103 protein-coding genes (1 of these 103 cut by a window edge) are annotated in these 114048 nt (G+C 66.8%); 61 read left to right on the top strand and 42 right to left on the bottom strand.

What is annotated here, in order from left to right; genetic code table 11:
* The first annotated feature begins 41 nt into the window (after positions 1–41).
* Positions 42–1394, top strand: coding sequence for an MFS transporter (locus AC5RW2_RS01560; protein WP_494014439.1), 1353 nt, complete (start codon positions 42–44; stop codon positions 1392–1394).
* Positions 1395–1481: 87 nt separating this feature from the next.
* On the opposite strand, the gene AC5RW2_RS01555 is transcribed toward AC5RW2_RS01560, so the two are convergent.
* From AC5RW2_RS01555 to purN, 4 genes are all read right to left on the bottom strand, one after another.
* A complete protein-coding gene (locus AC5RW2_RS01555) occupies positions 1482–2075 on the bottom strand; it encodes a DUF6318 family protein (RefSeq protein WP_494014440.1) in 594 nt (197 codons plus the stop codon).
* Positions 2076–2224: 149 nt separating this feature from the next.
* Positions 2225–2719, bottom strand: a complete 495-nt coding sequence (locus AC5RW2_RS01550) for a hypothetical protein (RefSeq protein ID WP_494014441.1) — start codon at positions 2717–2719, stop codon at positions 2225–2227.
* Between the two features lie 412 nt (positions 2720–3131).
* Complete coding sequence (locus tag AC5RW2_RS01545) at positions 3132–3797, bottom strand: DUF6318 family protein (protein ID WP_494073544.1); 666 nt, start codon at positions 3795–3797, stop codon at positions 3132–3134.
* A 211-nt stretch (positions 3798–4008) separates the two neighbouring features.
* Positions 4009–4566: a phosphoribosylglycinamide formyltransferase gene (gene purN / locus AC5RW2_RS01540; protein ID WP_494014443.1), complete on the bottom strand. Its 558-nt coding sequence runs from the start codon at positions 4564–4566 to the stop codon at positions 4009–4011.
* Positions 4567–4607: 41 nt separating this feature from the next.
* Between purN and AC5RW2_RS01535 the strand changes: the two genes are divergently transcribed.
* Complete coding sequence (locus tag AC5RW2_RS01535) at positions 4608–5018, top strand: hypothetical protein (RefSeq protein WP_494001537.1); 411 nt, start codon at positions 4608–4610, stop codon at positions 5016–5018.
* A gap of 1 nt (position 5019) precedes the next feature.
* On the opposite strand, the gene AC5RW2_RS01530 is transcribed toward AC5RW2_RS01535, so the two are convergent.
* Positions 5020–6321, bottom strand: a complete 1302-nt coding sequence (locus AC5RW2_RS01530; protein ID WP_494001538.1) for a cell division protein PerM — start codon at positions 6319–6321, stop codon at positions 5020–5022.
* 216 nt (positions 6322–6537) lie between these two features.
* On the opposite strand from AC5RW2_RS01530, the gene AC5RW2_RS01525 reads away from it, so the two are divergent.
* On the top strand, positions 6538–7119 hold the full coding sequence (locus AC5RW2_RS01525) for a dihydrofolate reductase family protein (protein WP_494073543.1): 582 nt from the start codon (positions 6538–6540) through the stop codon (positions 7117–7119).
* Between the two features lie 354 nt (positions 7120–7473).
* Here the strand turns inward: AC5RW2_RS01525 and AC5RW2_RS01520 are convergent, their stop codons facing one another.
* Together AC5RW2_RS01520 and AC5RW2_RS01515 are read right to left on the bottom strand one after the other, a co-directional pair.
* A complete protein-coding gene (locus tag AC5RW2_RS01520) occupies positions 7474–7602 on the bottom strand; it encodes a hypothetical protein (protein WP_493978854.1) in 129 nt (42 codons plus the stop codon).
* 109 nt (positions 7603–7711) lie between these two features.
* Entirely contained in the window at positions 7712–8458 is a 747-nt protein-coding gene (locus tag AC5RW2_RS01515) for a sulfite exporter TauE/SafE family protein (RefSeq protein ID WP_494001874.1), read from the bottom strand.
* A gap of 101 nt (positions 8459–8559) precedes the next feature.
* On the opposite strand from AC5RW2_RS01515, the gene AC5RW2_RS01510 reads away from it, so the two are divergent.
* The 4 genes from AC5RW2_RS01510 to AC5RW2_RS01495 all read left to right on the top strand — a co-directional run bounded on the left by AC5RW2_RS01510 (position 8560) and on the right by AC5RW2_RS01495 (position 14386).
* Positions 8560–9729 carry a glycosyltransferase family 4 protein gene (locus tag AC5RW2_RS01510; protein ID WP_494073542.1) on the top strand — a complete coding sequence of 390 codons (1170 nt, stop codon included), beginning with the start codon at positions 8560–8562 and terminating at the stop codon, positions 9727–9729.
* Between the two features lie 58 nt (positions 9730–9787).
* Positions 9788–10204 (top strand): hypothetical protein, encoded by a 417-nt coding sequence (locus AC5RW2_RS01505; RefSeq protein ID WP_494073541.1) that lies wholly within the window; start codon positions 9788–9790, stop codon positions 10202–10204.
* Positions 10205–10385: 181 nt separating this feature from the next.
* Positions 10386–10814: a hypothetical protein gene (locus tag AC5RW2_RS01500; RefSeq protein ID WP_494014448.1), complete on the top strand. Its 429-nt coding sequence runs from the start codon at positions 10386–10388 to the stop codon at positions 10812–10814.
* Positions 10815–10924: 110 nt separating this feature from the next.
* A complete protein-coding gene (locus AC5RW2_RS01495) occupies positions 10925–14386 on the top strand; it encodes a DEAD/DEAH box helicase (RefSeq protein ID WP_494073540.1) in 3462 nt (1153 codons plus the stop codon).
* A gap of 53 nt (positions 14387–14439) precedes the next feature.
* Here the strand turns inward: AC5RW2_RS01495 and AC5RW2_RS01490 are convergent, their stop codons facing one another.
* The 3 genes from AC5RW2_RS01490 to AC5RW2_RS01480 form a co-directional block, all read right to left on the bottom strand.
* Entirely contained in the window at positions 14440–14580 is a 141-nt protein-coding gene (locus tag AC5RW2_RS01490) for a hypothetical protein (RefSeq protein ID WP_494001544.1), read from the bottom strand.
* Between the two features lie 215 nt (positions 14581–14795).
* On the bottom strand, positions 14796–16580 hold the full coding sequence (locus AC5RW2_RS01485) for an ABC transporter transmembrane domain-containing protein (protein WP_494073539.1): 1785 nt from the start codon (positions 16578–16580) through the stop codon (positions 14796–14798).
* 2 nt (positions 16581–16582) lie between these two features.
* The gene (locus tag AC5RW2_RS01480) at positions 16583–17785 is read right to left on the bottom strand and encodes a P-loop NTPase family protein (protein WP_494073538.1); all 1203 of its coding nucleotides are present in this window, start codon (positions 17783–17785) and stop codon (positions 16583–16585) included.
* A 266-nt stretch (positions 17786–18051) separates the two neighbouring features.
* Between AC5RW2_RS01480 and AC5RW2_RS01475 the strand changes: the two genes are divergently transcribed.
* The gene (locus tag AC5RW2_RS01475) at positions 18052–18609 is read left to right on the top strand and encodes a histidine phosphatase family protein (RefSeq protein ID WP_494073537.1); all 558 of its coding nucleotides are present in this window, start codon (positions 18052–18054) and stop codon (positions 18607–18609) included.
* 93 nt (positions 18610–18702) lie between these two features.
* Here the strand turns inward: AC5RW2_RS01475 and AC5RW2_RS01470 are convergent, their stop codons facing one another.
* Complete coding sequence (locus AC5RW2_RS01470; protein ID WP_494073536.1) at positions 18703–19989, bottom strand: hypothetical protein; 1287 nt, start codon at positions 19987–19989, stop codon at positions 18703–18705.
* Positions 19990–20125: 136 nt separating this feature from the next.
* Between AC5RW2_RS01470 and AC5RW2_RS01465 the strand changes: the two genes are divergently transcribed.
* The 3 genes from AC5RW2_RS01465 to AC5RW2_RS01455 all read left to right on the top strand — a co-directional run bounded on the left by AC5RW2_RS01465 (position 20126) and on the right by AC5RW2_RS01455 (position 22194).
* Positions 20126–20887: a DUF1353 domain-containing protein gene (locus tag AC5RW2_RS01465; RefSeq protein ID WP_494073535.1), complete on the top strand. Its 762-nt coding sequence runs from the start codon at positions 20126–20128 to the stop codon at positions 20885–20887.
* A gap of 136 nt (positions 20888–21023) precedes the next feature.
* Positions 21024–21545, top strand: coding sequence for a MarR family winged helix-turn-helix transcriptional regulator (locus AC5RW2_RS01460; protein WP_494073534.1), 522 nt, complete (start codon positions 21024–21026; stop codon positions 21543–21545).
* The gene (locus AC5RW2_RS01455) at positions 21526–22194 is read left to right on the top strand and encodes a hypothetical protein (protein WP_494073533.1); all 669 of its coding nucleotides are present in this window, start codon (positions 21526–21528) and stop codon (positions 22192–22194) included. The genes AC5RW2_RS01460 and AC5RW2_RS01455 overlap by 20 nt, the downstream gene beginning before the upstream one ends.
* A gap of 93 nt (positions 22195–22287) precedes the next feature.
* Here the strand turns inward: AC5RW2_RS01455 and AC5RW2_RS01450 are convergent, their stop codons facing one another.
* The 4 genes from AC5RW2_RS01450 to AC5RW2_RS01435 form a co-directional block, all read right to left on the bottom strand.
* Positions 22288–23193 (bottom strand): macrolide 2'-phosphotransferase, encoded by a 906-nt coding sequence (locus tag AC5RW2_RS01450; protein ID WP_494073532.1) that lies wholly within the window; start codon positions 23191–23193, stop codon positions 22288–22290.
* A 198-nt stretch (positions 23194–23391) separates the two neighbouring features.
* On the bottom strand, positions 23392–24933 hold the full coding sequence (locus tag AC5RW2_RS01445; RefSeq protein WP_494073531.1) for an APC family permease: 1542 nt from the start codon (positions 24931–24933) through the stop codon (positions 23392–23394).
* Between the two features lie 2 nt (positions 24934–24935).
* Positions 24936–25859 (bottom strand): universal stress protein, encoded by a 924-nt coding sequence (locus AC5RW2_RS01440; protein WP_494073530.1) that lies wholly within the window; start codon positions 25857–25859, stop codon positions 24936–24938.
* A 2-nt stretch (positions 25860–25861) separates the two neighbouring features.
* Positions 25862–27259 carry a flavin monoamine oxidase family protein gene (locus AC5RW2_RS01435; RefSeq protein WP_494073529.1) on the bottom strand — a complete coding sequence of 466 codons (1398 nt, stop codon included), beginning with the start codon at positions 27257–27259 and terminating at the stop codon, positions 25862–25864.
* Positions 27260–27415: 156 nt separating this feature from the next.
* Here AC5RW2_RS01435 and AC5RW2_RS01430 point away from each other — a divergent pair, with 156 nt between their 5' ends.
* The 10 genes from AC5RW2_RS01430 (at position 27416) to AC5RW2_RS01385 (ending at position 36356) form a co-directional block, all read left to right on the top strand.
* Positions 27416–28165: a TetR/AcrR family transcriptional regulator C-terminal domain-containing protein gene (locus AC5RW2_RS01430; RefSeq protein WP_494073528.1), complete on the top strand. Its 750-nt coding sequence runs from the start codon at positions 27416–27418 to the stop codon at positions 28163–28165.
* A gap of 514 nt (positions 28166–28679) precedes the next feature.
* Positions 28680–28907 (top strand): Flp family type IVb pilin, encoded by a 228-nt coding sequence (locus AC5RW2_RS01425; RefSeq protein WP_494073527.1) that lies wholly within the window; start codon positions 28680–28682, stop codon positions 28905–28907.
* Between the two features lie 90 nt (positions 28908–28997).
* Positions 28998–29402: a TadE/TadG family type IV pilus assembly protein gene (locus AC5RW2_RS01420; RefSeq protein WP_494073526.1), complete on the top strand. Its 405-nt coding sequence runs from the start codon at positions 28998–29000 to the stop codon at positions 29400–29402.
* A complete protein-coding gene (locus AC5RW2_RS01415; RefSeq protein WP_494073525.1) occupies positions 29390–30415 on the top strand; it encodes a pilus assembly protein TadG-related protein in 1026 nt (341 codons plus the stop codon). The genes AC5RW2_RS01420 and AC5RW2_RS01415 overlap by 13 nt, the downstream gene beginning before the upstream one ends.
* Positions 30416–30426: 11 nt before the next feature.
* A complete protein-coding gene (gene cpaB / locus AC5RW2_RS01410; RefSeq protein ID WP_494073524.1) occupies positions 30427–31146 on the top strand; it encodes a Flp pilus assembly protein CpaB in 720 nt (239 codons plus the stop codon).
* The gene (locus AC5RW2_RS01405; RefSeq protein ID WP_494073523.1) at positions 31143–32336 is read left to right on the top strand and encodes a CpaE/TadZ family protein; all 1194 of its coding nucleotides are present in this window, start codon (positions 31143–31145) and stop codon (positions 32334–32336) included. The genes cpaB and AC5RW2_RS01405 overlap by 4 nt, the downstream gene beginning before the upstream one ends.
* A 2-nt stretch (positions 32337–32338) precedes the next feature.
* Positions 32339–33901 carry a TadA family conjugal transfer-associated ATPase gene (locus AC5RW2_RS01400; RefSeq protein ID WP_494073522.1) on the top strand — a complete coding sequence of 521 codons (1563 nt, stop codon included), beginning with the start codon at positions 32339–32341 and terminating at the stop codon, positions 33899–33901.
* On the top strand, positions 33898–34833 hold the full coding sequence (locus tag AC5RW2_RS01395) for a type II secretion system F family protein (protein ID WP_494073521.1): 936 nt from the start codon (positions 33898–33900) through the stop codon (positions 34831–34833). The genes AC5RW2_RS01400 and AC5RW2_RS01395 overlap by 4 nt, the downstream gene beginning before the upstream one ends.
* Positions 34834–34864: 31 nt before the next feature.
* Complete coding sequence (locus AC5RW2_RS01390; RefSeq protein ID WP_494073520.1) at positions 34865–35746, top strand: type II secretion system F family protein; 882 nt, start codon at positions 34865–34867, stop codon at positions 35744–35746.
* Positions 35747–35924: 178 nt separating this feature from the next.
* Positions 35925–36356: an Hpt domain-containing protein gene (locus AC5RW2_RS01385; RefSeq protein ID WP_494073519.1), complete on the top strand. Its 432-nt coding sequence runs from the start codon at positions 35925–35927 to the stop codon at positions 36354–36356.
* On the opposite strand, the gene AC5RW2_RS01380 is transcribed toward AC5RW2_RS01385, so the two are convergent.
* On the bottom strand, positions 36307–37077 hold the full coding sequence (locus AC5RW2_RS01380) for a response regulator transcription factor (protein ID WP_494014468.1): 771 nt from the start codon (positions 37075–37077) through the stop codon (positions 36307–36309). The two genes, AC5RW2_RS01385 and AC5RW2_RS01380, sit on opposite strands and share 50 nt — an antisense overlap.
* Positions 37078–37286: 209 nt before the next feature.
* Here AC5RW2_RS01380 and AC5RW2_RS01375 point away from each other — a divergent pair, with 209 nt between their 5' ends.
* A complete protein-coding gene (locus tag AC5RW2_RS01375) occupies positions 37287–37922 on the top strand; it encodes a prepilin peptidase (protein ID WP_494014469.1) in 636 nt (211 codons plus the stop codon).
* 8 nt (positions 37923–37930) lie between these two features.
* On the opposite strand, the gene galK is transcribed toward AC5RW2_RS01375, so the two are convergent.
* The 4 genes from galK to AC5RW2_RS01355 form a co-directional block, all read right to left on the bottom strand.
* The gene (galK, locus tag AC5RW2_RS01370; RefSeq protein ID WP_494073518.1) at positions 37931–39136 is read right to left on the bottom strand and encodes a galactokinase; all 1206 of its coding nucleotides are present in this window, start codon (positions 39134–39136) and stop codon (positions 37931–37933) included.
* Complete coding sequence (gene galT / locus AC5RW2_RS01365) at positions 39133–40314, bottom strand: galactose-1-phosphate uridylyltransferase (protein WP_494014574.1); 1182 nt, start codon at positions 40312–40314, stop codon at positions 39133–39135. Before galT ends, galK begins: the two co-directional genes overlap by 4 nt.
* A gap of 76 nt (positions 40315–40390) precedes the next feature.
* The gene (locus tag AC5RW2_RS01360; protein ID WP_494001568.1) at positions 40391–40768 is read right to left on the bottom strand and encodes a TraR/DksA family transcriptional regulator; all 378 of its coding nucleotides are present in this window, start codon (positions 40766–40768) and stop codon (positions 40391–40393) included.
* 200 nt (positions 40769–40968) lie between these two features.
* A complete protein-coding gene (locus tag AC5RW2_RS01355) occupies positions 40969–42480 on the bottom strand; it encodes a SulP family inorganic anion transporter (protein WP_494073517.1) in 1512 nt (503 codons plus the stop codon).
* Positions 42481–42655: 175 nt separating this feature from the next.
* Between AC5RW2_RS01355 and AC5RW2_RS01350 the strand changes: the two genes are divergently transcribed.
* Both AC5RW2_RS01350 and AC5RW2_RS01345 read left to right on the top strand, forming a co-directional pair.
* Entirely contained in the window at positions 42656–44227 is a 1572-nt protein-coding gene (locus AC5RW2_RS01350) for an FAD-dependent monooxygenase (RefSeq protein WP_494073516.1), read from the top strand.
* A 54-nt stretch (positions 44228–44281) separates the two neighbouring features.
* Positions 44282–44620 carry a GYD domain-containing protein gene (locus AC5RW2_RS01345; RefSeq protein ID WP_494001572.1) on the top strand — a complete coding sequence of 113 codons (339 nt, stop codon included), beginning with the start codon at positions 44282–44284 and terminating at the stop codon, positions 44618–44620.
* On the opposite strand, the gene AC5RW2_RS01340 is transcribed toward AC5RW2_RS01345, so the two are convergent.
* Positions 44604–45608 carry a universal stress protein gene (locus AC5RW2_RS01340; protein WP_494073515.1) on the bottom strand — a complete coding sequence of 335 codons (1005 nt, stop codon included), beginning with the start codon at positions 45606–45608 and terminating at the stop codon, positions 44604–44606. The genes AC5RW2_RS01345 and AC5RW2_RS01340 overlap by 17 nt on opposite strands.
* Positions 45609–45722: 114 nt before the next feature.
* Here AC5RW2_RS01340 and AC5RW2_RS01335 point away from each other — a divergent pair, with 114 nt between their 5' ends.
* The 3 genes from AC5RW2_RS01335 (at position 45723) to AC5RW2_RS01325 (ending at position 49023) form a co-directional block, all read left to right on the top strand.
* Positions 45723–46388 (top strand): TetR/AcrR family transcriptional regulator, encoded by a 666-nt coding sequence (locus tag AC5RW2_RS01335; protein WP_494001574.1) that lies wholly within the window; start codon positions 45723–45725, stop codon positions 46386–46388.
* Positions 46389–46465: 77 nt separating this feature from the next.
* Entirely contained in the window at positions 46466–47380 is a 915-nt protein-coding gene (locus tag AC5RW2_RS01330; protein WP_494073514.1) for an ABC transporter ATP-binding protein, read from the top strand.
* Positions 47377–49023: an ABC transporter permease gene (locus AC5RW2_RS01325; RefSeq protein ID WP_494073513.1), complete on the top strand. Its 1647-nt coding sequence runs from the start codon at positions 47377–47379 to the stop codon at positions 49021–49023. Before AC5RW2_RS01330 ends, AC5RW2_RS01325 begins: the two co-directional genes overlap by 4 nt.
* Positions 49024–49114: 91 nt before the next feature.
* Here AC5RW2_RS01325 and nhaA read toward each other — a convergent pair whose 3' ends face one another.
* Positions 49115–50458, bottom strand: coding sequence for a Na+/H+ antiporter NhaA (gene nhaA / locus AC5RW2_RS01320; RefSeq protein WP_494073512.1), 1344 nt, complete (start codon positions 50456–50458; stop codon positions 49115–49117).
* A gap of 122 nt (positions 50459–50580) precedes the next feature.
* Positions 50581–50988 carry a sortase gene (locus AC5RW2_RS01315; RefSeq protein WP_494069558.1) on the bottom strand — a complete coding sequence of 136 codons (408 nt, stop codon included), beginning with the start codon at positions 50986–50988 and terminating at the stop codon, positions 50581–50583.
* 358 nt (positions 50989–51346) lie between these two features.
* On the opposite strand from AC5RW2_RS01315, the gene AC5RW2_RS01310 reads away from it, so the two are divergent.
* Positions 51347–52951 (top strand): stealth conserved region 3 domain-containing protein, encoded by a 1605-nt coding sequence (locus AC5RW2_RS01310; protein ID WP_494073511.1) that lies wholly within the window; start codon positions 51347–51349, stop codon positions 52949–52951.
* Positions 52952–53010: 59 nt separating this feature from the next.
* Here the strand turns inward: AC5RW2_RS01310 and AC5RW2_RS01305 are convergent, their stop codons facing one another.
* Both AC5RW2_RS01305 and AC5RW2_RS01300 read right to left on the bottom strand, forming a co-directional pair.
* On the bottom strand, positions 53011–53925 hold the full coding sequence (locus AC5RW2_RS01305) for a phosphodiesterase (protein WP_494073682.1): 915 nt from the start codon (positions 53923–53925) through the stop codon (positions 53011–53013).
* A 113-nt stretch (positions 53926–54038) separates the two neighbouring features.
* Positions 54039–54698: a pentapeptide repeat-containing protein gene (locus tag AC5RW2_RS01300; RefSeq protein ID WP_494073510.1), complete on the bottom strand. Its 660-nt coding sequence runs from the start codon at positions 54696–54698 to the stop codon at positions 54039–54041.
* A 136-nt stretch (positions 54699–54834) separates the two neighbouring features.
* Between AC5RW2_RS01300 and AC5RW2_RS01295 the strand changes: the two genes are divergently transcribed.
* From AC5RW2_RS01295 to AC5RW2_RS01285, 3 genes are all read left to right on the top strand, one after another.
* Positions 54835–55842: an NAD-dependent epimerase/dehydratase family protein gene (locus tag AC5RW2_RS01295; RefSeq protein WP_494073509.1), complete on the top strand. Its 1008-nt coding sequence runs from the start codon at positions 54835–54837 to the stop codon at positions 55840–55842.
* 10 nt (positions 55843–55852) lie between these two features.
* Positions 55853–56659 (top strand): alpha/beta fold hydrolase, encoded by an 807-nt coding sequence (locus AC5RW2_RS01290; RefSeq protein ID WP_494073508.1) that lies wholly within the window; start codon positions 55853–55855, stop codon positions 56657–56659.
* Positions 56660–57086: 427 nt separating this feature from the next.
* Positions 57087–57812 (top strand): FadR/GntR family transcriptional regulator, encoded by a 726-nt coding sequence (locus AC5RW2_RS01285; protein ID WP_494073507.1) that lies wholly within the window; start codon positions 57087–57089, stop codon positions 57810–57812.
* 102 nt (positions 57813–57914) lie between these two features.
* Here AC5RW2_RS01285 and AC5RW2_RS01280 read toward each other — a convergent pair whose 3' ends face one another.
* From AC5RW2_RS01280 to AC5RW2_RS01265, 4 genes are all read right to left on the bottom strand, one after another.
* Positions 57915–58970, bottom strand: a complete 1056-nt coding sequence (locus AC5RW2_RS01280) for an L-idonate 5-dehydrogenase (protein ID WP_494073506.1) — start codon at positions 58968–58970, stop codon at positions 57915–57917.
* Between the two features lie 132 nt (positions 58971–59102).
* Positions 59103–59876, bottom strand: a complete 774-nt coding sequence (locus AC5RW2_RS01275) for an SDR family oxidoreductase (RefSeq protein ID WP_494023556.1) — start codon at positions 59874–59876, stop codon at positions 59103–59105.
* A gap of 60 nt (positions 59877–59936) precedes the next feature.
* A complete protein-coding gene (locus tag AC5RW2_RS01270; protein WP_494073505.1) occupies positions 59937–61343 on the bottom strand; it encodes a GntP family permease in 1407 nt (468 codons plus the stop codon).
* Positions 61344–61431: 88 nt separating this feature from the next.
* Positions 61432–61962: a gluconokinase gene (locus AC5RW2_RS01265; RefSeq protein ID WP_494023554.1), complete on the bottom strand. Its 531-nt coding sequence runs from the start codon at positions 61960–61962 to the stop codon at positions 61432–61434.
* A gap of 259 nt (positions 61963–62221) precedes the next feature.
* Here AC5RW2_RS01265 and AC5RW2_RS01260 point away from each other — a divergent pair, with 259 nt between their 5' ends.
* The 11 genes from AC5RW2_RS01260 (at position 62222) to AC5RW2_RS01210 (ending at position 74285) form a co-directional block, all read left to right on the top strand.
* Positions 62222–62500 carry a DUF3040 domain-containing protein gene (locus AC5RW2_RS01260; RefSeq protein WP_494001589.1) on the top strand — a complete coding sequence of 93 codons (279 nt, stop codon included), beginning with the start codon at positions 62222–62224 and terminating at the stop codon, positions 62498–62500.
* 255 nt (positions 62501–62755) lie between these two features.
* Positions 62756–64426: a thiamine pyrophosphate-dependent enzyme gene (locus AC5RW2_RS01255; protein WP_494073681.1), complete on the top strand. Its 1671-nt coding sequence runs from the start codon at positions 62756–62758 to the stop codon at positions 64424–64426.
* A 191-nt stretch (positions 64427–64617) separates the two neighbouring features.
* Complete coding sequence (locus AC5RW2_RS01250; RefSeq protein WP_494073504.1) at positions 64618–65187, top strand: hypothetical protein; 570 nt, start codon at positions 64618–64620, stop codon at positions 65185–65187.
* 74 nt (positions 65188–65261) lie between these two features.
* On the top strand, positions 65262–65813 hold the full coding sequence (locus tag AC5RW2_RS01245) for an RNA polymerase sigma factor (protein WP_494073503.1): 552 nt from the start codon (positions 65262–65264) through the stop codon (positions 65811–65813).
* On the top strand, positions 65810–66595 hold the full coding sequence (locus AC5RW2_RS01240; protein WP_494073502.1) for a hypothetical protein: 786 nt from the start codon (positions 65810–65812) through the stop codon (positions 66593–66595). Before AC5RW2_RS01245 ends, AC5RW2_RS01240 begins: the two co-directional genes overlap by 4 nt.
* 221 nt (positions 66596–66816) lie before the next feature.
* The gene (locus AC5RW2_RS01235; RefSeq protein WP_494073501.1) at positions 66817–68574 is read left to right on the top strand and encodes an alkaline phosphatase D family protein; all 1758 of its coding nucleotides are present in this window, start codon (positions 66817–66819) and stop codon (positions 68572–68574) included.
* Positions 68575–68683: 109 nt separating this feature from the next.
* Entirely contained in the window at positions 68684–70498 is a 1815-nt protein-coding gene (gene glsA / locus AC5RW2_RS01230; protein ID WP_494014492.1) for a glutaminase A, read from the top strand.
* A 161-nt stretch (positions 70499–70659) separates the two neighbouring features.
* The gene (locus AC5RW2_RS01225) at positions 70660–71304 is read left to right on the top strand and encodes an ABC transporter permease (protein ID WP_494014493.1); all 645 of its coding nucleotides are present in this window, start codon (positions 70660–70662) and stop codon (positions 71302–71304) included.
* Positions 71301–72518, top strand: coding sequence for an ABC transporter ATP-binding protein (locus AC5RW2_RS01220; RefSeq protein ID WP_494001596.1), 1218 nt, complete (start codon positions 71301–71303; stop codon positions 72516–72518). The genes AC5RW2_RS01225 and AC5RW2_RS01220 overlap by 4 nt, the downstream gene beginning before the upstream one ends.
* A gap of 1 nt (position 72519) precedes the next feature.
* Positions 72520–73317: an ABC transporter permease gene (locus AC5RW2_RS01215; RefSeq protein WP_494073500.1), complete on the top strand. Its 798-nt coding sequence runs from the start codon at positions 72520–72522 to the stop codon at positions 73315–73317.
* 29 nt (positions 73318–73346) lie between these two features.
* Complete coding sequence (locus AC5RW2_RS01210) at positions 73347–74285, top strand: glycine betaine ABC transporter substrate-binding protein (RefSeq protein ID WP_494073499.1); 939 nt, start codon at positions 73347–73349, stop codon at positions 74283–74285.
* Between the two features lie 122 nt (positions 74286–74407).
* Here AC5RW2_RS01210 and asnB read toward each other — a convergent pair whose 3' ends face one another.
* A complete protein-coding gene (asnB, locus tag AC5RW2_RS01205; protein ID WP_494073498.1) occupies positions 74408–75928 on the bottom strand; it encodes an asparagine synthase (glutamine-hydrolyzing) in 1521 nt (506 codons plus the stop codon).
* Between the two features lie 213 nt (positions 75929–76141).
* On the opposite strand from asnB, the gene abc-f reads away from it, so the two are divergent.
* On the top strand, positions 76142–77779 hold the full coding sequence (abc-f, locus tag AC5RW2_RS01200) for a ribosomal protection-like ABC-F family protein (protein ID WP_494073497.1): 1638 nt from the start codon (positions 76142–76144) through the stop codon (positions 77777–77779).
* 29 nt (positions 77780–77808) lie between these two features.
* On the opposite strand, the gene AC5RW2_RS01195 is transcribed toward abc-f, so the two are convergent.
* From AC5RW2_RS01195 to AC5RW2_RS01180, 4 genes are all read right to left on the bottom strand, one after another.
* Positions 77809–79248: an amidase gene (locus AC5RW2_RS01195; protein WP_494073496.1), complete on the bottom strand. Its 1440-nt coding sequence runs from the start codon at positions 79246–79248 to the stop codon at positions 77809–77811.
* Positions 79245–80540, bottom strand: coding sequence for a M20 family metallo-hydrolase (locus AC5RW2_RS01190; RefSeq protein ID WP_494073495.1), 1296 nt, complete (start codon positions 80538–80540; stop codon positions 79245–79247). The genes AC5RW2_RS01195 and AC5RW2_RS01190 overlap by 4 nt, the downstream gene beginning before the upstream one ends.
* Before the next feature lie 100 nt (positions 80541–80640).
* Complete coding sequence (locus AC5RW2_RS01185) at positions 80641–81903, bottom strand: MFS transporter (protein WP_494073494.1); 1263 nt, start codon at positions 81901–81903, stop codon at positions 80641–80643.
* A 364-nt stretch (positions 81904–82267) separates the two neighbouring features.
* Complete coding sequence (locus AC5RW2_RS01180; RefSeq protein WP_494073493.1) at positions 82268–83185, bottom strand: LysR family transcriptional regulator; 918 nt, start codon at positions 83183–83185, stop codon at positions 82268–82270.
* 175 nt (positions 83186–83360) lie between these two features.
* On the opposite strand from AC5RW2_RS01180, the gene AC5RW2_RS01175 reads away from it, so the two are divergent.
* The 5 genes from AC5RW2_RS01175 (at position 83361) to AC5RW2_RS01155 (ending at position 88013) form a co-directional block, all read left to right on the top strand.
* Complete coding sequence (locus AC5RW2_RS01175) at positions 83361–83663, top strand: ArsR/SmtB family transcription factor (protein WP_494001879.1); 303 nt, start codon at positions 83361–83363, stop codon at positions 83661–83663.
* Positions 83660–84145 carry an SRPBCC family protein gene (locus AC5RW2_RS01170; RefSeq protein ID WP_494001601.1) on the top strand — a complete coding sequence of 162 codons (486 nt, stop codon included), beginning with the start codon at positions 83660–83662 and terminating at the stop codon, positions 84143–84145. Before AC5RW2_RS01175 ends, AC5RW2_RS01170 begins: the two co-directional genes overlap by 4 nt.
* A 162-nt stretch (positions 84146–84307) precedes the next feature.
* Positions 84308–84796 (top strand): pyridoxamine 5'-phosphate oxidase family protein, encoded by a 489-nt coding sequence (locus AC5RW2_RS01165; RefSeq protein WP_494001602.1) that lies wholly within the window; start codon positions 84308–84310, stop codon positions 84794–84796.
* Between the two features lie 50 nt (positions 84797–84846).
* Positions 84847–85386 (top strand): hypothetical protein, encoded by a 540-nt coding sequence (locus AC5RW2_RS01160; protein ID WP_494001603.1) that lies wholly within the window; start codon positions 84847–84849, stop codon positions 85384–85386.
* Between the two features lie 260 nt (positions 85387–85646).
* Positions 85647–88013: a putative bifunctional diguanylate cyclase/phosphodiesterase gene (locus AC5RW2_RS01155; protein ID WP_494073492.1), complete on the top strand. Its 2367-nt coding sequence runs from the start codon at positions 85647–85649 to the stop codon at positions 88011–88013.
* A 60-nt stretch (positions 88014–88073) separates the two neighbouring features.
* On the opposite strand, the gene idi is transcribed toward AC5RW2_RS01155, so the two are convergent.
* Entirely contained in the window at positions 88074–88604 is a 531-nt protein-coding gene (gene idi, locus AC5RW2_RS01150; protein WP_494073491.1) for an isopentenyl-diphosphate Delta-isomerase, read from the bottom strand.
* Positions 88605–88879: 275 nt separating this feature from the next.
* Here idi and AC5RW2_RS01145 point away from each other — a divergent pair, with 275 nt between their 5' ends.
* Positions 88880–90067 carry a CaiB/BaiF CoA transferase family protein gene (locus AC5RW2_RS01145; protein WP_494073490.1) on the top strand — a complete coding sequence of 396 codons (1188 nt, stop codon included), beginning with the start codon at positions 88880–88882 and terminating at the stop codon, positions 90065–90067.
* A gap of 3 nt (positions 90068–90070) precedes the next feature.
* On the opposite strand, the gene AC5RW2_RS01140 is transcribed toward AC5RW2_RS01145, so the two are convergent.
* Entirely contained in the window at positions 90071–91681 is a 1611-nt protein-coding gene (locus AC5RW2_RS01140) for a PucR family transcriptional regulator ligand-binding domain-containing protein (protein ID WP_494073489.1), read from the bottom strand.
* A gap of 168 nt (positions 91682–91849) precedes the next feature.
* Between AC5RW2_RS01140 and AC5RW2_RS01135 the strand changes: the two genes are divergently transcribed.
* The 3 genes from AC5RW2_RS01135 to AC5RW2_RS01125 all read left to right on the top strand — a co-directional run bounded on the left by AC5RW2_RS01135 (position 91850) and on the right by AC5RW2_RS01125 (position 94644).
* On the top strand, positions 91850–93010 hold the full coding sequence (locus AC5RW2_RS01135) for an acyl-CoA dehydrogenase family protein (protein ID WP_494073488.1): 1161 nt from the start codon (positions 91850–91852) through the stop codon (positions 93008–93010).
* Between the two features lie 303 nt (positions 93011–93313).
* A complete protein-coding gene (locus AC5RW2_RS01130) occupies positions 93314–93736 on the top strand; it encodes an ArsR/SmtB family transcription factor (protein ID WP_494073487.1) in 423 nt (140 codons plus the stop codon).
* Positions 93733–94644, top strand: a complete 912-nt coding sequence (locus AC5RW2_RS01125; RefSeq protein ID WP_494073486.1) for a cation diffusion facilitator family transporter — start codon at positions 93733–93735, stop codon at positions 94642–94644. Before AC5RW2_RS01130 ends, AC5RW2_RS01125 begins: the two co-directional genes overlap by 4 nt.
* 1 nt (position 94645) lies before the next feature.
* On the opposite strand, the gene AC5RW2_RS01120 is transcribed toward AC5RW2_RS01125, so the two are convergent.
* The 3 genes from AC5RW2_RS01120 to AC5RW2_RS01110 all read right to left on the bottom strand — a co-directional run bounded on the left by AC5RW2_RS01120 (position 94646) and on the right by AC5RW2_RS01110 (position 96052).
* The gene (locus AC5RW2_RS01120; RefSeq protein WP_494073485.1) at positions 94646–95044 is read right to left on the bottom strand and encodes a hypothetical protein; all 399 of its coding nucleotides are present in this window, start codon (positions 95042–95044) and stop codon (positions 94646–94648) included.
* Positions 95045–95055: 11 nt separating this feature from the next.
* Positions 95056–95532, bottom strand: a complete 477-nt coding sequence (locus AC5RW2_RS01115) for a J domain-containing protein (RefSeq protein WP_494073484.1) — start codon at positions 95530–95532, stop codon at positions 95056–95058.
* Between the two features lie 97 nt (positions 95533–95629).
* The gene (locus tag AC5RW2_RS01110; RefSeq protein WP_493987766.1) at positions 95630–96052 is read right to left on the bottom strand and encodes an Hsp20/alpha crystallin family protein; all 423 of its coding nucleotides are present in this window, start codon (positions 96050–96052) and stop codon (positions 95630–95632) included.
* Between the two features lie 108 nt (positions 96053–96160).
* On the opposite strand from AC5RW2_RS01110, the gene AC5RW2_RS01105 reads away from it, so the two are divergent.
* The 3 genes from AC5RW2_RS01105 (at position 96161) to AC5RW2_RS01095 (ending at position 97693) form a co-directional block, all read left to right on the top strand.
* The gene (locus AC5RW2_RS01105; RefSeq protein ID WP_494001625.1) at positions 96161–96514 is read left to right on the top strand and encodes a MerR family transcriptional regulator; all 354 of its coding nucleotides are present in this window, start codon (positions 96161–96163) and stop codon (positions 96512–96514) included.
* A gap of 82 nt (positions 96515–96596) precedes the next feature.
* Entirely contained in the window at positions 96597–97220 is a 624-nt protein-coding gene (locus AC5RW2_RS01100) for a class I SAM-dependent methyltransferase (protein WP_494073483.1), read from the top strand.
* Positions 97221–97279: 59 nt separating this feature from the next.
* Complete coding sequence (locus AC5RW2_RS01095; RefSeq protein WP_494073482.1) at positions 97280–97693, top strand: hypothetical protein; 414 nt, start codon at positions 97280–97282, stop codon at positions 97691–97693.
* A gap of 160 nt (positions 97694–97853) precedes the next feature.
* Here AC5RW2_RS01095 and AC5RW2_RS01090 read toward each other — a convergent pair whose 3' ends face one another.
* Positions 97854–98078, bottom strand: a complete 225-nt coding sequence (locus tag AC5RW2_RS01090) for a hypothetical protein (RefSeq protein WP_493978740.1) — start codon at positions 98076–98078, stop codon at positions 97854–97856.
* 151 nt (positions 98079–98229) lie between these two features.
* On the opposite strand from AC5RW2_RS01090, the gene AC5RW2_RS01085 reads away from it, so the two are divergent.
* From AC5RW2_RS01085 to drmB, 6 genes are all read left to right on the top strand, one after another.
* Positions 98230–98427 carry a YegP family protein gene (locus AC5RW2_RS01085; RefSeq protein WP_494073481.1) on the top strand — a complete coding sequence of 66 codons (198 nt, stop codon included), beginning with the start codon at positions 98230–98232 and terminating at the stop codon, positions 98425–98427.
* 156 nt (positions 98428–98583) lie between these two features.
* Positions 98584–99684 carry a DNA cytosine methyltransferase gene (locus tag AC5RW2_RS01080; protein WP_494073480.1) on the top strand — a complete coding sequence of 367 codons (1101 nt, stop codon included), beginning with the start codon at positions 98584–98586 and terminating at the stop codon, positions 99682–99684.
* A 110-nt stretch (positions 99685–99794) separates the two neighbouring features.
* Positions 99795–104480 (top strand): DEAD/DEAH box helicase, encoded by a 4686-nt coding sequence (locus AC5RW2_RS01075; RefSeq protein ID WP_494073479.1) that lies wholly within the window; start codon positions 99795–99797, stop codon positions 104478–104480.
* Positions 104470–106275: a UvrD-helicase domain-containing protein gene (locus tag AC5RW2_RS01070; protein WP_494073478.1), complete on the top strand. Its 1806-nt coding sequence runs from the start codon at positions 104470–104472 to the stop codon at positions 106273–106275. Before AC5RW2_RS01075 ends, AC5RW2_RS01070 begins: the two co-directional genes overlap by 11 nt.
* Before the next feature lie 10 nt (positions 106276–106285).
* On the top strand, positions 106286–109486 hold the full coding sequence (locus AC5RW2_RS01065; protein WP_494073477.1) for a helicase-related protein: 3201 nt from the start codon (positions 106286–106288) through the stop codon (positions 109484–109486).
* Positions 109479–111569 carry a DrmB family protein gene (drmB, locus tag AC5RW2_RS01060; protein ID WP_494073476.1) on the top strand — a complete coding sequence of 697 codons (2091 nt, stop codon included), beginning with the start codon at positions 109479–109481 and terminating at the stop codon, positions 111567–111569. The genes AC5RW2_RS01065 and drmB overlap by 8 nt, the downstream gene beginning before the upstream one ends.
* 45 nt (positions 111570–111614) lie before the next feature.
* Here drmB and AC5RW2_RS01055 read toward each other — a convergent pair whose 3' ends face one another.
* Both AC5RW2_RS01055 and AC5RW2_RS01050 read right to left on the bottom strand, forming a co-directional pair.
* Complete coding sequence (locus AC5RW2_RS01055; protein WP_494073475.1) at positions 111615–112022, bottom strand: protein NO VEIN domain-containing protein; 408 nt, start codon at positions 112020–112022, stop codon at positions 111615–111617.
* Between the two features lie 412 nt (positions 112023–112434).
* Positions 112435–114048, bottom strand: the 3' portion of a protein-coding gene (locus tag AC5RW2_RS01050; protein ID WP_494073474.1) for a 3'-5' exonuclease. The gene runs 672 nt beyond the window's last position; 1614 of the gene's 2286 nt are visible here — the last part of the coding sequence; the start codon falls outside the window, past its right edge; it ends in the stop codon at positions 112435–112437.

Below are 114048 nucleotides of genomic sequence, written 5' to 3'. Positions count from 1 at the left end.
CGCGACTAAAGTATCCATAGCTACTCCCTGGAAGGCCACGAATGACGCAGACCGCTCACCTGCCCACCGGCGACCAAATCGTGCAGGAACTCCCCTGGCGCTGGCGGGTGCAGGGCAAGATCTTCCTGCTTGGCGGCCTCGGCTTCATGTTCGACGCGTGGGACGTCACGCTCAACGGCGTCCTGATCCCGCTGCTGTCTGACCACTGGGACCTCGTTCCGGCGCAGGCCGCGTGGATCGGCACCGCGAACCTCATCGGCATGGCCCTGGGCGCCTTCATCTGGGGATCGATTGCCGACATCATCGGCCGTAAGACGGCGTTCACTGCCACGTTGCTGGTCTTCTCGCTCTTCACGGTCCTCGGAGCCTTCGCCCCAGACCTCGTCTGGTTCTGCGTTTTCCGGTTCATTGCGGGCTTTGGACTTGGCGGTTGTGTCCCCGTGGACTATGCGCTGGTCGGCGAATTCACGCCGCGGCGGCTTCGCGGGCGGGTCCTTACTGCCATGGACGGCTGGTGGCCGGTCGGGGCCGCGCTCTGCGGCGTCGTCTCGGCCCTCATCATGGCCACCGTGGCCGATTGGCGATTCACTATGCTGATCATGGTGCTGCCGGCGCTGCTTGTCTTCTGGGTCCGCCGGTCGGTGCCCGAATCCCCGCTCTATCTGGTCAGCCGGGGCCGCACGGCGGAGGCCGAGCAGGTTATCAACAGCATGATCGAGCGAACCGGCGCAACAGTTCGCGACTGGCGGCTGCCTGAACCGAGCGAGGCGCCGCGCCTGTCGGCCGTCAACGTCCTGGAGCAGTTCCGCGCGGTCTGGAAATTCAACTGGAAAATTACGACGGCGGCGTGGGCTTTGTTCTTCAGCATTCTGCTGGTCTACTACCTTGCCCTGACTTGGATGCCGATCATCCTCATCGACGCCGGGTTCGCCGCAGCGCGGGCCTTCCTGACCACGGCGGGCATGGCCGCCGTGGGCTTGGTGGGCGTCATCATCGCCGCCTACTTCGTCGAGAAGACCGGGCGCAAGTGGATCCTAGCCATCACCGGGCCGTTGTCCGCACTGACGCTGGTCGTCGTCGCGCTTCTGATCGATGTCCCCGCGGCGGTGGTGGCTCTGCTGCTGGCCTACGGCATGATCGTGCAGATTGCCATCCCCGTGCTGTACACCTACGTCTCCGAGCTCTACCCTACGGAGCTGCGCGGGTCGGGCTTCGGCTGGGCATCGACGTTCTCCCGCGTCGGCGCGGGCTTCGGCCCACTCATCTTCGCCTCGGTCATGTGGCCCTACCTCGGGCTGGCCTGGTCCTTCGCCATCGCCGGAGTCCTGGTGCTGCTCGCCGTGTTGTGGATGGCGCGCTTCTCTCCCGAGACCAAGGGCGCCGAACTTCTCTAGTGCAAAGCCCCGCCCCGCCCCGCAGACGGCAGTGCGCCCTTCCGCCATCAGGCGGAAGGGCGCACGTGGCTAGGAGCCGACCGGGGTTTACTCCGGGATCTCGGCGTCCGGCGTCTCTTCGACAGACACCATCGACCACGCGCCGTCGGCGTAGTTGGCAGTCACTGTCAGAGTGGTTCCGTCCGAATCCCATTCCTTGGTCTCGACGGTCTGGCCGTCCTTGTCCAGGGTGGTACGGGCATCTTCCATGAACGGAACGACTGCGCTCAGGTTGCCTTCGTCGTCCTTGGCCTTAGCCAACGCCACGACGTTCAGCGCCTTCGGCTGGCCGCCGGCAATCCAGCCGCCGTCCGCGTAAACAGCCTCGAGGGCGTCAGCTTCTGCCATGCAGCCTGTGCAATCCGCGGCAACTTCACGCATCAGATCTGCATCACCGGTCTGGACCGCGTAATTCTTGGCGTCAAAGTAGTAGTACGTGAAGGAGGCCAGGCCTTCGGCCGAATCCTCGGCCATCCGGTCGTTCTTCTCCGGAGTCCGCACATTCTGCGCCGGCGCTTCGGTGGTAGCTGCTACCGGTTTGTTGCTGTCGGCTGGCTTGTCGGTACCGGCCTCGCTGCCACAGCCGACAAGCGCAATCGCCGCCACGGCCATCACGGCGCCGGACATCATCAACTTCTTCATGCTCTCCCCTGGAATAACGGTATGCGAGGGCCGACTGCCGCTCGTCTCGGTGGCGTCAGCACCGTCACATACCCTATCCGCGGGTCGGCCGCATATTCTGAAAAAACTGCTTCAAGTGCTGCATGTCACAACACGTAATTGGCTCCTGGCTAACAGCCCGCACCCTCGGGATTCTCCAGGCAATTATCTGCGTAGTTATTGACCACTGAACGCCAGACGCTGATTGCAACAGGTGCTGAACGGAAATCAGCAGTGTTGGGAATTGGGATCTCTTGGCCGCCATTCACAGAGTAATAACCCCTGAAAGTAGTAGTCAGGAGGATCTGAAAGTCCCCCGTCTGTTGGTAGATGTGGCTCGTCGCCGTCTGCTCGCCCCAACGCTCGAGCGGCACCGGTCCGCCTGGAGTTGTGACCGGGCCAAACCCGCTCCCGTCCCCGTAAGTCCATGCATAGCCCACGGGCTCAACCCTGATAACAACTTCTTGTCCGAGCATATTGAGTTCAAAGATCTGCTCCTGGGCCACAGCGTAGATATTTGTGTTAGCTCCTCTCAGTGTGTGCTCATTCGGTTGGAGTAAGACCTCCCCAGCTATCACCGGCCGTTGCTCAAACTGATGCTGGATTTGCCCCGCGATTTCTTCCATGATGTCCGCAGGCTCATCCGCATACACACAAACATTGCCACCGAATGCGACCCAGTCACTTGTGTCGGTTCCTCGAAGGCCTCGGTACCATTGCACAAGTTGGGGCTGGTCACCTTCTGTGCAGCGCGCGGTACGAGCCACGCATCCAGGTGAGATGTGGGCTTTGTCTTCTAAACACAGAGGCCGAAACTGGTAAGCAAATGGGTCAGTAGATGACGCGTAATTCTCGCTTGACCACACACCCATGCCTGGGTGGAAATACCACGACGACGCTTGAGCACCACCACTACCCAGCCCAACTCCATCTTTGCGATCCGCCCATACAGTGTCCCCTAAAACCATCAGGCCTATCAATGCGGCAAACAGCGCACCTATTGTCCTGGCTGCGTCTCCTCGAAAATCAGGCATCTCACTAGCTGGCCATCAGTTCAACGACTTCAGCAGTCCACGCGCCACTTGAATAGGTCGCTTCCATCATCAACAGCGAGTCATGTGATTCAGTGGAATTGTTCAAAGTTCCGTCAGGACGATAGAAATCCAACTCTTCCTGTGAAAAGTGCAGAACTATTTGATACCTCTCATCCACTGTCTCCTGAAAGGTAGTCTGAGACGTCAGCAGTTCCACTTTTCCACCGTCAATCCAATGTCCGTCTGACATCCAATCGTCAACGGTTGTCACTACTTGTTGACATATGGTGCACCGCTCACCACTAATGGTATCCAACGGTATGACGTCTCCTGATTCGTATGCGTACGAAACAACGTCGAGCCAGTGCTTACCGAAGGCGGTAAGTCCCTTTTTCGACTTCTCCGAGGCGGCTTTCGGGAGTTTTGGCACTGGCACATTTTCCGCGGGGCCTTCCTCGGTTGCAGGTTTGTAGGCCGGCGCGGCTGACGGGGTTGGAACTGGCGGCGGAGTCTCACTGGCTGCCGTCGATGTGGCGGGTTGGGACGGAGCGGAGGGCTCGGCCCCGGCAGAGCCGGTACAGCCTGATAGGGCGAGGGCAGCCGCTGCGAGGAGCGGGGCAAGGACTCGGGCAGCCTGCGTTCCTGCTGAGAGTGGTAGCTGCTGGCTCACTCAGACCCCCCGGTGCTGGTCGGCTAGACGCTAGGTGCGTGCCAGTCTAGCCAGACGCCTCCGCGGATGCGGAGGTTTTCCACAGGTTTGGGTCTGCGGCAGGTCGAAACGTCAGCCGTCCCTTGACAACGCTCTCCCTATTCTCGGTGTTGGGAAGGAAGAGCGAGCCGGAGCACCCCGACGAGACATCGACGTCGTTGTTCGGTCGAGGCTAGGCAAAGTTGGCGAGGGTTTGCACCAGAAGTTGGCGTTCCTCAACCTTGATCCGTTCGTGGAGGGATTCTTCAGTGTCGTCGTCGAGCACCGGCACCGCGGCCTGGGCGAGAATGGGTCCCGTATCGACCCCGGAATCGACCAGATGCACTGTCACGCCGGTGATCTTGACCCCGTGGGCAAGGGCATCGCGCACGCCGTGGGCGCCGGGGAACGAGGGCAACAGCGCCGGATGGGTATTGAGCAGCCGGCCCTCGAAGCGGGCAACAAATACGGCGTCGAGGATGCGCATGAACCCTGCCAGCAGCACCACGTCCGGTTGGAAGGCGGCGGTGGCTTCTTCCAACGCCCGGTTCCATTCCGGCCGGGCGGCGAAGTCTCCGGGAGCCACGCTGAACGTCTCAATGCCCGCAGCGGCGGCACGTTCCAGGCCGCGGCAGCCGGGCACGTCGCTGCCCACGGCCACGATCTCGGCGTTCAGGCGGCCGTCGCCGATAGCGTCGATGACGGCCTGAAGATTGGTGCCGGAGCCGGAAACGAGGACCACAATGCGCATGGAAGCAACTTTATGCGTCCCTCTCGCCTAGGCTTAAACCCATGTTGCAGAACACGCGCCCGGCGCCGACCGAGGAACAGACCAAGTCGGCGGGGCTTTTCATCCGTGTGCTGCTGCTGCTACTGGCTTCCACGTTCCTGGCGACGGCGCTCCCGCTCCCCTGGAAGGCCGTGGCTCCCGCGCTTGCCGTGGCCAGCATCGTGGTGGCCGTGATCGGACTCGTCAAAGCGGTGCGCGCCGGCCTGCCGGGATCGCTCCGGCTCACCTATGTACTGGGTGTCGGTGCTGGCGGCTTCTTCCTGCTGACCACGCTGGCGCAAGTGCTTTTCTGGCCGCTGACGGCCGAGTTCGAGGCCTGCAACCAGATGGCCGTTACGCAGTCAGCCCGCGAAGAATGCCTGGCCGCCTACGAAGACGAGTTGCTGAACCTGAACGATCTGCTGAGGCCGTAGGTTACTTCCGGCTGCGGGACTTGGCCGGCTCGCGCTCCAGCCAAGGGGCCACCGCATAGCCCAGCATCGTGCCGACGGCGACTTCGCCCGCCACCCAGAGGGCGGTCGAGATCGGATCGGGTCCGATCTCCGTCAACCGTCCGATCCCCAGCGAACCGTTGGACAGCCACACCAAGCCGGCGGTCGCGGCCCCGGCGACAGCACCGACGAACAGGCCCAGGACCACGGTGGAGCCGGATGCGGTGAACCAGCGGGCTTGGATCTTGATGGAGAGCCACTCGTCGAAATGGTTCTCGCCCTCGCGCAGGAACCACCATCCGGCCAGCACCCCCGCAAGCACGGGCAAGGCCAGGGCCGCGAGGCCATAGGACAGCTCCCCCGTCGGCAGCGCCCCCAGCACCGGGAACGCGGGCATCGGGCCCACCGTGGTGGCCAGCGGACCGATTGAACTGCCCGAGCCGATAGCAAAGCCGGCCCCCGAGGACCATGCCAGCGTCCACACCACGAGGTTCGGGACCAGCCCAAGCTGCGCCACCGTGAGCACTGCGCCGCCGATAATGCCCGCGCCGAGCTGTTCGTAAATCTCAACGATTTCGGCCCAGTGCAGGCCGAGATCCACGGCGAGCAGCAAAGCCGAGAGTGACACCGCGGCCGTCACCGCCAGCAGCCCCGCGCGGACCGCCGCCCAAACGTAAGATCCCGCCCAGCGTGAGTGCTGGCTGGTGCGGGCGACCCAGGCTGCGGCATCCACGCCGATCAAGCGCCCCCACGATCCAGCCTCCCGGTACGCGCCGACGATCAGCCCAGCACCGGCGGGCAGCAGCGGGATGAGCGCGCCGGCCACAGTGGAAATATCCACTTCGTCGGTGCGCACCATGTAGGCGGTTGCGGCTCCCGCCGCCGCGTACGTTCCCAGCGCGCCGCCCAGCGCCTGCCACAGTTGGTCGGTGTACGAGGCCCTCGCCAGGCGCCGTCCGGCGCGCCAGGAGAGGAAGAACGGAACGAGCATGAGTCCCAGCGGCACAAGAGATAACGTGCCGCGCAGGGTTTCCGCCGAACTGGAGCCGGTCTGGATGGCCAGTTCCAGCGGGACGCCGTGGATCAGCAGCCATGCCTGGCCTCCGAGCCGCGCCAGCGAATCGAAGCTGCGGTCGTCGAAGCCGTCCGCGAACCACACACCTACCAGCGGCAGCAGCACCAGGATGGCCGAGAGCAGGGCGCACTGAAAGAACTCGAAGACACCCTGCAGCCACAGGGGCATCGGCAGTCCGGCCTGGCCTTCCGGTCGCGACGTGAGTTTCATTGCTTCTATCGTGCCAGCCCGGCTGCCCCTGTCCGTTCAGCGACTCGGTGCCGTGGCAATTGGCACACGGCGCGCTCGAGCGGACCCTGCCGACGCAGCGGGTGCCGGGCTGGGCTTTGGCAGCGGGTTCGAGTCGCTGCAGTTTCCCGCGCTTGTTGCTGGAGCACCAGCTCACGAGACGCTAGTGTGGGGCACCCCGAAGCAGAGGAGAGCCCCGTGGGCAAGGTGGTCATGTACAGCTCGGTGTCGGTGGATGGCTTCGTCGCGGACGAGGATGACCAGCCCGGACCGCTGTTCGACTGGTTGTCCAACGGCGACGTCCCGTTGGACGAGAGTGGCGAGTTAAAGGTGTCGCAGACGTCCTACGACTACACCCGGCCGTACTGGGACCAGATCGGGGTGACGCTGGTCGGCCGCCACGTCTTCGACCTGACGGACGGCTGGGACGGGAAGCCTCCGAGCGGGGTCGACCACGTGGTCGTCGTGACGCACCGGCCGGAGCCCGAGGGCTGGGACCCCGAGGCGCCGTTTCACTTCGTCGACGGTGTCGAGGCAGCCATGGTCAAGGCGCAAGAGCTTGCAGGAAACCGCGTCGTCGAGGTCGCCGCCGGTGACGTCGGTGGCCAGATGCTTGCCGCGGGCCTGGTCGACGAGGTTCGCATGGACGTCGTACCCGTCGTGTTCGGGTCCGGCAAGCGCTACTTCGGGTCGGTCCACGCACAGCACCTGCTGGAGGATCCCGACGTAGTGATTCAGGGCAACCGGGTGCTTCACGTGCGCTATCAAGTGCGCCGCTGATGGGCCTCAACGCCTCTCACCCCGCAGCCACGCTCCCACCGGCGCGCCGCTCTCCCCCACCGCAACTCGGAACGGCCCGCTTTGTCCGGGAAACTCATACTGCTTCGAGAGTCGGGCTCAACAATGGAATGGGCGGCCGGATGACATTGACATCAATCCGGCCGCCCCGCAGGCGGATATTTGCTCAACGAAAATTCAACGCAGGAAACCAAATTCCGCGGACTCTTTCCGTGGCTCCGCCAGTCTGCAAGAACCGTGTTTCAACGATTCTTTCGGCATCGGCATTCCGTACGCCTCTAGACCGCAGCACCGCAATGGCTGTCGATTTGAGGGACGGTGTAGGTTACCGGTGTGTTAGCGCTTGCGCCGCTTGGGAACGGTTTCGTTCTCCAGGACCGCCTTTTCGCGCTTTTCGGCACGCTTTTCTTTGATGCTTCTGCCTTGTTTCTTGGCACTCTCGCGTGACGGCGTTTTACCTGACATTCGTGCTCCTCTTTCTCAAGCGGGATGTCTTGCTAAAGACCATACCCGCTTTGGGAAATAAAGCCAGCCCCCTATTCCTGCTCCCCGGAATACCGGAAAAGGCCCGGATTCAGGCCATCAAGTCCGCCAGCCCCTTGGCCAATGCACCCGCAGCTCCCAGAAAGGCAAGCACGACTACTGCGGTCCTGGCGTGCTCGTCCCGCAGCCGCCGTCCGAGCCGTTCGCCGGCAACGATGCCCATGATGATCGAAAGCACAATCACCGCCCACATCCACCAGTCCAACTGCGGCACGCTGCCCGGGTCCACCGCCAGCTTCGCGCCCACGGTGATGATGCACAGCTGCAGGAAGAATGGCTGCAGCGTCGCAGCGAACCGGCGCGGCGGCCAGTGGGACAGAATGGCGTACGCGCTGACGGTGGGGCCACCCACGCCGGCGAGCGCGTTGGTCAGCCCGGAGCCGAAACCCGCGAGCACCTTGGGCAGCTGCCCGGAAACGGTGACTTCGGCACGGCCCAACACCACCGCCACGGCCAGCCCCGCCATCACCACCCCGCCCACCACGGCGGAGAGCACAGCAGGCGTGACCTGCACCGCTAACCAGGAACCCAAAACCGTGCCGGCGGCGGCCGGGACGGACAACCACAGCAGCAGGTTCCAGTCAATCTCCTGCCAGACCCGGGGCACGATCAGCCCGCAGGAGACGACGGCGCAGATGTTGATCATCATGATGCCCTCGTGCGGCCCGAGCAGGATCGCCAGGATCGGCGCGACCAGCAGCGCGAACCCGATGCCCGCGATGCGCTGGGCCACCGAACCGAAGAAGATTGCGCCGGTGATCAGCGCCAGGAGTCCCATGGTCACCCGACCACCCTCCCAGAGTGGAGTTAGGCAGCCGTTCACCGACACGATCACACGTGCTTGCCTGCCGGCCGCCGGCCGCGGGCAGGCTGGGCGGTGTGAGGATAGCTATCGTTGCCGAATCATTCCTTCCGCACATGAACGGGGTCACCCAGTCGCTGTTGCAGGTCATCGCCCACCTGCGCCGCCGCGGCGACGACGTTCTGGTGATCGCACCGGCGTCGTCCTGGCTGGAGGACACCGCCCCGGCCACGGTGGAGGGCTACTCTGTCCACCGCCTGCCGTCCATTCCGCTGCACGGTTATCCCAACGTGCGGGTGGCGGCCGGAACCGTGGCTCGCCTCCGCCGGGTGCTGGCGGACTTCGGTCCGGACGTGGTCCACGTGGCGTCGCCCTTCATCCTGGGCTGGCGTGCGGTACAGGCCGCCCAGCAGCTCGGCCTGCCCACGGTCTCGGTCTACCAGACCGAGGTGCCCGCCTACGCGGCCCGCTACGGCGCGCCCTGGCTGCAGGAGCTGCTGTGGCAGCGGGTGGAGAACATTCACAAGGCCTCCACCCTGACCCTGGCGCCGTCGTCGTTCGCCATGGAGCAGTTGCGCGGCCGCGGCATCCGCGTCCACCTGTGGCGCCGCGGCGTGGACACCAGCCGTTTCCATCCGGATAAGCACGACGCCGGCTGGCGGGCGTCCGTGGCGCCGCGCGGCGAACGGATCATCGGCTATGTGGGCCGCCTGGCGGCGGAAAAGCAGGTGGAGGACCTGGCCGTGCTGGCCGATCTCCCCGGCACGCGGCTGGTGGTGGTCGGCTCGGGTCCGCTGAAGGAGGAGCTGCAGGAGAGGTTGCCCGGCGCCCACTTCGCCGGTTTCCAGGGCGGCGAAGACCTGGCCCGGCATGTGGCTTCCTTCGACCTCTTTGTCCACCCCGGCGAATCCGAAACGTTCTGCCAAACCATCCAGGAGGCCATGGCCAGCGGCGTGCCCGTCGTCGCGGTGGGCCGCGGCGGCCCGGTGGACCTGGTCGATCCCTCGCGGACCGGCTGGATCTATCAGCCCGGGAGGCTGGACCAGCTGCGCGGGTACGTCCAGGATTTGGTGGGCGACGACACCAAGCGCCGCGCGCTGGGCAGGGCCGCCTTCGACTCGGTGCAGGGCCGCACCTGGCCGGTGCTCTGCGAGCAGCTGGTGGACTATTACCGGCTGGCCATCCGGGTCAAGCGCCGCGCCCTTAACCTCGAAGCCCGCGGCGTGCTCGGCTTTCTCACCGGGTGAAAGCTTCAGCCCGGCCCGGACCGGTGGACCCCCTCCCTGCCTCGACTAGGATGTGGCCATGCCAACAGAAACCGGTTCCGTCCCGCCCGACAGTGGCTCCTCCCTGCGACAGGAGCAGCGCGTGCCGACCGGACAGGAGCAGCGCGCTTCGGCCGGGCAGTCCGTGCCGGAGCGGCTGGCCGAGCAGTTCAAGTCCCTGGGTGTCGCCCGGACCTACGGAGAGCCGCTGCAGGTGGGCGGCGACACCGTGGTGCCCGTGGCCATGGTCCAGTACGGATTCGGCGGTGGCGGCTCCGGGGGAGCTGCCGGCGGAGGCGGCGGCGGGATGGCCGTTCCGCTCGGCGCCTACATCGGCAACGGCACCGGACCCGCCACGTTCCGGCCAAACACGGTTGCGTTGTTCACCGTGCTGATCCCCCTGGTCTGGATCACCGGGCGGGCCCTGGCCCGCGTGGTCCGGGCCGCCAAGAAGTAGGCAGCGCCGGCCAGGGACAACGGCGCGGAAGCCGGTGCAGGCCGCGAGAACCGTGCCCGGCAAGCTTCCCTCCAAGAGCCCGCTCCCGCCTTGGCGGACCCTGCGTCGGGACCCTAGCGGACACTGCGGCGGGACCGTAGGCTCGAACATGACAGCCACCTACCGGAGAAGGACAGTCCCGATGAAACTGAGCCATATTCCCCTGCGCCTTTCCACCGGCGCGTTCATCCTCAACTCCGGTCTGGGCAAGCGGAACCTGGACCGAGACAGTGCCGCGGCGATGCAGGAAATGGGCAGCCGCGCGATCCCCCAGTTAAAAGAAATGGAACCCGAGAAGTTCGGCAAGCTGCTCGCGTACGGCGAGACCGCCCTCGGCGCCGCCCTGCTGCTGCCGTTCGTGCCCAGCCGGCTGGCCGGCCTGGGGCTGGCCGCATTCTCCGGTTCGCTGCTGGCCATGTACTTCAACACCCCCCACATGACCACCGAAGGCGGCGTCCGCCCCAGCTCCGAGGGCACCCCCGTGGCCAAGGACGTCTGGCTGCTCGGCATCGCGCTGGCGCTGATCCTGGACACCAAGGACAAGAAGCCGAAGGTCCTCACCACCCTGTAACTTCCGCGGCGCAGGACGACGGCGGAGCGTCCCCTCCGGCGTCGTCCTCCCCGTCCCCAGCGCCAGCGGCAGGTGCCGGACGCCGGTTTCAGCGTGAGATGATGGAAGCCATGGCCGCTCTCACTTTTCCGCTGGTTGACGTCAGCGAAATCATCCGGCTGGTGGGCGGCGCCGCCTTTGCGCGCGGCAAGATCTACGCCTCCGACGGCTCCGTTGCAGAACCCGTATGGGACCCCTCCGTCCGGCTGCTGACCGCCAAGGTCATTGGCACCGCCGCCCTGCCGTACCGCTGCCGGATTTACCTGGAAACCGGCAAGAGCGGGCAGTGGCGCCCGGCATCGTCCTCCTGCAGTTGCCCGGTGGGCGACGACTGCAAGCACGTGGCCGCGGTGCTCTTGGCCAGCAACAGCCAGCACCTCATCTCCAGCCAGGGCTTCGCGCGCGAGCCGGAACCGGCACCGGCCGGCTGGCAGGACTCGTTGGAGGGGCTGATCGGCGGAACGCCGGACCCCGCCCGGCAGGATACCGGCAAGCCGTCAAAGGCCAAGGCGAAAAGTACGTCTCCGCTCGGACTGCAGTTCGACCTCCTGGAACCCGGACGGCGGCAGGACCGCCAGTACCGGCCCTCGGGCCTCTCCCTGCCGCAGGCCTCCGCGCCGGGCCCGAACTGGACGCGCAAGGCCGGGAACCGGCTGCGCGTCGGGGTCCGTCCCGTGCTGCAGAACGAGACCGGGCGATGGATCCGCAGCAAGCTGCGCTGGAACACCATCAGCTACAAGACCTACGGCCTGCCGCTGGACCCCGAACAGCACCGCTGGTTCAGCCAGTTTGCACCGCTGCACCGGGCCACCGGCCTCACCTACTTCGGCGAAGACAACGACTGGCTCTTCCTCGACGAGTTCAGCAGCCCGCTCTTGTGGGAACTCTTCGCCGAGGCCAAGCGGCTGGGCATCGCCCTGATCGGCGCCAAGGCCGACACCGTCGTCGAGGTCCGGGAACAGGCCGTGATCGGCCTGGACGCCCACCGCGACGGCCCGGCCGACGCTTACGCTGACGCCGCCACTCCGGAAGCCGCCGCGGAAGCCCCCGCGGCCGAAGCCGCGGCGGAAGCCCCCACCCCGGAGACCGGCGGGGAGACCGGCCCCGCGACCGGCGACCTGGTCCTCACGCCGTCGCTGCGGATCGACGGGCGGGAACTGCCCACCGGGACGGCGGGCATCGTCGGCACGCACGGCGTCTACCACTACGCCGTCGACGGACAGACCGTCATCACGCTGGCCCCGACCGGGCATCCGGTGACCGACCAGGAAGCGAACCTGCTGCTCTCCGGCACCCCCCTGAAGGTGCCGGCCGCCGACGTCGAGCAATTCATGGAGCGCTACTACCCCGTGCTCAGCCAGCGCATCGACGTCGTCAGCAGCGACGGTTCGGTGAGCTTCCCGGAGATCGTCCCCCCGGAGCTCGTGCTGACCGCCTCCTACCGAAAAGGCAACGTGCTGCAGCTCGGCTGGCACCTCGAGTACCGCCACGGGGACAAGCCGCTGCGCCTGCCGGTCGACGAGCAGCCCGACGGCAGCCACTACCGCGATCTGTCGGCCGAGCAGGACCTGCTGGAGGCGGCCGAGGCGGTGCCGGGCGTGGGCACGACGGCGGCGCGCACCCTCCGGGACATGGCCACCGTGGATTTCACCCGCTACGCGCTGCCGGCGCTCGAACAGCTCGACGGCGTGCGCGTGGATATTGTCGGCGACAAGCCCGACTACCAGGAACTCACCGAGGCACCCGAGCTGACCATCAGCACGGTGGAGACCGACGAGAGCGACTGGTTCGACCTGGGCGTCATGGTCCGCGTGGCCGGCCGCACCGTCCCGTTCGGGAACATCTTCAAGGCCCTGGCCCGCGGCCAGACGCGGCTGTTGCTGGTGGACAAGTCCTACCTGTCGCTGGAGCAGCCGGTCTTCGACCGGCTCCGCCAGCTCGTGGACGAAGCCCGCCACATGCAGGACCGGGAATCGGGCGAACAGCTGCAGATCAGCCGCTACCAGGCGTCCCTCTGGGAGGACCTGGAGGAAGTGGCCACCGAAACGGTGCAGGCGCGTACCTGGCGCGAATCGGTGCAGGGGCTGCTGGAACTGGAAACAGTCGAGCAGACCCCGCTGCCGGCCGGCCTGCACGCCGACCTCCGCCCCTACCAGGCCGAAGGCTTCAACTGGCTCGCCTTCCTCTGGCGGCACCGGTTGGGCGGCGTGCTGGCGGACGACATGGGACTGGGCAAGACGCTGCAGACCCTGGCCCTGCTGCTGCATGCCAAACAGCAGGGCGACCCGGCCACCGCCCGGCCGTTCCTGGTCGTGGCACCCACCTCGGTGGTGTCCAACTGGGTCAACGAGAGCCGGCGCTTCGCCCCCGACCTCCGGGTCGAGAGCATCACCGACACCCAGGGCCGCGGCCGGCCGCTGTCCGAGATCGCGGCGGACACCGACGTCATCGTCACGTCCTACACGCTGTTCCGGCTGGATTTCGACACCTACAAGGAGATGGACTGGGCCGGGCTGATCCTGGATGAAGCCCAGTTCGTCAAGAACCGCGCCACCAAGGTCCATCAGTGCGCCCGCGATCTGCACGCGCCCTTCAAGATGGCGATCACCGGCACGCCCATGGAGAACAACCTCATGGAGCTCTGGTCCATCTTCTCCATCGTCGCGCCCGGCCTCTTCCCGTCCGCGGTCCGGTTTGTGGACCAGTACCAGCGGCCGATCGAACGCAGCCAGGACAAGGAGCTGCTGCAGAAACTGCGCCACCGGATCAAACCGCTGATGATGCGCCGCAGCAAGGAGGCCGTGGCCGACGACCTGCCCGAGAAGCAGGAGCAGATCCTGGAGGTGGAGCTGACGCCCAAGCACCGGCGGATCTACGACACGCACCTGCAGCGCGAGCGGCAGAAGGTGCTGCGGCTGGTCGAGGACATGGACAAGAACCGGTTCACGATCTTCCAGTCGCTGACCCTGTTGCGGCTCCTGAGCCTGGATCCCTCGCTGGTGGATCCGAAATACTCGTCGGTCCCCTCCAGCAAGCTGGGCGTCCTGTTCGAGCAACTCGAAGACGTCCTCGGTGAGGGGCATCGGGCGCTGATCTTCAGCCAGTTCACCAGCTACCTGAAGAAGACCGCCCAGCAGTTGGACGCGGCCGGCATCGAGTACTGCTATCTGGACGGCTCCACCCGCCGCCGCGCCGACGTCATCGACACGTTCAAGAACGGCAACGCGCCGGTGTTCCTGATCAGCCTCAAGGCCGGCGGCTTCGGCCTGAACCTCACCGAGGCCGACTACTGTTTCCTGCTGGACCCCTGGTGGAACCCGGCCACCGAGGCACAGGCAGTGGACCGCACGCACCGGATCGGCCAGACCAAGAACGTCATGGTCTACCGGATGGTGGCCCGCGGGACGATCGAAGAGAAGGTCATGGCCCTGAAGGAACGCAAGGCCAAACTGATCGCCTCGGTGCTCGAAGATGATGCGATGTTCTCCTCCAAACTCACTGCCACCGACATCCGCGGGCTGTTCGGCGAGTAGCCGGCACCCGGCAGCACCTCAGCACACCTGCTGCTTCTTGAGTGCCTCAGCGCCTACTGCGTCTTGATTTGCAGCAGCCGCCAGCCTTCGGGCACCTGCGCTTCGATCGCGGCCTTGGCTTCGGCATACGTGTCACCCTCGGCCGACAACTCCTTGGTTTCCACCGGCTGAATGATTCCCACAACTTTGACCACGGACTAAAGATATCCTCGCCCGCCCGGGCACCGCGGGATGCGGCGTGGTGCTTCCGCTCACGCCCGCCGCCGGGTGCGGCGCCAGCCGCGCCCTTCCCACCACGCGCCGGGCCAGCCGGGTACGCGCCGCCGGCTCACGCCGGCCCGGCCCTTCCCATGGAGGCGGGGCCACCGAGCGCCGGGTGTTCCCGCAAGGCGTTTCCTCCCCCGGGCAGTCACTTGCCTCCGGCATGCCGGCGCCAGACCAGGTCCAGGCCCGCGTGGGCGCAGTCGATGTTCCAGTCCGTGTACTCCACGCCGAGCGCGTCCGGATGGTCGGAGGCGAACACCACCACTCCCGGGTAGTCCCGGATGAACTCCGCCAGCATGTCGATCCCCTGCCGGTCCAGATCGGCGTCGAGCCGGTTCAGGACCAGCAGCGGCGGATCGCCCAGCGAGGCCCTCGCCAGCATCAGCCGGGCCAGCTCGGAGGTGGTCAACGGTTCGCCGCCGCGCTTGAGCTGGGTCTCCTCGCGCCGCTCCAGTTGCCCGATCCGGCCGGCGAGGCCGACGCGTTCCAGGGCCGCCGATCCGTCCTCCGGCGGGAGGTCGGGCCGGCGATACCGCACGCTGCGGGCGATCGAGCCGCGCTCCACGTACATGCCCGCGGCGGCGTAGCCCACCAACTTCCGGCGAATGCGGCTGCCGCTTTCCAGCAGGTGCCGGCCGCCCACCATGGCCACCGCGTGCGGGTCGCTGCGGATCCCGACCAGTGTCTCCAGGGCCCTGCTCCCGGCCGCCGGATCGGCGGTGCGAATGCGGATCCGCGCGCCAGGGCCGGCGGACAAGGGCGGCACCGGGCAGTTCCGGCAGGCGGCCAGGCCGTCCACCAGCACGGCCCCGCCGGCGGGGGAACCCGCCGGGACGGTTGCCTCCGCCGCTGCGCCGGACGCTGCCGTCCCGGCCGCGGCCCCCTCACTGGTTCTGGACCGGGCTGCCGGGCGCCGCCTTCGGGCATCCCGCGCCGCAGCGGCCACCGCGAGGGCCGGACCGAGAATGCGCCGCGCGGCCCGGAAGTTCTGCCGGTATTCCACCACCCGACCCAGGTCCGTGACGGGCGCGGAGATCATCCCCACGATGGTCAGCCCGGCGGCGATGCTGGCCGTGGGCACCGCCTGCCAGGTTCCGACCGCGGCCACGGCGGCGCCGGCGAGCGAGGCGGCTGCGGCCGCCGCCCCGCGGATGTAACCGGCGGCGGCGGCGCGGTGCACGGCGGCGTCCACCACCTTCCGCCCGGCCTTGTCGATCTGCCTGACCTCCCGGTCCTCGCCGCCGGCGGCACGGATGGTGCCGGCGGCAATCACCGTGTCGGCGAGCCGGGCGGCAAGCCGCCCCCGGTGTCGGCGCAAGGCGCCGGCGCGCCGGAACGCCGGCCGGGACAGCAGTGCGAGGCCGGCGGTCAGCAGTACCAGGGGAACGACGACGGCGAACGCCAGCACCGGGGACAGGAACCACAGCGCCACGGTGGTTCCCGCGATCAGCGGGATGCCGACCGCCAGCGGCGCGATGCCCAGCGCGATCCAGTTCCGGACGCTGGAGAGGTCGTTGGTACTGCGCGCGATGGTCACCCCCGGCGACGGTCCGCGGTCGGTGGCCAGGGCGGAGGCCACCAGTCCCTTGCGGATCTCGTGGATGTAGTCCTGCCCGAGCTGCTCGGCCAGGACGCGCTCGAGGGCCCGTAGGCCGCCCAGCCCCAGCGCCGCTGCAGCCAGGCCGAGGGCGGGCGGCAAGATGCCGGCAGCATCCGGCGCGTTGCCGCTGAGCAGCCGGGTCATCAGCAGCGCGCTCGCCCCGGCGGCCGCGGCCATCAGCAGGCCGGTCCCCAGCAGGGCCGCCATCAGCCAGCGGCGCCGGCCGCGCAGCAGTTGGGGCAGCCGCCCGCCGGCAGGCGGCGGATCTTCCCGCGGTGAGTCCGCCCGATTCCGTGCGGCCGGCGCGGCCTTGGCCCCCCGGGCCGCCACTGTTACCTCCGCTCCGGCAGCAGCTGCAGGGCCGTCGCCGGGTCGCACAGGTCGTAGGTGTTGATCACCGGGGCATCAATGACGCCGGCTGCTTCCCGGGCGGCCAGCGGCGAGGCGGTCAGCAGGCCGGAGACGGCGGGCACGCTGACGCCGGCGTCGCGCAGGACGGCCACGCCGGCGGTGGCGCCCAGGGCGTCGGCCGCGGAGAACACCACGTGGTCCACGGCGGCATGGAAGACCGGGTCGGCCAGCAGCCGGGCCGTTTCGCCCTGATAGACGCCGTCGGCAATTTCCACCACCACCACGTCGGTCTCGGAAGTGGTCAGCGCGTCGATCAGGCTGGTGAGCAGGCCGCGCACGCGCTCGTAGTCCAGCAGGTAGGTGGTCGGGAAGCCGAAGTCGGTGAAGTCGAGCACTTTCGCGGCTCCGGCATCGGCGAACAGCAGCGGGTCGTTGCCGGCGCCGGTGCCGGTGGCCTTTCCCGCGGACACGTGCAGGCCGGCCGCGGTCAGGCCCTTGACCAGGCAGCCAAGCGTGGTGGACTTGCCGGAGTTCATGGACGTGCCGAGCACGGCAATGACCGGCGGCCGTCCCGGCAGTGCGGTGCCGGCGCCGATCGAGTGCGGCGCCAGGTCGGCCAGGTTGACCGCGCGCCCGTCCCGTGCCAGCAGGCCGATGGGCTGGATGCGGGTGGCCCTGTCGATGCCGGCGTGCTGTTCCAGCACCCGCGCCGCCAGTCCGCCGCCGGCCACCAGCGAGCATTCGGACAGGTCGGCGGGTACCACCGCCAGGAACTGGTCCGGCGCGTACCGGTTGCCGTAGGCCACCAGGATCTCGTCGCCGACGAACATTGCCTGCCGCCGTGAGGCCGGGCTCTCCAAGCGGGTGTGCTTGCCGATCTCGACCACCCGGGCCAGCACCACGTCGCCGGCGGCCGGGGCGGCCTGGAGCAATTGGTAGCCGGTGGCGTCGAGGCAGAGGCGCTCGGCCAGGAACCGGGTGGTGTACGCCTTCTTGGCCCGGCGCAGCCGCTGCGGGTCCACCGGAGCGGCCGCCGGGCCGAAAAGCTCCTCGGCCGCACCGACGGCCGATGCGGCAACGGAGAAAACCTCCGCCGCCGCGCCGGCCGCCGGTGCTGCAGGGGTTCCTAGTGCTTCGAGTCCTGTTGTTCCAGCGGTGCCTGCGGGGAAATCTGTGATGGTCATGGCCTGCTCCTTGGTTGTTGGGTCCGTCAGGAATGAGTCAACACATCCGCAATGAAACGAACATGACAGCCGCATGAGGGCTTTCTCATGAACCGTTTACCCTGCCGTCACCCGCGCTCCCCGCGCCGTTCAGTCCACCGCGCCTGAAAGTCCCCCAGCTTCCGGAAGCCGCATCCGAGCCGGCGCTCACCGCCGCCGGGCTATGGTTGATCAGGGGACAAGTCACTGTGGGAGCCGTCCCATCCACCGGGCAAAAAAGGGGAAAAGTGCTGGCACTGGTACGTCACGGGCAGACCGACTGGAACGCTGAGGGCCGGCTGCAGGGGCATACGGATGTGCCGCTCAACAGCGTGGGCAGACGGCAGGCGCTGGACGCCGGCGGCTGGCTCGCCGAGAGCGATTGGAACGTCCTCGTGTCCTCGCCGTTGGGCCGCGCGATGGAGACCGCCCGCCTTATCGGCAGCCGGGTGGGACTGGAGTTGGCGGAAACGGCGCCGGACCTCTCGGAGCGCGACTACCGCGGAATCGAAGGCACCGTGCTGCGCGGCCTGGAACGGCCGGAGATCGACGCGCTCATGCGGCAGGCCGAGCCCGAACGCGAGGTGGCCGCGCGCGGCGTCGCCGGCCTGCAGGAAGTGCTCCGCACCTACCCGGGCCGCAACATCATCGTGGTGGCCCACGGCACGATCCTGCGGCTCACGCTGAATCTCCTCCACGGCACGCCGCGGGGCTACATCGCCAACGGTGAGACCGTGCGATTGGATCCCGACCTGGTGCTCGGCTACCGGGCGGACCCGGACCAACTGGCCGCCGCGCGCTTCTGACCGGACCGGTGCTCGGGTTCCGGCCGCCAAACGGTGACGGGGCCGAACGGGTGATGGGGGCGGGCCACCAGCTGCCGTGGAGCGGCCAGGTTCCTAGCTCCCGTCCAGGTGCCGGTGCAGGACGGCCGCCGCATGCGCGGACAGTTCCTCCCGCGGTGCGCACCAGTCCACCCAGCGGTGCAGGAAGGCGGTCACCTCGCCCGGGTCAACCGGCTCCAGTCCCCCTTCGGCCAGCACGGTTTCGCTGATCAGATCCAGCTTGACCGGGCTCACCCGGGTGAGGCGTCCGCCGTCGTAGTCCCAGCCGTAGCCGAGAACCAGGTTCAGCATGGCGCGTTCGGCGGGCGAATCGCGCCCGGTCTCCCGCACATAGCGGGCGGCCGTCTCCTCGATTTCCTCCTGGCGGAGCGCCTCAAGTTCTTCTTCCCGGACAGGCCCTGGTTCGCCGCCGCCGGACGGCAGCGCGCCGGCGGCGGGCGCGTCGGCGGCCTCGGCCCCGGTGCCCGCCACAGTTGTCCCCGCCACTGCCCCTGCCCCCGCCTCGGCGTCGTCGAGCTCGGCATAGTCCTCGTCGGAGAGCCAGTCTTCGCTCTCGTCCTCGGTGTCGTCCGCGAGCTCGATGATCGTCCGCAGCCACGCCTGGGCCACCCAGCGGCGCGCACCGAAGTCCTCGTCCACCATGTGCTCCGGCAGCTCCGTCGAGGCATCCAGTCCTTCCCAGGCGTCCAGCGCGGCGCCGGTCAGGTCTGCGTCCGCGTCGAGCACCAGCCCGGCTTCCTGGGCGTCCGCGTTCAGGTCTTTGAGCGCGGCGGCCGGATCGTCCACGAGCCCGGTTTCCATCACCGTGCCGCCGAAGATGTTGCCGTCCAGCAGTGCCAGCAGCCCCACCTTCTCAATGCCGGTGGTGAATTCGAAGAGCATATTGGCTTCGTCGCCGAAGACGTCCGCATAACGGTGCAGGGCCGTCACGGCCACCGGATGCTTGGCCCATTCCGGCTCGGTGAACCCGTCGGCCACCAGCCGGTCGGCCAGGGTTTCGGCGTCGCGGCGCATGTCCGGACGATCGATCAGGAAGGCCAGCGCGCGCAGCATCGGCACGGTCCCGGGGCCGGTTCGGTCCTCGGCCAAATCCAGCCAGGCGTAAAACAACTCATGACGGCGCTGTTGGCCGGATGCGTCGGCCGTGTCCCACAGGTCCAGCAGGTAACCGGCCAGGGAATGGGCGTCGATGGGGCTGGGCGAGTCCAGTGTGTCGGCGAACGGCCGTTCCAACTCGCGGTAGAGCTCCAGCAGCGGATCGCCGGCCGGCCCGCCCTGCCGGCCACCGAACCGGCTGTTCTTCAGCTTTTTCGGCTTGCGCTTGCGGCTCACAGGGCTCATGGCACGAGTGTGCCACGACCGCCGCCGCGAAGGTACCACCGGGCGGGCCCGCGGCCGCGGCGCGTATCGGCTCACAGGCCGCGCATTCCGCAGAGGACCCGTGCGGAACGTCCGCCCCGGATGTAAGACTGGCCGCATGCCGTTTTACCAGGACCCCTCCGCCACCGAACCGCTGACGGCCATTCCCCTGGTCCAGCGCACCAAGAGATGCTTCCAGCTCGCGGCGCCGATTTTCTACCGGGCGGAAACAACCTCCCCCGTGGTCCGGGTCGAGGCGCACGATCTCTCCGCCGGGCTCGAGCACAATTCCACCGACCTGGCGTCGGTGCCCACCTGGATGTGGGGACTCATCGCCAGCTACGGACGGCAGACCGCTCCGGCCCTGCTGCACGACCAGCGCACGACGATGTGTTCCAGCATGCCGGGCGAGCAGGGGCTGCAACTGCGCCGCATCTACGACGAGGAATTCCGCCGCGCACTGCTGGACACCGGGGTGGCGGCCTTGCGTGCCCGGCTGATGTGGGCGGTCGTGACGGTCCAGGCTTACCTTCAGTATGCCGGTGCCCGCGGCCGGCTGCTGACGGCGTCCGTCGGGGCAGGTGCCGTCGGGCTGCTGGCTGGCGCCGTGCTCGCGGCAACCGGCGCCGGCCTGGTGCCCCTGGCCGCGGCTGTCCTCCTGACCGGCGCCCTCTGTTTGGCTTGGAGCCGCGACTGGGCGGTGGTCGCCGTCCTGGCTCCGGCGTTCGCGTTGTTCTCGCCCGTGCTGGCCGCAGCCGCCGCCGGGGCCCTGCTGCTCTGGGTCTGCGAAACGGCGTGGTGGGCAGCGGGCAAACCCTTCGCAAAGCGGCCCGATCCGCCACCCGTCGTCGGACCCTTGGCGCGGACAACTCAACCGTGAGCCCCGGCGGTATTCCGGGCTCCCGGGCGCGCTCCTTGGGCCGGCTTCCCCGCCCGGAACCGGTGCCGGCCAGCCCCCCGAAAGCGCCGGTTTGGTTTGATTGGCAAAACCAAACGGAAACGGCTAAACTTGAGGCATGCCCGCCAACTCCCGCAAACAGCCCGATCCGGGCGTCATGATCCGTGACGCCGTGGCTCAAGTGGTGCGCTGGGCATCCCATGCGGAGACGCGAAAACAGCTGTTCGACCCGCGCGAGGTTGGCCTGACGCCCACCGACGTGGCCTTGCTCGAGTACATCGACGACAACGGCCCCGTCCGGGTCTCGGAACTGGCCTCGCAGCAGGGCGTGGACAAATCCACCATGACCCCGCAGGTCCGCCGCCTGGAGGACAAAGGGCTGGTGGACAAACAGTCCGATCCGGACGACGGCCGGGCCACCCTGGTGACGGCGTCCACGGCCGGACGGCGGATGCACCGGAACATCGGCAAGGCCGGCGCGGCCGTCGTCGATGAAATCCTGGCGGATTGGTCCGACGAAGACCGCGAAGCTTTTGCCCAATTCTTTACCCGCTTCGCCGAGCAACTGCTGCGCGGTGAAGCGTCCACCCGAAACGACTCAGAAAGGAACACGACCGGCGATGTCATCGAAGGCTCTTGAGCAAGGTGGCAAACACGATCTGCATACGCTTTCTACACGGTTGACCGCAACCCGGCAGCTGCTGACCCAGAAAGTACGTACCGCCGGTTTGCTGTTCCCGCTGCTGACCCTGGCCGGTACGGCCGTGTTCTGGTCCATCGTCTGGCTGCTGGACACCGCCCCCGTCCACGCCCTCTCCCCCGTGAACGCGTTGCTGCGGATCTACGGCACCGGGATCGCCGTGATCGCCACGATGGTCATCGTCGGCGCCTCCGTCTGGCTGATCGTCAAGCGGTTGGGCTACGCCGACAGGTTCACCGAGGTTCTGTTCGAGCATGCCGACGACATCGGGCCGGTTCCGGCCGCGTCCGGCAGCCTGGCACGGAGCGCCACGGCGCCGGCGGCCGGCAGCGCCTTCGCTGCGCTGCCGTCCGCGGCTCCCCGACTGCAGCTTGAGGCCGCACGCACCGACGCCGATGCGCGGCCGGTCTACGCACTCGCTGCCCCCACGGCGCAAGCCGAAGCCATGCCCGGCGCCCCGGCACCGGGCGGGGAAAAGCCTGCCGTCGCCGAAAACCGGGCGGCAGACCCAGCGACGGGATCGGCCTGCACCGCCCCGCCGCTGGCCAAGGGCAACCCGCTCAAGAAGGGCAAAGGCCGCCGGAAGTAGCGGCCCCACCATCCAATGGCCGGCGTCAGGGGCGCCGGCCATTATTCTTGCCAAACGCCGCCCGCTGCCCGGGCGGAGCTTCGCGGTTGCCGGTCAGCCCCGGGACGGATCCAGCTGGGCGGCGGCCGCCGCCTGGAGGTCCGGGTCGCCGGTGGCCATGGCGTACAACCCGTAGTTGATCGGACCGGCCGAAACCAGTTCAGCACAGTGCTCGGCCAGCCGCTGCGGCACCCGGCCGCCCGCTTCCCGGAAGGTCCGCACGGTCAATTCGAAGGCCTCGGGGGTGGACATCATGTAGTGCAGGCTGAAGTCCAGGGCCGGATCCCCCACCCTGGCGCTCGTCCAGTCCAGCACCGACCGGATCTCGGCGTTCTCGTCCAGCAGCAGGTGGGCCGGGTACAGCTCACCGTGGCTGAAAGCGGTGAAGTCCGGCCAATAGCTGTCGTCGCCCAGCCAGGCGTCCCACCGTCGCAGCAGGTCCGCCGCCACCCGGAACTCCGATCTCACCTTGTCCAGGTTGGTTCGCATCTCTTGACGGACCTCGGCAGCCGTCAAAGCCGGGATGCCGGCCTGCCGCGCCTCGTCCGCGCTGATGCGCTGCAGCTGGGCGATCAGCCGTCCCAACGACGCGCAGTAGGCGGGAGACTCACGGTCGAAGTGCCAGACGGGCTCCCCGTCCTCGAGCGTCAGGCCCGGCTCGCCCGGCAGTTCGGGGTAGGCGATCAGGCCACGGTTCCGGATCCGCCAGTCCGGCACCGCGGCGGAAATCCTGTTCTTGACCAGGTTCAGGATGCTGGCCTCGTCGGCCATCTTCGATGCGACGTCAGGCCGCCGCGGGATCCTGAGCACCCACCTCTTGCCGTCATGGGCGGTGGCATAGGCCACCAGGTAGTCCAGCCCTGCTTCGTTGAACCGGATGGAGCGTGGATCGATGGCCAGCCCGTTTTGTGCGGCGAGGTCGGCGACGGAGTCCGGCGTGTAGTCGTGCGCTGCGCTCATGGGTACCTCCGGTCGGCTGTGTGCCACTGTAGCCACAAGCCCGCGCGGAGGCCATGCCAGCCCGCCACGGCGCCTGCCCGGCCCTTAATGCCCCCGCCGTACCGCCGCCATCACTGCGGCAAGCACGACGGCGGTGCCCCGCCCCGCGTGGGGAGGCACCGCCGTCGACGGTTCCCGGAGGACGGCCGTCCTCTTCGGTCAGCCGCGGTCCGCCACGTCGTCCGCTGCCACTCCCTGGCGCAGGGTGGCGCCGCGGAAGAACTCCGGGTTGCGCCGGTACATGAGCACCATCAGCACCGCCCCGAGCAGGATCACGCCGCAGCCGAGCACAAATACCAGGCCCAGGCCGCCGATCGAAGAACCGGAACCGTAGGCAGGATCCATCGAGTCCACGGCCGTCTGCACGAACATCACCAGCAGGATGACCCCTCCCAGCAGCGGCGCCAGGAACTTGAGCCCGAAGCCGCGTAGCGAGGCGAAGCCATCGGCCCGGAAGTACCAGACGCACGCCAGGGCGGTGACGCCGTAGTAGAAGCAGATCATCATGCCCAGCGCGGTGATGGTGTCCCACAGCGCGTTCTCGGACATGATCCGGGTGACGGTGTAAAAGCCGCCGGCCGCCACCGCGGCCGCGACGGTGGCGTAGCTGGGCGACTTGTACCTCGGGCTGATCGTGGCGTAACCGGCCGGCAGCGCCCGGTAGTGGCCCATGGCGAGCATGGTCCGGGCGGGCGAGACGAAGGTGGACTGCAGCGACGCGGCCGAACTGCTCAGCACGGCCAGGGACATCAGGATGGCGAACGGTCCCATCACCGGACCGGCGAGCGTGGCGAAGATGCTCTCCTGGTTCTCCGGGTTGCCGGCGCCCAGGCCTTCGGTGCCCACGCCGGCGTAGGCCAGCACGGCCAGTGCCACGGTCATGTAGATCACGACGATGACCATGATGGTTGCCGCGGCGGCACGGCCCGGCGTCTTCTCCGGGTCCTTCGTCTCCTCGTTCATGGTGAGGGTGACGTCCCAGCCCCAGAAGATGAAGATGGACAGCGAGATGCCGGCGGCGAAGGCCGAGAAGGATTCGACGCCGAACGGGTTGAACCAGTCGGCCGAGATCTCCAGCGCGTCGAACGCGGTGCCTCCCGCCACGTGGCCGAAGGCGGCCACGGCGAACCAGACGAGCACCACCACCTGGAACGCCACCAGCACGTACTGGAAGGTCTTGGTGGTTTCCATGCCCCGGTACGAGATCCAGCAGGCCAGTCCGATGAAGATCCAGGTGGTGGCGATGTTCAGTGGCAGGTTGTTGGTCAGGTCGGCGAGCGCTGCGTTGCCGGTGAGCTGGGCGAGCATCAAGTAGAAGAAGTCGACCGCCACCGCCGCCAGGTTGGAGAGCACGATCACCGTCGCCGCGATCAGCCCCCAGCCGCCCATCCAGCCCACCCAGGGACCGAAGGCACGGGTGGCCCAGGTGAAGGACGTGCCGGAATCCGGCATGGCATTGTTCAGCTCCCGGTAGCCGAGGGCCACCAGCAGCATCGGAATGAAGCCCACCAGGAAAATCGCCGGCAGGTGCACGCCGACCTCGGCGATGGTGGGGCCGAGCGCCCCGGTCAGCGTGTACGCCGGGGCAATGCAGGAGACGCCGATGACGACGGCGCCGAGCAGGCCGACCGAACCGGATTTCAGGCCCTTCCGGCTCAGTCCGCCTCCGGTGCGCCCGGGCTTGGTGATGGTAGTGGTCATGGTCATGCCTCCTTGCGGCCGGCGCCGTCGGAATCTTCAGGCCCCGTGGGCTCGCCGGGATCTTCGGTAAGTTGTGGGGCGCCCAGGTAGCCGCGCGGGACCACCACCATGGGCACCGGCAGCGCGCGCAGCACCTTGCTGGCCGTCGCCCCGAGGAACATGCGGTTGTGCGGCGCCAGCCGGCTGGAGCCGATCAGCATCACTTCGCCGTCGTCCCACTCCAGCGCGTCGATGGCGTCTTCGATCGAGCGGCCCTCGGCGACGCCGGCGGTCACCCGGCCGGGCAGCACCACTTCTGCCTCTGCCAGCCGTTCCTTCACGTGGGTTTCGGCGCGGGATACCGCGTCCGCGTCGGAGGAATCCAGCGGCACCAGCGAGAGCAGTCGCAGGTCCAGGCCCCGCTGGTGGCCGGCGTTCAAGGCGACCTGCATGACCTCGTCCGCCCCGGGCCGGTTGCCGATGCCCACCGTGATCCGCGAGACGGAGTCGGTGCGCCGGTAGCCGCGCGGCGCCAATGCCACGGGGACCGTGGACGCGTGGAGCAGTCCGCTGGCGACGGTGCCGACGCTGAAGCGGCGGAAAACACTGTTGCGCCCGGCACCGATCACGATCAGCGCCGCGCCGAATTCCTCGGCGGCGGCAATCAGGCCCTCGGCGTTGGAGTCGGCCGGGCGAACATGGGCGCGGGCCGGAACGTCGTCGGGCACCAGGTCCAGTCCCTCGGCCAGCCACTGCCGGATCTGGTCGGAGAGGATCCCGCCGAAGCCCGATTCGGGCCGCGGATAGGCGCCCGAGTAGGGCGAGGATTCGGGCAGCACCATGACCAGGTCGAGGCTGCCGCCCTGCCGGCGGGCCAGCGCCGTCGCGAGGTTGACCGCCTCGCGTCCGCTGTCCGTGGCGGTGTAGGCAACAACATAACGCCGCATGCCTAGCCCTCCCGGCCGGCAGCAGGGACGAGCTCACCGGCGTCGGCCGTGTGTCCCGCGAGGATGCGGGCGGCGGTCGCGCGGCCCATCCGCACTGCGCCGTCCACGTGCTGGTAGCCGGCGGCGGCCAGATCGGAACAGGACCAATGGATCGGTCCGACCGGGGTCGACTGGTCCTTGCCGTAGCGGGACAGACCGCCCAGATCGTAACTGGAGGCGTAGGCGCCGCGGGTCCATTCCTCTGACCCCCAGTCCGACTCGTAGTACACCACCGGGGCCAGCGCGGCCGGGCCCAGGTAGTCGGCGATTGCGGAGAGGATCGCGGCCTTGCGCTCCCCCGCGCTGAGTTCGAACATCGCGTCTGCCTTCTCATCGCTCACGAAGCCGACCAGGGTGCCGCGCGAGTCGCCGTGGTTGGTGTTGTCGTACACCTCCTGGACCACCGAGTTGGCGCCGAAGCACGTTCCCGAGAGGCCGTCGGCCCGCCAGAACGGCGTTTCGTAGACTGCGTGGACCTTGATCACCAGGCCCAGGGACTGGTGCTGGTGCATCTGGTGCTGCCGGCGCGGCAGCGGCGGGTCGTAGGAGACACGCGAATACAGGTTCGGCGGCACGGCCATCACGGCGTAGCGGGCCTCCACGGTGACGCCGTCCGCGGTGGCGGTCACGCCGTCGTCGTTCCAGCGCAGCGCGCGCACGGGTGCGTTGAGCACGACGTCGTCGCCCAGTTCGGCGGCCAGGCGCACGGAGACCTCCTGCATGCCGCCCACCACGCGCTTGTCCAGGATGAATTCGTCGTCGACCAGGTTGCTGAACGAGCCGGCGGACGCGGCCATCAGCACCGCCTGCAGCACCGAGAACGAGTGCGCCGGCTTGGTCAGCATGCCGCCGGCCACGAACAGGCCGATGTTGTTGCAGGCTTCCTCGTCCGCGGACTGCTGGCGCAGCCACTGGTCGAAGGAGATGGTGTCCAACTCGCGGGCCTTGGGGTGGGCCCACGGTTCGTCGGCGCCGACCTCGCCGGCCAGGGCGTCCAGCAGCCCGATCAGCCGGTTCATCTCGGACTCCGTGGAGGCGCTGACCGGGAACATGGCGCCGGTGTAGCGCTTGGCTTCGCCCGTGGGGTCCAGGTAGATGCTCTCGCCGTCGCGGTAGCGGCTGTAAGTCTCGAGCCCCAGCTCGTCGAGCAGCTCCAGCAGGGCCGTCTGGTCCGGTGAGACCCACTGTCCGCCGATTTCGAGCATGGCTCCGTCCACCACGTCGGTCCAGGTGCGGCCGCCCACGCGGTCACGCGCCTCCAACACGGCCACGGACATGCCCGCCCGCTTCAGGTCCCGGGCCGCGGTCAGCCCGGAGGGCCCGGCGCCGATGACTACTACGTCCCGCTTCAACTTGCTCACTGTGTTCACTCCCATTCGTGCCGTGGCGGTCCGGCCGCTTGGTGCCTGGCCCCGCCCGCTAAATGAACGACATTCATTTAGCGTCAACACTGTAACCCGTGCCACAGCGTTTTGGAAACCGGTGCCTCCACGGACGTTCGGAAAGCGTTGCGTAGGATGGCCCTACAGGCCGCACCGCCGCGGCCCGCACGAGGGAAGAGGGAGCCCGTGGTAACAGCACGCCCAGCCGGCGAGGACGCCTCCGTCCGGAACGGGAACCGCCCCGCCGGACGCCCCGTGCAGAAACTGCTGTCCAAGGAACTGATGACGACGGCGGCGCTCGGCCTGATCGAATCGCGCGGCTACGAGGGGCTCACCATGTCGGCCCTGGCGCGCACCCTCGGGGTGGCCCCCTCCGCGCTCTACAACCACGTGGCGTCGAAGCACGACGTGCTGCTGCTCCTTCAGGACCACGTGATGGCCGGCGTGGACGTGAGCGTGTTTTCCGACTTGGAGTGGGCGGACGCGGTGCGCCGCTGGGCGTGGTCCTACCGCGACGCCTTCACCCACCACGCCCCGCTGATTCCCGTCATCGCGGTGCTGCCCGTCACCGGCGCACCGCACACGCTGGCCATGTACGAGGCCGTCACCGCCGGCTTCCTGAAGGCCGGCTGGCCGGAGCCGCAGGTCGTGCCGGCGATCGTGGCCCTGGAGTCCTTCATCTTCGGGTCGGCCTTCGACGTGACCGCGCCGGCGGACATCTTCGAATCGGGCGAGCTCGCCGCGGCCAACCCGGCCTTCACCTCCGCCGTGCGGTCGCAGGATGCCGGCCCCGCGGGCTCGGCTGCGGATGCGGCCTTCCGGCTGGGCCTCGAGGCGCTGATCGCCGGCCTGGAGATGCAGCTCAAGGCGGCCCGCTCCGCCTGACCCGGCGCGGCGCTGCACCCCCTGCGCGCCCGCTCTACGTGCCCCGGCACGCCAGCCTCATTCCCGGCGCGCCTGCTCCGCCTGCCCCCCCCCCTGCCCCCCTCGGCCCACGATCGAGAAGTCAGATAACGCCCCTTCCGTGCCCGAAAAGGGCGTCATCCGAATAGTCGATGGTGTGTGGGGATAGTTGGCCTGCGGGAGCCGGCAGGGGGCGGGAGCCGGCAGCGGGGCACGGCGGCGGGCAGCGCGGTCCTTTCGACGAGCGGAAGCGAGTCTTCCGAGCGGGCGGAAGCAACGTCTTATGTGCCCCCCCCCTTTCCGCAGGAAAAACCATTAAGCCGCAGGGAAAGTGCACCGTTTACCCATGCAGGGAAGCATTCCCCGGCAGCTGCCGCAGGATAGGCAAAAGCCGGCCGTTTCGGGGCTTTCGGCTTGCTAATTTTCTTGAAGAGCTGGCGAGGTGCCAGCCGGCCGCTGGCCAGAGTGCCAGCGATTCAATCGCACAGGAGTTCTCATGCTTTCCATCATCGCCACCCTTCAGACCCTCGGTTTCACCGTGAAGAACCGCCTCCAGCGCGAGGAGACCGGCGCCACCGCCGTCGAATACGCCCTCATGGTGGGCCTCATCGCCATCGTCATGATCACCGGCCTGACCATCTTCGGCCCGCAGCTCAGCACGTTCTTCAGCGGCCTGGGCGGCCAGCTGGGCATCGTAAAGGGCACCGCTCCGGCCGGCGGCTAATCTCGGTTCGACCAAATCCACCTCCTGGGTGGCTGGGACGGCGGCACCGTTCGCTCCCGTCCCAGCCACCGAACCGTGAAAGAGCAACACATGAAGCGCCTGACATCGGAACGCGGAGCGGCAGCCGTCGAGTTCGCCCTGGTCTTGCCCGTTCTGTTGTTGCTGCTGCTGGGGATCGTCGAGTTCGGACGCGTCTACAACGCCCAGATGCAGCTCACCGCAGCTGCACGGGACGGCGCGCGCGTCATGACCATCAACGGTACGGCGTCCAGCGCGGCGGACTCCCGGGCGGCAGTGATCGCCTCGGCCCCGGCGCTAAACCCGCGGATTGCACCGGAGCAGGTCACCGTCGCCGTTTCCCCCAGTGCCACCGGTGTCTGTGCTCCGGGATCGGTCGCCACCGTCACCGTGGCCTACCCCATGGCTTTTCTATCCGGCCTCTTCGGGGCCAGCATCACATTGACCGGCAAAGGAGTCATGCAGTGCAGCGTCTGAGCGACGAACGCGGCGCCACCGCCGTCACCACCGCCCTTTTCATGGTGGTCCTGCTCGGCATGGCCGCGGTCGTCCTTGACATCGGGGCCCTGTACTTCGAGCGCGCCCAACTGAAGAACGGCGCCGACGCCGGCGCGCTGGCCGTCGCCCAGAACTGCGCGGCAGGCCACTGCGATGCGGACTTCACGGCCCTCGCCACGTCGCTCGCCAACCAGAACGCGAACGACGGCCTGGCCAACGCCAACGTCCAACTGGACCCCGCCACCGCCACCGCCACGGTCACCACCACCACGCGGTCTTCCGACGGCCACTTCCTGGCCCAACACTTCGCGCCGATCCTCGGCCTGGACGACTCCGCCTCCATCACCACCGAATCCCGTGCCCGCTGGGGAGCTCCCGTCGCCGGCACATCCGTCCTCCCCATCGCGATCTCCTACTGCCAGTTCCTGGGCATGCTCGACGGCGGCCTGCAGCGGGTGGAATTCAACCCGAACGGGCTGACAAACGCTGGATGTTCCAGCTCGACGGTGCCGGGCAGCACCGGTTCGGCCTACACGATTCCTGGAGGCTTCGGCTGGCTGAAGCAAGATCCGGCCCGCCCGTGCCAGGCCAAAATCAACCTCGGCGCGACCGGCCTTCCGGGCTTCCCCATTGATCCTGAAGTCGCCAGCGATACCGGCAACGACGTGCCGTCCGCCTGCAAGCAGACCAACATGCTGAATCAGATTGCCGGCACCACCGTCCTGTTGCCGCTGTACGACAAGGTCGGTGGCCAGGGGACGAGTGGCTGGTACCACATCATCGGGTTCGCGGCCTTCAAGGTCGCCGGCTGGAATTTCAGCAGCACGTCCCATAACAACCTCAGCCCGGCCTCGGTGCAGTGCACCGGCAGCTGCCGGGGACTCATCGGCGAGTTCGAAACGTTCGTGACGCTCGACGCCGGCGAACAAGACTTCATCTTCGGCGGCGCCAACAACACCTTCGGTGCCTCCCTCGTCACGCTTGTCCATTAGGAGCACCGTCGGTGAAAAAGAGAATTGTCGGGGCCATAGCGGCCCTGCTGATGGCCGTCGTCGGAACCATGATGGTCCTCGCCTACATCGGCAGCGCCGACCAGCGTGCCTTGGCCGGCACCGAGACGGTGGAGGTCCTGGTGGTCGCAAAGAATGTGCCGGCCGGCACGTCCGCCGAAGAGCTCGGCGCGTACGTTGCGGCTGAGCTCGTTCCGGCCAAGGTCGCGGCGGCCGGAGTGGTAACGGACGTGCAGAAGCTGGCCGGACAGGTCGCCACCGTCGACCTGCTCGCCGGCGAACAGCTGCTGGCCGCCCGCTTTGCCCCGCCCGCGGACCTGCAGGAACCGGGAACCGTGGCCGTCCCGAAGGGCATGCAAGAACTCTCCATCTCCCTGGACCCTGCCCGCGTTGTGGGCGGGCAGTTGCAGGCCGGCGACACCGTCGGCGTCTTCATCTCGCTGGAAGACGGCCCCGGAAATACCGCACACGTCACACACTTGGAGCTGCATAAGGTCCTGGTTACCCGGGTCCAGGGCGTGGCGGTTGCCGCCGAGTCCGGCGACGCCACCGTCCCCGCCAACAACGTGCTGGTCACCCTGGCGGTCATGGCACCGGACGCCGAAAAGATCGTGTATGCCCAGGAGTACGCCCGCACCTGGCTCTCGAAGGAACCGGCCGACGCCAGCGAAAAGGGAACGCGCCTGGTGGACAGCGACGAGGTCTACAAATGAGCCGCTACGTACTGGTGGGCACCGACGCCGACTTCGAACAACGTTTCGCCGCCGCCGCGGTAGGTTCCCTGGCCGGCCATACCCAGCTGTGGGACGGCGCGGGCCTCCCCACCGAACCCAACGATGTCTTCGCCGTGCTGTCCAACCCGCAGCTCCTGGATGCCGTGGTGCTTGGCCCCGGTCTGGCCACCGGTCAGGCGTTGGCCCTGGCGGCCGAATTCGAGTCGCAGCGGCCCGAGGTTTCGGTGCTGCTGGTCGCGGCGCCGAGCCCCGACGTCGTGCTGGCCGCCATGCGTGCCGGCATCCGCGACGTCGTGGCTCCCCACGCCGATGTCCGCGATATGGCCGCACTGCTGCACCGCGCGGTACGCAGCGCCAGCCACCGGCGGCACAGCGTTCCCTCGTCCGATGGCCAGTCCGCCCACGGCCGCGTCGTCGCCGTCGTCTCCCCCAAGGGCGGCGCCGGGAAGACCACGGTGGCGACCAACCTCGCCGTCGGGCTGGCTGCCGCCCCGGAGCAGCAGACCGTCATCGTCGACCTGGACCTGCAGTTCGGCGACGTGGCCAGCGCGCTCTGCCTGGAGCCGGAATATTCCCTGGTCGACGCCGTGCAGCCGCACGCACAGAAGGACAGCATTGTGCTCAAGTCTTTCCTGGCCCGGCACCCCAGCGGGCTGTATGCGTTGTGCGCGCCGCCGTCGCCGGCCGATGCCGACCAGGTCACCGGCGAGCAGGTATCGCTGCTGCTGGACCAGTTGGCCGCGCAGTACGCGCACGTCATCATCGATACGTCCCCGGGGCTGTCGGAGCACACGCTGGCCGCACTGGATCGCGCCACGGACTATATCTTCGTGGGCGGCATGGACGTTCCCAGCATCCGCGGACTCCGAAAGGAGCTAGAAATCCTGCGCGAGCTGGGCATGGAACCGCTCACCCGCCACATCGTGTTGAACGGGGCGGATCCGCGCGACGGTCTCACCCGCCGCGACGCGGAGACCACCCTCGGGTGCAAAGTCGACGACGTCATCCCGGACACCCGCGCGGTCCGGATTTCCACCAACCAAGGCGTGCCGGTGCTCGAAAGCGCCCCGCGCGATCCTGCGGCCCGCGCCTTGCACAAGGTGGTGGACCACTTTGCCCCCGCCCCGGCCGGCCTGCTCAAGCGCCGCGGTCGTCACCGAAGAGGATAGCCATGAACCTTGCCCAACGGCTTCAGGCAGTGCACGGCACCGCCCCGACAGCTCCCCCCGCCCGTGGCCATGCCGCCGCGCCTGCTGCAACCGCCACCACCGCGCCGGCACCGGCTGCTTCCGCATCCGCTGCTCCGGCGACGACGACGACGGCGACTGCGACTGCGACTGCGGCGACGCCGGTGACTGCCTCGTCCACCGTGGCCGCGGCGCAGCCTGCCGCTGCCGGCCGCACGGCTCCCCCCGCCGCCCCTCCCCCGGCGCAGGATGCCCTGTCCAAGATGAAGGAACGTGCGAGCGCGGTCCTCTTCGAACGCATGGGATCACGCCTGCTGGATGCTTCCCTGGACGAGGACAAGCTGCATCTCGTGGTGCAGCAGGAGCTTGCCAAGGTGGTGGAGGAAGAAGAGAATTCGCTCAGCCACCTGGAGCGCCAGCGCCTGATCCGTGAGGTCAGCGACGACGTGCTCGGCTACGGTCCGCTGCAGCCGCTGCTGGAGGATCCGGACGTCTCCGAAATCATGGTGAACGGACCCGACATGATCTACGTGGAGCACAAGGGCAAGCTCTCGCGCAGTTCGGCCCGCTTCCTGTCCGAGGACCAGCTGCGCCGGGTCATTGAACGCATCGTGTCCAGGGTCGGCCGCCGGATCGACGAATCGTCGCCGCTCGTTGACGCACGTTTGGCCGACGGCTCGCGTGTGAATGCGGTCATCCCGCCGCTGGCGGTCAACGGGTCTTCCCTGACCATCCGGAAGTTCGCCGCCGACCCTTTCCAGGTCCAGGACCTTATTGGTTTCGGCACGCTCTCCCCGGAGATGGCCGCGTTGTTGGACGCCTGCGTCCGGTCACGGCTGAACATCATCGTCTCCGGCGGCACCGGCACCGGAAAGACCACGCTGCTCAACGTGCTCTCCTCCTTCATTCCGGCCGGCGAACGCATCGTCACCATCGAAGACGCCGTGGAACTGCAGCTGCAGCAGGACCACGTGGTCCGGCTGGAAAGCCGCCCGAGCAACATCGAGGGCAAGGGCGCGATCACCATCCGCGACCTCGTCCGCAACTCGCTGCGCATGCGCCCGGACCGGATCGTGGTGGGCGAGGTCCGCGGCGGAGAAACACTGGACATGCTCCAGGCCATGAACACCGGGCACGACGGATCGCTGTCCACGGTGCATTCGAACTCCCCCCGGGACGCCATCGCGCGCCTGGAGACCCTGGTGCTGATGGCCGGGATGGACCTGCCCCTGCGCGCGATCCGGGAACAGATCGCCTCCGCGGTGGACGTCATCGTTCAGTTGACCCGCCTGCGCGACGGTACCCGCCGGGTCACGCATGTGACCGAGGTACAGGGCATGGAAGGCGACATCGTGACGCTGCAGGACGCCTTTGTCTTCGACTACAGTGCCGGTGTGGATGGCAGCGGCAGGTTCCTGGGCAAACCCATGCCTACCGGGGTTCGTCCCCGGTTTACCGACCGGTTCCGGGAACTGGGCATCGACCTGCCGGCCGACATCTTCGAGCCGGCCGCCGGCCCGTTGCGCCCCCAGGCGGCGACGCGATGACCCCGGCGGTCCTGGTTGTAGGGATGCTGTTTTGCTACGGCTCGCTGGCCCTGCTGGTGTCGGCCGCCTTCGGCACGCGGTCCCTGAGGCTTTCGCCGGCCCGCCGTGGCGCCCCGGAACAGGGCTCCCGGCTCAGTGACGTGGCCGCCCGTTCCACCGCTGCCATCGAACGGCTCCTGGCCCGCCGCCGGGAAGCCCCGGCGATGGCTGGCGCCCTCGAAGCCGCCGGGCTGAGGCTCACCCCCGCCGAACTGGTGGTCCTGGTTTTGTCCGGCGCCGCGGTCGGCGCGGCCCTCGGAATTATGCTCGCGGGACCCGCCGCCGGCTTGCTCCTGGCCGTTGCGGCCCCGGCCGTCGCCAAAGGGGTCCTGGTCTTCCGCGCCGGCCGGCGCCGGACGGCCTTCGCTGACCAGCTCGACGACACGCTCCAGCTGCTGGCCAGCGGACTGCGTGCCGGCCACAGCCTGCTGCGCGCCGTGGACGCGGTCTCCGCCGAATCGGCGGCACCGACGTCCGAAGAGCTGCGGCGGGTGGTCAACGAAACGCGGCTGGGCCGAGACCTCGGCGAATCGCTGCACGATACCGCCGACAGGATGGGCAGCGAAGACTTTCACTGGGTCGCCCAGGCCATAGACATCCACCGGGAAGTGGGTGGCAACCTGGCCGAAGTCCTGGACCAGGTGGGCCAGACGATCAGGGAACGCTCCCAGATCCGGGGCCAGGTCAAGGCGCTCAGCGCCGAAGGACGGATCTCCGCCCTGGTCCTGATGGTCCTGCCCTTTGGACTCAGCGCGTTCCTGTTCGTGTCCAGCCCCGGCTATCTGGACAGTTTCACCCAGAGCCCGCTCGGTTTCTCCCTGCTGTTCGTGGCCGGAGCCCTGCTCGTCGCGGGCGGGCTGTGGATGCGCAAAGTCGTCAGCTTCAAGTTCTAAAGTTCAGCACCGTAAGTAAAGGAGTCCGCCGATGCCGCTGACTGTCATGGTGGCTGCCGCAGCCCTGGTGCTGTCGCTCCCGCTGTTTGCCTGGTCCCTGCTGGGCGGCAAGCATCCCCAGCACGAGGCCATCCGGGCCAATTTGTCCCGTGGCCTGGCCGGGCCGCGCGCGGTCAAACGCGCCCGCAGGCGCCGGTTCGAGGCGCTGGCCACCCGGTTCACGCCGGCAACCTTTGCCCAGCGCTTGGAACGCCAGCTGGCGCTGGCCGGACGTCCCGAGGCCTGGCCGCTGAAGCGGCTCATGGCTGCCAAGATCGTCCTTGCCGTGGCAGGCATTGTGGTCGGGCTCCTGTACGTGGCCGCCGCATCCGCGGGGCCCAGCGTCCTGCTGGCGATCGTCATCGCCGTCGTCGCCTACTGCCTCCCTGACCTTCTGCTGCACAGCGCGGGCCAGAAACGCCAAGCAACGATCGGCGAGGAACTGCCGGACACGTTGGACCAAATGACCATCGCCGTGGAGGCCGGCCTGGGCTTTGACGCGGCGGTCGCCCGGGTAGGAGCGAACGGTTCCGGTCCGCTCGCCGCCGAACTGATCCGCGTCCTGCAGGACATGCAGGTGGGCCGCTCGCGCCGCGAGGCCTACGACTCGCTGGCCGGCAGGACCACCTCGAAGGACCTGCAGCAGTTCGTTCGCGCCGTCATCCAGGCGGACGCCTACGGCGTTTCCGTCTCCGGCGTGCTCCGCACGCAGGCGGCCGAAATGCGCGTCAAGCGGCGCCAGCGCGCCGAGGAAAAGGCCATGCAGATCCCAGTCAAGGTAGTCTTCCCGCTGATGTTCTGCATTCTTCCGGTGCTTTTTATCGCGCTGCTCGGCCCTGCGGCACTGAACATCATCGCCACCCTGGGCGGCTGACGAGGACCGGCAGGCACGTCGGCAACCTCAGCAATCCCGCAACATTAGCCAAAGAAACCGGAAAACCGGCAGACCCGCCCGACATCGGAAAGTAGTCTCGAACCATGCCCATCCCATCCACCCACTGTGCACCGACCGGGCCGGCCCCGGCCGGGACCCGCCGCGTGCGGCGCCTGCCATGATGGCCGCTGACCAGCACCACGTCCTGCCGCTGGTTGACCGCGCGGTAGTGGAGGACCTCGGCGACGGTTTGGCCGACCACGGCATCGCCCGCGGCTTGGTCCAGGACTTTTCCGAGGCATGGCCGGATCGGTTTAGCTGCCTGGAGACCGCGTTGGACAGCCAGGACCGGACCGATTCCTTGGACGCAGCCCTCAGCCTGAAGACCGCCTCGATGATGGTGGGTGCCAGCCGACTGGCCTGGCTGGCCGGCGAGGTGGAGGCTCATATTCGTGCGGCGGATTTCGCAGAGGCAGCCGCCCTGCTTGGTCTCATCCAGCAGTGCGGTGCGGCCACGGTGAGCGAAATGCAGGGCATGAGGGCCGAGCCGGGAGCACCCGCTATACCGAGCGCTCCGGAGCCAGCCGATAACCGATTCCCCGCACCGTAACGAGCCAGCGCGGGCGGTGCGGATCTTCCTTCAGTTTGCGCCGCAGATTGCCCACATGGACTTCGATCGCCCGCTCATCGGCTTCGCTGATGTAGGCGTCCTCGGGGTAATAGTCCCCGCGCACTACCTTGACCAGCTCCGCCTTCGAGCGGACCGCCCCCGAACTGCGCAGCATCTCCTGGAGCACGTTGAACTCGCTCCTGGTCAGCCGCAATTCCTCACCCTCGCGCGACGCCGTACGCCGATCGGAATCGAGGACGAGCCCATTGTGCTCGAGGATTCTGCTGTCGGCGGGCGGGGCCGACGGCAGCGGCGGTGCGTTGGCCGGGGTGGCTTCCAGCGGATGAGGAGTGCGGGGCCGGCGCATCATCGCATGGATCCTGGCCCGCAGCTCGCGGGGACGGAACGGTTTGGTCATATAATCGTCTGCCCCAAGCTGCAACGCCGTGAGCGTGTCGAGTTCTTCGTTCCTGCTGGTGAGCATCACGATGTAGCAGTTGCTGAACTGACGGATCCTCCGGAGCACTTCGAAGCCGTCGATGTCCGGCAGCGAGATGTCCAAGGTGACGACGGTGGTGATCCGTTGCCGCACGGCATGGATCCCTTCCCGCCCGCTCGCGGCCGCCTGTACGTCGAATCCTGATTGCAGGAGGACGGCGCTCACGAGATTGCGGATGTCCACGTCGTCTTCGATCACTACGGCCGCACCCGGGTCACTCATTCTGCATCTCCTCCCTGCACGGTCCGCGTCGGGCTGCCCGAAGGCCATCCGGGCCTCTGCAGAAGCCCGGAACTCTGATACTCCTAGAGGTTAATCGATTCTTCCTACTATGAGCCTATGTCGGGCAGTGATGTGATGAAAGGGTGACCAACGATCTACGGAGTTGAGGGACCCGAAGGAACAAGGGCTATGGCCTGTGAGCGGGTCCGGTGACTTTGCTGTTACCGGTCCTGCTTGCCGCGCTCGGAGCCCTAGCCGGCTGGTGCGTCTTTGCACTCGCCCACCGGGAGGACCGCACGGTACTTCCTGCCGCGTGGCGCTGGCCGATGGCGGCCGCAACGGGCATCCTCTGCGGCCTCCTGGCTCCGGCCCGGGAAGCCGCAGAGCTTCCCGCCTTCGGCCTTCTCGCCGTCCTGGGCGTGCTGCTGGCCGCGATTGACCTGCGGCATAAGTTGCTGCCGAATCGCGTGGTCCTTCCGTTCCTGGGGACGGCAGTGGCGCTGCTGCTCCTGCCTGCCTTGACGGGCTCCGCGTGGCAGCCGGTCATGGCCGGGCTGCTCGGCTCGCTGGCGATGTTTGCCTTCTACCTGCTGGCGGCTTTAATCAAGCCCGGCGGCATCGGCATGGGAGACGTGAAGCTTGCTGCCGTCGTGGGCCTGTATGCCGGCTACGACGGCGTAGCGGCCTGGGTGGCCGTGCTGCTGGGGGCGTTCCTGCTAAACGCGGCGGCCATTGTCCTGCTCATGCTGGCCCGCGTGCTTAAGCGGGATTCGGACATCCCATTTGGCCCGTCCATGATCACCGCCACGCTCGTGGTCGCGCTGGCCGGCCCGCTGCCCGGATAGCCCCGGGCTTACAACAGCCGGCGGGCAGCGTCCGCGGAAGTGACGGTGAACATTTCCGGTTGCCGGAAGCCGCGCGAAGCGAACGCCCGCAAGACCGCATCCCGCACCGCATCCACCTCGTTTGCCGGGACCAGGGCGACGGCGGAACCGCCGAATCCCCCGCCGGTCATGCGGGCGCCCAGGGCGCCGTTCGCCTGAGCGGTCTCTACAGCCAGGTCCAGCTCCGGACAGGAAATTTCGAAGTCATCGCGCATGGAAGCGTGGCTGGCGTCCAGCAACCGGCCGACGGCCGCGGGCCCCTCGGAGCGCAGCAATTCCACGGTCTCCACCACGCGCGCGTTCTCGGTAACGATATGCCGGGCGCGGCGGAAGGTCTCATCGTCGAGCAGCCGTTGAGCTTCCGGCAGCCGGTCGAGCGGTACGTCGCGCAGCAGCGGCACGCCCAGGGCTTCCGCGGCCCGGTTGCAGGAGTCGCGGCGGCTGGCATAGTCGCCGGTGGCATGGGCGTGCGAAACCTTGGTGTCCATGACCAGGCAGGCCAGGCCCGCAGCCTCGAGGTCCAGCGGCACCAGTTCCACGGCTTCGCTGCGGCAGTCCAGAAACACCGCGGACCCGGCCGCCCCGAACAGGGAAGCGTACTGGTCCATGATGCCGGTGGGCGCGCCGACCACCTCGTTCTCCGCGCGCCGTCCGGCGGCAGCCAGCCCGGCCCGATCCAATCCCGCGAGCTCCGGCCCCGCCCTATCCGGCCCCGCATCCGCCCGCCGCCCTCCCACCAGTTCGGCCAGGCCGAGGGCTACCGCGCATTCCAGCGCGGCGGACGAGGACAAGCCGGCGCCGACCGGAACGTCCGAATCCACCAGCAGGTCGAAGCCGGGCAGGCGTACCCCCGCCTGCCCCAGCGCCCAGGCCACGCCCAGCGGGTACGCCGACCAACCGGAAACGGCGCCGGGGCCAAGATCGTCCAGCCCGATCTCCACCGCCTCGGCGCCCGGCAGCGCCGAGGCCACCCGAACGGTGCGGTCGCCGCGCACGGCGAGCGCCGCCGTCGTGATCTTGTCGATGGCGAACGGCAGCACGAAGCCGCCGTTGTAATCGGTGTGTTCGCCGATCAGATTGGCCCGTCCCGGTCCCGCCCAGACCCCGTCCGGGCGGCGCCCGAACCGTGCGGCGAAGGCGTCGGCGGTGCGTGCGGCCAAAGCTTCGGCGGTCACGGGGCCTCCCCGCCGGCGCCCCCGCCGGCGGCCCGAGTCCCTTCGTCCGCCGCGCGTGTCCCGCCCGGGCCGCCGCTGCCGGCACCCGGTATGCGGCCAGGATCCGCCTCCCGCAGCGCGGCGGCCACCTGCTCCGGCAAGGTGTCGTTGATGAAGGCGCCCATCGCTGCCTCGGAGCCCGCCAGGTACTTCAGCTTGTCGGCGGCCCGTCGCGGCGAGGTCAGCTGCAGGTGCAGGTAGCCCGCTTCCCGCAGCGCCCGGGCGACCGGCGCCTGGTGCCAGGCGGCGATGTACGGGGTCGGGCTGTCGTAGAGCGCGTCGAACCGGCCCAGCAGCTGCGGGTACAGCACCGCCAGTTCGTCCCGCTCCGCGCCCGTGAGCCCGGCGAGATCCGCGATCTGCCGGTGCGGCACCAGGTGCACCTCCAGCGGCCAGCGCGCGGCGAACGGCACGTAGGCGCTGAAGTGTTCGCCTTCGAGAACCATCCGGGAGCCGTCGGAGCGCTCATGGCCGAGCACCGCCCCGGTCAGCGTCTGCCGCCCGCCGGTGGCCTCGAAGTGTTTCCGGGCCGCCGCCGCCATGACCGCCCCGCGCGGGGGCAGGTAGGAGTAGGCGTAGATCTGACCGTGCGGATGGTGCAGCGTCACGCCGATCTGGGCGCCGCGGTTTTCGAAGCAGAAGACCTGGGCAATCCCGTCCGTCGCGCTGAGCGCCGCGGTCCGGTGCGCCCACGCGTCGATCACGGTGCGCACGCGGCGGGTGTCCAGCCCGGCGAACGAACCGGTGTGCGCCGAGGTGAAGGAGACCACCTCGCAGCGCCCGCCGGCGGTGTAGGCGCGGCCCCACTCCGGGTCCTCGGGCGTTGCCAGCAGGTCCGGCCCGAGCGACGGAAACCGGTTCTCGAACACGGCCACGTCATAGTCGGCCGCCGGGATTTCGGAGGCGTAGTCCGGCGTGCTCGGGCACAGCGGGCACGCGTCCGCCGGCGGCAGGTAGGTGCGGGTCTGCCGGTGCGCGGCCAGCGCCACCCACTCCCCCGTCAGCACGTCGTAGCGCAGCTCCCCCACCGGCGGCCGTTCCGGCAGGTCCCGAGTGTCCCGCGAATCCCGCGGAACCGGCCGCGCGCCGTCGTCGAAAAAAAGCAACTCCCGGCCGTCCGCCAAACGGGTCGCGGTCACCGCGGTGACGGGGGCGCCTTCCGGAACAACGACGGCGGTGCCGGCCCCGGGCTGGGCATGATCCACGGTGCTTCGCTCAGGCACGGCGCCGCTTCGCCGCACAGGTCACGCAAAATTGTGCTTCCGGCCGGATCTCCAGACGTTCGCGCGGGATGGGGTTGCCGCACGAGGCGCACGTCCCGTAGGTGCCGGCCGCGAGCCGGGCCCGGGCGGCGGCGATGTCCGCGAGCGCCTTTTCCGTGCTGGCCAGCAGCGCCACTTCGCGCGCGCGTTCCAGCGTGGCCGTGGAGCCCTCGGGGTCGTGTTCGTCGTCGGCCGGGACGTCCCGGGTCGCCGCGGTGACCTCGGCAATGTCGACCGTGAGGCGCTCCACCTGGGCGCGGTCCGACGCCTCGCGGGCGTCCAGCAGCGCGGCGAAGTGCTCCACGTCGTCGTGGGTCAAGCTCTCGCTCATCTGTGCCTCCCGTCGGCCGGACGGTCCGGCAGGTCCGGACCAGCGTGCCCCTAGAATACGCCGTTGCCGCGGTACATGGGGTGGACGCCTGTCACGGGACGCTCCCCGCCGCGGCCGCGGTCAGGTCAGGCGGTGGCGGCCGGGCCGGGTCAGCCGGTCAGCCGGGCCGTGCCGGGTCAGCCGCTCAGCCGTTCAGCCGGTCAGCCGTTGAGCTTGCCGGCCATCCGCTCCCGCATGGCCACACTGGCCGAGTTCAGCCCGATGATCCGCACGTCCTTGCCGTGGGCGCGGTACTTCTCGGTGATCGCGTCCAGTGCCGCCACGGTCGAGGCGTCCCACAGGTGCGAGGCGTGCATGTCGATGATGACCTTGTCCGGGTCCAGTGCGTACTGGAACTGGGTGTAGAGGTCGTTCGAGGACGCGAAGAAGAGCTCGCCGTCGACCACGTAGGTGGCTGTCTCCTCGCCGTTCAGTTCCAGCACCGTCCGCTCGACGGTCACCAGGTGCGATACCCGGTTGGCGAACAGCACCATGGCGGTCAGCACGCCGAGCCCGACGCCGATGGCCAGGTTGTTCGTGGCGACGGTGGCGATGACGGTGACGAGCATGACCGCGGTCTCGCTCTTCGGCATCATCTTCAGGGTCGAGGGTTTGATGCTGTGCCAGTCGAACGTCGCCCAGGACACGAAGACCATCACGGCCACCAGGGCCGCCATCGGGATCAGCGCCACGATGTCGCCGAGAACCACCACGAGGATGAGCAGGAACAGGCCGGCGAGGAAGGTGGAGAGGCGGGTGCGGGCTCCGGAGGCCTTCACGTTGATCATGGTCTGGCCGATCATCGCGCAGCCGCCCATGCCCCCGAAGAAGCCGGTGATGATGTTCGCGGCGCCCTGGCCCCAGGACTCGCGGGTCTTGTTGGAGCGGGTGTCCGTGACGTCGTCGACCAGCTTGGCCGTCATCAGCGATTCGAGCAGCCCCACGAACGCCATCGCCAAGGCATACGGGAAGATAACCTTCAGGGTTTCCAGGGTCAGCGGTACTGCCGGGAAGAACAACGCGGGCAGGCTGTCCGGCAGCTCGCCCTTGTCGCCCACGGTCGGCACCGCAACCGAGGCGAACACCGTGATCAGCGTCAGCACCACGATGGCGACCAAGGGCGCGGGAACCGCGTTGGTCAGCTTCGGAAGACCGAAAACAATCGCCAGCGCCAGCGCGGTCAGCGGGTACACCAGCCACGGAACGCCCAGCAGTTCAGGCACCTGCGCCATGAAGATCAGGATGGCCAGCGCGTTGACGAACCCCACCATCACCTGCCGCGGAATGAACCGCATCAGCTTGGCGACGCCAAGCACCGCCAGCAGCACCTGGAACACGCCGGCCAGGATGACCGCCGCCACCAGGTAGTCGAGGCCGTGGCTTTCCACCAGCGGGGCAATCACCAGCGCCACCGCGCCGGTGGCAGCTGAGATCATCGCCGGGCGGCCGCCCAGGAACGCGATCGAGACAGCCATGGTGAAGGAGGCGAACAGCCCGACGCGCGGGTCCACCCCGGCGATGATGGAAAACGCGATGGCCTCGGGGATCAGGGCCAGCGCGACCACCAACCCGCCGAGCACTTCCGTCTTCAGCAGCCGCGGCGACTTGAGGGTGCGCAGCACGGACTGGCGCTCCTCGGGAGTCAGCTCAGGACGGGCGGTCGCGATGGACACTACGGGGCTCCGATCATCGTGCGGGGATACCGGCCAATTCTACCGGCGCCCCCCGGTCCGGCCCGGCCGTTGCTTCCGCGATGCCCGCCGATCACCGCTGCCCGCGCCGATCCCTGCCGATGCCCCCTGCCGCTGTTCCCGGGCCAGCGGTAACCTCGGAGGAGGAGGTACCGCCATGGCAGCCGAACTCCAAACCGATGTGCTGATTGTCGGGGCAGGTCCCACCGGGCTGATGCTCGCCAACTGGCTGGCGAAGCTGGGCGTCGACCACATCATCGCGGACGGCAAGTCGGGCCCCACGAGGGAATCCCGGGCCCTCGGGGTGCAGGCGCGCAGCATGGAAATCTACGACCAGCTGGGCGTCGCCGACACCGTCATGGCCGAAGGCGTCCTCGCCGAAGCGGTGGTCATCGGGTTCGGCACGAAGCCGCGCGGCAGGGTCCCGCTGGGCCGGATGGGCCGCGGGATCACGCCCTTCCCGGGCATCATGTTCTACGAACAAAGCAAGAACGAGGAGCTGCTGCTCAAGAACCTGCACGCGCTCGGCGGCGAGGTGCTGTGGGAGTGCCGCGTTTCCGCCCTAGACGTCGCGGGCGGCAGCCACCCGGACCACCCCGTCACGGCGCAGCTGACCGGCCCGGCTGGCAAGGCGACGGTCCGCGCCCGCTACTGCGTGGGAACGGACGGCGCCTCGTCGACCGTGCGGACCAGCCGCGGCATCGGGTTTGAAGGCTCCACCAGTCCGCACACCTTCTTTGTCAACGACGCCACCGAGGTCCGGGGCCTCTTCGGCGACGTGGTCAATATCCGCGCGGGCGTGGACGAGTTCCTGCTGGCCTTTCCCATGAGCGGCCCGGACCACCTCCGGCTGATCGGCGTGGTCCGTGATCCCGAAGGCGGCTTCCAGGGGCGGGACGACGACGGCGGGGCGGACGTCTCCGAGGAGTCCCTCCGGGAGCGCCTGGTTCAGAAGTTCGGCGTCCGCTACGGCGCCTCGAACTGGTTCTCCACCTACCGCGTGCATCACCGGATCGCCGCCCGGTTCCGCGACGGCCCGGTCTTCCTCGCCGGGGATGCGGCCCACGTCCATTCCCCCGTCGGTGCGCAGGGCATGAACACCGGCCTGCAGGACGCCCACAACCTGGCCTTTAAGTTCGCCGATGTCCTCGCCGGCCGGGCCGCGGACTCCTACCTGGACCGATACGAGGCCGAACGGCGGCCGGTGGCGGTGCGGCTGCTGCAAAGCACGGACCGGGTGTTCGCCTTCATCACGTCGACGGCGCCGTGGGCGCTCGCCGCCCGGAGGTCGGTGCTGCCGTTCCTCATTCCCGTGGCGGCGCGGGTGGTGCCGCGGTCCTCCGGTGCCTCCCGAGTGTTCGGTTATCTATCGCAGACCCGGATCCATTACTGGATGGCCCCGGGCGCCAAGGAAGCGGCCCGCGGTCGGCGGGGCCGCGTCGTGGGACGGCGGCTGCCGTACACCGGCAGCAACTTCGACGTCCTGCGCAGCCTTCAGTGGCAGGTGCACTCGTACGGCGACCCGGGCGCCGTCGTCGTCAATCATGTGGAGGCATCGCTGGGGCTGCCGATGCACGTGCTGCCGCGCAACGGGAACAAGAAGCTCGATCCGGACCAGCTGTATCTGGTGCGCCCCGACGGGTTCGTGGCGGCGCAGTCCCTGCCCAGCCATGCCGTGGCCACGTTTACCCAGGCGCTGCGGCGGGGACGCCGTTCCGCCAAGGTGTAAGCCAACGCCTGCTCCGCGCCCATCCGGGGCCGGACACGTTCGGAAGGAAAGCCGATGGTGCTGTATCTCTCGAAGTTCAGCTACACCCCGGAGACCTGGGCCAGGATGATCAACAACCCGGAGGACCGGGGGAAGGCGGCCAAGGCCTACATCGAATCCGTTGGCGGGAAATTGCACGGCTTCTGGTACGCCTTCGGCGCGCACGACGGCTACAGCGTGTGGGAGGCCCCGAATAACGTCTCCATGGCCGCCGTCGCCCTGGCCATCAGCGGAGGCGGTGCGCTGAGCTCCTTCGAAACAACCGTGCTGATGACCATCGACGAGACCATCGACGCCCTGCGCATGGCCGGCGAAGTCCGTTACCGGGCTCCCGGCGTCACGGGGTCCGGCTGACGACCACACCCTTGGGCACCACCATCATGGGGCAGAGGCCGTGGTGCAGCACCGCTTGGCTGACCGAGCCCAGCAACAGGCCCGGAAATCCGCCGTGGCCGCGCGTCCCCAACACCATCAGCTGGGCCGTGCGGGTGGCGTGGACCAGGACTTCGGCAGGTTTGGACAGATAGAAGTTCCAGCTCGCATCCAGGTCCGGGTAGCTGCCGCGGACCTCCCGCAGCGGGCCGTCCAGCTCCGCGGCGACCTCCTCGCGGAACCGGTGGGCACCCTCGGCGTGGTCCAGCCAGACCGAATCGCGGTAGAAAGGCGCCCGGGACGAAAGCATCCGCAGCGGGACCGAGCGGCGGCTGGCTATCTCGGCCGCCGCCCACAGGGCGGGATTCGCACTCCCCGACTGGTCGATGCCGACCACCACCTGCCCCGCGTAGCTGAACTTTTCGGAGGCATCCGGCGGATGCAGCCCCCGGTCCGACCCCTCCCGCGGCGACGGCAGCAGCCAGGGCACCGGTCCGCCGGGCAGTTCGGCCGCGGCATCCGGGGAGAGTTCGGCGGCCGTCGCGCCCGGTTTCCAGCGCTGCGGCACCACCACCGTGGGGCAGGCGGCGTGGGCCGCCAGGCCCGAGGAGACACTGCCCAGCAGCCGTCCCGCAAAGCCGCCGCGGCCGCGCTTGCCCACCACCGCCAGTCCGGCGGAAGCAGATTCGTCCACCAGCACTTCGCTCGGGTCCCCGGCCACCACGTGCCCTTCGGCCTGGAGCCCCAACGCTCCGGCGCGGTCAAGCGCCGCCTGGAGCACCCCTTCGCCGCCGCGCCGGGCGGTGGCCAGATACTGGTGGTCCACCTGCGGATCGTCCACGCCCGCGGTTGAAACGACGGTGACCAGCCGCACCGGCCATCCGCGGGACTGGGCCTCGAACAACCCCCAGTCCAGCGCCCGGGCGCTGGTTTCCGAGCCGTCAAATCCCACCAGGACGACCTCTTCCATGCCTTCCACCCTAGGCGACGGCCGCGCGGCTGAGTAGGGGCAGCGGGCTCCGACGGCGGGCGGCGCCTCACGAAACCTTTGCCGTCGGCTGAACACAGGTTTAGACTGCTGAACATGCGTTCAGCAGCGCCGCCGCAGGCTGCCGCACCTAGTGATCTCACCGCTCGTGCCCGGGTCCGGGACACCGCCGTCGTGTTGTTCGGCAGTCGGGGCTTCCGGGTGGGTGTCCGCGCCATTGCGGACGCGGCGGGGGTCAGCCCGGCGCTGATCCTGCACCATTTCGGTTCCAAAGACGGTCTGCGGACGGCCTGCGATGAGTACGTGTTGGCCAAAATCGGCGCGTACAAGCAGCAGGCAGTCCACTCCGGCTCGCCGACGGAACTGCTGGCGGCCATGGCGGAGCTGGAGGAAACGGCGCCGCTGGTCGGCTACGCCTTGCGGAGCCTGCAGTCCGGCGGCGAGCTGGCCGAGTCCTTCATCGAGCACTTCGCCGCCGACGCCGAGGCCTGGCTGGCCGAAGGCGTCGCCGCCGGCACCATCCACCCGTCCGTCGACGAGAAGGCGCGCGCCCGCTATCTGACCATCCAGGGATTCGGTGCCATGCTGCTGGACCTGACGCTTCACCCGCCGGAGGATCCCACCGATTTTTCCGCCATCATGCGCGGCTACCTGGACCGGCACGGCCTGGCCAACGTGGAACTCTACACGCAGGGCCTGATGACCACCCGCGACCTGCTCGACGCCTACCTGATGTATGTGACGGACCCGCCCGGTTCCTGACCCGCCGCGTCTCTGTCCCGTCCGCGCCCCGCGCACCCTTGTTCCTTCCATATTCCGCCCCGAAGCAGGTGGTTTCCATGTCTGAAGTAATTGACCTGAACCAAGTGGACAAGGCCTTCGGCTCCGTCCGCGCCCTGGACCAGCTCAACCTGGTGCTGGAACCCGGTGAGGTCCACGGCTTCCTCGGCCCCAACGGTGCCGGCAAGTCCACCACCATCCGCATCATTCTCGGCCTGTTGAAGGCCGACGCCGGAACCGTGCGGCTCTTCGGCGAGGACCCGTGGTCGCGCGCGGTGCCCCTGCACCGCCGGCTGGCCTACGTTCCCGGTGACGTCAGCCTCTGGCCCAAGCTCACCGGCGGGGAGGCGATCGACCTGTTTGCCAGCCTCCGCGGCGGGATCGACCGCAGGCTCAAGGCCGAACTGTTGGAACGCTTCCAGCTGGATCCCACCAAGAAGACACGCTCCTATTCGAAGGGCAACCGGCAGAAGGTCGCGCTCGTCGCCGCCTTGGCCAGCGACGTCGAGCTTCTGGTGTTGGACGAGCCGACGTCCGGACTGGACCCGCTGATGGAACTGGAATTCCAGCAGTGCATCCGCGAGTCGAGGCACGCCGGCAAGACGGTGCTGCTCTCCAGCCACATCCTGGCCGAGGTGGAAGCCTTGTGCGACAAGGTCACCATCATCCGGGCCGGCCGCGCTGTCCAAACCGGTTCGCTCGCGGAACTGAGGCACCTGCGGCGCACCGCCGTCGTCGTGGTGGCCGACGGCGATGCCACCGCGGTGGGCAGCCTCACCGGCGTGCACGACCTCCGGCGCGACGACGGGCGCGTGCACTTCACCGTTGACGAAGCCGCGCTGCCGGCCGCGTTGTCGGCCCTGCTCCCGCTGGGTGTCCGCAGCCTGACCAGCACGCCTCCGACGCTGGAGGAACTGTTCGTTCACCAGTACGGCCCCGATGGGCGGGCCGCGGCCGAAAGCGGCAGGTCATGAGCACCGCTACCGCGGCGCCGGGGATCTCCCGTGCGCGCAGCCCACGGAATCAGGCGCTGGCCGGGACCGGCCGGCTTCTCCGCCTGGCGCTGCGGGTCGACCGGGTGCGGATCCCGGTCTGGGCGCTGGCCATCGGCGGGTTCATCAGCTACTTCGCGCTGGTGCTGCCCCAGGTGTACGGCGACCAGGCGGCATGGCAGAGCCGGGCGGCGATCATGCAGGACCCGTCCGGCGCCCTGCTGGCAGGCCCGGGGTACGGCCTGGAGAACTACGGCCTGGGCCCGATGCTGGCCAACGAAGTGCTGGGGATGCTGGCGGTGGCCACCGCGTTGATGTCCATCTTCTCGGTAATCCGGCACACCCGGGCCAATGAAGAAGCCGGACGTGCCGAGCTCATCCTGGCCGCGCCGGTGGGACGGCGCGCACCGCTGACTGCCGCGTTGGCGGTCATGCTGCTCACCAACCTGGCGGTGGCAGCGGCCCTGTTCGCGGCACTGGTGGCCAACGGTCTCGCGGCACTCGATTCGCTGGCGATGGCGGCCGGAGCGGCGCTGGTCGGGGTCGTCTTCGGCGCGGTGGCGGCGCTGACCGCGCAGCTGAGCGAACATGCGCGGACAGCCAGCGGCATGGCCGGGGCGCTGCTGGGTCTGGCGTACATCCTCCGCGGCATCGGCGATGCCCAGGCGCTGGGCGGCACCGCGTTGTCGTGGCTCTCCCCCATCGGTTGGGTCCAGCAGGCGCGGGCCTATGTCGAGCTGCGCTGGTGGCCCTTGCTGCTGTGCCTGGCGCTCGCGGCGCTGCTGGTGCCGGCGGCGTATCTGCTGCAGGGCCGGCGCGACCTGGCCGCTGGGCTGGTGCCCGCACGCCGGGGCCGCGCCAATGCCACGCCGCTGCTGGTGCGGCTGCCGGGGCTGTTCCTTCGGTTGGAGCGCGGCAGCATCGTCAGCTGGTCGCTCGGCCTGTTCGTCTTCGCCGTGCTGACCGGGTCCCTGGCCCAGGCGGTGGTGGACAGCTACGAGTCACAGCCGCAACTGGCCGCGGTGCTGGGCCTGGACGACAGCTCCGACTTCCTCCGGACCGCGCTGGCCGCGTTCCTGAAGTATTTCGCCATGGCCGTGGCCGTGTTCGCCGTGGTCTCCATGGGCAGGCTCGGCAAGGAAGAAGCCGACGGCCGAACCGGGGCCGTGCTCGCCGCCTCGGTGGGGCGGGCGCACTGGATCCTGAGCGCGCTGCTCGTCACCTCGCTGGCCTCGGCGCTGATGCTCGTTGTCTCAGGGTTGGGCCTGGCCCTGGGCGCGCTCTCGGTGGTCGGCGACAGCTCGGTGATCGCGGAATTCGCTCCCGCCGGGCTGGCCTTCCTGCCCTTGATCCTCTGTTTCGCCGGTGCCGGCGCCCTCGCCTACGGGCTGCACAGCGGTACCTGGTGGGTCTGGATCCTGCTGATTGCTGCACTGCTGGCGGGCATGTACGGGCCGGTGCTCAACCTGCCGGAGGCGGTGCTGGACGCCGAGCCGTTCGGACTGGTCCCGCGGGTTCCGGCCGCGGACGTGGACGTGCTGCCGCTGGCCTGGATGTCGGCGGTCGCCCTGCTGCTCACCGTCGGCGGGACGCTGGCCTTCCGGCGGCGTGACTTGGAGGCCTGACAGCGCTCGGAGCATCGGCCCCGGGCCGGTGCTGCCTTGCCGGCGCGGCAGCGGACAGAATCCGCGCCGGCGGGGCCGAAGCCCGGCTCGGTTACGCCCTGCCGTCCTGGTAGACGTCCGGAATGCCGTCGTTGTCGGCGTCGACATGTTCTTCGGCCTCGATGCGCCGGTAGTGCCGGTTGCGGGCGCGCAGCACCACCGATGCCAGCAGCGCGGCCAGCAAGGACGCCGCGAGGATGGCCACCTTGGCGTGGTCATTGGCCGGCGTGCCAAGCCCGAAGCTCAGCTCGGCCACCAGCAGGGAGACGGTGAAGCCGATGCCGGCCAGCATGGCGATGCCCAACAGGTCGACCCACTTCATCGACGTGTCCAGCTCCGCCCGGGTCAGCTTGGTCATCAGCCACGTGGTGCCGAGGATGCCGATCGGCTTGCCGAGCACCAGGCCCGCGATGACGCCGACCGCCACCGGATCGCCGAGGGCGGAGGTAAATCCATCAACCCCGCCCACGGCGACACCCGCGGAGAAGAACGCGAAGACCGGAACCGCGAAGCCGGCGGAAACGGGCCGGAGCCGGTGTTCGAAGATTTCGGCGAGCCCCGGACCCGCTTCCGGCCCGCCGCTGGCCTTGCTGCGCAGTACCGGGACGGTGAAACCGAGCACCACGCCGGCGATGGTGGCGTGGATGCCGGAGGCATGGACCAGGGCCCAGGCCACGATGCCGACGGGCAGCAGGACCGCCCACAATGCCGCGTGATGCTTCCCGAAGAAGCTGCGGAACTTCTGGGCTAGGAAGGCGTAGAGCGCGATGGGGACCAGGGCCAGCAGCAGGGCCGGGACGTGAATTTCACTGGTGTAGACGAACGCAATGATGGCGATGGCGATGAGGTCGTCCACCACGGCCAGCGTCAGCAGGAAAATCCGCAGCGCGCTGGGCAAATGCGAGCCGATGACGGCCAGGACCGCGACCGCGAAGGCAATGTCCGTCGCCGTCGGGATGGCCCAGCCGCGGATGGTTTCCGGACTGCCCCAGTTGATGGCTGCGTAGATGATGGCGGGAACCACCACTCCGCCAACGGCGGCGGCGACCGGCACCATGGCCTTCCGCGGGCTGCTGAGGTCCCCCGCGACGAACTCGCGTTTGAGCTCCAGCCCCACCAGGAAGAAGAACACCGCCAACAGCCCGTCGGCGGCCCACGCCCCCAAGCTCAGCTCCAGGTGCCAGGGCTCGTAGCCGACGGTGAAGTCGCGCAGGGCGAAGTAGCTGTCTGCCGCGGGCGAGTTGGCCCAGATCAGGGCGACGACGGCGGCGGCCACCAGCAGGGCTCCGCCGACGGTTTCCTTGCGCAGGATTTCGCCGATTCGCAGCGCTTCGGCATAACTTCCGCGTCCCAAAACCTTAGGCTTGGCGGATGATTCGGGGGTCTTGGCGGCCATGGCGGGTCCTCAAAGGGTCGACAACAGAACTGCCGACCAGACTTCCCGGCGCACCGGGTTCCACCCTACCCGGGCACACGGCGAGCGCCAAAGCCGGGCGGCGAGCACCACGGCCGGCCCGGCTAGCCCCCGGCCAGGACCATCGCCAACAATCCGACGACGGCGGAGAGCACGCCGACGGCGGTGAGGATCTTGCCCAGCAGCAAGACGATCCGGCCCGGCCGCTCCGGCTCCGAGACCTGCCAGCGGTCCGGCCGCCGCGCGTCGTAGAAGACCAGCACGTCCGACCCGGCGGCTACATCGGAGCCCGTCCCGGTCGGGAAGACGCCCTCCAGGAATCCATGCCGGGTGTCGAACCAGCGCACACCGCGGCGCCGGCCGTCGTCAAACGCGACGCCGTCGGCGCGGTGCCACCGTGTTCCGGCCAGGCGGAGCACAGCGGCCACGAAGAGCAACAGCAGTCCCGGGACCAGGGCAGCCCACGTCAGCACTTCGGACACCAGTCCGATCGACGCGGCAAGATCCGGCATGCTCAGATCGTATGACACCTTGGGTATGCGGCGGAGAAAATGCTGCTGAACGTTGCACGGCCGTCAACCCCGACGTCCCGGGCGCGGACCGTCGTCGTCGTTCCGGGGATCATCACGCCGACTGCCGGGTTTCGGGGCGGCACCGGGGTAATTTTGCGCCGGCCGGGCACGTCCAGACGCAGCGGGAGGGCCAAACTGCATGTACCGTCAAAGGAGTGGCCTGCCGCGGTCGATCCGCTGCAGGCTTTATCCTGTGGCGGCAGCGTCTGTAACGCCCGTCCGCCCACGCCTACCATGGTGACTGCAGCCCCTTTTCGGGTTGGCGCCACTATGTTTCCGGAGGTTTTTTGTGACCAGCATGCCTGCAGTGCAGGACGCGTTCTACGCCGAGCCCGAACCCGACCGCGCACCCGAGTCGACGGTCGAGATCGCCTCGCCCGCCGCCGTCGTACGCCTCACGGAGCGCCCCGACGTGGTCATGGTCAAGGGCGGTTACGCACTGGTCAACACCACCCTGACGCCGCACCAGGCGATGGTGGAGGACCTGCTGTTTGTCCGCAGGGCGCTGGACGAGGCGCAGATTCCCTACCTGCTGGTGCGCGGCAACGATGCCCGCCCGGTGGTGGCGGTGAACTGGGAGAAGCGCGACGAGCTGCGCGCGGCGCTGGTGGCCGCCTGCGCCGACGAGCCGTTCTACTCGCTGACCGTGGACGCGAACAAGAAAACCGCACGGCTGGTGGCCGACGGCGAGCTCGCCGAGGGCGACCGGTCGCGCGCGTTCCGGCTGTACCGTCCGCGGATCGAGCCGACCGGCGGGCTGCGGTACGGCCAGGGCACGGGTGTGCAGGTGGAGCTGTGGCGCTGGGAGAACGACCTGATCCACCTGCCGATTGAAAACTCGCTGACGCGCCGCACGCTGCCGGCCGCGGAGGCGGTGCGCGGCGAAGTCGAACGCTACGGGCACCGCTGGCCCACCATCGAGAACATGTTCGCCGACCACGCCACGGACATCGACTTCGACATCGACATCGTCTTCTCCTGGGTGGACGGGAACAATCCGGAGTACCGCCGCTACCGGAACAGTTTCATGGAGCACGCCGTGGTGGGCGAGGGCGACGACGCCGAGGCGCGCTTCCGCCAGATCGACGAACTGCGGTACGCGCTGCGTTCTGTCTATATGTTCGCGCCCTGGATCCGGCGCATCTTCATCTGCACGGACTCGCCGCTGCCTGCGTGGCTGGACGCGGAGCACCCGGACATCCGCGTGGTGCGCAGCGAGCAGCATTTCCGCGATCCGTCGGTGCTGCCGGTGTTCAACTCGCAGGCGATCGAGGCGCAGCTGCAGCACATCGACGGCCTGGGCGAGCACTTCCTGTACTCGAATGACGACATGTTCTTCGGCCGGCCGGTGGGGCCGGACATGTTCTTCTCCCCCGGCGGCATCACCAAGTTCGTGGAGGCGGACACCCGGATCGGACTCGGCGACAACCACCTGGACCGGTCCGGTTTCGAGAATGCCGCCCGGGTGAACCGCAGGCTGCTGCACGACCGTTTCGGCAGGATCACCACCCGGCACCTGGAGCACTGCGCCGCGCCGCTGCGCAAATCCGTGCTGCTGGAGATGGAGGAAGAGTTCGCCGAGGAGTTCAAGACGACGGCCGCGAGCCGCTTCCGGGCCAAGGACAACATCTCGGTGACCAACTCGCTCTACCACTACTACGCGCTGCTGACCGGCCGCGCGGTGACCAATCCCGGCGCCAAGGTCAAGTACGTGGACACCACCATGTATGCGGGCCTGAAGCAGTTGGAAAAGCTGCTGCAGAAGCGAAACAGGGACTTCTTCTGCCTCAACGACGGCAGCTTCCCGGAGGTCCCGGCCGAGGAACGCCAGCGCATGGTCACGGACTTCCTGGCCCGCTACTTCCCGCTCCGCGCGCCGTGGGAGAAACCGCCGGCGGCGTAGTCTCACCGGGTAGCACTTTCCCCGGCAGCGGCGCCTCCCGGCTAGCGGAGTTTTCCCGGCTAGTGGTGTGCCGGCATCCGGCCCGGCCGCACGGCGTCGGGAATGACGACGGCGGCGGCCTCGAGCAGCTGCCGGGTCTGCTCCGCGGTGACCTGGCGGCCCACCGGCAGGCCGCCGCGCGCCGGAACCACCGAATGGACCACGGTCTCCTCGTAGACATGGATCATGTTGTAAGCCTGCGCGGCATCGCGGCCGCGGGTGCTGCCCGCGTCGGCGGCCAGATCCTGGGTGTAACAGGTGGCGGAGGCGACGGACACCGGGATCCCGGCCACGGTGCCCGTGGTGGAATAGTGCAGGTGTCCGGCGATGATCGACTTCACGTCACTGCCGCGCAGCACCTCGGCCAGTTCGGCTTGGCCGCGCAGTTCCACCAGCACGGACAGGTCCTGCACGCTCGGCAGCGGCGGGTGGTGCATGGCCAGGATGGTCCCGTGCGGTGCGGGTTTGGCCAACTCGTGGGCCAGCCACTGCAGCTGCTCGTCCTCCAGCCGGCCGTAGTGCGCCCCCGGCACGGTTGAATCCAGGGTCACCACGCGCAGTCCGTTGACGTCGTATACCCGGTCCAGCGGCTCGGAGCCGCCGGGTTCGTCCAGGAGCATGGTCTTCAGCCCGGCACGGTCGTCGTGGTTGCCCATCGCCCAGATCACCTGGGCTCCCAGCCGCACGGCTGCCGGTTCCACGATCCGGCGGAGCCTGCCATAGGCCTCCGGTTCGCCCTTGTCGGCCAGATCGCCGGTAAACACCAGAGCTTCGGGGCGGGATCCGGAGTCTTCCAGATCCTCGAAGATCTGCTCCAGCCTGGCTTCGCTGTCCACCGCCCCGTAGAGCCGGCCGTCGCCGCCCACCAGATGGGTGTCGCTGATGTGAAGTAAGAAATGGTTCGGCCGTGGATGCTCGGCCTGACGGAAGTCCATCATCTACCTTCTGTTGTTCGCCGGACGCCTGCTGTCCAGTCCACTACAGACCATCCAAACAGAAAAAAGCTGAACTGGGGATTAATTCGGGCCGGCAGTTACGTATATTGCGGCTAAGTTTTCTCCACGATCCCGAAATGGGCGGCGAACAGCGGGGCGAGCTCGCCGATCTGGGTGGAGGTCATGACCGCCCCGCGCAGGCCTTCCAGCCCGGCCAGTTCCCGGATGTCCAGGCCACGCAGGTCAACGTGCGCCAGCTTCGCCCCGGTCAGGTCGAGCCTGCGGACCCGGCTGTCTTCAAAGGCCACCCGGCGCCCGGTCGCGCCGCCCAGATCGAGTTCGTCCAGGATGCAGCCGGCAAACGCGACGTCCTGAATTTCCGCTCCGCGCAGGTTCACATACCCAAGCTTGCAGTTGCGGAACTCCACCGATTCCCACTCGGATTCGTAGACTTCGGCCGACCCGAGGCGGGAGCCGTCGATCACCACCCGGCGGAAGCGTGAGCGCGGCGCACTGAAGTCCGGCGCATTCAACCGCTCGAATGTTACGTCCACGAAACCGGCAGAACGCAGGTCCGCCCCGTCTGCGGAAACATCCAGGAATGCGCATTCCGTGAAGGAGGCACCGGCCAGCCGCCGGCCGTCCAGTTCCACACCGGCAAACAACTTGCCGGCCACGCGGGCCTCGGGAATCAACTCCGCTACCTGCCCGGGTAACAGTTCCCCCACGTCCGGGGCGTCGAGGCGCGGCGTGAAGTCGTCGGGTTTAGCCATCTACGGAGCATAGCCACAGTCCCGGACATGGGCCGCCCCGGCCCAAAGGCGGTTGGGCACCAATTTGGGGCGGTTCTCCCTGCTGTGCGCGAACAACCCGTGCGCATCCGCCCCGGGACGGTGTTCCATGGGCAGCATGCATCTACTCGTCCTGGGCGGCACGGCCTGGTTGGGACAGGCAATCGCTGCCGCGGCGCTGCGCCGCGGCCACCGGGTCACCTGCCTGGCCCGTGGAACGTCCGGGTCCGCTCCGGCCGGCGCCCGACTGGTGCGCGCGGACCGGGAAGCTCCGGACTGCCTGGACACCGTCGCGGGCCAGCACTGGGACGCCGTGCTCGATGTCTCCCGGCAGCCCGGCCAGGTCCGCCGTGCCGCGGCGGCGCTGGCCGGCACGGCGGAGCACTTCGTTTTCGTGTCCTCCTGCAGCGTCTACGCCGACCACCACACCCCGGGCGCCGACGAAACTTACCCGTTGCTGCCGCCCCTGGCCTCGGACGTGATGACGGCTCCGGACGTCTACGGCGAGGCGAAGGTCGCCTGCGAGCAGGCGGTGCAACGCGCCTTTGGCCCCGACCGCAGCCTGATCGTCCGCCCGGGCCTCATCGCCGGCCCCGGCGACACCACCGACCGCACCGGCTACTGGCCCCTGCGCTTCGCCCGGCCGGTGGCCGACGACGGCGCCGTCCTGGTCCCCGATGCGCCCGGGTTGGACGCCCAGGTCATCGACGTCCGGGACCTCGCCGACTGGCTCATCGCCGCGGCCGAACAGCGGTTGGCCGGCGAGTTCAACGCGGTGGGCGACGCGTTTCCGTTGACCGAGCATCTGGAGATGGCGCGCCGGGTCGCGGACCACGCCGGTCCGGTCCTGTCCCTTCGCCAGGAGGAACTGGCAGCGGCCGGCATCAACCCTTGGGCCGGCGAGCGGTCCTTGCCGCTCTGGCTTCCGCTGCCCGATTTCGCCGGCTTCTCCTCCCGCAGCAACGCGGCCGCCAAGGCAGCCGGCCTGGCGTTGCGCCCGCTGCGGGACACGTTGGCCGACACGCTGGTGTGGGAGCTGGCGGCCGGCGCCGACCGTCCCCGCAAAGCCGGCCTGGCGCCGGACGACGAGCGCCGGCTGCTGGCCATCGCGCACGCGGGGTCCTGAGGATCCGGCCATGGAGCCCCGCCAGCGGTTCGCTCGTCTCGGCAATGGACTCCGCTTGGCCTATGCCGAGGCCGGCTCCCCCGGCGGCACCCCGGTTCTGCTGGTTCCCGGCTACGGGGACTCCTGGCGGTTTTGGGTCCCGCTCTTGGACCGGTTACCGGCGCCGCTCCGGCTGATAGCGCTCAGCCCCCGCGGCCACGGCGATTCGGACAAGCCCGCGACGGGCTACCGGCTACACGATTTCAGCAACGACCTCGGCGACTTCCTGGACGCCCTGGCCATCCCAGAGTCCGTGATCGCCGGTCACTCCAGCGGCGGCTATGTCGCGCGGCGTTTCGCCGTCGACCAGCCCGAGCGGGTCCGGGCCCTCATGCTCATCGGCTCGCCGCTGAGCCTCTACAAGCGCCGGCCGCCCTTTGCCCCGGCCATCGAGTCGTTCCGCGATCCCATTGACCCCGCCGACGTCCGCACCTTCGTGGAGTCCTTCACTCTGCTGGCTGACCCCGGCGCGGCCGTCCGACAGGCGGTGCTGGCGGACGCGCTCAAGATCCCCGCCCGCGTCTGGCAGCAGACGCTGGCCGGGCTCGCCGAGGCGACACCCCCGCCACCGGAGGCCGTCAGGGCCCCGACCCTGGTGGTGTGGGGCGACGACGACGACCTGCTCGCCCCCGCCGAGCAGAACGTGCTTGCCGATGCCATCCCTTCCGCCCGGCGCAACCACTACCCCCGGGCCGGGCACACGGTCCTCTGGGACGCCCCCAACCGGGTCGCCGGGGACTTGCTGACCCTCGTCACGGGCAGCGGGAAAAATCCTTGAGGCACCCGGGACACAGTTGTAGCGTGGCAGGCAGCAGGCCTACCGCACCGCTGCCCAAGGAGGCACGCCGTGACCATTCCACCGCCGCCGGAGCCGGCACACGATCCGAACGAGCCGGGCCCCAGGCACCCGTTCCCGCCGGAGCCGAATCCGGATCCCTTCGCGCCGCCCACGCCGGAACGGCCCGAGCCCAGTCCGGATCCCAATGCGCCGCCCACGCCCGAACGGCCCGGCCCGCCCCCGGACCCGGGGCCGCAGCCGCTTCCGCCGCAACCACAGCCCGGCCCCTTCCCGGATCCGGGGCCGATCCTGCCGCCGAGAAGGCCCTGACCTTCTGCCGGTTCGCGTTGGCATCGTCCCGCAAGACGGCCGGTGTGCGCATCCGGCCCCCATAGAATGAACGCGTGACCGCTACCCTTCCGCACGCATGAGTTCGCGCCTGCACAGCCTCGTCATCGAGACGCTTGGCAAGCGCATCGTCTCCGGCGAACTGGCGGCCGGCTCCACCGCGCATGCCGAGCAGTTCGAGGCCGAGCTCGGCGTTTCCCGTTCCGTGCTGCGCGAGGCGGTGCGCGTGCTGCAGTCGCTGGGGCTGGTCGAGTCGGTCAAGCGCATCGGCATCCGCGTACTGCCGCCAAACCAGTGGAACAAGTTCGACCCCTCGGTGATCCGCTGGCGCCTGGCCGGAGACGGCAAGGGCGTCCAGCTGCGCTCGCTGACCGAGCTGCGCTCCGCCGTCGAACCGGCCGCCGCCGAGCTGGCCGCGCAGCATTCGCCGCAGGACACAGCGGCGGAGCTCATGGCCGTCGCGGCAAAAATGCGGGCGGTGGGACGGGCCGGCGACCTGCAGCAGTTCCTGGAGCTGGACATCCACTACCACACGCTGGTGCTGGCGGCCTCCGGCAACGAAATGTTTGCGCAGATGCACTCGATGATCGCCGAAGTGCTGCGCGGCCGCACCGATTACGGGCTGATGCCCGCGCACCCGCACGAAGAAGCACTGCAATTGCACGTCGACGTCGCGGACGCCATCCAGTCCGGCCGCCCGGAAGCGGCCCGGGCGGCCATGGACCAGATTATGCGGCGGACCGTGGAGGAAGTGCGCAGCGTCTGGGAGTCCGAGCCCCGGCTGTTCGAAGCCCCCGGAACCTAGACCTGCCTTTCCCGGATCTACTATTCAGCAGGCGCCCTTCCCGTGTGCGAGAAGGCCGGCTGCTGAATAGTAGATTCCGGGCGCGGACCGACCGCCCGGCGGCTACCCCGCGTCGCTGAACCGCAGCAGCACCTTCCCGCTCTGCGACGAGTCCCGCGCCATGTCGAACGCCTCCAGGGCGTCGGCCGCGGCGTATTCGTGCGTCGTCACCGGGTCCGCGTAGAGGGAGCCGTCGGCCAGCGCCGCAATCACGTCATCGATCTCGTCGTTGAAGCGGAAGGAACCCACCAGTTCCAACTCCCGGGTGATGGCCAGCGAGATCAGCGCCGGCTGCTCGCCCGAGGGCAGCAGTCCGACCATCACCACGCGGCCGCCGCGGGCCGCACCGCGCACGGCCGACGCCAGACCGTGATGGTTGCCGGACGACTCCAGGCAGATGTCTGCCTCGACCCCGGCGATCGCCTCGGCATCGGTCGCCAGCAGCGTGCGGCCGGCACCCACTTCCCGGGCGATGTCCAGCGGCTTCTCGTGCATGTCGACGGCGACGATCTCGCCCGCGCCGGCCCGCTTCAGCACCGCGATGATCAGGGCGCCGATCGGGCCGCAGCCGATGACCAGCACCCGCTTGCCGGCCACGTCTCCGGCCCGCGCGACGGCATGCCAGGCCACGCTGGCCGGCTCCACCAGGGCGGCCCGCCGCAACGGCAGCTTGGCGGGCAGTTCCCGCAGCATCCGCGTCGGCAGGTTCACGTAGCGGGCGAACGCGCCTTCGGTGTGCGGGAAACGTGCGGCGCTGCCCAGGTACGTGCAGCCCGGCGAGAGGTTCGGGCGGTCCTCCGGGTACCTGGATCCGTCGCCCGGCCCGGGCGTCGCCGGATGCACGGCGACGGCGGTGCCGGCGGCCGGTCCGCTGCCATCGGCCGCCGCCGCGGTCACGGTACCCACCACTTCGTGGCCCAGCAGCATCGGCTCCTTCAGGATGGATTCGCCGGCGGCGCCGTGCTGCCAGTAGTGCAGGTCGGACCCGCAGATGCCGCCGTAGGCAATCTCGACCACGGCTTCGTCGGGCCCGGCCGGCGCCAGCGCGACCGGTTCGACGCGCAGATCACCGGCCGCGTGGGCCACGACGCCGAGGGACTGGGTTGGGAGGGAAGTCATGGAAACTGCCTTTCGCTGGTTCTGCAAAACTACGACGGCGGCGCACCGCCTTGGGTGCCCGCGCCCGCCGGCCGGGAACTCAGGCCCGGGCACGGACTTCGCTGAGGCCTTGGCGCGAACGCGCCGGCGGGGTCAGACGACGGTGGTCATGCCGCCGTCGATAAACACCACCTGGCCGTTCACGAAGTTGGAGGCGTCGGAGGCCAGCCAGATGGCAGGTCCCACGATGTCCTCCACCGTGCCCCAGCGGTGCGCCGGGGTGCGGCCCAGGATCCAGGTGTTGAAGGCCTCGTCGTCCACCAGGTTCTGCGTCATCTCGGTGTGGATGTAGCCCGGCGCGATGGCGTTGATCTGCAGCCCCAGGCTGGCCCACTCGGCGGTCATCGCCCGGGTCAGGTTGCGGATGCCGCCCTTGGACGCCGTGTAGGGGGCGATGGTCGGACGGGCCAGGTCGGTCTGGACTGACGCGATGTTGATGATCTTCCCGGCGCCGCGTTCGATCATGTGCCGCGCGGCCTCGCGCCCGACCAGGAACGCGCTCGTCAGGTTGGTCCGCAACACGCGCTCCCAGTCGTCGACGTCCAGGTCCAGCATCGGCACCCGGTGCTGGACGCCGGCGTTGTTGACCAGCACCCACAGGGGGCCCACTTCGCGCTCGACCCAGGCCACGCCGTCGGCCGCCGCCTGGGCGTCGGTGACGTCGAAGGCCCGGGCGTGGATCCGGTCTGCGCCGAACTCCGCGGCCAGCTCCGCTCGGGTGCCTTCCAGCCGTTCCTCATCCAGCCCGTTGAGCACCACGACGGCGCCGGCGGCGGCGAGCCCGCGGGCGATCGCCTTGCCGATCCCGCGGCTGGAACCGGTCACCAGCGCCACCCGCGAGGAAATGTCGAACATGTTCACAGTCATTACTCTCCAAATGCGGACGGGACGGCCGCAGCCGCCCCGTCCATGTTGCCCAAGGTTGTACTAGAAAGAGGTGGCGATCAGGTAGATGGCCAGTGCCAGGACAAAGCCGACGATGCCCACCAGCGCCTGGCCCACGGTCCACGTCTTCAGCGTGGTCTTGGTGTCCATCTGGAAGAACCGGCTGACCAGCCAGAAGCCCGAGTCGTTCACGTGGCCGGCGAACACCGAGCCGGCGGCCAGCGCCAGCACGATGGCGGCCAGTTCCACCGGGTTGAAGTCCGGGTTGCCCATGACGACCGGCTGGACCAGCGCGGCCGCGGTGGTCAGCGCGACCGTCGCGGAGCCCTGAGCCACGCGGACGACGGCGGCGATCACGAAGCCGGCGACGATGATCGGCAGCCCGATCGCGTCCAGCGAGCTGGCGATGGCGTTGCCGATGCCGCTCGAGCGCAGCACGCCGCCGAACATTCCACCGGCGCCGGTGATCAGGATGATCGAGCAGACCGGGCCCAGGGCACTGTCCACCACGGTTTCGACGAGGCTGTGCTTCTTGCCCTGGCGGTGGCCCAGCAGCCACATGGCCAGGAGCACGGTGATCAGCAGGGCGATGGGGGTTTCACCGAGCGTCCGCAGGACCTGCACCCAGGTGTCCTCCAGCGAGACAACCTCGGCGGTGGCGAGCATGTTCAGGCCGGTGTTGAGGAAGATCAGCAGCAGCGGCAGCAGCAGCAGGAAGAAGATGGTGCCCAGCTTCGGGGCGGAGCGGAATTCGTTCTCCACCGAGCCCTTCGGGGCATCGAGGATGTCCGGCACGGCGATGTTGAACCGGCGGCCCAGGAAGTGGCCGAACAGGTAGCCCACCAGGTACCAGGTCGGGATGGCAATGACGAGGCCGAGGATCAGGACCAGCCCGACGTCGGCGCCCAGCAGGCCGGTGGCGGCCACGGGACCGGGGTGCGGCGGCACGAAGATGTGCATGACGGAGAAGGCGGTGGCTGCGGGGAACGCATAAGTGAGCAGCGATCCCCCGAGGCGTCGTGCCACGGTGAAGATGATCGGCAGCATGACCACGAGGCCCGCGTCGAAGAAGATCGGGAACCCGAACAGCAGCGACGCCACGGACAGCGCCAGCGGCGCGCGCTTCTCGCCGAACTTGTTGATCAACGCCTGCGTCATGACGTCCGCACCGCCGGAGACCTCCAGCATGCGGCCGAGCATGGCGCCCAGGCCGACCAACAGGGCCACGCTGGCCAAGGTTCCGCCGAAGCCACCCAACAGCGTCGGCATAATGTCTGCGGCCGGAATGCCGGTGGCCACCGCGGTGAGCACGCTGACAATAATCAGCGACAGGAAAGCGTGCACGCGGAACCGCATGATCAGCACCAGCAGCAGCGCGATGGCTGCTACGGCGACCAGCAGGAGGCCCGCCGTGCCCAACGTCCAGTTGAGCTCGAGTTCGGTCATCATTGTCCTTCGTTGTATCGGACGGTCGCCCGACGGGTTATCGGGTCAACCGTTTCAGTTATTTGGCTCAGTTGTTTCCCGCCCGCCGGCGCTAGCTTCCCGCCGGGTGGGCCGGGTCCTGCAGGTAGTGCTCCACCAGCACCGCAATCCGCTCGGGGGAATCGGTGACGGAGACCTCAAGGCCCGCCTCGTCGTCGCCGAGCGGTTCCAGCGTCTGGAACTGCGAATCCAGCAGTGTCGGGGGCATGTATTCGTGGTCGCGCCCGCTGATCCGCTCGGCAATCAGTTCCTGGCTGCCGGTGAGGTGAATGAACCGGGTCTGCGGCGCGAAGGAGCGGATGAGGTCGCGGTAGCTGCGCTTCAGCGCCGAGCATGCGACGACGGCGGTGGTTCCCTCGGCCAGTTTCTCTGCCATGACCTTGCCGATGGCGCTCAGCCAGGGGTGGCGGTCGGCGTCCGTCAACGGCTGGCCGGAGGCCATCTTTTCCTTGTTCGCCGCGCTGTGCAGGTCATCGCCGTCGATGAACTCAAGGCCGAGGTGCCGGGCGACCGCGCTGCCCACCGTGGATTTTCCGCATCCTTGGACGCCCATGACCACCAGCGGGGGATATTGCAGGGACATGGGCAGAACTCCTCAGACGCATCATTACATCTGATTTGGTGACCAATCTCTCGTCAATAAATCAGATTTATCCGGATCAAAGTACCACCGGCGGAGAGGCTCCGGCAAAACCGGCTCGCTCCGTCGACGGCGTCGATAACGAATCGGCCCTCGCTTGGCCCCGGCCCATACCCCCGGCGGGCATCCCGAGGCTACATTTGTCTTATACGGTGTCCGGCGCGGCTCCGGCTGCGGCGCCGCGGAGCCCGAGGAGGTCGGAATGTCTCTATCGGATGACGAACGGCAGCGCCTGGACAGGCTGGGGCAGCAACTGCAGAACGACGACCCGCGCCTGGCCCGCTCCCTGTCGGCCCGCGGCGTGCTGGTCTTCGGCCACGTTGTCGGGGCGGCAACCCTGCTGGCCCTGGCCGGCGCGCTCCTGCTGTTCATCGGCATAGCGGGGAATGCGCTGGTTCTGGCCATGCTGGGCCTCATCTGCCTGGCCGCGGGCGCCATCCGCGGCTGCGCCGATTTCGTGTCCCGCCACCGGCGCGGGTGAGAGCGGCCGCACTTGCCGATTTCGTGTCCCGACACCGGCGCGGCTGATAACGGCCGCAGCAGACACCTCGGCCGGGAACAATGCGAACCACGTCACTTTCGTTACCTCGCCATGTCACAGGGACGGTGCCCTAACACACCCCTTGATGTACTTTTGCTCAAGCGCGTTCATCGGGAACCGTGCACCCGCACGAGAAGAATGCCGCGGACGAGTTCGATTCAAAGGTGAAAGAGGTCTCCTGTGACACAGGATCAAATGGAAGCGGTCGCAGTCGCAGCGCAGCAGCAGCAGCCGGTCCGCAAATCGGCAGGGCACATTATTGTCGATTCATTGATGGCGCACGGCGTCGAACGCACGTACGTGGTTCCCGGCGAGAGCTACCTGGAAGTGTTGGACGGGCTCCACACTTCCAGCATCGACACCATCGTCTGCCGCCATGAGGGCGGCGCGGCCTACATGGCCGAGACAGACGGAAAGATGAACCAGCGGCCCGGCATCGCCATGGTCACCCGCGGGCCCGGCGCGGCCAACGCACACGTGGGCCTCCACACCGCCTGGCAGGACTCCACGCCCATGGTGCTGTTCGTGGGCCTGATCCCCTTCGAGCACCGTGACCGCGAAGCCTTCCAGGAATTCGACATCAAATCCTGGTTCGACACCGGCGCCAAACGGGTCATGGTGCTGGACCACCCCGAGCGGGCCTCGGAAATCGTCGCCGAGGCCATGTTTGCCGCCATGAGCGGGCGGCCGGGACCCGTCGTCGTCGGTCTTCCCGAAGACGTCATCCGCGAAGAAGTAGACGCGCCGCTGCACCCGGTCATCCCGGTGGCGCAGGGCGGCATGACGGTCACGGATTGGAAGGCGCTCAAGACCGCGCTGAAGGACGCCGAGAAGCCGCTGTTCGTCGTCGGCGGCAATGACTGGACCCAGGAAGGGTCCAGCGCACTCACGACCTGGCTCGAAGAGCACAACATCGCGGCTGCCGTCGAATGGCGCTGCGAGGGCACCATCCCCTTCGACTCCCCCTCCTACGTGGGCCCGATTGGCTACGGCCGGCCGAAGCCCACCTACGACCTGCTTGAGGAAACCGACCTGCTGGTCTTCGTCGGCACTGTCCCGGGCGATGTCATCACCGACGGCTTCCTGGTCCGGCAGGACTGGTCGAAGAAAAACTTCCTGGTCACCATCGACCCGTCGCTGCGGGGCCGCTCCGGCCCCGTCTCCTACCAGATCGTGGCCAAGCCTGATGTCTTTGTCCGCGACCTGGTCATGATGGACCTGCCGGTGAAGGAAGAGTGGAAAGACTTCACCCAGCGCATGCGCGGCCAGCAGGTCAAGTTCGCCGCCCTGCCGCCGGCCGAGCCCGGCGAGGGGCCCGCCCGGATGGACACCTTGATGGCCAATCTGGTCACGGGCTTGCCGCGCGACGCCATGGTCACCCTCGGAGCCGGCGAGCACACCAACTGGGCGCACCGCTACTTCCCCACGCACGACTACGGCTCCATGCTGTCGGCCCGCAACGGTTCCATGGGTTACTCCGTCCCCTCCGCCATCGCCGCCTCGCTGGCCCACCCGGGACGGCGCGTGGTGACCATCGCCGGCGACGGCGAGTTCCTGATGAACGGGCAGGAACTGGCGACCGCCGCCCAGTACGGTGCCACCCCGCTGGTCATCGTCATGGACAACCAGGAATACGGCACCATCCGCACCCACCAGGAACGCTGGTACCCCGAGCGCATCTCCGGCACCCAGCTGAAGAATCCCGACTTCGCCCTGATGGCCCAGGCCTTCGGCGGCTTCGGCGTGAAGGTCGAGAAGGACGCGGACGTTCCCGCCGCCCTCGAAGCTGCCCTCAAGGCCATCGACGAGGACAAGACCTTCGCCCTGATCCACTTGGTGGTCGAACAGCGGGTCAAGGCCTACTGACACCCGTCAGCCGGCCGCAGGCGGGTGGCCGGGGCGTAATGCCCCGGCCACCGGCGTTTACCGTGAAAAATGTTTCTCCCGAAAAATCACGAAAGCGTAACCTTCCACCCTCTTCCTTCGATTAGTCAGGTGTAAGGGCGCGCCGCAGTAGCAGTACCGCGGCCGTGCCGAGCAACCTTTTGAGGAGATCCATGTCGAACCGTTTCCGCACCCTGAGCCTGCCCGCCAAGGGAGCCGCCCTGGCCGCCGTCATCGCCGTGGGAGGCGCCGGAGCCGCCGTGGCAGCACCCGCTCTGACCGCCGCCGGCAATTCGGAGACCGCGGTCACCACCCCGGCAGTCCCGGCCACCCCGGCCGTCCCCGCCAGCGAGGGTGAGAACGCAGTCCCGGCCATCCCGGCCTCCCCCGCCGTGCCGGAAGTCCGGTCCGCAGCCGCAGCCGATGCCGAGGCCGAGGCCGAGGCCGACGTCACCGCCGGCGCAGACGGAGCAGAGGCTGACGCGGCGCTGGGTGCAGGGGCCGAGGCCGGCACCGAGGAGAACGCCGCCGAGCTGCATTCGGGTGCCGCCGTGGCTCCGGCAGTCCCGGCCGTCCCGGGTGCCGACGGCGTGCCTGCCACTCCGGCCGTCCCTGCCGTTCCGGAGCTGCCGGTGACCGCCAACGCCAAGGCCGAGGCCGCGATCGACGCCCGCACGGAAGCCGCGGAAACCCGCGCCGAACTGCGTGGTGCCGCTTCGGTCGCGGTAGAAGCTGGACAGTAATTCCCGTGGTACCGGGTGCGGCGCCTACACTGGGGGCGCCGCACCCGTCGCCCGCTGTCTGAAAGAACGTCGACTTGCCCCCATCACTTCCCGACGACATCGTGTTCGCGGCGCAGTCCGGAGATGCAGCTGCATTCGGCGAGATCTACGCCGCGCTGGCACCCGGGCTCAATGGATACCTGAAGGTGCGCGGTGTGGAAGACCACGAAGGCGCCGTACAGGAAGTATTCCTCGCCCTCTTCTCCCGGATCCGGTCGGTGAACGGCGGGTTCCAGGGGCTGCGGACGCTGGCGTTCTCCATTGCCCATGCCCGCTACGTAGACGATGTCCGGCGCCGGGCCCGGCAGCCAGTGCTGTCGCCCTACGACCCGGATGCCGACGCCCGAGCGGTGGAGTCCGCCGAAACAACCGTCCTGGAGACGCTCGCCGAGAGCGCTGTGGGACGCCAGCTCAAGGAGCTGAAGCCGGAGCAGCAGGAAGTGCTGATGCTGCGCGTGGTCGCCGACCTGTCGATCGAACAGGTTGCCGAAATCATGGGCCGGAGCGCCGGCTCCATCAAACAATTGCAGCGGCGCGCCCTGCTTAAACTCAAATCCGTTCTGGAAAGGAAGGAGGCCCTGGTATGAACAGCGCTGAAATGTCCGACGACGACGCCGTCCGCCGGCTGCTGGACGAAGCCGGGCTGGCTCCTTCTGCCCCGCTGGAGTCCACCTTGCTGGCCCTCCGCGCCGCCGGGGAAGCCCCCATCCCGGCCCCATCGCCCGAAGTGCTGGCTTACCTGACGCCGGCTGCCGGCGCGGCGGCCGCGGGCGCGCAGGTCGTGCCGCTGCGCCGACGCCGCACGGTGCGCGGCGCCCTTATCCTCACGGCCGCGGTGGCCGCCACCGGGCTGGGAGTGTCCGGCGTGGCGGCGGCCAACCCCGACTTCCGGGCAGCCGCGGACCAGGCCGTCCGGCACGTCGTGGGCTTCCTCGCCCCGTCCGGCACCGGCCAGGAAACTCCCCAGGACCACTCCGTGCCCGGAGCCCCCGCCCGCGCCCCGGCCGTAACGGGCGAGGCCCCGGTTGAGGAAGGCGGCTCCGGCTCGGCCGACACCGGCACCGATTCCCCGGCCGCTCCCGCTGCCCCGGCACATCCTGCTGCCCCCGCGCCCCAGCCCGGGCACCAGGCGGAGCGGACCCCTGGTACCGATGATGCTGCCGGGCAGGATGCCAAACGTCTGCCGGGCACGCCGTCCCGGGACGTGCTCCCCGCGGTGCCGCCGCTGGAGGGCGGACTGCCGGATCCGTCCCTGGGCCAGCGCGACGGCAATCCCGGCAAGGACGCCCCGCGGAAAAAGCAGGACGCGCCCGTACCCGCTACCGGCCACCTTCCGACGCTGCAGCCCCTCCCGTCACCGGAGCGCTGAAAGCCGCCTTCCGACGCTCCGGCCACGCCGTTGCGTGACCGCTGCCCAACCGCCGCCGCTCCCCCGAGGTCGGCCGGAGCGCTGACCGACCGACGTCGGGGGAGCGGCGGCGATGCCCGCGCCCGAAGGCAATCCTCCGCCGCGGGCTCTTTCGGCAGGCGGGCGATAGTGGCAGAGTTGCGCAAGGGAACACCGTTCTGTCGGGTCGGGCAGGAGGATTCATGACCGCATCGCCGCTGGTACTTGGCCCGATGCTGCGCTATGTGGACCAGACGTCGGCCAGCATCTGGGTGGAGACCCGCGAAGCCGCCACCGTCGCCGTCGTAGTTCAGGGGCGCAGCTGGCAGGCAGGCACGTTCTCCGTGCGCGGCCACCATTACGCGCTGGTCGAGGCCGAGGGGCTGGAGCCAGGAAGCGTCACACCCTATCGGGTGGAGGTTGACGGGATGCCAGCCTGGCCGGAACCGGACTCGCCGTACCCTGCACCCGTGATCCGCACTCTCACGCCCGGACGCCCGCTCCGGCTGGCCTTTGGATCCTGCCGCACCAGCGTCGAGCATGACGCGGCCGGCAACAGGCAGCACGGCGTGGACGCGCTCCGGGCGTACGCGCTGCACCGTGCCGACGGCGCGGCCCGGCACGGGGACAAGGCCGGCACCGCGGACAGGACCGGGACCGGGGACGCGACGGGCGGGGCACTCGACGGGACCGGGACGGACCCCGGCTGGCCGGACCTGCTGCTCTTCCTCGGCGACCAGGTCTACGCGGACTCGACGTCCGGGGCGATGCAGGAGTTCATCCGCGCCCGCCGCGATATCAAGGAACCGCCCGGCGAAGAGCTGAAGGACTACGCGGAATACGCCCACCTGTACATGCTCGCGTGGTCGGACGGCGCCAACCGATGGCTGCTGTCCACGCTGCCCAGTGCGATGATCTTCGACGACCACGACATCCGCGACGACTGGAACGCCTCGCTGAGCTGGCGGCGGCAGATGGCCAAGAAGCCCTGGTGGCATGGCCGCATTGTCGCCGGCCTCGCGTCCTACTGGGTCTACCAGCATCTGGGCAACCTGTCCCGGGAGCAGCGTGCCGAGGACGAACTGTGGCAGCAGGTGGTGAACCATCCGGGCGACGGCGAACCGGACCTCAGCGACGCGCTGGAAGCTTTCGCGGAACGGGCGGACCGGCAGCCGGACACTTACCGCTGGAGCTTCACCCGCGACATCGGCGGTTCACGGCTGGTCGTGCTCGACTCGCGCGCTGCCCGTGACTTGCAGCCGGACCGGCGGACGCTGCTGGACGAGGAAGAAATGGCCTGGCTGGACAGCCAGCTCCAGGGCGGCTTCAAGCACCTGCTGATCGGGACCTCGCTGCCGTTCCTGCTCCCCAAGGGCCTGCACCACATCGAGTCCTGGAACGAGGCCCTCAGCGAAGGGGCGTGGGGCAAGCTGCCGGCGGCCGCCGGTGAACTGCTGCGGCAAGCCGTGGACCTGGAGCACTGGGCAGCCTTCCAGCGCACCTTCCACGAGGTGGCGGCCATGGTGCAGGAGGTGGCCGACGGCGGGCGCGGACCGGCGCCGGAGACCGTCACCTTCCTCTCGGGCGACGTGCACTTCTCCTATGTGACGGAGGTGGTGCGAGATTCGGGCAGCCGGATCGTCCAGGCCGTCTGCTCGCCCGTCCGCAACCCGCTGCCCCGCTTCCTGCGCTATTTCACCGCCGCCATGTCCTATGGCATCGCCGCTCCGGTGGGCGCGCTCGTAGCCCGTGGCGCGAAGGTTCCCGATCCGCCGTTCACGTGGAAGAGCCACATGCGGCCATGGTTCGACAACAACCTGGCCAGCCTGGAGGACTCCCCCGACGGCCTGAAGATCTGGTGGGAGAAGGGCGTGGTGCATGACGGCGACGATCTGCACCCGGGCCTTGAAGAGGTCGCCTCCCTGACCATCGCGCCGCAGGGCATTCGGATTTCGCGATAGCCCGATGGCGCGGTAGTCCGATGGCGCGATAGTCCGATGGCGCGATGAGGGCGTAGGCCAGCCCGGGCGGCTGTCCGGGGCGCGTCGTCCGCCCACTTACGCTGGTGATATGGAATCGCCGATCGACAGCTACTTGCGCACCCTGCACGCCGAGATCTCCGAACTCCGCGACGGGACGCCGTATCTGGTTGGTCCTGCCTCGGCGGTAGTCGATCCGGACGACTTCGGGATCTGCCTGGCTACGGTGGACGGCTACGTCTACGAGGTAGGCACCACCCGCAAGGAATTCACGCTGCAGTCAATCTCCAAGCCGTTCAGCTACGCGCTCGCGCTGGCCGAGCTTGGTTTCGACGCGGTGGACGAGAAGGTGGACGTGGAGCCCTCCGGGGACCCGTTCAACGAGATCTCCCTCGCCGCCGGCACCGGGCGGCCGGCCAACGCGATGATCAACGCGGGCGCGCTGGCGGTCACCGGGATGATCAAGGGCTCCGGCGGCAGGTCCGCGATCAAGCGGATCCTGAACACGTATTCCGGATTCGCCGGCCGGAAACTGAAGAGCAGCCCGCGGGTGTTCGAAGCCGAGCTGCGCAACAGCGACCGCAACCACGCACTGGCCTACCTGCTGAGCTCATTTGGCATCATCGAGGACAACCCCACCACCGCGTTGGAGAACTACCTGCGGCAGTGCTCGGTGCAGGTAACCTGCCGGGACCTGTCCATCATGGCCGCGACCCTGGCCAACGGCGGCACCAACCCCGTCACCGGCAACCACGTCATGGACATCGGGCCGGTGGAACGGGTGCTGTCGGTCATGATGACCTCGGGCATGTACGACGACGCCGGAGACTGGGTCACCAACGTGGGGATGCCGGCGAAGTCCGGGGTGGGAGGGGGCACCCTGGCGGTGCTTCCCGGCCAGGTCGGGCTCGCGGTGTTCTCCCCGCCGCTGGACGACCACGGCGGGTCGGTCCGCGGGATCGCCGTGAGCCGGCGGCTGTCCGAGGACATGGAGATGCATTTCGTCCGCTCCGCGCGTGCCGGGCGTTCCGCGATCCGCGCCAGCTACGACATCACCGTCGTTCCTTCCGGCATCCGCCGCACGGACGAGTCGGCCGAGGTGCTGCGGGAGAACGGCCATCGCGCGCAACTGATCGAGCTCAACGGCGACCTGCTGTTTGCCGGTACGGAATCGATGGTCCGGGAAATCAGCTCGCTCCCCGACGACGTAGAGCTGGTGGTCCTGGACCTGCGCCGCGTCGACGAAGTGGGCGGCGTGGCCCTGCGCATGTTCGCCCGCCTGGAGGAGATTCTGGCCGCGGACAACCGTGAACTGCTGCTGATCGATCCGGAGGACAGGCTCGCCGACGTCTTCATCGACACCGGGCGGCACGTGCCGGTCTTCGACACCCGCACCGGGGCCGTCGAGTTCTCCGAGAACCGCCTCATTGCCCGCTACGGAGATCCGCTGGGCGTGCCCACGTCGGTGCCGGTGGAGCAGTCGCTGGCCCTGGGCACCCTGCACGCGGACGAAATTGTCGCCCTGGTGGAACGCATGGAGCCCGCGAAGTACGAGGACGGCGAGATCGTCCGGCGGGTCGGCCAACGGTTTGGCGGGGTGTACTTCATTGTCTCCGGCCGGATCAGCACCATCGCCGCCGACTCCGAGGGACGGCGGGTCAAGCTGAGCACGCTCAGCGCCGGCATGACGTTCGGCGAACTGGCTCTGGGCAGCGAAGACCGGCAGGAGACCACCGAGAAGGCGGACGGCCCGGTGGAACTCATGGTGCTCTCCGCGGAGGCGATCGAGGAACTGGAGGAGCAGGACCCGAAACTGGCGATGCGCCTGTGGAAGGCGCTCACCCGCGACGCTTACACACGCGTGGACCAGTTCCTGCGCGAAACCGCCGTCCGGATCCGCGACTGACCGTCCGCGGCGGCCCGCTGCCGGCGGCCCAATGGGCATCCACCAGCGGGGATCAACTATAGTTACGGGCAGTCGTACCACCTGCCACATCGGCAACAGAAACCACACTAGCCTCGGTCTCTCCGTGTCTTGTTCCCGGCAGAGGTTACAGAAAGGAACGTGTGAACTTTTTCGAGTTTCTCGCGAAACGGGCCGACGACATGCTGGAAATGGGCATCGAGCATGCCATCCTCGTGGGCGTTGCGGTCATGCTCGCCACCGTGATCGGGGTCGGCCTGGGCATCGCGACTTATCGGCACGAACGGCCGCGCGAAACAGTCCTCGCGGTCACCGGTGCTTTCCTGACCGTCCCCTCCTTCGCGTTGTTCATCCTCCTCATCGGCCCCCTGGGCCTGGGCGCGCTGCCCGTCGTCGTCGCCCTCACCATGTATGGCCTGCTGCCCATCGTCCGCAACACCATCACCGGCCTGCGCGAAGTGGATCCTGCCATCGTGGAATCGGCCAAGGGCATGGGCATGAGCCGAACCCAGCGGCTGCTGAGGATCGAACTGCCGCTGGCGTGGCCGGTGATCATCACCGGCATCCGCGTCACCACCCTGGTCCTGCTGGGCATCGCTGCCATCGGCGCGATCGTACTGGGCCCCGGCTACGGAGAGCTGATCTTCACCGGCCTCGCCCGGGTGGGCACGCCGGTGGCTGTCAACATGGTCCTGGCCGGAACCCTCGGCGTGATTGTCCTCGCCATCCTGTTCGATCTGCTCTTCCACACCGTCCGCAAGCTGACTACCTCCAAAGGAATCCGATGACCGCTTCCGACCATCAGACCCCCCAGCCCAGGCCGGTCAAGATCCGCTTACAGAACCTGTCCAAGAGGTTTCCCGGACAGAAGGACAACGCGGTCGACGACCTGACCCTGGACATCCACGAGGGCGAGATCGTGGTGCTGGTCGGCCCGTCGGGATGCGGCAAGACCACCACCATGAAGATGATCAATCGGATCATCGAGCCCACCTCCGGCCGGATCATCCTGGACGGAGAGGACGTCACCACCACCGACCCGGACCAGCTCCGCCGCCGCATTGGCTACGTCATTCAGCAGGTCGGCCTGTTCCCGCACATGACCATCGGCGAAAACGTGGCCACCGTGCCCAAGCTGTTGGGCTGGGACGCCAAACGGATTTCCGCTCGGGTGGACGAATTGCTGGACATGGTCAACATGCCGCCGTCGACGTACCGCAACCGCTACCCCAAGGAGCTCTCCGGCGGGCAGCGGCAACGGGTAGGGGTGGCACGCGCTCTGGGCGCAGACCCGGAAGTGATGCTGATGGACGAACCGTTCGGGGCGATAGACCCGATCACCCGGGACCGGCTGCAGAACGAATTCCTGCGCCTGCAGTCGGAGGTGCGCAAGACCATCGTGTTCGTCACCCATGACATCGATGAAGCAATCAAGATGGGCGACCGGATCGCCATCCTGCAGGACCGCTCCCGGATTGCCCAGTACGACACCCCGGAGCAGATCCTGACCGCCCCTGCCAATGATTTCGTCTCCGACTTCATCGGCAACGGCGCCTCCCTGAAGCGGCTGAACCTCAGCCGCGTGGCCGACATCGAGCTGACCCAGTGGCCGACCGTCCGGCTGGACACCCCGGCCGAGGACGCGCTGGAGCAGTTGCGGCGCAGCGACCGCTCCGCGCTCCTGGTGCTCGACCACGCCGGGCGGCCCCGCCGCTGGGTGGGTGCGGACGACCTGCATCGGGCAGGCACACGCGCGCTGGACGAGGTGGGGCTGCCGCCGGAAGCCATGGTGGAACCCCGCGCAACCCTGTCCGATGCCCTCAACGAGCTCATCACCGCCCGGTACAGCGTGACCATCGTGGTGGACTCGCACGGTGTCTACCAGGGCGTGGTGGATATCGAACAGATCAACGAGGCCATCCGCGCCATGCGGGACACGGCGGTCACTCGAGCCCGGGCCGGTCTGGGCGAGGTGGCCGAAGCCGTACAGGCGGGTGGCTGACGTGGCCGCTGCCGCACCACAGCACACGGTGCACGACCAAGACGTTGCCGCCCAGCCGCCGGCCAGGACGCGGCGCAGGACCCTGACCGGTTACCTGCTGGTGCCGGCCATCCTGGCGCTGGCCTGCCTGGCGCTGTACCTGTATGTCGGCTCGCAGGAACTGGACAGCATCGAGGCGCGTGCCCTGGCCCCGGCCAACCTGGCCGCCGCCCTGGGCCGGCACCTGCAGCTGACCGCGGTATCCACGCTGCTGACGTTGGTCATCGCGGTGCCGTTGGGCATCCTGTTCACGCGGCCGGCCATGCGCCGGGTCCGCCCCTACCTGATTACCCTGCTGACCCTGGGACAGGCGGTTCCGACCATCGCCGTGTTGGTCCTGCTGGCCGTGGCTTTCCTGTTCCTGGGTTTCCAGGCCGCCATCGTGGGCTTGGTGCTTTACGCCATCATCCCGGTGCTGCTCAACACCATGGTGGGCCTGGAGCAGGTCGACGAATCCGTGCTGGAAGCCGGGCGGGGCATGGGCATCTCCAAGTTCGGCGTCCTGCGCCGGCTCGAACTGCCCCTCGCGGTGCCGATCATGCTGGCCGGCGTTCGTACCGCGCTGGTCATCAACGTGGGTACGGCCACCCTGGTGACCTACATCAACGCGGGCGGACTCGGCGACATCATCGTGGCCGGGCTGTCAACCAACCGCGTGCTGGTCCAGATTGTCGGCGCCGCGCTCACGGCGGTGCTGGCACTGCTGATCGACTACCTGGCGAGCATCGCCGAAGACTTCCTGCGCCCGAAAGGGCTCTAGGCCATCCCCTGCATGACGAAAGAGGAATGATGAAAGCGAATATTTCACGGAAGACGGCGTTCGCCGCGTTTGGCGCCGGAGTGGCCCTGCTGCTGACGGCCTGCGGCGGCGGCGAGGCCGCCGAGGCGACGGGCGACGGCGAGCTCGCGGGCGCGCACTTCACGGCGGGCTCCAAGGAATTCACCGAATCGATCCTGCTGGCCCAGATCGCGGCGGTCGCGCTCGAGGATGCCGGTGCCACCGTCGAGGACAAGACGGGCATCTCCGGCAGCGCTACCGTGCGCGAGGCCTTGCAGTCGAGCCAGGTGGACTTCTACTGGGATTACACCGGAACCGGCTGGGTCAATGTCCTCGGCCACACCACCGAGGACGTGCCGGAAGACCTCTACGCAGCCGTCGCGAAGGAAGACGCGGAGAACGGCGTCGCCTGGCTGGAACCGGCGCCGTTCGAGAACACCTACCGGATCGCCGCCAAGAAGGAGTTCGCGGAGGCCGAAGGCATCACCAACATGACCGAAGCCGCCGCGTTCATCCAGAAGAACCCGGACCAGGGTGCCGTCTGCGCCGCCAGCGAGTTCATCAACCGCGACGACGGGCTCCCGGGCTTGGAGAAGGCGTACGGTTTTGAATTCAGCAAGGTAGTGGAGCTGGACCTGAACCTCATCTACACACAGGTCGGCGGATCCTGCCAGTTCGGCGAAGTCTTCTCCACCGATGCGCGGGTTATCTCCAACGAACTGACCGTGTTGGAGGACGACAAGGAATTCTTCGTCCCGTACCAGGGCTCCATGACCCTGCGCCAGGAAACCCTGGACGAGTACCCGGCCATTGCGGAGATCATGGCACCGATCAGCGCCGCACTGACCAATGAAGTTATCACCGGGCTCAATGGCCGGGTGGATAACGACGGCGAGGATCCCCGCGACGTCGCCGAGGAGTGGCTGCAGGAGCAGGGCCTGGTGGGCTAGCCACCGGACCTTGCCTCCGCGCAACGGCCAGCGGCCGCCGGTCACCACGACCGGCGGCCGCTTGCCGCATCAGGCCTTACCGAATCCGCCGCAGTCCCGGGCTCCCCGAAACGGCCCGCGTATCAGGCCTCCGCGAAACGTCCCACCGTCTTCTGCGCATCGATCCCGGGCAGGGCGGCGGCGAAGATGCGGTAGTAAGCGAGTTCCTCGCGGGTCCGCACCGGCGGATCCAACACACCTGCCTCCTGCTCGAGCTCGGCTTCGCTGACCGAGGCTTCGAAGTGTTCGCGGAGCACGTCGTTCATGCCGGTGCCCTCGCCGAACTGCTCCTTCGGCCGCCAGAGCACCTCGTGCGGAACCATCCCGTCGAAGGCCTTGCGCAACAGCCATTTGGCGGGCCGCTCCGGTCCCGTCAACTTCCACGCCGGCGGCAACGCCAAGGCCAGTTCCACCATGTCCAGGTCCAGGAAGGGCAACCGCGGCTCGATCCCGTGCGCACCGGCCACCCGGTCCACCCGCTGCAGTCCCCCGATGGGCATGCCTTCGATGGTCTCCAGCAGGTCTTCGTGCAGCGCCTCGCCGGAGTCATGGCGGCCGTAATGCGAGTAGCCGGCGAACAGCTCGTCGGCCCCCTCGCCCACCAGCACAATCTTCACGTGTTCGGCGGCCAGCCGGGACACCAGGAAGTTCGGCACCGCACTGTGCACCAGCGTCGGGTCAAAGGATTCAAGTTCCGCGATCACCTGCGGTACCAGCGCGATCGCATCCTCGGCGGTGTAGACCAGCTCGTGGTGCTCGGTCCCCGCGGCGGCCGCCATCACCCGGGCGGCGAGCAGGTCCGCGCTTCCCTCCAGCCCGACGGCGAACGTCTTCAAAACCTTCCCGCGCTCGGCGGCCTTGCGGGCCGCCACGGCCGTGACGATGCTGGAGTCCACCCCGCCGGACAACAGGACGCCCACCGGCACGTCGGCCTCCAGGTTGCGCTCCACCGCCCGGACCAGGGTGTCGCGCAGGGCATCGAAGACCCACTGCGGGGGATCCTCGTCCGGCCGCCGGCTCTTGAGCAGCACCGGGGCGCCGGCCGGGAAAACGGGCCCTGCCATCAGGCCGTCCTCCGGTGTCCAGGCGTGGCCGGGCGGAAACGGCTCCACGAAAGGCCGCCACTCGTCGTCGAACGCCTTCATTTCGGAGGCAAACAGCACGGTTTCTTCGCGCCGCGCCCAGTACAACGGGGACAATCCGAGCAGGTCCCTGGCGGCGACGAAACGCCCGTCTTCGCCGGCGATCACCAAGGCGAACGGACCCCAGAGCTTGTCGAAGGCGGCGACGCCTAGCTCCTCGTACAGCCGCAGCGCGGCCTCCAGATCGGACCGGGTCCGGAAACCCTCCTGCCCGAGCCGGTCGCGGATCCGGCGGTAGTTGTAGATCTCGCCGTCGCCCACCAGCCACGCGTCGCCGTCCCGGCCGGCCAGGGGTTGCTGCCCGTTCTCCGGATCGACGATGGACAGCTGCCGGCTGCCGAGCCAGGACCTGCCCACCCGGCGCGACCCCGATCCGTCCGGTCCACGGTGTGCCAACCGGTCCAGCATCCGTTCGCCCGCTGTCGCATCGAACTCCCCGTGGGCAGCCACTATCCCTGACATCTGCATCCCGCCTTCGCGCTTGTTCAACAAATCCGGCGCCGCATGCGGCCGGGCTCTGTCCGCCCCAGGCGCTGCGACGCGACTTCTCCAGCATAGCCAGCCGGCGCCCGCGCCTATCGGCCGGTCGCGGGCCAGGCCGAAAGGCTCCACCGTTCGCCGCCGTGGAGCCGGCACGGTCCGGACCACCCGCCGCCGCTCTCTAGACTGGTAGGCATGACTGCAACGCTGGTGGCCAAGGACCTTTCGGGCGGCCACGGCCACCGCACCCTGTTCTCCAACCTGAACCTGACCGTCGCGCCGGGCGACGTCGTCGGGGTGGTCGGCGCCAACGGTGCCGGCAAGACCACGCTGCTGCGGATCCTGGCAGGCGCGGACGCACCGCTGGCGGGGTCCGTGAGCACGGCGCCCTCGGACGCCTTTGTCGGCTGGCTGCCGCAGGAACACGAGCGGATTCCCGGCGAGACCATCGCCGCCTACCTTGACCGCCGCACCGGTGCGGCGGCCGCCACCGCCGCCATGGAAGCCGCGGCCGAGGCGCTGGGCTCCGGCTCCAAGCAGGCCGGCGACGCCTACGCCGCCGCCCTGGACCATTGGATGGCCAGCGGGGCCGCGGACCTGGAGGACAGGATCCCGCCCATGCTGGCCGAGCTCGGCCTGAACGTCGGCCCTGACGCCCCGATGACCGGGCTTTCCGGCGGCCAGGCCGCACGCGCCGCCTTGGCGGCCCTGCTGCTGAGCCGGTTCGACGTGGTCCTGCTTGATGAGCCCACCAACGATCTGGACCTGGCCGGGCTGGCCCGGCTGGAGTCGTTCGTCCAGGGCCTGCGCGGCGGCGCGGTGCTCGTCTCCCACGACCGCGAGTTCTTGGCCCGCTGCGTGACCACCGTGGTGGAGCTGGACCTGGCCCAGAACAAGGTGGCAGTGTACGACGGCGGCTACGACGCCTTCCTGGAGGAGCGGGCCGTCGCGCGCCGCCACGCCCGCGACGCCTACGACGAGTTCGCGGAGAAGAAGGCGGACCTCGTGTCCCGGGCGCGGACCCAGCGCGAGTGGAGCTCCCAGGGCGTCCGGAACGCCATGAAGAAGAATCCGGACAACGACAAGATCCGCCGCAAGGCCAGCACGGAGTCCTCCGAAAAGCAGGCGCAGAAGGTGCGGCAGATGGAGTCCCGCATCGCCCGCCTGGACGAGGTGGAGGAGCCCCGCAAGGAGTGGCAGCTGCAGTTCAGCATCGGCGCCGCCCCGCGCTCCAGCTCGGTGGTCGCCACCTTGAACCAGGCCACCGTCCGCCGCGACGCCTTCACGCTCGGCCCGGTCTCGCTCCAGGTCAACGCCGGCGAGCGCATCGGCATCACCGGCCCCAACGGCGCGGGCAAATCCACCCTGCTGCGCCTCCTGCTGGGACACCAGCAGCCCGACGACGGCGCCGCCGGGCTGGGTGCCAGCGTCGCCATCGGCGAGATCGACCAGGCGCGCGGCCAGCTCGCGGAGGACCGGCCGCTCGGTACCGCCTTCGAAGCACTGGTCCCGGACTACAGCCAGGCCGAGGTCCGCACGCTGCTGGCAAAGTTCGGCCTCAAGGCCGACCAGGTATCCAGCGCCGTCGGCGCCCTCTCCCCCGGCGAGCGCACCCGGGCCGCCCTCGCCCTGCTGCAGGCCCGCGGCGTGAACCTGCTGGTCCTCGACGAACCCACCAACCACTTGGACCTGCCCGCCATCGAACAGCTGGAGCAGGCGCTGGACAGCTACGACGGCACGCTGCTGCTGGTCTCGCATGACCGCCGGCTGCTGGAAAACGTCCGGCTGGACACCCGCTGGGACGTCGACGCCGGCCAGGTCACCGTCCGCTGAGTCCCTCGGACCTCCGGTTCAGTACGGGGTTAGAGTGCCGGCTGCATCCCGGACCAGGGGCGCATCTGTTCCACGGCAGCACCGATGCGGAAGACGGTGAGGTCGTCGTAGGGGTTACCGACGATTTGCACACCCGTCGGTATCCCGGTCTCGGAAAGTCCGCTCGGCACGGCCAGGACGGGGCAACGGTTGTTGATGTTAAACGGCGCGGTCATGTGCGCTTCCCAGTAGTGCTCGAGATGTTGCCCGTCTACGTCAATCCCGTCGAGGTAGTCGGCGTCGGCTTTGAGCGCAGGAACTGCTGAGGCGGGACAGATCAAGGCGTCGAATCCGTCCATGGCCTGGGCCAGCTGCCCCTGGATACGTGACTCGGCTTGCAGTCCGTCCAGGAGTGTGTGGCGCGTCGACGCCTCACGCGCGTCGGCCATGAAGCGCCGCGTATAGGCGGCCAACTGCTCGGTGGCGCCTGCGGTGGCTGCCTCCATGGCGGGGCCGAGAATGTGCCCGAAGTGGGTGAAGATAACATCGCTGATCTCCCGATGGGACCAAGGAAGTTCGATCTCCTCGACGACGGCACCCGCTGCCTCCAGAGCCGCGGCCACGGCGCGGGTGTTGGCCTCGATCTCTCCTGTGACCGGGTAGTCCCCGAGCCGGATGCACAGCGCAATCCGCATGTGGTGGACCGGCGCAAATTCCAAGGGCAAAGGAGCGGACGGCCCCACCGAGGTGTGGTCCGTGGGGTGCGGTCCGGCCATCACATTGGTCAACAGCGCGGTGTCGGCGACCGTGCGGCCCATCGGGCCGTCGCCGCGGTACCAGTCACTGGAAAGAGGCGGCATGCCCGGAATCCTGCCGTACGGCGCTTTGTAACCGACGGTTCCGGTAAAAGATGCGGGTAACCGGGTAGAACCCGCGATGTCCGAGGCCGTCGCCAATGCCGTCATCCCGGATGCCAGCGCTGCACCGGCCCCGCCGGAGGATCCGCCCGGCGAGTACTCCGGGTTCCACGGGTTCCGGGTGATTCCCCACATCGGGCTGTGTGTCACCGTGGCGCAGCTGAATTCGGGCGAGGTGGTGCGGGCATGGAGGATTCCTCCGGCGGCTTTGATCCGCCCAATGATCGGGTGATCGGCCGCTGCGGTCTCGCCGGCGCACGCCAACAGCCCCTGCGAGAAGCTTCGGCCGGCGATGGCATGCTTCTCTTTGGCGGCCACCGGCAAGCCCAGTAACGGCGGCGCGGAATCCAGGCCTCGGGGTCCGCCGTCGAACTCGCCGCGCTGGTACAGCAGCTCGGCCTCCCGCGACTCGGCGAGGGCCTCCTCAAACATCGTCTCGGTCAGCGCATTGACGGTCCCGTTGATCTCGGTAATGCGTTCTATGACCGCTTCCATCAGTTCGACAGGGGAAATCTCCCGAGCGCGGAACAGCCGCAGCGCGTCCACTGCACTGAGGTAATGCAGCTCGGTCATGACCTGGCTCCTGCAGTGAACTTGTCCCCGAGGCCAAACTCTCCCGACACCGAGTCTTCCGACGACAGCGCACCATAAACCAGTTCCAACGCGATCTGGGTCAGGGCATCCAGGCCCGCCAGCATGTCCGCATCCTTGGTAAATTCGCGTTCGCAGTGGCTGACGCCGTCCACTGACGGAATGAACACCATGACCGATGGCACGATCCGGTTCATCGCTACCGAGTCGTGCCCTGCCATCGTCTGCATACGGCGGACCCCAAGTCCCAGCTTCTCGGCCGTCTTCTCAGTCAACACGACACCGGATTCGGGGTAGTACTGGTTGGCCCGGACATCGAAGTCCTTCACGTTGATCCGGATGTCGTGTTCCTCGGCAAGCCGGGAGATGTCTGCCAGCAGGCTGTCCCGTGCGGAGCGCACAATCTCGGGGCTGTTGGAGCGCAAATCAGCTACGAGGTGCACCCGGCGAGCCACGACGATCGGCGAATTCGGTTCCAGCGTCAGCTGCCCCACCGAGGACACGAGCGCCTCCTCCTCAAAGTTGCGCGTGACGTCGTGCACCATGAGGACAATCTTCGAGGCGGCAACCAGCGCATCGTGCCGGTCTGCCATGGCGGTAGCGCCGGTATGGGACTGCTCGCCGAGGACCTCAATATCCAGCTTCTGGGTGTACCAGCTCGAGTCCACGGCGCCTATGGTCAGGCCCTCGCGCTCCAGGATGCGGCCCTGCTCGATGTGGATCTCCGCGTAGCTCACTGCTTCGGGCCCCTCCTCCGTTCCGAGATAGCCGATCGACGCCAGGGCTTCCCGCACGGAGACTCCCTGGAGGTCCCTCACGCCGAGCATCTGCTCACGATCCATGATTCCCGCGAAGACGGAGCTACCCATGATGGAGGGTGCAAAGCGGCCGCCTTCCTCGTTGAACCAGTTCACCACCGCCAGATTGAACGGCGGAACGTTGCCTGTCGCGTTGACGTGCGCCTCGATCCGGGCAGCAGCGTGCAACCCGGCCAGCACGCCGTACGCCCCGTCGAAGCGACCACCCAACGGCTGGCTGTCCAAGTGGGAACCGATCATGACGAATTTCGCAGCGGGCTGGAATTCGATCAAGGCGAACATGTTGCCGATGCCGTCCACGCGCACGCCCCAGCCGTGCTCGGCTGCAAAAGCGGTGAACCAGTCCCGGGCCTGCCGGTCTTCCTCGGTAGCGGCTTGCCGATGCACACCGTGGTTTGCTGTGGCCCCGATGGTGGCAACGTGGTGAAAGTCCTTGAGGAAAGCTTCAGCGGACATAACAAAACTCCTAATACCTAATACGTGAGCTGCCGGTGGGAACCGGGAGGGCGGAACCTGCGGGAGCCGGAAGGAGTATCGGTCCCCCCGGCTCCCGTTATCAGCCGAGGCGTCCGCGGGTCTCCGGAACCTTGGTCAGCGTGAGCAGCAGGAACACAATGATCGCCGCGCCGCACAGCCAGTAGGCCGGCGAGTAAGAGATACCTGTGCCGTTCACCAGCGCGGTGCCGATGAAGGGTGCGGTTCCGCCGAACAACGCGTATCCAAGGTTGTAGCTGACGGCGGCCGAGGTGAAGCGGGTCTTCGTCGTGAAGATTTCCACGAAGAACGTGTAGCAGCCGCCGCCGTAGATGCATAGCGGAACGACGAAGAGCAGCTGTCCCAGAATTGCCAGGCCCAGCGAGCCGCTGGTCACCAGCATGAAACAGGGGAAGGCCAGCAATGCGATCGCGGCCGACCCTGCAATCAGCATCGGCTTGCGACCGACCTTGTCACCGATGATTCCGCCGACCGGGAGCAGCAAAGCGTAAAACAGCATCGCCGATGCATTCGCCAGCAGGGACGCCTGCAGGGTCAAGTTGCCGGTCGTCTGCACGTAGCCAACGAAATAACCGGACAGGAAGTAGAAACCCATGGCGGTCAAGCCCATGACGAAGACGACCTGGAGCATCCGGACCTTATTCTCGCGGAAGGCCTCGCGAACCGGGCTGTACTCCTTTTTCTTCTGCTTCTCAGCGACCTGCTTGAAAGCCGCGCTCTCCTCGGTTTTGGAGCGGATCCACACACCGAACAGGGACAGCGGCAACGCCAGCAGGAACGGTACGCGCCAGCCCCATGAGAAGAAGGCCTCATCGGAAAGGCTTTGGTTGAGGATCAGGATCATCGCGCCGGCCACGACGGACGGCAGCGCGGTGGCGGCAAGGGTGATGTTGAGCCAAAAACCGCGGCGATTCACGGGCGCATGTTCGAAAACGAAGGCCGGGGCACCGACGGATTCTCCGCCTGCCGAGAACCCCTGCAGCAGCCGGCACAGTACCAGCAGTGCAGGTGCGAGAGCTCCGATGGCGGCATAAGGCGGCAACAGGCCGATGGCGGCCGTGGCACCGCCGATGGTCACCAGCGTGATGTAGAGGACGCGGCGTCGGCCGATCCGGTCGCCCAGCTGTCCGAAGAACAGGCCTCCGATCGGCCGGGCGATGAAGGCGACACCGAACGTGGCAAAGGTGGCCAACAGCCCGATAAGTGGGTTCTCGCCGGGGAAAAACAGCTGGGAGAGCGTCACTGCCGAGAGACCGTAGAGGGAAAAGTCGTAGAACTCAATAAACTGCCCAACACTGCCACCTGCAAGGACGCGCTTCTGCATCCCGGTGGTTTTGTTCGACTGTGAGAAGGCTGTGGCGTCTGCGGATCCCGATGTAGTCCGGGCTCCATTCACCGTCATGACTGCCGCCAGAGGCGGGAGGAACTGCGGCCCTTACCCGACTCCGCGTGTAACCCGGAACACGACGTGGATCTTAACCGACTGCAGTCCATCGCAAGTCCTCCTGAAGGTTGCGGCTGATCCTCGTACGATCCCGCGTCTTTGCAGGTTCGGCCAGGGGTGGATCAACCTGTTGGAATGATGTCCAGTCTCAGTGGGCCACGTCACATCTGTCCAACAGATAATTTCTGCGTTTGTAATCGAAATAATGAATCCGAAGTTTGGCCAGGCGCAGCCAGCGGGATGCCTAGGTTTTGTCCGCGCTGTACAGCGCGCGGCACACTGCTTCGAACGCGAGGGCCCGCCGGGTGGGCGTCACACCCTCGGGTCGCACCAGCACGACCTCGATGGCCGGCAGTTGATCCACAAGCCGTAGCGGAACGACGCCCCCGCCCGCGTAAGTCAGGTTGTGGTGGAGCCGCTGATTCAGCACAGCGTAACCATGGCCACGGGCAACGAAGGAGCGGACAGTCTCATAGCCGGTTGCCCGGTGACGAATATTGGGCTTCAAACCTGCAAGCTGGAACAACTGCATGAAGTACTCACGGGTATGCGGCAGGTCCAGCAGGATCATCGGTTCCTCTTCCAAATCCCTCAGCGCCACCTCGTGGTCAGGACTTGCAGCGAGAGGATGCCCTTCCTGAACCAACACGTGCGCCGGAATGTGCTCCACCGTCTGAGTGGTGAAACCGCCGCCCAACCCAATGCTGTACATCAGCGCCAGTTCACAATGCCCCTCGAGCAAGGCCCGCCGCAGAAACTCCTGATCGCCCTCCAGGAATGAAACGTGCACGTCCGGGTATTCCGCTTCAAAGGCCTGGAGGATGACTGGTGCCCGGAAGGGCGCCAGCGGTCCGAAGACCCCTACCTTCAGCTCGCCGGTGAGATTTTGCGACAGGCCCCGCGCCGACTCGTACAGGGAATCTGCGTGCTCGAGGAAGGCGTTCAGGTCTTTGGCGAATTGTCGTCCGGCGGGACTCAGTTTCAGCCCCCTCTGCGACAACCGAATGAAGAGCTGTACGTCCAGGTCCTGCTCAAGCTGGGAAATCGCATTGGACAGCGCCGACTGCGTCAGGTTCAGCCGTTGTGCGGCGGCCGTCATGTTCTCGGTCTCGGCGACCGTCGCAAAGTAGCGCAGTTGGGTAAGGGTGAAGGACTTGGCCATGCTTCATCCTGTCAGACCCCAGACCCGCCCTCCCCTGACATTCCGAATCGTGCCACAACCCCTTGACCTGTGGTCGCCAGCGGAGTAACTTCTTAGTCAACCGAAAGGTTGATCAAAGGAAGAGTTGAATAACGTGACCGATCGTAGCGACGAGGCCCTTCTGGACAGGGCGTTCATGGCCCTGGCAGATCCGGCCCGCCGCCGCATCATCGCCCGGCTCAGCCGCGGACCGGCAACGGTCAACGAGCTGGCCGAGCCCTTCGAAATCTCCAAGCAGGCGGTTTCGAAGCACATCCAGGTCCTCGAGCAGGCACAGTTGGTCACCCGCAGCAGGGATGCCCAGCGCCGGCCCGTCCACCTGAACGCTGCACGGCTCGAAGCGCTTACCGCGTGGATCGACCAGTACCGGCTGGTTCGGGAGGCGCAGTACCGCGGACTGGACGCCGTGCTCGGCCAACTATCCAAGGACAAACCATGAGCAACTCACTCAAAGTCACCCTCCCGGAGGGCCTTCCGTTCATCGATACCGAACGCGAGTTCGACTACCCCGTCGCCGACGTTTTCCGCGCACACAAAGATCCCGACCTGCTCAAGCAGTGGCTGGGCCCGCGGGGCATGAAGATGGACGTCGACCACTACGACTTCCGCACCGGCGGCAGCTACCGCTACCTACACACCGGACCCGACGGCCAACAGTACGCCTTTACCGGCATATTCCACACGGTCCGCGAGAACGAGTTCGCCATCCAGACCTTCGAGTTCGGCGGCTACCCGGACGTCGTGAGCATCGAGTTCATGACCTTCGAGGACCTCGGCAACGGACGCTGCAAACTGATCGGACATTCCGTCTACCCCACGCTGGAGGCGCGCGACGGCATGGCCCAGTCCGGCATGGAAAGCGGCATGAGCGAAGGCTACGAGCGGCTGGACGAACTGCTCGCCGGCGCCCGCACCGCGTAAAGAGGCGGCACCGCCGCGGCATGAGGCCGAAGCCGACCAGGCTCCGGCCTCATGCCGCGCGCACTTCCCTGTTCAAAGGTTCCCGCCCGCCACCACCATTGGCCTCCTCGGAATTAGAAAGTATGCTGAGGATTCCCTGCACCCTAGTCGGAAGGTGGTTTCATGGCGAACGATGATGAAGGACGCAAGGAAGTAGCCAAGATCCTGAAGGACGCCGACATCGGCGTCCTCACCACGGTCAATGCCAGCGGCCAACTGTTTAGTCGGCCCCTGGCACTACAGGAAGCAGAGTTCGACGGCGACCTGTGGTTTGTGACGCACGATCCCTCGCCCAAGGCCAACGAAATCCGCGCCAATCCGCACGTCAATGTGTCGGTCAGCGGGTCGGACGGCTACCTGTCCATCTCGGGCACCGCCTCCATCGTCCGGGACCAGGCGAAGATCGACGAACTGTGGGGCCCCATGATGGAACCGTGGTTTGAGAACGGCAAGGACGACCCCACGGTGGCCTTGCTCCGGGTCGAGGCCCACACCGCCGAATACTGGAAGCCGGATTCCCCCAAGGTGGCCACGCTGTTCAAGCTGGCCAAGGGAATGGTCACCGGGAAGCAAGCAGACGACGTCGGCAAGAACGACGTCGTCAACCTCTAGCCGGAGGCATCTGCCGATCGGCACCACAGCACGCACTTAAGGAGTCAGCAATGTCCGGAAATCTTTTGGCCCGTTCTGTGCACGACCTTACTGCCGCCGCCTGGTTCGGCGGTTCCCTGATGGGCGCCATCGGGCTTAACGGGGCTGCCGCCGCCGCCCAGGATCCGCGCGAGCGCACCCGTTTGTCCAGCATCGGCTGGATGAAGTGGGCGCCGGTCCAGACCGTGGCTTTCGTATCGCACCTTGCCTCCGGCCTGCCGCTGCTGGCGGGCAACAAGGGCAGGATGGTCAAGCAGGAAGGGGTGACGCGGAATACCGTCATCAAGACCGTCGTCACCTTGGCCGGCGCGGCCGTCACCCTCTACGCCGGAATGCTGGGCAAGAAGGTGGAGAAGATGGCCGAACAGGGTGCAGAGGGCGCCACCGAGCCGTCACCGATGGCGTCACCGGAGCTTAAGTCCGCGCAGAAGCAACTCAAGCTGCTGCAGTGGACCATCCCGGCCTTCGCCGGCACGGTCATCGTGCTCGGTGCCAAGCACGGCGAAATGCAGCGGCCCGCCACCTTCTTGGAGGGGCTGCTCAAGCACTAAAGGTGAAGGCCCGCCCACGCGGTGTGCAATGTCCGGAGCGAGCCGGACAGGTGCCGCGTTCGGGCGGGCCACCTGCTCTCCGTCTTTCCGCGGCTGGTGCCGGCCACGAAGGCGCGCGTCGGGCGCCGGCTTCCCCCGTGGCCCGCCCTGGTTCGGAGCGTCAGCCGCTGCCTGCACGGGCTGGGCGCGCTGCACGGTTACGATGGTTGAAACGTTAACGCGGGACGGCAGAAGTGGGGAACGGGCATGCCGGCAGCATCATGACGGCCACCAAAGCGGCGGCCGCCTTCGCGTGGGCTGCCATCGCCGGCATTTCGTCTGCCGGGCTGCTGGTGTTGGGCCAGGTCGTCGCGGCTTCGATCGTCGCTCCGCCACGCTTCGACCTCGTGGCCGTCCTCTCCGTGCTGATGCTGGTGCTGGCCTGGCACCTGCGCGTGGATACGCCGCTCATGCGCCGCCAAACCACCGCCGCGATGACCGCTGCCGTGATCGTCTGCAACGACCTCACCGCCCCGCTGCACGAAACGGTGGCGGTGGTGGGAGTCGGGCTCTTGGCCACCCGCGTGGTTTTCCGGCGCTTCCGCTGGGGAGAGGTGTACTGGTTCATCAGCCGGCTGCTCGCCTCCGCCGTGCTGGTTGCGGTGTTCCAAGCCTTCCACGCGGGCGGTTTTGCGTGGCCGGCCGCACTGCTGGCCGGCTGGCTGGCCTTTTTCATGACGGCGATTGCCGTCGAGCGTGCCTTCGCCACCACGGCCACGCGCAGCAGCACCTTCCGCAACGGCATCGGTTGGGCGCCGGCCCTGTGCACGCTGGCCATCAATCTGCTCCTGTGCCTGGCCGCCCAGTACGCCGCCCTCCGGTTCGGCCACGACGGCGTCCAGTCACTGCTCCTGGTCTTCGCGTCCGTGCTGGCGCTGGCGGTCACCGGCTGGCTGCGCAACCGCGAGCTGCGCCGCCGCCTCACCGGCCTGGTCGACGCCTCGCTCGAGCTGCCGTGGAGCCCCGACGGGCTCGACCGGACCCTCCTCGCCGCCGCCAGCGCCTCGGTGCGCGCCGACCGCGTGTCCTTGCGTCCGGAAGCGCCGCAAGATAGGGAAATCGGTGTCCGGATGCGTCGCTGGGACCACGGCGACAACTACCTGGTGGCCTCGCGGAACGGCGGCGCACAGTTCACCGAGGAAGACGAGCAGGTGCTCGACGCGCTGGCACACGTCGGCAGCATCATGGTCCGGCACGATGAGCTGGTGCACGAACTGCGGCTGCAGGCGGACACCGATGCGCTCACCGGGCTGGGCAACCGGCGCGCCCTCTGGCAGCGGCTGGCCGAGATCAACGCCGGCCGCCGCCCCGGCGAGGCCATCGCCGTCGTCTACCTGGATCTGGACGAATTCAAGACCGTCAACGACAGGCACGGCCACGACGTCGGCGACCTGCTGCTCACCGCCACCGCGCAGCGGATACGCTCGGAAATCCGAGAGGACGACGTGGCCGCGCGCATCGGCGGCGACGAATTCGTCGTGGTGCTCCGCGACGTCACCAGCGAAACCGGCGCCCGCGCCGCCGCCGAACGGATCGCCGCCGCGATCGCACGCCCGCTCACCGCCCGCGGCAACACACTGCGGGTGCGGGCCAGCACCGGCGTGGCGTACTCGGATCGCCCGGCACCCAATATCGAGGAGCTGCTGCGCAACGCCGATTCCGGCATGTACGGCTCCAAGCGGCTGCAGCAGCGGCTGCGCGACGCACAGCGCGACGGCTCGGAGGCCGAAGCCTGCCTGGCTGTCGCGGTTGAACGCGGCATCCGCCGGCACCTGTTGCGTGTGGCGCTGCAGCCCATCGTTTCGCTGGACCTGGATGCGATCGTCGGATTCGAGGCCCTGGCCCGCTATGCAGACGACGAACTGGGCAACATCCCGGCGGACCGGCTGGTCACCGAGGCGAACCGGCTGGGCCTGCTCAACGAGCTGACCATCCAGGTGATCGATGGTGCGGCGGCGGCGATGGCCCGCATCAGCGAAATCACCAGCGTCCGCTCCGTCTCCGTCAACGTGGAGCTGGGCCAGCTCGCCACCGGATCCCCCGTCGTGGACCGGCTGCGGCGGATGCGCGCCGAAGGGCCGGAGCTGAACATCATCGTGGAGCTGACCGAAAACTCGTTGGACAAGATGTCCGAGCAGTCCCGGGCAGCCCTCGTACAGTTGCGCAGCGAGGGGTTCAGGATCGCCGTGGACGACTTCGGCTCCGGCTACTCATCCATGAACGCGCTGACCGAGTTCCCCTTCGACATCGTCAAGGTGGACCGCTCGCTGGTCAGCGGCGACGACGGAAGCGCACCGAACGACGACGAAACCGCCCGCAACATCGTGGTCAGCCATTTGATCGCCATGTTCACCGCGCTGAAGGCGGACGTGGTGATCGAGGGCATCGAGACCGCCGAGGCCGTGGAGTGGCTGGCCGGCTGCCCGGGTTTGAATGCCCAGGGCTTTTACTTCGGCCGGCCCATGTGGCCGGACGAACTCATCTCCCGGCTGGTCACCTCCGGGACGGCGGCGCTGCCGGCGCCGTCCCGCCGCGATTCGCGTCCGGCCATGGCCGGACGGACGGCCGAACATTCGCCTGCTACCTAAAGGCGCGGGCCGTCCGGCATCCGGCTGACGCCGCAGTGCCCGCACCAATCCCTGCGGACGCTAGGCCAGTCGTTCCAGGGCCTGCAGCTGAAGCACGATCCACGGGCTGAAGGCCCACGGCGCCGCGGTCGCGGCGCTCCGCAGGTCGGAGGGGCGCACCCAACGGTATTCGGCCACCTCGTCATCGCGCGGCGACAGTTCGCCGGCGGCCAGCGCCGTGTAGACGGGGCAGAACTCGTTCTCCACAATGCCGGAGGCGTCCACCGCGCGGTAGCGGAAGTCCGGCAGCACCAGCTTCAGGTCTTCCAGCCCGAGCCCCAGCTCGTAGCGCACCCTTCGCCGCACGGCGTCGGCCATCTCCTCCCCCGGGGCCGGATGGCCGCACGCGGAGTTGGTCCAGACGCCCGGCCAGGTCAGCTTGTTCAGCGCGCGCCTGGTCACCAGCACGCGGCCCTCGGCGTCGGAAATATGGCAGGAAAAGGCGAGATGCAGCGGTGTCTCGCCGGTGTGGATCTCGGCCTTGTCGGCGACGCCGGCGGGCTTCAGGTTCTCGTCCAGCAGCACTACCTGCTCGGTTGTTTCCGCCGTCATGTCGGCCCGGACCCGGGCAGCTGCCGTTGCCGGGAGAGCTCCCGGCGGTCTGTCATGTTCATACCAGCCATTGTATGGGCGGCAGGGAGAGGGCCGTTTGTCTGAAGGGCGAGTTGCCTGGCGGGCGGGCGGCATGCTTCGGCACAAGGGAATAAGCAACGATCCAGCCTCACCCTTGGACGAAACGACCAGCCAGTGGCCAACACATCCGATCCCGCGCCTGCTGCCCTGCCGTAGACTCAACGCCACTTCATGCTTGTTCGGAAGGACGGATTGTGCCTCGCTCCCCCACTGCCGCTGCCCCGGCTTCAGTCAAGAGACCCTTGGAAGGCCTGCTGGTGGCCGATTTCTCCCGGGTGCTCGCCGGCCCGCTGGCCACCATGACGCTGGCCGACCTGGGTGCACGGGTCATCAAGGTGGAGCGCCCGGGCACGGGGGACGATACCCGCAGCTGGGGTCCGCCGTATTCCCCGACCGGGGCCACCTACTTCGAGAGCGTGAACCGCAACAAGGAGTCGGTCTGCCTGGACCTGGCGGATCCCGGCGACCGGCGGTTGGCCCGAAAGCTGGCGCTGGCGGCCGACGTCGTGGTGGAAAATTTCAAACCCGGCGGGATGGACAGGCTCGGCCTCGGGTATGCGGACCTCGCGGCCGACAATCCGGGCCTGGTCTACGCCTCGATTTCCGGTTTTGGTTCAGCCGAAGGTGCCTCCCTGCCCGGCTATGACTTCATCGTGCAGGCGGTCGGCGGCCTGATGAGCATCACCGGCGAGGCGGACGGCTCACCCTACAAAGCGGGTGTCGCCCTGGTGGACGTGCTGACCGCGAAGGACGCGACCATCGGGATCCTCGCCGCGCTCAACGCCCGCGCTGCCACCGGCCGGGGCAGCCGGCTCGAGGTCAACCTGCTGTCCAGCCTGCAGGGCGCCCTGGCCAACCAGGCCCAGGCCTATCTGGGAGCAGGCAAGGTTCCCCAGCGGATGGGCAACGAGCATCCGTCCATCGTTCCCTATCAGCTACTCGAATGCTCCGACGGCCCGCTGGCCGTCGCCTGCGGCAACGACGGGCAGTTCCGGCAGCTGGCCGCTGTCCTGGGAGAGCCGCAGCTCGCGGACGACGAGCGTTTCGCCACCAACAGCGCCCGGGTGCAGCACCGCCGGGAGCTCATCCCGCTGCTGGAGGAGGCCCTGTCCGCCGCCTCCGCATCGGTGTGGCAGGGCAAGCTCACCGGCGTCGGCGTTCCCGCCGGCCCCGTGGCCGGCATCGACGAGGGCATCCGGTATGCCGAATCCTTGGGGCTGGCACCGACCATCGAGGTCCGCGATGCCCGCGGGGGGCCCGCTGGCCGCCAGGTCCGCCACCCGATCTCCTGGAGCCCGGCGTTCGAGACACGCACCGCTGCCCCGCCCGCGCTCGGCGAACACACCACATCTGTGCTGGAGTGGCTGCGCAACCTGGACTGAACGTCAGAGCCCGCGCCGGCGGAGGGCCAGCCACAGGTGCGCCGCGACGTCCGGATCGTCGAGGCTGACACCGAGCAGGCGTTCGGCCACCGCCATCCGGTGGCGCAGCGAATTCCGGTGCACGTTGAGTTGGCGGGCCGTGTCCTCCCAGTGGCCCCGGTGGCGGAGGTAGGCGGCCACGGTCTCCAGCAGCTCGGCGCGGCGGTACCCCGCCAGCGCCGCGACCCACGCATCGGCGCGGGCCTCATCGTCGGCCGCCAGTTCCACCAGCTTGCCCGCAGGCGCCGCGACCGCCGCACGGTGCACCGCCGACATCGCCCCCGCCACGTCCGCCAAGGCGAGGGATTCCGTCCAGGCGGCACCCGTCTCCGTGCCGCCCGAGGCAGCTGCTGCCGTGGACGCGGACGTTGACGCAACCTTGACTGCCTCGGCGCCCGCGCCGCCTCCCGACCAGGCCAGAAGCTCCGCGTCGGTTTCCCCGTCCGGCTGCGGGTTTGCCGCTGCCCGTTCCGCGAGCCCGGCATCCAGCAGGAAGTAGGCCACGCCGTCGTCGCCAAAGCGCAGCGCACAACTGGCCAGCGCCGCCGCCGGCGAGCCGCCGCCGTCGGCCGGCCGGAGCCGGGACACCGCACCGGCGAGCGCGGCGAGGGAATCCGCCGTGCCCATCCGCGCGGCCAGCACGCAAACCCGTTCGGGCAGCTGCCCAAGGTTTCCGTCGGCGGCTACCAGACGGGCTGCCTCCACCTGCCCTCGGGCAACCAGCTTGGCGACCACGGAGCCGAGCACCGTCGTCGTCCCCTGCAGCTCCTCGCGCTGCTGGGCCTTCAGTGCCAATAGGACGCAGACCGTGGTGATGATCTGCCGGTCGGCCTTGGTCAGGGTCCGGCCCGGGCCGATGGCCAGGAAGCCGTCGATCCGCCGTCCGACGAGGATCGGATACTCGACGACGGGAGCGCCGTGCAGCCAGAAGGTAGCGGCGGAATGGGTGCCGGCGACGTTGAGTCGTGTGGTTTCCAGCCTGAGGTGCGGCAGCAACGGCAGCGCGCTGGCCGGCCAGACAGTCGCCTCCGTCCCGGCTTCCGCTGGCAGATAGGCCGCCCAGCCACCCAGCGCCTGGGCCAGCCCCTGCACGACCGACGGCAGGGCATCCGGACGCATGGTCGCCCGTGCCAAAGCTGTCTGCGTTCCCAGGTTAGCTATCAGATCGGCTTGACCGCTCCGCGAGGCCAATTCCCAGAACATCCGCGAGACGTCCAAAAACGGGACGCCGTCGGGGACCACGAGCAGCTCCACGCCCTCGGCGGAGCAGGACCGGACCAGCTCCGGCGGCACGCTGTCCAGCCCTTCCCCCAGCCCAAGCCCAAGGGCGGCAACCCTTTTGGCCGCCAGCCGCCGCACGTACCCGTCCACGGCTGCGGCACTTCCGCTCAGCGGGATGCCGGTGGTCAGAAGCAGCTCGCCGCCCTCCAGATAGGCACCCGGGTCTGCCAGCTCGGACACGTGGACACCGGAGAGCTGGATCCCCGGCACTGATCCGGGAACGGCCGGCCTGAGTGAATCTCCGAGTTCATGGCTGAGCTGGGCGAGGGAAACCATGGACTGATTATCCAACATGGCCCGAAGTCTTAGGCAGAATGTCCGATGCCCCTTTGCGGTGGCCGCGTTAGCGTTGCCCTATGACCAATGCGCTCACCTCCGCGACCGGCGCGGCGGGCGCGAGTTTGGCCCCTGCAGCCATCCCAACCTCAGTACCCTCACCGTAGTTCCGCAGAAGGGAAACCCATGTCTTTGGACCATGACCTGATTTCGTTCGAATCCCTGCTCACCGAGGAGGAACGGCAACGGCAGAAGAACGTCCGTTCCTTCGTGGACAGCGCGATCAAACCGAACATCGCCGGCTGGTACGAAAACGCGGTGTTCCCGCTGGAGATCGTGCCCGAGCTGGCCAAGCTCGGCCTGCTCGGAATGCACCTGGACGGTTACGGCTGCGCCGGCCGCTCCGCCGTCGAATACGGGCTCGCCGGCGCCGAGCTGGAGGCCGGGGATTCCGGCCTGCGCACGTTCGTCTCCGTGCAGGGCTCGCTGGCCATGAGCGCGATCCACAAGCACGGCTCCGAGGAACAGAAACAAAAGTGGCTGCCGCAGATGGCCACAGGCGGGGCGATCGGCTGCTTCGGCCTGACCGAACCCAGCGCCGGCTCCGACCCGGCCAGCATGAAGACCTTCGCCCGCCGCGACGGGGACGACTGGGTGCTCAACGGCTCCAAGCGCTGGATCGGCCTCGCCTCGGTCGCCAAGGTCGCCGTGATCTGGGCGCAGACCGACGACGGCGTCCGGGGCTTCGTGGTGCCGACCGACACCGCCGGTTTCAAGGCCACCCCGATCGAAGCGAAGCTCTCCATGCGCGCCTCCATCCAGTGCGACATCGAACTCACCGACGTCCGCCTGCCCGCCGGGGCTCTGCTGCCGAAGGCCAAGGGGCTGCGCGGCCCGTTCGAATGCCTGAACGAAGCCCGCTACGGCATCATCTGGGGCGCCATGGGAGCCGCCCGGGATGCCTGGCAGACCGCGGTCGACTATTCCAAGGAGCGGATGCAGTTCGACAAGCCGCTGGCCGGCTACCAGCTCACCCAGGAAAAACTGGTCAACATGGCGCTGGAGATCAACAAGGGCTTCCTGCTCGCCCTGCACCTGGGCCGCCTCAAGGACGCCGGACAGTTGCAGCCGCACCAGATCTCCGTCGGCAAGCTCAACAACTGCCGCGAAGCCATCGAAATCGCCCGCGAATGCCGCACCATCATCGGCGGCAACGGCATCACCCTGGACTACTCGCCGCTGCGCCACGCCAACAACCTCGAATCCGTGCGCACCTACGAGGGCACCGACGAGGTCCACACCCTGATCCTCGGCCAGAAGATCACCGGCGTCCCCGCGTTCCGCTGACACGACACCACACTGCGCGGTGTCGAACTGCCCGCCAGGCGTCGGCATCGGCGTCGTCGTGGCCCCAGCCAACCGCGACACAGCGCGTTTGGGCCCCAGCGCCGGAGACTTCGACATTTTCCGACCGAAGACCTCCCATCTGGCTTTCGGCAGCGGAGTGCACCTGTGTGAAAACACGGTCAGAACGACGGCGGTGCACGGCGCGGCTCGGTTGCCGCGCCGAACGCACGGACCCACCACGTCAACCGCGCAGCCTCGGTGAGGGGCGACGACAAACCTGAGCTTCAACGATATCATCGCCATATGACGATGCAGCGGGAACGGACTGGTGGCGGCCGTGCCGGCGACTTGGCGCCGGCGGCCGCTTTATTCCACAGCCTTTCGGACCCCACCCGGCTGACTATCCTGCAGCACCTGACCACGGGCGAGCACAAGGTCCGGGAGCTGACGGAACACCTCGGCCTTGCCCAGTCCACGGTCAGCGCCCACCTGTCGTGCCTGAGCGACTGCGGCCTGGTCACCTCGCGCCCGGTCGGGCGGGCGTCGATGTACTCGCTGACCACCGAGCCCGAGCTGCTCGCCGCCCTGGCGTCGGCCGAGCAACTCTTGAAGGCCACCGGCTACGCCGTCGAGCTGTGTCCGACGGTTGCCGGCGGCCGGGCTGCCGCTGAGGCGCCTGCCGCGGAAGCGGCCCCAGCGGCGCCCTCATCCGAGGCGTCGGCGTGAGCGGACACCACCACCATGCCGGGCCCACGCACCGCGGCCGGCTGGCCATCGCCTTCGCCATCACCGCCTCCATCCTCGTCGCCATGGTGGTCGGCGCCTTCCTGACCGGGAGCCTTGCGCTGCTGGTGGACGCCGGACACATGCTCACCGACGCCGGCGGGCTGCTGATCGCCCTGCTCGCCGCTTCACTCATGGCCCGCCCGCACACGCCGCGCCGCACCTGGGGGTACCTCCGGATGGAAGTCCTGGCCGCCGGAGCCCAGGCCGCGGTCCTGCTCGCGGTCGGAATCTACGCGCTGGTCGAAGGTTTCCAGCGGCTGTTCCACCCGCCCGAAGTCAATTCGGGCGGCCTGCTGGTCTTCGGCATCATCGGCCTGCTGGGGAACATTGCCGCCATGCTGGTGCTCAGCGCCGGCCGGAATGCGAACCTCAACCTGCGGGCGGCTTTCCTCGAGGTGGTCAATGACGCCCTCGGGTCGGTGGCCGTCATCGCCAGCGCCGTCGTCATCGCCACCACCGGGTGGACCCAGGCCGACGCGCTGGCCGCGATGGTGATCGCCATCCTGATCGTCCCGCGCACCGTCAAGATCCTCCGCGAGGCGGGCAGCATCCTGCTGGAAACCGTGCCCAAGGGCCTGGATCTCGAGGACGTCCGCCAACACATCCTGGAAGTGCCGCACGTGCTCTCGGTCCACGACCTGCACGCCTCGCGGATTTCCTCCAACATCCCGGTACTCAGCGCGCACGTGGTGATCGAGGATTCCTGCTTTGTGGACGGTCACGCCCCGCAGGTCCTGGACCAGCTCCAGCAGTGCGTGGCGGAGCACTTCGAGCTGAGCGTGGAACACTCCACCTTTCAACTGGAACCCGCGGGCCACGTGGAGCACGAGCACCCGGGCCACGACTGACCTAAGACCCGGTCCCGCCTGTTCCGTAGATGAACTCCTCGGCGTGAGCCACGGCCTTCTTGAACGAGTCGTTGCGTAAAGCCGCCTGTTCCGGGCCGCCGTTGACGCTTTCCGTGTAGTTCGTGAAGCCCGGCCGCAGCGCCCATATGCCGCCGGCCGGCGGCAGGTAGAACACGGCGAAGGAGCGGTGTTCCCCGTCGTCGTCCTCCCACACCGGGACGACGGCGACGGCGGCGCCGGTATCGACGTTGATCCACTGCGCGCGAGGCCGCGGCTGGCCTTCCTCGAAGACGCTCGGGTCCAAGAACGGCGCGGTCCCCGGCCCCCAGCGCTCCTCGAACCGTTCATGGAAAACGGGAAACAGGTGATGGTCGTAGCGACGCCAACTGGAAACAGGCATTGATCCTCGCTTCATCGAAAGGGAAATAGCAGCCACTCAGGCCACACGGTATCCTCGGGCTCCGGTCGTGGGAAGCCGAGGTAGACCGGATCCGCCACCTCCGTAGCCGGGCGCACTCGCGGGACAGGGCGAGGACGCGTCCCGGGCGTCGGCGGCCGTCCCGGCGAAGCCGCCTGCCCAGCGCCGGGCGAAGCCGCCGTTGGGTCGCCGCGGCGGCCGCGGGACGAAGCAGGCGCTGTTTGCCCGCGTCCTCTGCCCACCCGGCGCCCGCGGTCGTAATCTGCGCGGCGGGCCACGTCGCCCAGGACGGAGTAGGCCTGCAGGATGGCCCCCATCGCCAGGCCGTCGGCACGCGACCGCGGCGCATCGCCGTCGTGGTTCAAATCAGGATGATGCAGGCGGAGCAAGGCCCGGTAGGCGCGCCGGATGTCCGCATCGCTGGCGTCGGGCGCCACACCCAAGATGGCGTAGAAGTCGGCGTCACCCATGCTTGCCTCCCTCCTGCTGCCGGAAGCGTTCGCCGCTCATGGCCAGCCGGTGGCTCCGCCCGCGCCCGGGCGTCACCACCGGCTGCGATCCCACAGGTCAGGCGTCGATCATCTGCTTGGTGTCTCCGCCTTTGATCTCGATCTTACGCGGCTTGGCCTGCTCGCGGATGGGGATCCGGAGGGCCAGCACGCCGGCTTCGTAGTTCGCCGTGACCTTGTCCGTATCCAGCGTGTCGCCCAGGATCAGTTGGCGGCTAAACGTGCCGCTTGGCCGTTCGGCGGCAACGACTTCCTTGCCGTCCTCGATCTTGGACTTGCGCTCCGCAGCAACCGTGAGGACATTGCGTTCAACGTCCAGGTCAATGGTGGACGGATCGACGCCGGGCAGGTCGAGTTCGACGACGAACTCCTCGCCCTCGCGCCATGCATCCATCGGCATCGCCACCGGGCGAGCCTGGTTTCCGAAGACCTGCTGGGTCAGGCGGTCCAGCTCACGGAAGGGATCAGTTCTCATCAACATGGCAGCCTCCTTCAGTTCTTCTTCTCGGCGCTCACTAAATCTATGTTCGAGCGCATAGATATTATGACTCTGCGCTACTATGTTTGCAAGTCGGTTTTGGGAGGAATTTTGGCACGCGAGAAGAAGCAGCAGCCGAGGACGGACAAGGGCGTCTACGGCATCTCCGTGGTCTCCGACATCGTGGGCGTGGGCGAGCAGACCCTGCGCCTGTACGAACGCCGCGGCCTGCTGGAACCGGAGCGCACGGCGGGCGGCACGCGGCGGTACAGCCAGGACGACGTCGACCGCCTCCGCCGCATCGGCGAGTTGGTCGACGACGGCGTGAACCTGGCCGGCGTCGGCAAGGTCCTGGAGCTAGAGGAGGACAACGCTTCGCTGCACCGGCAGCTCAAGGCTGCCAAGGAACGTGCGGCCGGCCAGGAGCAGCCCGAGGAACCGGAGGAAACCACCCGGCCGGCCTGAACGCCTCCCTTCCGCCGGACACCCGGAGTATGGTCGACACCGGGGCCTACTGCGGAGCCGAACCGAACAAAGGACCACGCTCATGGGACTGCGAAGCGCGCTGTTCGCCGCGCAATACGATGCGGCCATTCGACGCGAACCCGCCGAGCTCGCGTCGCACCGCAAGGCCTTACTGTCCGGCGTGAGCGGGGTTGTGTACGACGTCGGTGCGGGCACGGGCGCGAATCTGCCCTATTTCCCGTCGGGGTGCTCCGTGACGCTGGTCGAGCCGGACCCGAACATGCGCAAGCGGCTCGAGTCCCGGGTGGGGTCCCACTCCGCAGCGATGCGGGTCGTAGATGCGCTTGCCGAGGACTTGCCGGCCGAGGACGCGAGTGTGGATGCGGTGGTGTTCACCCTGGTGCTGTGCAGCGTCCCCGACCAGGCCGCGGCCCTGGCCGAAACCAGGCGCGTGCTCAAGCCCGACGGCAAGCTTCTCTTCCTGGAGCACGTCCGCGGCCCGGGCGCGCACGGCAAGGTGCAGGATTTGCTGCGGCCCGTCTGGTCGTTCGCTGCACAGGGCTGCGAGCCCAACCGGAACACCGCGGCGGCGATTTCTGCCGCCGGCTTCAGCGTGGCGATGCAGGATAAGTTCGCCGCCGGCCCGGCCTGGCTGCCCATAAATCCGATGGTGGTGGGCACGGCAACGCCCGGCGGCAACTCGTAGGTAAGCAGATTGCACGCGAGCAGAGCCTCACTAAGGAACAGGTGCTCTAGGATAGCCGGGTGGTCACAGAATTCATCGCACTGTTAGCAGGAGCATTGATCGGTCTCGTTGGTGTCGTATACACGCAACGGGCTGCCTCAAAGCGTGAGCTACGCCTTCGACACTGGGACAAGAGAGCAGAAGCCTATATCGAGCTTCTTGCCCTCACCGCTTGGGTTGAGCATTGGTATGTTACGGGCCTTCCGGACAAATACGAGAGGCCGCACACCGTCAACATGGCTCGTACTGCGGCGAAGATAAGCGCTTTTGGGAATGAGGAGGACGGTCGCTTGGCTTCGCGCCTAATGGAGCAATTGGCGCCAGAAGTGAGCCGCCAAGACATCAGCCGAAAACCGCCGCCAGATGAAGCAATCCGCAGATTAGCAGTCGATTTGACCCACCGCGCGAGAGAGACTCTTGGTTCCACAGCTTGATTCCTTATCAAGTTGTGGAACCACACGCGTCCAGTCGCTGAGTCGAGTTGAGATGCGATGGCATGAAAATCATCGCGACTGATCGATTTCCCGTATGACCCTTATGTCGCTCCACGGCTAAGGTGGGAAAGCTCATTTGGGGCTCGCGTGGATACAGCGCTTACCCGAAACCGCCGAGCTTGTCCTTCATGCCGCCCAGCTTCTCGCCCAATCCTCCGGGGAGCTTGCCGAGCAGTGCGTCGACGTCGATGCCCAGCCTGGACAACAGTCCGGAGTCGCGCTCGGTGTCCACCTTCTCCGGCAGTTCTGCATCTGCCGCAACCGCCTGGTCCTCCTTGCCCTGCTGCTTGAGGAAATCGATGATCTGCTGCTTGTCGATCTGCATGGGTTTTTCCCTTCGCTAGCGAGTCAGCGTACTCTCCACTTTCCTCGCGGCTGGCACGTGTGGCAAGGGCTCGAGACGGCGGCAAAGGCCGGATGGCATACTGTTTGGACTCCACAGCGCCGTGGAAACCTCGTGGACAGGAACGTATGACATGGCTGGGCATTTCGAAGTGATCAAGGCGCCCGACGGCGGCTACCGGGTCAGGATGCTGGACGGCAAGGGAGATCTTATGGCCGAATCGGTGACGTATCCGTCCCTTCAGGAGGCCAAGGACGGCATCGAGCTCGCACGGGAAATCGCCGGCACCGGTCGGGTGATCGACCGGACGGACGGCGAAGAGGAATCGTAGGGTTCAAACGACCTCGGGCGGTAACGACTATGGCCCGAACGCATGCCAGTACAGGGACGAGGCGGGTTCTGCACGAACCTCGCGACCCCACGTTTTCCACCGCCACGATCAGTAATTCGCCGTCTACGGTGGCTGCCGAGGTAATGTTGAGTCGCCATGAAAGCACCCATGAAAGCGCCCTTCGAACGCGCACGCCGAGCCGATTCAATCACCTTGCTGGATCTTTTCGCTGGCGCTGGAGGGTTGACTCACGGGTTCTACGCAGCCTCTTCCCGCTTCGTGACGGAGCGCGCTGTTGAATTTGACGCCGCAGCGGCTGCGTCCTACCGCCACACATTCGGTGACAAGGTATATGCGGGCCCCATCCAGCAATGGCTGAAGGATGAGACCACGCCGCAAGTGGACGTCGTTGTCGGCGGCCCACCCTGCCAGGGGTTTTCCCTTTTAGGAAAACGAGACATCAACGATGACCGAAATTCCTTGTGGCAGGAATACGCAGCAACTTTGCGAAGAGCGCGACCAAAGTACTTCGTCGTTGAAAACGTCGCTGCCTTTGGCAAGTCCACCCAACTTCAGGATTTCCAACGAGCTGCCCGGCCCGGCGGGGAGTTGGAGGAGTTCCGCTTCGAGTGGTACGTATTAAATTCAGCAGATTTCGGCGCACCCCAGGCGCGCAAGCGCGCGATCCTCATCGGTCATCGCACCGATGTTCCCCGGCCGTCCTTTCCGGTTCCTACACATGTAGCCAGACACAATACGGTCAGGAGCGCGTTCAAGGGCATTCCGTTTGAAGTGCACGGCACAGAGCTGCGCAAAGCAACCGCTGAAACGTCGACCCGTCCGATGCCAGGCCCGTTCAAAACCACCGAACTGCACCTTGGTCGCGACTACGCGCCAATCTCCCTCAAGCGTTTCCGCGAGATCCCGCTGGGGGGCAATCGCATGAACCTGCCCGAAGACCTCATGGCGCCCTGTTGGATCGGCCATACCTCCGGGTCCGGCGACGTCATGGGGCGGCTCCATTGGGACCGTCCAGCTGTAACGATCAGAACGGAGTTCTTCAAGCCTGAAAAAGGCCGCTACTTGCATCCTGAAGCTGACCGGGCTATCACCCACCTGGAGGCTGCACGCCTTCAAGGGTTCCCTGATGAACACCAGTGGGTAGGGTCCAAAACATCGATCGCCAAGCAAATTGGGAATGCCGTACCTGTCGCTTTGGGCAAGGCCATCGCAACGCAAATCCTGCAACATTTGTAGGACATATCCGCCCTGGGCAGCTCTGCCTCTCCCAAAGTGTCCGGCGAGAGTGATAGATATGATCGGGAACTCGGCGCCGGCCGATATGTTACTTGATACTGGGGGGACCGATGATGGTTCAGGAATCGTGGGCGGGGACAGCTTCTCCGCTCAGTCAGTTTGTTGCGGCTGAGACGGAAAGTGCCCTTAACGCCTACAGGGCCCGCCCGGATCTCATACGTGAACACAGCAACATCGAGGCAGCAATTTCTCAGGGCGGTTACGGCCGTAAGCAGCTCAACGAGCTCATCCAAAACGCTGCTGATGCGATCAATAAGTCGAACGACATCAGCGAGTCCGGTGGACGCATTCGAATCGTTCTAAGCAAAGACAGTTTATACTGCGCGAATGAGGGCTCTCCGTTCACCGAGGCCGGTTTTCGCACTCTCATGCTCTCCCATTCGTCGGACAAGCGCGACGACGAAATTGGGCGCTTTGGTCTGGGGTTTAAGTCCGTCATCGAGATCACGGATGAGCCCAAAATATTCAGCCGCAGCGGCTCTGTGGCATGGAGCCAGAATCAGAGCCGTGAACAGCTCGAGGTTCTTTTCCCAGGCCTTGAGGCGTACCCCATTCTGCGCCTGGCAACTCCAATTGACCCGCATGACGAAGCGACCAGCGACACAGTTTTGTCAGAGCTGATGACATGGGCCACGACCGTCGTTAAGTTGCCTATAAGGGGCGGCAGCTCCTGGATCTCAGACGAGATAGAAAAATTTCCGCACGAGTTCCTTCTTTTCTCCAATCGGGTTGGCACGCTCGAGTTTGAGGACCTCACGCGGAACTCGTCCATTGTGTGGAATGCGTCTCGGGATGGAAATAAAGTTGTTCTCGGAAATGGCAGTGCCAACAGTGAGTGGCTGCTTTTCAGGTACAAGCACAATGTGACCCCGCAAGCTGCCGCAGATGCAGGGAGCGTCGCCGCCCGAGAGCATGTCGACGTTACATGGGCCGTACCGCTGACGAGTAACTATCGCAGCAGTCTCGGAAGGTTCTGGAATTATTTCCCGACCCGGCATGAAACGTCCCTCCGCGGGATCGTCAACGCGGCCTTCAAAATGAATGAAGACCGTCACAGCATGTTAGAAAAGCTTTACAACGAGGAAATACTTACAAAGGCAGTACCACGGATGGTGGCTGGCGCATTGCCTCTGCTCCGCACTCCCGATGATCCCGCTTTGTTCCTTGACATCCTCCCATCGCGAGATAAGGAATCCGAGTCATGGGCCGACCGGATCATCAACAAGCCCATCTTCGAGGCGATCTCGTCAGTTCCCTGCCTTCCCGACAGGTCCGGAACGCTCAGAGTGCCCGCGGACATCAAGGTTCAGCCTGAGTTGAAGGAAGCCACGAAGCTTACAGCTCTTTGGGAATCCTGGGTTGCGGAAAACCGCCCGTGGCTCCATCCTGCCGCACTGACCCGAGGACGGGAGTCGCAGGTAGTGCGAATTTTAAGAGACGCCAATCGTAAGCGCGCATCTGTCGAGGAATGGCTGGAGGAAGCTGCTGCAGGCGGCGAGCTCCAAGATTATGAGAACGCGCTGCAGCTTGCCGCCATGATCGACAAGTCTTACGACGAATATCAGCCAGCTATGCGGCGCAGTCGCATCGTTCTCATGGCCGACGGCAGCGTTCAGCCACCGATCACTTCGCGGGTTTTCCTCCCCTTGGATGCGGACGACGAATCAACCAACGTTGTCTCGTATGACCTGATGCACCACGGCAATGCAAACAGTTATCTGCGGATGCTGGACCTTCAAGCTCAGGACGGTAGGGGCAGAATCAACCGTGTTGCTAGCCAGGTCTCTGCAGATTACGACAATCAGGAGCTTGCGGAATCGCTCTGGCGCATGACCCGCTCTCTACCCGTCCCTGAGAGCCTAGCTATCTTGAACGATCGGACGACTCCTTCAAGAATCCTGGTCCGCAGTCGCGATCAGAAGTGGCGGCCCCTTGAGGACATCTGGCTCCCTGGCGCTTTGATACCGAGTAGCAGCATCGGCGACGAAAGCGTTCTCATCGATGAACGGTTTCATGGGCACGATCTTGTCCTGCTCAAGAACCTGGGTGCGCGTACGGCTCTTGGCGAAGCACAGATGTCTCGTGGGGGCGCGACTTATGATTTGTGGAAGACCACTGAGGCAACCCGGATCGCCGAAGCCTCGCGCAACAGTGCGGTCCCGGTTTCCGAGGCTGGCATCCGATTCAACCAAGCGTTGGCAACCGATGGGCTTCATCTGCTGATTGGTGCTTCAGCCGCAACCCGAGCCCGCGTTACTCGGACGCTTCTAGGCCGGCCGCAGTACCCCACCAAAGTAGAATTCTCCAGCGCCTACAAAGCCCCTGAGACGGTCGATGGACCTGATTTGTGGTGGGTCAGGAACTACGGCGTCTTCGAGACTCCACTCGGACTGGTCGACGTGAAACACTGCGTCGGGGCAGTCGATGGGGTCCCCAGCGACTATCTTCCATTCCCCGGATCCGCGGAGGCCGAAGCTCTGGACCTTCCGGTCGACGTGCAGCGGATTAATTGGAGTTATGTCCTGCCTTTGGCGGAAGCACGCCTCTCCGTGACACAACTTCATGAGCTCTACGGAATCCTAGCCTCGCGGGGAGTGAAAGCCCCGAAGGAGGTACTCGCCCCAATAGGGGGCGGGCAGAGCACGCGGTATGCCCCCTCACTGGCCGTCCTGGCATTAGACAAGGAGAGTCGAGACTATCTCGTCGATGTGGCGAATGTTCCAACTCTTTACACTGATCACGCAGATTTCAATGCAGCCCTTTCTGAGAATTGGGGACTTGAGGCCCGTTCGGTTGAATTCCACACAGTTGTCCGACCAACGCCGACGTCCGACCTTGAACCAGTCTCAATCAAGGATCTCTATCCCTACCTACGCCGGGCCGCAAGCGAGATAAAGGTCCAGACGCTGTGCGTCCCCTGCACTCTAATCGAAGAAGTTCGGTCAAACAGCTATCACCCTGACCGTACCGAAGCCACATCAGTGGCCTCCTACCTAGGGGACGACGGACCCCTGTACTACAGGGCCCCGCAAGGCGAGCAGGCGCTGTTGACCACAATTCTTCGAGCGTTTGGTAGCAAAAAGTCAGCCTCTCAGGTGATGGCGACGATGAAGCAGCTCAAGAAGGATGCAGAGGCCCAGGCACGCCTTGCCCGGGTCAACAAGCAAACTACTGATGCTGGAAAAGTGGCCGAGCTGGTGGGCCGTGACACCCTTAGACGGCTTATCCCCGCATCGGTAATTGCGATGCTGGAAGCACGCAATCTTGAGCTAACAGATGAACGGCTTTTTGAAATTGTCAGCAATCTTCACGGTACTAGTCTCCTTAAGGTACTTAAGCCCGCCCTCGAAGAGGCTGGTATCGAGACGCCGGACCAATTCCGCGGTGGCCGTTCTGCTCAGGAGTTCGTCAAGGAGCTAGGGTTCTCCCCTGCTCTGGCCGGTGAGTCCATCAAGCGGAAGCCGATGCGTGAAGAGGTCGTCGGTCCCGTACAGCTCAATCCGCTTCACGATTATCAGAAGTCGACGAGCAAGAAGATCAGTGAACTTTTGGCGGGAAGGACGAAGTCCACTCGCGGATTGGTTCAGCTTCCCACCGGAGCGGGCAAGACACGTGTTGCCGTCGAGTCGGTAATCCGAAACATTGCTGAATCTCCTAAGCATCAGCTCGTTATATGGATTGCCCAGTCGGAGGAACTCTGCGAGCAGGCCGTCGAAACATGGAGCTACGTTTGGCAGGCAGCAGGAGCACCAGGTGAACGGATGGCCGTGAGCAGACTCTGGGGCGGCAACAATGCCGTACCGGAGGAAACCAAGTTGCATTTGGTCGTGGCCACGATCCAGACGCTGTCAAGCATTCAGCAGAATCGACGTCAGGTTTACAGCTGGATGTCGGACCCTGATCTTGTGATTATCGACGAGGCACATGGTGCGACAGCAGCCTCCTACACGCCCGTCCTGTCTTGGTTTGGCCGCTCTTACACGGACAAGTCAAAGCTTCTGCTTGGCTTGTCTGCAACTCCTTACCGGGGATCCAACGAGCGGGAAACAGAACGTTTAGTAGCTCGTTTCGGTCGCAATCTGATCGAACCTGACGAGTTCGGCGCCGAGGACGCACACGAGTATCTCCAGAAAATGGGAGTGCTATCAAACGTCCGCCACGAAGTGCTACATGGAATCGAGCTGAAGCTCAAGGACATGCGTTCAGCCACCAATGAAGACTCCCAGAACGCCATGCTCGAAGCACGGCTCGATCTCCGGCAGGTGGCCGACAGCATGCAACGAAACGAAGCAATCCTAGACCGCATCAAGTCCGCGGACACCGCGGGACCGACTTTGGTATTTGCAGCCTCGGTGGAACACGCTGAGGCGTTGGCCGCAGTGCTGACAGTTGAAGGCATTCCCGCTGCTGCGATCTCTGGACAGACCGACCTCGGGCATCGTCGGGCAATAATCGAAGACTTCCGTCGAGGCAAGATTCGAGTATTGACCAACTTCGATGTGCTGACGCAAGGGTTCGATGCGCCCAAGGTCGATGCCGTCTATGTGTGCCGTCCGACTTTCTCACCCAATAAATACATCCAGATGATCGGACGAGGGCTGCGTGGACCGCTCAATGGAGGTAGTGAGGAGGTGCTGATCGTCAACGTGAAGGACAACCTGGACCAGTACGGCCAGCAACTCGCCTTCACGCAGTTCGATCACTTGTGGAACCGGGAGGATGCAGGTGTCCGCTGATTTTCAGCTAGACCCTAGCCAGAATCAGGTAGCCGAAGCCGAGCCGGAGACACGTCTATTCGTCACGGCGGCGGCCGGCCAAGGAAAAACCGAAGTTCTGCTTGCACGAGTCAAGTCATTGGTTGAGGACGGACTGAATCCTGCAGACGAGATCTTGGTCCTGAGTTTTTCGCGTGCCGCTGTAGAGGCGGTACGGAAGCGGGCACGACACCATGACCTCGATGGACTTCAAATCCGAACCTTCGACTCCTTCGCGGCGCAGATTCTGATCGACATGGACGAGGAGACTCTAGGCGACAGCTTCGACGCTCGAATCAGGAAGGCCACGAAGTACATCGCGGGGGAAGAAACTCCGGACCGAGTCACTCATCTGCAGCACATCCTGGTCGATGAGGCTCAGGACCTGGTCGGGGACCGGGCTGAGCTCGTCCTGGCATTGTTCTCCGTTCTTGGCGACGATCTCGGGTTCACCGTGCTCGGCGACCCGTTGCAAGGCATCTACGACTTTCAGCTGGAAGAGTCCGACTCGAAACTGACATCGGCGGAACTCATTGAGAAGCTCATTAACGACTTTGGCGCAGAACACCAGACACTGACCAAGCATTACCGGGCCTTGACAGAGCGCACGAGGGATCTCATTACCGTCGGCGATGAGATCCGGAGTCTCGGCGCTCTCGAAGGACCCCTCTGCGAGTCTGCCCATAGCCTGCTTGACGATTTCCGCCGGCAGGTATCGAGCACCTCCGTACTGAACGAGTCCGGGGCCCTCAGCCCAAACGTGGGCGAAACGACCGCTCTTCTGTGTTCGACCAATTACGAGGTCCTCATCGCAAGCGAACTCCTGTGGCAGCACGGATATCCGCACCTGATCCGACGCAAGGCACAGGACATGAGCGTGGCACCGTGGGTTCATCATGTCTTCAAGGATCTCGAGGACAGAACGTACGACGCCGATGAGATCAAGTCCCGCCTGCACCAGCTCTTCGGCGAGGCCGGAGCCGACCGCTGGCTCGCTTTAAAGACGGCCGAGGGCAACTTCTCCGCTTATGACTCGCTGAATGTTCCCCAGCTCAGCCAACGACTACGCAGCAGGTCAATTCCATTGACACTTACGGTGGCTGACGTCGCTCCGCTGGTTGTTTCGACTGTTCATCGGGCCAAGGGACTTGAGTTCACCAACGTCCTCTATCTACAACCGGAGTTCGGCTCGCCCGCCGCAGAGGAGAACGCAGCCACGCTGAAGCAGAAATACGTCGCTCTAAGCCGCGCCCGCGCGGAGATCGTCTCGACCAAGTTGCCCAAGAAGGTCTTGAAGCACGCCGACGGGTCCCGGGGCCGATGGCTGGAGAAGGGTTACGGTAAGTACGGTCAGTACACGGCGAGGATGGAGTTCTTGAACTCCGACATCGACGATATAGCGCCCTATTACCCCTTGGTCGGAGACGCTCATGCGGTTCAGGACGGCCTTGTCCTGGACGACCTTATGGGTCAGGTCGTTTCCGGCAGGATTGAGTCCCAGCCGGAGCCTGGAGAAGTAGCCCGCTATGAGCTAACGACCGGTGACGGCCGAGTGCTCGGCCGGACCAGTCAATCCTTCGCTTTCGCATTGAAAAGGAATTTTGGGTTTAAAGGCAACCGCAGCCAAGAGTGGCCCACGGCCTTCACCGGCGCTCGGGTCACGTCCATAGAATGCGCAACCGGCCACCCCGAGGAGACGAAGCTCGCAGGCCTAGGATCCTCCGGCATGTGGTTGGTACCCCGCCTCACTGGGCTGATCAGCCGGATCAAGGATTAGGAGAACGAGAGTGTCGACACTAGATAGTAAATACGCATTCCGCCGCGAAATGGTGGACCGGCTTGTTACCGACCTCTACGGGCCCGGTGCTTCCGACGAGCTCATCACGGAGCGTCCCCTCGAGCGCTATGTCACTGGAGTTCTCTGGCCGGCGGCTGATGACACTTTTGTGGAGGCACCCGATGAGCCTGAGTCCGTGGCCTCGGCGTCAGGTGAGCCTTCCGTCGACAGCCCGGTTGCCAACGCCCGTCTGACCTATCCAAGCAGCGTGGGCATGACAGTGTCCGTTAACGCGAAACTTTCTACAGTCCTGTATGTTTCACCGACGGCGGCCAGGTACGCACCCATCCCAACCGTTCGTGAGAGCGGTAGTAAACGAGGAGAAGCATATGACTGGCAGCGTGAGCCAGCCGACCTTCCTGTAATCGAGGTCGACCTTACTGCGGCTGGGCCCAAGCGTCATCTTCTTGAGGGCGGTGTCCTGGAGCTATATGTCTTGGTGCGAGCTCCCGAAGACGCCATCGTGACAGCGACGGTCGTGCTGCGGAACACTCAGCCCAAGCCAGATCCGAAATCAGATAAGGATGTGGCGTGCTGGTTCCAGGCCGGGCTGTCAGTTCGCACGGATGTGCCTTCGTTGGTGGACCGATCAAAGCTGCGCACCGACGTTCCCTCGGATGCCGACCTTGCTTCTTCGGAACTTCTCTACCGCAATCACATGGTCTTTGGCGCAGGACATGGCTGCGCGGTCGAAGTGGAACCATCTGACGTCGTTGGCCGGCTTTGTCAACGAGTATCGACGACGTTTGTCCCGCGGCAAGATGTCCACAGATCGATGGCTGGTGGGAGCGCGGCCAATCTGTCGCTGTCCTTTATGGGTTCGGCTTCCCGTGGTGATGTGGTCGCTCAGCTCAGCGTCCTGGCAGAGGATTATTCGTCATGGATCGAAGCATCGATCAATTCCATGACCGTGCAGGGGCCCGGCGAAGTTCCGCCACACCTGCAGGGTGTAGCCGCTGATCATATGAGTCAGGCTCGGACCGCTCACGACCGCATTAAGGCCGGCATCCGGCTCCTCGAACAAGACGACAAAGCCTTCGAAGCGTTCCAACTGGCAAACAAGGCAATGCACATGCAGCGTTCCCGTCAGGACTGGGTCCGAAAGGGCGGCCATGGTGAATTCGTCTTGGGCGACCAGGCGTGGCGCCCGTTCCAGATTGCGTTCATCCTGATCAATCTGCCATCCGTCACCGACGATGGGCACGAAGAACGCGACATAGCAGATCTTCTCTGGTTCCCCACCGGTGGAGGCAAGACGGAGGCGTACCTCGGTCTGGTTGCCTACCTCCTGTTGCTTCGGCGCCTCCGGAACACGAGCGTCCGGGGCGTGGCTGTGATCATGCGATATACCCTGCGACTTCTGACGATTCAACAGTTCGAACGCGCTGCCATGCTCATTTGCTCCCTCGAATCCGTTCGTGTGGAGAACGAAGACAGAGTCGGCGGTACGCCGTTCGGGATCGGCCTATGGGTCGGTGGCGGCGCCACGCCGAATGATATCGCCACGGCCAGGACTAATCTTGGGAAGTTGAGGAACAACCAGGAAGTAGTCGAAGGAAACCCGAAGCAGATCGAAGCCTGCCCTTGGTGCGGTACTCGGCTCACCGTCGATGATTACCGAATTGTCAAGGATCCGTCAGACCGCATGATTGTCAGCTGCCCCAACAAGACCTGTGACTTCTCGGACGGACTACCGGTTCACATCATCGACACGGATGTGTACCGGGAACGGCCCGAACTTGTGATCGGCACGGTGGACAAGTTCGCCGGTATGTCCTGGAGAGGAGAAATCGCAACCCTCTTCGGACGCATTTCGCCGGACGATCTGGGTCCAGACCTCATTATCCAGGACGAGCTGCATCTGATCTCCGGCCCGCTCGGTTCCACCGTTGGTCTGTTTGAAACTGCGGTGGATTTTGCGGCCAGCGGCATTGGCCGGGAAGATGGTTCGGCTGGCCGAAAGCCGAAGATCATTGCTTCGACGGCGACAATCCGAAGGGCCAAGGACCAGATCCGCTCCGTCTTCGACCGGGAATCGAGTTTGTTTCCGCCGCCGGGGCTTGATCCGGACGATTCCTTCTTTGCGCAAAAGGCACCCTCGGATAAGTTCGGGACGCGGCAATACGTCGGTGTTTTGGCATCCGGAACCAGTCACGCCACGCTCATGGTGCGAACCTACGCATCTCTGCTGCACTCAGCCAGCGTCATTGAGAACGCGGTGGCTGAGGACCGTGACCCGTACTGGACGCTCGTCGGCTACTTCAACAGCCTCCGTGTCCTTGGCTCTGCGTACCTGCAGGTCTACGACGACGTACGCGCTCGGCTCCATCTTCTGGCCAAACGTGAAGGCCGGAACACCGCGCGCGGAATCCAGTTGAGTGAGCTCACAAGCCGAGTGGAAAACCATAAGATTCCGGAGGCTCTCAAGTCCCTCGAGAAGAGCCTGATGAGTGGCCTCACGCCTGAGGACGTCGTCCTGGCCACCAACATGATCTCTGTCGGTCTGGATGTGGATCGCCTAGGCCTGATGGCCGTCATGGGACAGCCGCAGTCAAGCGCCGAGTACATCCAGGCGACCAGCCGGGTCGGGCGCCAACATCCCGGGCTTGTGGTGACCATCTTTAATGCCGCGCGTACACGTGATCGCTCGCATTACGAGTCATTCAATGACTTTCATGGGGCACTGTACCGCGCTGTAGAGGCCACGAGTGCCACGCCCTTCGCCGCCCGATCGCGCGACCGAGGCCTGCACGCCATGCTCGTGTCCGCCCTGAGGATGCTAGTACCCGACCTGCGCGGGACTGCCGGCCATGTCCGGAATGAGTCTCCTGCCGTGGACGAAGTCATGTCGTGGATAGGCGACCGAGTCGCTGCCGTCGATCCAGAGGAAGCGGAAGCAACACGCGAAGAGCTCGAGCGGCTCATAAACATCTGGCGCAAGGCTGCCTTCGCCGACGCCGACCTGCCGTACCAGGCAACGAAGAAATCCCCAAGGGCATTACTTATCGATTCGTCCAAAGCCCTCGAGGACCCTGATTTCGTCTACAGCACCAGCTCCCTCCCATGGCCGACGCCGCGAAGTATGCGTGATGTGGATGCCGAAACTACTCTCCGACCGGCCCCACTAAGGAAGGACGCCTCCCTTGGCTAAGAAGACCTACGCCGCCCGGCGCAGCCAGCTCATTTCTACGTTCGGAGTCGGAAGCCTCTTCCCAGCCGAGAACAACAGCTTCATGATCACGAGCATCGATCAGTGGGACAAGAAGCATCTGAAGCCGGTCAGCGAGCCGCGATTGGCCCGAAGTTTAAGGGTTTCACAGCTGCTGCTGCCTCCGGCTGGCGCCCGGGGCAAGATTCCAGTGATTAGATTTCCGGAAATGCTGGTTTGCCCCAACTGCAATCGGATCGGAAAAGTCAAGCAGCTGCAGGCATCGTATGAGGACCCGAAGTGTGGGCTCTGCAAGTCACTGGCACCGGTGACACCTTCGCGTTTCGTCATTGCGTGCGAAGACGGACACATCGACGACTTTCCTTACGCATATTGGGTCCACGGTTCCACGCCAAACGACGACTCCGAGCATCTGCTGAGCCTTGCTTCCGAAGGCCGGACGTCATCCCTGGCCGACATGGTGGTGAGGTGTTCATGTGGAAAGTCTCGGACGATGGCCGACGCATTCAATTCGATTGCGCTGAAGGAAATGAAGTGCCAGGGCAACCGCCCGTGGCTCGGCTGGGGCTATCGGGAACGTGAATGTGGCAAATCCCCGAAGACGGTTCAGCGCGGTGCTTCAAATGTTTGGTTCCCCGTGGTGAGGTCTGCAATCTCTATCCCGCCCTACTCCGAGTTTCTCGCCAAGGTGGTGACGTCAAAAGCGTCCCAGCTCAGTCAACCGCAGGCACTAGAGCCCGCGTCGAAATGGGTGTTGGATGGTGTGGTTCAGGAATTTGAGGGCAAATTTTCCGTCGATGAACTCCGAGCTGAAATTAAGCGGCAGTTTCATGGCGGAGAGGAAAATGAGCTTTCCGAGGAGCAGCTCCGGGAGCAAGAGTTCCTCGCGCTGATGAACGGCCGCCGGGACAGCCCGGACACTGATTTTGTAGCTGAGAAGGTGGCCGTCCCCGATGGCTACCAGCACTGGATCAAGGCTGCTCGAAAAGTTACCCGCCTCAGAGAGGTAAGGGCACTCTACGGCTTCAGTCGGCTGCATCCCAGGAGTGAGGACAAGCCGGATGCAAAATTGTCGCCGCTCTCCCCTGACGACAACCGCCAGAACTGGCTTCCCGCGATCGAGACGCTAGGTGAAGGTCTCTTTCTCGCGTTGGACCGGTCGCAGGTCGAGGCTTGGGCAGCAACAGACTTCGCAGTGGGGAGGGAGAAAACACTCCGGCTCAACGCGAAACGTGCGGCAGAGCAGCGTGGCCAGGATCCAGCTCCGGTCAGCATCGTGGAAACGCTGATCCACACTCTCTCCCACATCATCATCGACCAGCTCTCGCTGGATGCTGGCTACCCGGCGTCCTCCATCCGGGAACGACTCTACGTAGGTCCGGACCAAGTCGGGGTACTTTTGTACACAGCATCGTCCGACTCCGCCGGGAGCCTCGGCGGCATCGCCGCACAGGCGAGCCCCAGCCGGCTCGAAGCGGCGCTGGACGAGGGGCTGTTCCGCACTTCGTGGTGTTCAGCGGATCCTGTCTGCATCGAGTCCCGCGGTTCGGGAACGGATGCGCGGAACCTTGCCGCCTGCCACTGCTGCGTCCTTGTGCCGGAAACCAGCTGCGAGTTGTTCAACTCCAATCTTGACCGAGGGTCGTTATTCGGGGTTCATGGGCAGATGGGGTCGGGTTTCCGCGATTGGGCAGCGCTGAACCCGATCGTTAATGGTGTGGAATCGGCGGTCAGCGTCTCGAACGCGGGCCACGATGACCAGATCCCGGAGCATGTGCGCAAGAGTGCGTGGCTCACGGTGTTCGCTGAATCCGGACCTGACCTTCAGGAACTGATTTCCGAGCTCGTTGAGGTCGAAGTCGAGCTCGGGGACTGGGGCGCCGACATTGGCCCGGACAACCAATGGCAGGTCGATCTGTCCTGGGCGGGCGCACGTGTGGCGGTGTTGGTGGAACGGGATGATCCGAGAGACGACTGGCTAGCGGAGCAGGGCTGGACCATTTATCACACAACGGACTTCGCTCCGGCTGACCTCGCCGACAAGCTCGCCGACAAGGTTTATTAAGCACGTGTGGGGGCGCCCCTGCGGCGTCCCCACACGTGCTTGGCCCTAGTCCAGGAAGTACTCGTAGCTCAGCGGCATCAGGTTCTCGGGTGACGGCCGCCAGTCAGGGTAAACACTCATGAGCCCATCGTCCGTGGTAATGGAACCATCCATGTGCCGCTCCCACTCAATCTCCGCCACGACCACTAGGTCCGTACGTCCGAACTGGTTAGCGTGGGTTACCTCGTTGCGGGTCAGGATGACCTTCTGGACGTGGCCCTGAGAACCCTTGACCTCCACGTGCCGGACCTCGTCACCGCGCACTGCTTCAAGTTCGTATGACTCGTACGCGCCGACGTCCTCCACACTGTATCCAGCGGCCTCGTAGTGGGCGATCGCCTGGCGCACGGCCTGCATCTCGATGGCCTTCTTTAAAACGGGATCCGCGCAGAACCCGGCATATCGCTGTCTCACGCCGTTTTGTCCGCTCACAGGCGGTGGTGCAACAAGCGGCTGGTCGAAACCGCCCCAGTCACTGTCCGGTAGCAGGTCCGGAGCAGCCCGGAGAACCTCCGCAGGCAGTTTGAACAGATACCCCTGATTGGGTTTCAAGCCGCTGGTCGGGTGCCTCTGGAAGGGGAAGTACATTGTGTACCCCCCCCGTTGTCCGCAAATTCCTGCTCGAGCTCGGCCTTGACGCCGAGTATGTCGGACTGATGGTCGGCGCGCAGATCGGTCAGTAGGTACGGTCGGGGCAGGGCTGTGTACTTCGTCAGTGGGATGGTGTTAGCGGGCTGGCCGAACCATTCCCCGGCCCGCGGCTGCAGCTTTCCGGCCACGATTGACGCGCCATACATGCCGGACTGCTTTTCTCTAAGTACCGAATCTACTTTGTACCAAGCAGCTCCGACGGTTTTCCGCTCCACGACACCACGAGGCCGTCCCGGGCCCTGGTGGCAGCAACGTAAAGCAGCGAACGCTCACGCAGAAGGGCGTCAGCTTGCTCGGCTGGCGCCAGGTTCTTCAATTGGTATGCCGCCGGCATTGATTGGTCTGACATGCCGAAGAGGACCACACGAGTGAATTCCATGCCCTTGGATCGGTGCATCGTCATCACTGACGGGACGCCAGTAGCGAGGGCGGATCCTGCCGTCCGCGCCTCAATCCCCCGTTCGCTGAGTCCGTTGATCACTTTGCCGATCTGGAAGTTTGCGCGGACGAGAATGCCAACTGTCTCAAGCGGCACACCTTCTTCCTGCCATGTCCGCAGAGTGTTGGCGAGGTTATCCAGCTCTTCCACGTAGGACGTTGCCGAGTGCTCTTGCGGCTGGGGACCGACGCGCGACGAGGTGTATCCGCTGATCGATTCGTCCCCGCCCTCAATGTCGGTCACCGGCATGCCCCTCAGAAGTCCGACGGCGTACGCGAGGTTTTGTTGCGTCGTCCGGTAGTTGAGCGTCAACCGTCGGGACCGCCCTACAATTCGGATTCCGAAGCGGGACAACGGGATCTTCTGTCCATAGATGCGTTGGTGCGAATCTTCGGCAATGAAAAGGTCGTCCGGGCCCCGCACCACCAACTCCCGAAGGAAAAGCCAATGGCCCGCGTGCAAGTCCTGGGCTTCGTCTATTAGAACGTGATCGGCCAACCGGGCCTTCCCGTTCTCGGCGCGCTGGCGAAGGATCAACGTCGCGAGGTGCGCCATCTCCACGAAAGACGCGTGCATCTCAATTCGGTTGTAGTACCTGTATGCCTCGATGATCTTCCACACTGCAAGCCGTTTTGCACGGTTTAACGCGGTTCCGCGACCCGCCCGCGGGACCTTGAGGTACGTGTCCTTGTCGCTGATGAAGTTTGGAAGTACCACGGTCTCGTATTCCTGCTGTAGGAACGTCGGATTGGCGAGCTCAAGCTCCAATTCATGTTCCACGTCTCCGAGGGCAGATTCCCATTGTTGGCGGGCGTAATCCGTATCGACGATCTTTCCTGGAGCTGCCGTTTCAAGCCCGAAGAGCTCCTTCATGGACTGCCGCTGCTCCCCCTCAGACGCAGCGCGGAACACCTTGCTCACCAGCGCGTCCACGCCCGCGACATAAACACCCGCTTCACCCGGTTTGGCCGCCCGAAGGAGGTCCGAGTCGAGTTTGGACAGACCGGTTTCGAGCGAGTCGGCAAGTGTCGTCGTAAACGTCGTGAGAATAATCCGGGCCGCGGGCTCGTCGCGAGACAGCGTCCTGGCGCGATGCAACAGCACCACTGTCTTGCCCGTGCCGGCGCCCCCTGCGAGGCGGAAAGATCCGTTATAGCGGCGTTCGGCGTAGACTCGCTGTTCGGGGTGGAGGAAGGTGCGCCAAGAATCGAAGTCGCCGCCCTCAATCACCTTCTTCAGCTCCTCGGAGTTCTCGCCCACGAAGGTGAACTGCATCTGCGTTGCCGGATGCTCCAACGCCCGTTTGATCTTGTCCTCCTCGGACACGAGCGGGTCATCAACGTACCGGTT

This window comes from Arthrobacter sp. B0316-1-20 (assembly GCF_059091865.1).
Note: the sequence above shows the minus strand (reverse complement) of the source record. Positions and strands in the feature narration are given on the sequence as shown.

Coding starts and splice junctions, on each gene's coding strand:
- AC5RW2_RS01440 (WP_494073530.1), bottom strand. CDS start 25,859: ATGCGGCGTTATGTTGTTGCCTACACCGCCACGGACAGCGGACGCGAG.
- AC5RW2_RS01445 (WP_494073531.1), bottom strand. CDS start 24,933: ATGACCACTACCATCACCAAGCCCGGGCGCACCGGAGGCGGACTGAGC.
- AC5RW2_RS01270 (WP_494073505.1), bottom strand. CDS start 61,343: ATGATGACCGAACTCGAGCTCAACTGGACGTTGGGCACGGCGGGCCTC.
- purN (WP_494014443.1), bottom strand. CDS start 4,566: ATGCGCATTGTGGTCCTCGTTTCCGGCTCCGGCACCAATCTTCAGGCC.
- AC5RW2_RS01405 (WP_494073523.1), top strand. CDS start 31,143: ATGAGCCGCTACGTACTGGTGGGCACCGACGCCGACTTCGAACAACGT.
- AC5RW2_RS01165 (WP_494001602.1), top strand. CDS start 84,308: ATGGCGAACGATGATGAAGGACGCAAGGAAGTAGCCAAGATCCTGAAG.
- AC5RW2_RS01555 (WP_494014440.1), bottom strand. CDS start 2,075: ATGAAGAAGTTGATGATGTCCGGCGCCGTGATGGCCGTGGCGGCGATT.
- AC5RW2_RS01275 (WP_494023556.1), bottom strand. CDS start 59,876: ATGACTGTGAACATGTTCGACATTTCCTCGCGGGTGGCGCTGGTGACC.
- AC5RW2_RS01460 (WP_494073534.1), top strand. CDS start 21,024: ATGCCCGCCAACTCCCGCAAACAGCCCGATCCGGGCGTCATGATCCGT.
- AC5RW2_RS01505 (WP_494073541.1), top strand. CDS start 9,788: ATGCCAACAGAAACCGGTTCCGTCCCGCCCGACAGTGGCTCCTCCCTG.
- AC5RW2_RS01305 (WP_494073682.1), bottom strand. CDS start 53,925: ATGGACTTCCGTCAGGCCGAGCATCCACGGCCGAACCATTTCTTACTT.
- AC5RW2_RS01400 (WP_494073522.1), top strand. CDS start 32,339: ATGAACCTTGCCCAACGGCTTCAGGCAGTGCACGGCACCGCCCCGACA.
- idi (WP_494073491.1), bottom strand. CDS start 88,604: ATGACGGCGGAAACAACCGAGCAGGTAGTGCTGCTGGACGAGAACCTG.
- glsA (WP_494014492.1), top strand. CDS start 68,684: ATGGAATCGCCGATCGACAGCTACTTGCGCACCCTGCACGCCGAGATC.
- AC5RW2_RS01390 (WP_494073520.1), top strand. CDS start 34,865: ATGCCGCTGACTGTCATGGTGGCTGCCGCAGCCCTGGTGCTGTCGCTC.
- AC5RW2_RS01080 (WP_494073480.1), top strand. CDS start 98,584: ATGAAAGCACCCATGAAAGCGCCCTTCGAACGCGCACGCCGAGCCGAT.
- AC5RW2_RS01240 (WP_494073502.1), top strand. CDS start 65,810: ATGAACAGCGCTGAAATGTCCGACGACGACGCCGTCCGCCGGCTGCTG.
- AC5RW2_RS01180 (WP_494073493.1), bottom strand. CDS start 83,185: ATGGCCAAGTCCTTCACCCTTACCCAACTGCGCTACTTTGCGACGGTC.
- AC5RW2_RS01535 (WP_494001537.1), top strand. CDS start 4,608: ATGTTGCAGAACACGCGCCCGGCGCCGACCGAGGAACAGACCAAGTCG.
- nhaA (WP_494073512.1), bottom strand. CDS start 50,458: ATGGCCGCCAAGACCCCCGAATCATCCGCCAAGCCTAAGGTTTTGGGA.
- AC5RW2_RS01450 (WP_494073532.1), bottom strand. CDS start 23,193: ATGAGCGCAGCGCACGACTACACGCCGGACTCCGTCGCCGACCTCGCC.
- AC5RW2_RS01185 (WP_494073494.1), bottom strand. CDS start 81,903: ATGCAGAAGCGCGTCCTTGCAGGTGGCAGTGTTGGGCAGTTTATTGAG.
- AC5RW2_RS01085 (WP_494073481.1), top strand. CDS start 98,230: ATGGCTGGGCATTTCGAAGTGATCAAGGCGCCCGACGGCGGCTACCGG.
- AC5RW2_RS01115 (WP_494073484.1), bottom strand. CDS start 95,532: ATGGGTGACGCCGACTTCTACGCCATCTTGGGTGTGGCGCCCGACGCC.
- AC5RW2_RS01465 (WP_494073535.1), top strand. CDS start 20,126: ATGCCGTTTTACCAGGACCCCTCCGCCACCGAACCGCTGACGGCCATT.
- AC5RW2_RS01155 (WP_494073492.1), top strand. CDS start 85,647: ATGACGGCCACCAAAGCGGCGGCCGCCTTCGCGTGGGCTGCCATCGCC.
- AC5RW2_RS01335 (WP_494001574.1), top strand. CDS start 45,723: ATGCGTTCAGCAGCGCCGCCGCAGGCTGCCGCACCTAGTGATCTCACC.
- AC5RW2_RS01280 (WP_494073506.1), bottom strand. CDS start 58,970: ATGACTTCCCTCCCAACCCAGTCCCTCGGCGTCGTGGCCCACGCGGCC.
- AC5RW2_RS01250 (WP_494073504.1), top strand. CDS start 64,618: ATGTCGAACCGTTTCCGCACCCTGAGCCTGCCCGCCAAGGGAGCCGCC.
- AC5RW2_RS01220 (WP_494001596.1), top strand. CDS start 71,301: ATGACCGCTTCCGACCATCAGACCCCCCAGCCCAGGCCGGTCAAGATC.
- AC5RW2_RS01495 (WP_494073540.1), top strand. CDS start 10,925: ATGGCCGCTCTCACTTTTCCGCTGGTTGACGTCAGCGAAATCATCCGG.
- AC5RW2_RS01420 (WP_494073526.1), top strand. CDS start 28,998: ATGAAGCGCCTGACATCGGAACGCGGAGCGGCAGCCGTCGAGTTCGCC.
- AC5RW2_RS01385 (WP_494073519.1), top strand. CDS start 35,925: ATGATGGCCGCTGACCAGCACCACGTCCTGCCGCTGGTTGACCGCGCG.
- AC5RW2_RS01340 (WP_494073515.1), bottom strand. CDS start 45,608: ATGGAAGAGGTCGTCCTGGTGGGATTTGACGGCTCGGAAACCAGCGCC.
- AC5RW2_RS01520 (WP_493978854.1), bottom strand. CDS start 7,602: ATGTCAGGTAAAACGCCGTCACGCGAGAGTGCCAAGAAACAAGGCAGA.
- AC5RW2_RS01360 (WP_494001568.1), bottom strand. CDS start 40,768: ATGAGCGAGAGCTTGACCCACGACGACGTGGAGCACTTCGCCGCGCTG.
- AC5RW2_RS01515 (WP_494001874.1), bottom strand. CDS start 8,458: ATGGGACTCCTGGCGCTGATCACCGGCGCAATCTTCTTCGGTTCGGTG.
- abc-f (WP_494073497.1), top strand. CDS start 76,142: ATGACTGCAACGCTGGTGGCCAAGGACCTTTCGGGCGGCCACGGCCAC.
- AC5RW2_RS01235 (WP_494073501.1), top strand. CDS start 66,817: ATGACCGCATCGCCGCTGGTACTTGGCCCGATGCTGCGCTATGTGGAC.
- AC5RW2_RS01530 (WP_494001538.1), bottom strand. CDS start 6,321: ATGAAACTCACGTCGCGACCGGAAGGCCAGGCCGGACTGCCGATGCCC.
- AC5RW2_RS01310 (WP_494073511.1), top strand. CDS start 51,347: ATGCCTGCAGTGCAGGACGCGTTCTACGCCGAGCCCGAACCCGACCGC.
- AC5RW2_RS01300 (WP_494073510.1), bottom strand. CDS start 54,698: ATGGCTAAACCCGACGACTTCACGCCGCGCCTCGACGCCCCGGACGTG.
- AC5RW2_RS01325 (WP_494073513.1), top strand. CDS start 47,377: ATGAGCACCGCTACCGCGGCGCCGGGGATCTCCCGTGCGCGCAGCCCA.
- AC5RW2_RS01170 (WP_494001601.1), top strand. CDS start 83,660: ATGAGCAACTCACTCAAAGTCACCCTCCCGGAGGGCCTTCCGTTCATC.
- AC5RW2_RS01195 (WP_494073496.1), bottom strand. CDS start 79,248: ATGACCGAGCTGCATTACCTCAGTGCAGTGGACGCGCTGCGGCTGTTC.
- AC5RW2_RS01175 (WP_494001879.1), top strand. CDS start 83,361: ATGGCCCTGGCAGATCCGGCCCGCCGCCGCATCATCGCCCGGCTCAGC.
- AC5RW2_RS01265 (WP_494023554.1), bottom strand. CDS start 61,962: ATGTCCCTGCAATATCCCCCGCTGGTGGTCATGGGCGTCCAAGGATGC.
- AC5RW2_RS01260 (WP_494001589.1), top strand. CDS start 62,222: ATGTCTCTATCGGATGACGAACGGCAGCGCCTGGACAGGCTGGGGCAG.
- AC5RW2_RS01500 (WP_494014448.1), top strand. CDS start 10,386: ATGAAACTGAGCCATATTCCCCTGCGCCTTTCCACCGGCGCGTTCATC.
- AC5RW2_RS01430 (WP_494073528.1), top strand. CDS start 27,416: ATGGCCCTACAGGCCGCACCGCCGCGGCCCGCACGAGGGAAGAGGGAG.
- AC5RW2_RS01330 (WP_494073514.1), top strand. CDS start 46,466: ATGTCTGAAGTAATTGACCTGAACCAAGTGGACAAGGCCTTCGGCTCC.
- AC5RW2_RS01190 (WP_494073495.1), bottom strand. CDS start 80,540: ATGTCCGCTGAAGCTTTCCTCAAGGACTTTCACCACGTTGCCACCATC.
- AC5RW2_RS01290 (WP_494073508.1), top strand. CDS start 55,853: ATGGAGCCCCGCCAGCGGTTCGCTCGTCTCGGCAATGGACTCCGCTTG.
- AC5RW2_RS01210 (WP_494073499.1), top strand. CDS start 73,347: ATGAAAGCGAATATTTCACGGAAGACGGCGTTCGCCGCGTTTGGCGCC.
- AC5RW2_RS01135 (WP_494073488.1), top strand. CDS start 91,850: ATGTCTTTGGACCATGACCTGATTTCGTTCGAATCCCTGCTCACCGAG.
- AC5RW2_RS01120 (WP_494073485.1), bottom strand. CDS start 95,044: ATGCCTGTTTCCAGTTGGCGTCGCTACGACCATCACCTGTTTCCCGTT.
- AC5RW2_RS01110 (WP_493987766.1), bottom strand. CDS start 96,052: ATGTTGATGAGAACTGATCCCTTCCGTGAGCTGGACCGCCTGACCCAG.
- AC5RW2_RS01295 (WP_494073509.1), top strand. CDS start 54,835: ATGCATCTACTCGTCCTGGGCGGCACGGCCTGGTTGGGACAGGCAATC.
- AC5RW2_RS01090 (WP_493978740.1), bottom strand. CDS start 98,078: ATGCAGATCGACAAGCAGCAGATCATCGATTTCCTCAAGCAGCAGGGC.
- AC5RW2_RS01160 (WP_494001603.1), top strand. CDS start 84,847: ATGTCCGGAAATCTTTTGGCCCGTTCTGTGCACGACCTTACTGCCGCC.
- AC5RW2_RS01140 (WP_494073489.1), bottom strand. CDS start 91,681: ATGTTGGATAATCAGTCCATGGTTTCCCTCGCCCAGCTCAGCCATGAA.
- AC5RW2_RS01560 (WP_494014439.1), top strand. CDS start 42: ATGACGCAGACCGCTCACCTGCCCACCGGCGACCAAATCGTGCAGGAA.
- AC5RW2_RS01550 (WP_494014441.1), bottom strand. CDS start 2,719: ATGGAAGAAATCGCGGGGCAAATCCAGCATCAGTTTGAGCAACGGCCG.
- asnB (WP_494073498.1), bottom strand. CDS start 75,928: ATGTCAGGGATAGTGGCTGCCCACGGGGAGTTCGATGCGACAGCGGGC.
- AC5RW2_RS01480 (WP_494073538.1), bottom strand. CDS start 17,785: ATGACCATCACAGATTTCCCCGCAGGCACCGCTGGAACAACAGGACTC.
- AC5RW2_RS01285 (WP_494073507.1), top strand. CDS start 57,087: ATGAGTTCGCGCCTGCACAGCCTCGTCATCGAGACGCTTGGCAAGCGC.
- AC5RW2_RS01345 (WP_494001572.1), top strand. CDS start 44,282: ATGGTGCTGTATCTCTCGAAGTTCAGCTACACCCCGGAGACCTGGGCC.
- AC5RW2_RS01130 (WP_494073487.1), top strand. CDS start 93,314: ATGACGATGCAGCGGGAACGGACTGGTGGCGGCCGTGCCGGCGACTTG.
- AC5RW2_RS01470 (WP_494073536.1), bottom strand. CDS start 19,989: ATGAGCCCTGTGAGCCGCAAGCGCAAGCCGAAAAAGCTGAAGAACAGC.
- AC5RW2_RS01100 (WP_494073483.1), top strand. CDS start 96,597: ATGGGACTGCGAAGCGCGCTGTTCGCCGCGCAATACGATGCGGCCATT.
- AC5RW2_RS01455 (WP_494073533.1), top strand. CDS start 21,526: ATGTCATCGAAGGCTCTTGAGCAAGGTGGCAAACACGATCTGCATACG.
- AC5RW2_RS01425 (WP_494073527.1), top strand. CDS start 28,680: ATGCTTTCCATCATCGCCACCCTTCAGACCCTCGGTTTCACCGTGAAG.
- AC5RW2_RS01315 (WP_494069558.1), bottom strand. CDS start 50,988: ATGCCGGATCTTGCCGCGTCGATCGGACTGGTGTCCGAAGTGCTGACG.
- AC5RW2_RS01075 (WP_494073479.1), top strand. CDS start 99,795: ATGATGGTTCAGGAATCGTGGGCGGGGACAGCTTCTCCGCTCAGTCAG.
- AC5RW2_RS01350 (WP_494073516.1), top strand. CDS start 42,656: ATGGCAGCCGAACTCCAAACCGATGTGCTGATTGTCGGGGCAGGTCCC.
- AC5RW2_RS01255 (WP_494073681.1), top strand. CDS start 62,756: ATGGAAGCGGTCGCAGTCGCAGCGCAGCAGCAGCAGCCGGTCCGCAAA.
- AC5RW2_RS01380 (WP_494014468.1), bottom strand. CDS start 37,077: ATGAGTGACCCGGGTGCGGCCGTAGTGATCGAAGACGACGTGGACATC.
- AC5RW2_RS01395 (WP_494073521.1), top strand. CDS start 33,898: ATGACCCCGGCGGTCCTGGTTGTAGGGATGCTGTTTTGCTACGGCTCG.